Genomic DNA, 115,343 nt, shown 5'->3' with positions numbered 1-115,343 from the left:
GAGTGCTCGTCCTAGGGATCTATAGGAAGCTCGATGACAAAGAAGTATTCATAGGAGCACCACGTGGAGACACCGTGATACTCGAGAACGATGTACTAATATGCTATGGCCACGAGGAAACCCTGAGAAACCTTACAAAGAGACTACGAGGACCACAAGGAGATAAAGAACACATAGAGGCTGTCAAGAAGGAAGAAACAAGAAAGAAAGAAGTAGAAGAAGAAATTAAGAAGATTACTGAAACAAATAAGTAAAACGCATTTATTGAACTAACTTATAAACTATTTATTTTGCAGTATTTTGGGTAGACATGATATGAAACTTTGTGGCGTGATCGTTTTTCTAGGCTTATATGCTATTATGTATCCTGATGGCTTGGCAGGTTTCTGTATAAAGTCTATGTCATTGAAGAATATCCATAAGAGTGTAGCTGAGCTAGCTATGTCCCAGAAATACACATTCATAGGCGATGCTTGTTTTGTTACCAAGTCTACTGCTACACGTGTTGTATAGCCGGTAAGTATATCATGGCTTTTATGAAGAGTCAAGACTATACGATCTTCCGATACATGTTCTGCGAGAATGTCCTTGTAGCCTACGCGTCTGAATATTGTTTGGAAACGATCGCTTTCCTCTACAATAAAAACCCCGTCATCACTTATGGCGAGTGATGCACTAGCGTAGACACGTAGTAGATCCCATGGGCAGAAATGTGGTGTGGCAAGACCATACATGAGCATGAGGTCTACTTTCAATCCAAGCTCGTGTACCTTACGTGCATCCCAAACCACAGTCCTCGGCTCAAACCCGAGTTCTCTTCTACAAAACTCTTTTGCTTTCTCTAAAGCAGAGCCACGTAGATCAACAATTGTTAGTTCAACGTTTTTCCCAGCCTCAATTATCTTTTTTGCTAAAGCTACTCCGCCAATACCCGTCCCGCCGCATAGATCTAGTACATGTACTTTATCGCGAGTATCCATGATATTCTTAACCCATGTGTGCTCAATGATTTTATTGAATTCCTCAAGAGCACGCTCATACCTAGCTCTACCTTCCTCGCTAAAAGGGTCCTCAGGGAATATGAACACACGATATATCCGTTCAAGTTCTTCACTAGACACGAAACTACACCACAAGTATTGCCTTTATTGAATAAGAAATCCTAGAGATTAGATAAATAATTTTATATAACATAGGAGAACAGGTTATCCAAGGAATCCTCTGTATTCAGCTAATTTTACAACTATTTTCCTTGATTCCTCAGGATTGCCTCTCTTTTCAACAAGTTCTCCCAATAGCTTATGATAACTGGGATCAGCTTCTGGTATATCAAGTGCCAGCTTGTCTGCAACTACTTTAAGTTTACCAGAGATCTCCTCGATTAATTGCTTTTGAATATAATTGGCTGCTATTAGTGGGCTATAGTACTTCAGGTCATGTTCTAAATCAAGCTTTATAGACGGATATACTTCAAGCAACAGCTCTACTTCCTTATCATCTAGACTAGCTAGACCAGGTATATCCAGTAATGTTGGGGGCAAGCCTATTGTATAGTATCCTGCAACGAATTTTATTGCCCTAGGAATCTTTACGCCATCTATGATCCTATGATACTTGGTGTACTGCATTCTCTCCCTAGTCGATGGGATCACGTCAAATACACTATAGAGGTTCTCAACTGTTTCAACAACGTATCTACGATAACTGAAAGACAGCTTGGGCACTATCCTTAGTATCTTTGCCTCAACATCTTCATCTATTATAGCGGGCTTCTTGATATTGGACGCCTGCTTAAGTTTTTCGACTACGTGCAAGTACTTATCGTAGCTCGTGTTATAGCGTAGCGCTGACTGAATTGTTACTGTAGAATATCCCTTCCACACGTTAGTCCATGTATCAATGTTCTCTGGGGTAAGATGTCCTCTAAATGGTGGTTTACCCATTCCAAGAATAGGCTTAACGCTTATAAGCCTCTCTTCACCCCACCTATGGAGTCTACTCAACCCTATTTTTAATGCTACAGAGCTGGCGACATGCCCGTAGAGTAATGCACTGTCGCTTTTACCGAGGAATACTCTTATCTCGTTCACGAACAACGATACTTCTTTTAGTAAGGCTCTGTGGAAAGCCTCTGCTATCATGTCAGAGTGTACTTGTTTATCCGCTGTCTCGATCAGTGGGACTACGAGGAGAAACCATGTTGGATCAAGTCCACATTCTTCAGACATAACTTTCTCGATCTTATAGAGTCTACGCTGTATACGTATGGAATCCCTCACGTTCTCTGTCATAGGTATTATAACGTATTTTACGGGCTGCTTGAAACCCAGACGTTGGGCCTTGACATTGGCTAGAACAGCCTCCATAACAGCCATTGTGTGTCTACTAAAGTCTTCAAGACTATCGTTTGGGACACGTGGGGTTAAGAGGAGTTTCTCACCAACCTTTACATCGCGCTCGAAAGCTTTCTCGATAATCCACTCTACTTGATGATATGGCGTGAGCTTTCCTTCATAATCAATCATTACTTCATCGCACATATACTTCGTATACGCTTCAATAGCCTCGCCAATCTCGTCGTAAACACCAACATGTCTCGTGGAGTCCGGGTGTTGTGTAGCCATTAGTCGCGGTATCATTATCGAAGCCCTAAGACGAGTATAATTGCTGGCATCCGTAAATATATTTAATCCCATGTCGGTGGGAGCCTTTGGGGAGAGAAAAATTTGTTAGCAAGACAACAAGTTTTTGTTACATAGAGAAGCCTTCGCTGAAGACGGGGCGGTGCACATGGGCCTCGTTAAGTGTCCCAAGTGTGGCGGGGAATTCGATATAATGTATGCTAGAGCCTATTCATGCAAAGGATGTTCCGTACTAGCACTAAGGAGCTCATGTGCATATGTTAAGTGTCCCTATTGCGGACACGAATTTGTTCTCAAATAGAGTCTTTGTTACATGGAATAGGTATTGTCTTTAGTTAGCAGTTCATCTTATTGATTCATTAGTTTACTGGTTAGCTAGTTATTTTCATATAGTCTTTATATATACTAGCTTAATCTTGGTGCAAACTTTATATATGATTCTTTGATGTTTTTACACAGGTTAGGTGATATCAATGAGTGTAAATAGAATCCCAATATTGTTTCTAATATTGGCCCTTGTATTGGGTACTGTCTGCGTAGTAATTGTAACTAATGCTACAGGTACAGAGAATGTCCGAGTTATTGTGACTATTGACAAGAAAACGTTTAATCCAGGCGTTGTCGAGGCTTTGGGAGGAAAAGTTGTAACAAAACTCGATCTCATACCAGTTGTCATAGTCGATCTTCCTGCACCAGCTATTAAGGCTCTTGAGAAGACACCGGGCGTCCTTAGAGTTGAACGAGACGGCGAAGTAAGAGCATATGCTCCACCCATAGACCCGCCCGGGAGATCACGGAACACACAGCCCCCTGAAACTATTCCATGGGGTATCGATAGGATCAAAGCACCTCTCGTCTGGAACATAACCACAGGCTTCGTGGACATTAATGGTGATGGCGACTCTGAAATAGAGGTAGCTATAATCGATACAGGTGTCGACTACGACCATCCTGATCTATACAAGAACATCAAATGGGGTGTTAGTGTAGTAAACGGCGTCATTAGGACCAAGGAGGTATTCTGGAGTGATAAGAATGGTCATGGAACACATGTCACCGGTACTGTTGCAGCAATAGATAATGATATTGGTGTTGTTGGTGTAGCACCAGATGTAGAGATCTACATGATCAAGGCCCTAGGCAACGGTGGTACAGGAAGCTGGAGCGACCTAATACTAGCTATAGAAGTAGCTCTCAAGGGACCCGATGGCGTTCTTGACAGTGATGGCGATGGAGTCATAGTCGGCGACCCGGAGGATGATGCACCAGAAGTAATCTCTATGAGCTTAGGAGGATCATCTCCGCCCGACGCGCTCCATGACATAATCTGTGTCGCCTACAGCTACAACGTCACCATAGTTGCCGCAGCTGGAAACGAAGGCGCTGACACACCATCGTATCCTGCAGCATACCCTGAGGTAATAGCTGTTGGCGCCACTGATAGCAATGATCTCGTACCAGATTGGAGTAATAGGAACCCAGAGGTAGCTGCACCGGGTGTTGACATACTGAGCACGTATCCAGACGATACCTATGCCACTTTAAGTGGTACATCAATGGCGACACCTCATGTATCCGGTACAGTAGCATTAATACAGGCCGCTAGACTAGCACAAGGACTCCCACTGTTGCCACCCGGCACTGAAAACGATATATCAACAACCACTATCAGAGGGATACTGCATACAACAGCTGATGACGTAAACAACGATGGATACGATAGTCTATATGGCTACGGCATCATTAGAGCGGATAAAGCTGTTGAACAAGCTCTTTCAACAGGTTAAACAGAAGTAAATAAACAAAAACACAATCTTTTTTCCCAGACTCTTTTTCAGAAAATAAAGAGGAAAAAAGCATTGAGTATACATTAACCCATATGGGGTTTCACGTATTCAGAGCCACCGATTATTATTGACTGGGCGCCTATTCCGTTGTTGTGCTCGCATGCGTAGCCAGTTACCACTATTTGGCTACCGGTTTCTATTGACTTTATGATCTCTGTGTACCATACTGTTGTGTTGGTTGATTCATCGAGCCACATACCCTTTATTCTTACAGTGTATGTTGTATTCGCTGCATTGACTACTATGTAGCCTTCTTCAGGATTAGTTTCAACTACTATGCCCTCTACTTGTATTACCTCGTGCTCTGCCTCATCGTGGACCCACTGGTGTTCATGTTCTCGCTCATGTATTTGTAGGCACTCGCCACAGTGATCCTTCGTTTTTGCATGTTCTTCAGCGTGTTCGCCATGGCAGTTTCTATGCATAGTGGCCCCAGATGTGTGATCCTCTGCCTGCATTAGACCTGGTATGTTGATGTTTGTTGATTGGATATAGCCGCTTGATACAGCATATGCTAGTCCACCTATTAGCGATGATGCGATGAGGGATAGTATTATTAGTGCTCCTGTGTTTAGGGCTGCCATCTTGGTCTCACCTGGGCTCAGTATTGTCTTTTAGTATTTATAGGGCTGGCTCACAAATTGTGAGTAGTATTAAACAATAAGCTGGCTACATGCTAGAGTATGGTGTTGATGTTTTGGATTCTATAGTATTGTTTATAGTATCATCAATCATGAACATTATAGCGATTGCAATAGTGGTGTTGATCCTTACTAGATTGTATAGACTCCAGAGAATGATAGGTATAACAAGTCTTGTATTATTGACAGCAGGGTATACTGTATTCCTTGTAGGGCTCATGTTATCGTGTATAGCAGGGTTTGCCACGTTTTTCCATAAGATAACTATAACTACAGAGCCTGTATACCACCAGCACTTCCACACGGTAGAGTATAAAGAACATAAATGGAGTGGTCCTGGAGAGGCTTTAGCTGGACACATAGGCTTCTGGTCGTGGCTTGTCTACGGGTTATCGGGTATGATGTATTCTCTAGCGTATACTTTGATGCTAGTAAGTTTACTGATATCACGAGAGGAAATAACCGATAGTGATGCCGGGGAGAATAAATTTTACCAAGTTGCAGTACATAGCCCGCTCATAGGAGTGTTTGGATACATACTATTCTTTGGAGACGCTGTTTCAGCGATCTTGACTGCTTTGATCGTGATAATTCATAAGGGATCTATTGAGGGAAGACTCGGCTATGGAGTATTACTGGTATCGCATGTTGTTAGACTAGCTGCTATACTAATGCAGAATCCTATACTGTTCGCTATGGCAGAGACTCTTCGTCCAATAGGATTATACTTTATTGCATTGTGCCTGAAAAGGTGATGACGAGTCATGCCGAAGAAGAAAACATACCGGAGCCAAGCAGGGATCGTCTATGATATACTCAAAGCACTTCGTGACGAGGGAGAACTTACTGCAACAAGAATATCATGCTACGCACGCCTACCCTATGACCGTTTGAAACCAATCCTCATAAAGCTTCTCGAGAAAAATCTCATTGAGGAGGTAAACGTAGATGATAAGACTTACTACAGGATAACAAGTCGTGGCCTCGAAACACTTGAGGAGCTCGAGAAGACAAAGAAGCTCCTTGAAGCTCTTGGGCTAAGGTTTTAGTTTCCCGGATCACCATTATATAGCTAGGTTATTTTGTATTTTAGTTTGTGGTGTAGAATAATGGATATAGTAGATCTCTTAAGGGAACTTGTTGAAATAAAAACCGTTAACGACCCTATTAAAGGAGTGAAGCCCGGTAAAGAAGCTGCAAAGTATATTCATGACACTCTTGTTGACTGGGGTCTTGAACCCGAGATCATTGAGTCCAGTGGCTACTACAGTGTATTCGGGAGCATAGGGGATGGCAGACCTCTTGTGCTCTTGATGGCTCATTTTGATACTGTTCCTGTTGATCCGAGTAGATGGGATTACGATCCCTTTAAATTAACTATAGTTGGCGACAAGGGTTATGGCAGGGGAGCTCTTGATGACAAATCTAATGTCGCGGCACTAATGCTCACAGTTAGGGAGTTGTCTAGGAAGAAACTGGGGTACAAAATATACTATGCTTTCACAGGCGATGAGGAAATAGGCGGAGTCAACGGTGCTGCCGTTATAGCCGAGAAACTCAGAAGCAATGGGTCCATTCCGAAGTATATGATCAATGCTGATGGAGTTGGGATGAAAGTAATTATTCGTAGAAGAAAAGCTTTTGGAGCAGTAATTAAAGTACCTGTTTTGAAGAAGAAAACACGCGGCAAAGTATGTAGAAAAACGTTTAAGGCAGAATACCCTGTGGCGCAGCACTCCCATGCAGCCTACTTTATTCCTGGTGTTGACACTCACCCACTAGTGTCTGCATCAATTTTTGTTAGGGAAACAAATGTACTGGTAAAGAGTATCGATGGAGTATTTTTGAAGTCAAATGTTATACCGCCAGAAATAGTTCTTGAATACATTGCACCCGATGACAAGGGAGATGAAGTAGAGTATGATGAAGGTTTAACTCTACTGCTAAAAATGATAGTACCATTAACACGAATGCCTATACCAACAGAAAAACCTAGTGAATATGGAGTAAGCATTACGCCAAACGTGTATACTATTGCAGATGGCAAGCACAGTCTCTATCTCGATATCAGAGCCATGCTTACCGACAAAAATGCTATTGAAAAAGAGCTTGAGAGACTCAAGGAAGAGCTTTTCCCGGAGATAGAGTATAGTGTACGAAGCGGTTCCGGAGGATACCTTTATACATCAAGGAATTCACTACTAGTCAAATCATTCCTAAACGCCTTAAGAACCGCCAAGGAGCCTTCTGAAGTAATGGAGGGTGCCGGTGCTTCTGACTCAAGATACTTCACAATACTTGGCGTCGAGGCTGTTGATTTTGGCCCACGTGGCGGTAATATTCATGGCGACAATGAATACGTAGTTATTAGCTCCTTAAAGAAGTTACCAAGAATATACACCATGGTTATAGAGGACTTAGTTAAACACGAAACATAATATTAGTCTGATATGATTTGTAGCAACAACTCTTTTATATTATAATACGTGTTTTTATAAAATAGACCCACTACTGCACCACTATTCATAACCATAATTCTGCCCCCATTATAGCTCCCCTCCGGTCTTTGGAGGGAATAACATTGAAGTTCCTTCAATGTAAGTTAGAGGATGTGCCTCCCAAGAAACATGGAAGAGTAGCTATAATAGGTTCTGGGCCCGCTGGCCTTGGAGCAGCTGGATACCTTATATGTAAGGGATATGAAGTTCATGTCTATGATATGCTTCCTGAGCCCGGTGGATTGCTTATTTTTGGTGCACCTGAGCATCATATACCAAAAGAGCCTGTTAGAAAAGGAGTAAAGGAGCTTGTTGACGCTGGTGTCGTATTCCATACTTCTACAAAAGTCATCTGTTGTAGAGAACATGAAGTAAGGAATCATTTTGATAAGATTCTGAAGAAGATAATTAAGTCAAGAAAGTGTCTTGAGGATCTTGTTGAGGAATACGATGCTGTTTTAATAGCTACTGGTGCATGGCGTTCACGTAGACTGGGTATACCCGGTGAGGATCTGAAAGGAGTATACTATGCTCTAGAGTGGCTTGTTGATTTCAATCTAGCTAGACTAGGGTATAAGAAGATGAAGAAAGTACCACGTGTGAAAGGAAGAGTACTTGTTATAGGTGGAGGGCTCACGGCTGTAGACGCCGTGGAAACGCCTTTGAGGTACCTTAGGGATGAAGTAAAGGAGGTTTACTTGTCTTACCGTAGAACACGATATGAAGCACCTATGGGGAAGAACAGGTTTGAGAAACTAATCAAGGAATACGGTATAAAATCACTGGAATTAACAGTACCTATAAAGTTCAACGGGTTGCTCCATGTGAAAGAAGCTGTCCTACAGCATGTAATGCTTGTTCCTGTAGGCGATGGGAAAACAAAACCAGTACCAATACCAGGTACAGAGTTCAAGCTAAAAGTTGATACCGTTTTGATAGCAGTGGGAGAAAAACCATCGCCACCCTTTAGGAGAGAGTGTCTTGGAGTAAAACTGAATGATGATGGCACAATAAATGTTGATGAAAAATATCGTACTACAAAATACAAGGTATTTGCTGCAGGCGACGTAAAACACGGTCCATCACTCATAGGGCCTGCTTTGAAAAGCGGTATTGAAGCCGCCAAGTGTATAGAAGAATTCTTGACAACAAAAGAATGGAGAAGAAAAGATTGTTCTAGCTAATAGTTATTTTTGCTATCAAAAAAGCTTGTTATAACCTCAGTCTTTTTCTTGCTTTTTCAAGTATAGTAGCCATTATGCTCTTTGCTTTCTCGTTATTACCTGTTCTCATATACGTAATTAGTTCTTCTTTTAGCTCTATTTCTCCGGGTATGAGACACGATATTATATAGTCTATGAAAAAGTATGCTGCCTCCCTATCGCCGCGGAAATAGTCTAAGACTATATTGTAAAACTCAGCCGGATTCTCCGTTAAGATCTTGTCTACATCAACTTTTTTGATCGCCTCTACGTATGTTACAAATGGCACTACTATAAAATAATGTCTTCTGCGTTGCAAGACCACCTTTATCATTTTCCAAAATGAAATCTTATAGTGGTTCATCACAAAGTTAACCTCTCTCTTAGTTGTTTTGTATACCCACTCCTGCTTTTTATTACTGTTAATATTCTATTACTGGGTTCCTTTGGATCATGTTTTAGGTTTATTATTGTATCAGATATATTGCCTAGTTCTTGAAATACTTGGTACTCCGTGGCACAGCATGATTCTAGGTTTGCTAGTAGGGTTTGCACTAATATCTTGTTGGTATCTTTAATATATGCTGAAAGGTCTCTATTTATAAACCTGTAGATGTGATGTGGTATAAGCCCTGAGTATACCTCTACTCCATCAAAAACTATCAAACCAGGATCAAGGTCCATAATAAGCTCCTGTATTTTCTTCATCGTCTTTGATATTTCTGACGTGAAAGGATCAATGTACTTCATTGTCAATAAATCTAAGTTAGGTTCTCTCCCGGGTTCGCAAACACGTTTTAATAGATAATTTATTTTCTCGTTGAGAGAATCAATGTATTCATTATAACTTATGTAGAGAGCTTTTTCTCCCTGCAAGACAGCATTCAAGGCGTACTCTAAGGCGAGCACACTTTTCCCTGATCCATGGGATCCTGTTATTAGTGTTATTGATCCTGGCGGTATTAGTGAGAATATTTTGCTTAAGTTTCTAGTCAAAGGTTTTAATCCTTTTTTAGTTCTTTCTTGTCTCCTCGGGATTTTGGCAGAGTACACTATTGGTGCAAAACCTTTTTCCCCTATGGTGTATGGTATGACTGTTGAACGAACAGCTGTTCCACGCATTTTCCTTATTTCAATCCATCGGAAATACGTTCCTTTAGTGTACTCTGCTTTCAGTACAAGTACTCCATCAACAACAAACTCCTCAACACCATAACCTATAACCTCTATACCGTATGGTAGATCTGCGATGACAAGAGTTGTAACATCGTCAAGCACCCTAGTTCCATATATCAGCGTGTTTCTCAGGAAAGCCCTGATGGTAGAAGGGCTATCTAGTGTCTGAAGAATCGCTGTAATACTGTCCAAGACAACGCGCTTAATATCATTATCCTTTATGACCTTCATGATCCTCGCTACAACAGACTCCATGTTTGTCTCGATATCAGCATGAGGTATGCTCATAAAGTAGAATAGCCCCTTCTCCTCAAGCTCACTAAAATCAAGACCCAGCTTTTTCATATACATAGTGAAACTCTTTTTATCTTCTACAAAACTTATGTACAGTCCTTTCTCACCATATTTCACAGCGCCATTAAATAGATAAGTGGCAGCAAATATCGTTTTACCAGCGCCAGGATGACCAGCAACGAGCACTAAACTACCCCGAGGAAACCCCCCTTCTATTATTGCGTCAAAAGAATCTATTCCTAGAGGCGATCTCGATATAGAGCTCATTATATGCATACCTCTATAAGTATTATATTGGATGTTTTGCTTTAGTATTTATGCTCCATAGCAATTTCCATTGCAATATTTTCAATTGTTTTGCATAGGTTTTATGGAGAGGGTAGCTGCTTAAACGGTATATTATATGAAGTATTATATAAAGATTCCTTTTCAACAACGCATCATAAATTTTTCTTAAAGACAATAACATGAATACTATAAAGTTAAATATCGGTGCAAGCATACTGTACTCAACCCCCTCGTGGAACAGGGGTGCATGAATAGTAGGTAAAGTAGGCATGTATAATTTTAAAGAAGTCCTGGAAGATCTGTGCAAGAAGAAGGTATGGCTTTTCTGTAGATTTCTTGACTTTGATGCTCCCATGCTTCATAAATACCTCGTAGTGACAGCTGAGTCGTATCAATATCTCGGTGAAACGCTATGTGAGTGTCTTAATGATAAACATTGCTCGGGAACATTAGCAATAATGGTTAGAGAAGTCATGTTATTAGATGAGTATTACCCAAGGATAGACGTAGATAAATTATCTGAAGTATTGAGGAAATCTTTTAAGAAATACATTTAGGCCAAATACTATTTCGGTGTAAGGCAGTGGATATTATCTGTTATGAGCCGTTATCAGCTCCTCAATCACTTAAACAAAAAGGTGTGGAATGGATAATATCCTGCTGTCCAAACAATATTACCTATAGATCGCTCCATGACCTAAATCGTGTTATCGAATACCTGATGAATATTTTGTCCAGAAAAACTGGTATCAACTTCAAGTCCTATGAATTTACAGAGAATGAACCAATAGGGAGTGACTACATCATATACAAGTATCGTTTACACTTACAAGACACTAGAACAGGATATTGTAGTTGCCGTATAGTTACTTATCTACAAAAAGTTATTCTCATAGTTTGTACGTTAAGTGGAATAAAAATACTAAACACAATGTCTCCCCCTCTTTCTCCTAGTCTAGGAAGCTACAGTAAAACATCCATTAATGAGACAGGTATGAAAAACCATATACCTGCTGGTCAGAAGATTATTCCAAACTTCATAATATACCGTATTCTTGGACAGCCACATATACATATTGATGACTGGAGTCTCAAAATAACAGGTCTAGTTAGCAGAGAACTCGACCTAACTTATAACGATATACTAAAAATGCCGATGAAGAAAATAACCACTGACTTCCATTGCGTCACAGGATGGTCTGTAAGAAATATCGAATGGGAGGGTGTTCCATTACATTACTTAGCCGAGAAAGCCGGCGTCTCCGAGAAAGCCAGATGGGTATTTATCAAGTGTCTTGATGGCTACACAACTATTGTACCCATAGAGGATTTCATGGATGAAAACGCTATACTGGCCTTGAAAATGAACAAAAAACCTTTAACGCCTGAACAAGGATTCCCGGCGAGGATACTAATACCTCATCTTTATGGGTGGAAGAGTGCCAAGTGGGTTTCTGTAATAGAGTTCACTAAGGAGTATAGAGATGGTTTCTGGGAAGCTCTAGGTTATCACGAAAGAGGATATGTATGGCTTGATGAAAGATTTAAAAAATGTTGAAGTGTTAAATAGTCTTTAAACACTATACTCTAGAATTTAACGTATTTCTCTCCTGGAGATCCACAAATAGGGCATCTTTCTGGTGGCTCTTTACCTATATAAGTATGTCCACAAATAGGACACACCCATATGTGCCCGTCAAGAGGTATATCCTCTCCCTTATCAACATGCTCTTTAGCTTTCTTGAATAGCTCGGCATGTATTTTCTCTGCTTCAAGAGCCCATTTGAAGCTTATTTCAGCTTGTTTTTCTCCCTGGAACTCAGCTATTTTTATGTATACTGGATACATTTCATTTACCTCAAATTCCTCGCCACGAATAGCCATAGCTAGATTCTTTGAAGTATTCCCTGGCCCAAATGGTGCTCCTGCCACTACTTTAGCATCAGTATCTAGGTTCCTAAGCTTGTCATAATGGTTTCTTGCATGGACTTGTTCTGAGAACGCTATTGCTCTAAATAAACGTGCTACATTAGGGAATCCTTCTTTCTCAGCTATTTCGGCGAAAACAAGATACCTCATATGAGCCATTGATTCTCCTCCAAAAGCAGAGATTAACGCATCCACAGTCATGGGTCTAGAAGCTGCCATGAAATATCACCTTGTTTCAACCATGTTAATCTATTTTATCAAGCTAAATATAAAAATCATCAGCACAATCATGACATAAAGATGGCTTTCTCAACTAATCTCATTTAATTTATAAAATACTAGATCCTGTAAAGCCTTCCTCTTGTAATATCAGCTATCATCTCAACATATGAGACTCCAGGGTCTAGAGTGTTTCCACGTGTATCATAAATATCCATGTCGATGCCCTCCATTCTAATGATACTGGATAGCTCCTTGATTTCTTTCTCTACATTATCTACCAGGGGCTTATTCGCCTTGCCATCAGTGATCAGTATTGCCTTGATATACGCGTTCTTATGTTTTGTCTTGAAAGTCTTTGCTACATGAACTATTTTCTGTAGTGCCGCCGGCAATGGTGTTCTTCCGCCTGTGGGCGTTCTGGCTATCTCGTTGTAAACCATTGTATAGTTCTTCGTTGGCGGTATGAACTTGTCTACTCCATAACTCCTGAACGTTATTAGGGAGAGCCATGTCCTCTTTGTGTACGTGTCTTCAATAATTTTTTGGGCAATAGCTTTAGCCACAGCTATTCTTTTGGACACATTCATGCTGCCGCTTGTGTCGAGAATAATCATAGTCAAAACAGGTAGCCGGTTCCTTCTGACACGAACAGCTATAAGATCATTCAGTATATCGACGGGAACTTCGTTTATATACTTGATACCGTTGGATAGGACGTTAGTTATAGTACCAACAATATCTATGTCTCTAGGATTCGGGTAAGGGTAGAGATACGATATTGGTATGCCAAGAGGCTTGTTTATAATAGTTGTATACTTGTATCTCGACCCAATTACATTGTTTAGATCTCCGCGATCTTTTTTCCATAGACTTGTTTCTCCAAGGGATACTCTATACTCGTTGTTTCTATCAGGTGGTATAACTATTGATGACTCACCGGGAGAACTTGTTTTATCCCCATTACCATCTCTCGGAGCTTGTTCTAGTCTTTGATTGATAGACTTGTTTTTCTCTTTTCCTGCAACATCATCTCTTGTTTTACCGTGTTTTCCCTCCGTATTTGTTTTTATATCGAGGAGCCTTGGCTTTTTATCCATGTAGGTGTTTTGAAGAGGCTTAAGAGATAGCCTATGTGGTAACGCTAGCTCCATTGCTTTCTCAATATCTTCGAGTGAGACCCTTGTCCTGCCATCGAGTGCTGCTATGGCCTTCGCTGTCCTGACAACGACTATCTCCGCTCTACAGGTCCTCACCTTCATCTCGACAAGTGTCTTAGCCAGCATTTTCAAGAGATCATCATCTATTTCTACATGTTGAAGCAGCTCACGTGCTCTAGCAATCTTTGAAGTAAGCTCTCTTTCTTTCCCAGCATACTTCTTGTAGAATGAAACGGGGTCTCTGGAGAACTCTTCAACCCTCCTAACGATCTCAGCACGTGTCTCGGGATCCTGTGGGGCCTCGATATTTACTACGAGCCCGAATCTATCGAGGAGCTGTGGTCTAAGCTCTCCTTCCTCGGGATTCATGCTTCCTACAAGTATGAATCTAGCTGGGTGCTTGAAGGAGATGTGTTCTCTCTCAATAATATTCCAGCCATAGGCAGCGGCATCGAGTATAAGGTCAGCTATGTAGTCGTCCAGGAGATTCACTTCATCTATGTAGAGAATATTCCTATTGGCTTCAGCTAGTATACCAGGTTTAAGAGCCCTTATGCCTTCACGTAATGCTTTCTCAAAATCAATAGTACCAATAAGTCTATCAGGAGTAATACTAAGCGGAAGGTCTATGACAGTCATTTTCTTTTTTACAACAGGGAGCTCTTCACCATTCAACCATTTCTTGTAACAATTATCACACATCTCCATAGGATTCCTGGGATTACAGTTAAATGGGCAGTTAGCTACAACCTCGATCTCCGGCAATACGTTGGCTAGCGCACGAACAAGCGTTGTTTTACCGGTGCCCTTGTCTCCTCTAAGCAGTACTCCTCCAATCAACGGGTTCACAGCCACGGCAAGCAGTGCTAGCTTGGCTTTCTCCATGCCTACAATAGCTGTGAATGGGAACACTAACCTGCGCTCAACCTCGCTTGTATTCATGATCCCACACTGCAATATGCACTATCCTCAATAGGAGAGTGCACCAGGTTAATAAAGAAGAACAAGCTTATTGATAAACTTATTTCCCAGTAATTTCCTTAAACCTCTTTATAATAGTCTCTATTCTCTCGATCGATTTACTCCACGAGCTTACTTGGTCTGGCATGACTACGTCTATATAGCCTCCTTGTACTTCACCGGGAGTGGTTATGTCTTCCTCTAGGAAGCCTTCGATCTCTGTATGTGTTTTCCTAAGCTTGTCTAGTAGTTCCCTACTAGGCTTCCATAACCCTCTCAAAGCTGCCTCGATAAGCCTCCTAGTGATCTCCTCAAGCGCCCAGACGTTGTGCTCCATAAACCACTTCTTCATCTCTTCATCAAGTACATAGGTCTCGGCTATCTCCTGGAAAACCCAGTCGGGAACCATTCTTGTTGTGGAAGCCCATCCGTAGAGGTGTAGTATCTTTCTCTGGAACTCGTTGGCGCCACGGTACCCGTGTTTCTTCATCTCGTTTATCCATTCTCTATTGAGTAGCTTTGCTCTAGTAATCCTCTCGATCTCGAGATCCATGTCTCTTACTTCAACACTGGAGATATCACGTGTGTCAACAGTAACTATCTCGATATCGCTCCTCTTGGTCAAAGCCTTGACTGCATTGTAGAATCCTCCATGGTAAGCGAAGTAGCAGCAACAACCAAATATGTCATGTTCATCGCTCACGTGATTCCTGTTAACAACATCAACACGTTCTAGACTGAGTACAAGCGCTTCATGAGCCGGTTCTCCATAGGAGTCGATACCGTAGGCGTAGCCGCTCCACTGTATCCATATTTTAGCGAGATCCATATCAGTCTTCCAGGCAGATGCCTCAACAGCAAGGTTAACACCAGCACCATAAGCGCCCGGTGGAGCACCATAGACACGGTAACGAGCCATTTTCTCGGCTCTCCTAGGCTCAACACCTAGTTCAACAAGCTTCTTCATGTTCTCAAGATAATGTTTCTTAACATAGTTCTTGTCAAGAGGTTCATCCAGAGCGATAACTTTGGCCACCGCTTTGTCTATAAGCTCTATGTAGTTCGGTAATGTATCACGGACAATACCACTTATCCTGACGACAACATCTATGCGTGGTCTCCCAAGCTCCTCCAATGGTATAACCCTGAGATCCCTGACAACACCATTACCATCCCAGACGGGCTCAACACCTATGAGGTATAGTATCTGCGCTAATTGTTCGCCATCAGCCTTGTAGGCATCAATACTCCATAGTACCTCGCCGACACTCTCAGGATACCTACCATGCTTCTCTAGATAATGTCTCAAGAGCTTCTCGGCAGAGTCCCTGCCAACAATCCATGCAGCTTTTGTAGGGAGTGTACGTGGGTCTATGAGATAGAAGTTTCTCCCTGTGGGAAGAACCTCTATTTTACCGCGTGTAAGCGCGCCAGAGGCACCGGGTTCTATATAAGATCCCGCTAATCCATCGATCAAACTCGTTGTCTCCCGTCTACATTCCCTAATGAGTCTTGCTACCTGGACAGCGTACTTGAGCACTTCAATAACCTTGTCTGCCTTCTCTCTACGGGGAGCCATCACTTTTGAAGCCACCTTCTAGCCTCTTCTTCAACAACCCTAATGATCTCTTCCTCCCCCATGTCTTCCCTCTCAATGAGTTTCTCGAGAACAGACACAGCAATCAAATGGAGCCTGTCTAGAAGCTCGCTATTCCTGATACCATACACCTTGTTTAACTCCATAGGCTTCCTCCGGAGCTCATCATAATCAAGACCAAGATACTCTGCCAGAACCCTCTTTATCGAAGGAGTCCTGTAGGTATCGAAACTCATTATAGTAGCTACATACTCTGCTAGCTCTCTAGCATCAACTGGTGGATGACCCAAGATGTGTAGACCCTTGTTCACCTGGGTGTTCTTCACCATATGGATGTACCTGTGTAGATACTCTACAACCTCTTCTTCACTAGCCCCACTAGGCAGCTTGATATTATGTTCTCTTGCTTTCTCAAGCAACTGCTTATAGGTTATGGATGCTCTAGCATTGTCGCCCATTGTCTTGGCATGACTGTATTGTGCCAACAAGGACTCTAGATCACTTAGTACATCAGCATGCTTCATCGGTGGGTACAAGTGGTCAACTATGACTGCATAACCCCTCCTTTTAGCGACAACACCCTCCATAGGGTTAGATACTACATACACGTATAGGTGTGGTACATCATCTATAGAGATCTCTGGCCAGCACATCCAAGATAACCCTACTCCCTTGCCGGGCAGGAACTCTAGGTAACCATGTGTACCAAAATGTATGACTACATCGGCTTTGAATACTCTCGTAATCCACCTATACACAGCTAGCCATTGGTGTGGTGGAGGAATAGTTGGGTCATGAAGTATCTTACAGACTCTGCCATCACAACGAGGTCCTGCACAACCACGTTTGGGCTGTGGCAAAACAATAATGTTGCCAAACCTTAGCCCGGGGACAACGAATTTACCCTCGTAAACCATCCCAGCCAACACCTTATCCGTACGGCCCATAAGCACGTCATCAGGACTACCCCATGTCTCGATCATTTTCTTTCTAACAGTCTCCGGCAGCTCATTAAACCACTTCAAGTATTCTTCTCTACCAACGAAGCCTAGTGCACCGCCACGTGCCACGATCTCTTCAACAGGAGTCCACCTAAACTCGCTGAAAGCCTTCTTCTCCATAAACATCTTGATGAGCTCTTCACCCGTCTCAGGGATCTTGTCACCGACATTATAGCCTTCTTCCTTCAGCTTCTTGAGAAACCTGACAACACTCTCGGGAACATCGAGTCCCAGGCCGACGCCAATATTTGCTTCAACTCCCTTACATGGCGGGTTAATCAATACTATAGCTATTCTTCTCTCACAAGGCTTTTTCCTCCGCAGTACAATCCATTTCTTGACCCTCCTCGCAATGTAGTCTATATGCTCGTCAATAGATATGATCTTTTTCTCCCCGTAACCACCTACTTTAGTGCCGGCCACGACAATAGGCTCTATAACACCGTCGACTTCCGGCATAGCAACACGGTAGACTATAGTCATATAGCCTACTCCATGCTCGTCTCTAAGCCACTCCTCAGGGGATTTATAGTAGGTTATAATGCATTGGATAATGGGTACGCCAAGCTTTTTAAGAAGCTCTATTCCAGCGACACTGAATCCCTTGGTAGGCCATTCACTGCTTCTACCATGGTCTAGAAGGAAGAATGATGTAAGCTTGATGAGCACGTCAATAACTGGCTTATTGTCCTTGAAGAAGAACTCTCTTATACTATCCTCTGACCCAGGAATACCGAGTTTGTCGTCGCGGAAACTATATGTGAAGACAGGTACAACACCCAGGCCAAGAGACTCAAGCTTCTCTACAAGCTTGTCTACAACAACAGTCCTCCCGTAAAGCCAGTCACTCCTATAAAACAATATGCCTACAAGGGGTCTTGAGGAGAAATGATACGTCTTAAGGTACTCGTTAAGCTCAGTGAAAACACCGTACCTCGGATGATATATTCCATGCCATGGAATATTCTCTGGCTCAGGTACAGAAACAGGTAAACCAGCCTCCTTTAGCATGAGTAGCACTAGCGATTCAATATTCTCTCTACCACCAATCTTCAAGTACGCCGCTGCCTGCGAGACAACTCTCGGGTTCACATTTGAGAGTTCTGCATGGTTCTCGTCAACAGCTATGATCTTTGCTCCCTTATCACGCAAGCCCTTCAAGATATCTTCTATCTCCTGGCTCATGGGAGAGGAGTATACTAGGACAACATTGGCCTTCTTTAGAGCCTCTAGGTCTTCACGTGAGTATCTATACGGTGTGATGACGGTATAGTTGAATCCGTGTCTACTACTAAGTTTCTCGAGAACATTAATGAGGACTGGTGCCATAGCTGCGCCGTAGCCTATGGTGAACCCTAGCGTTAAACTCAATTAAGTGCACCTATCTATAGTCGATGATGCACCAGATTTATTAACCTTAGCCCCTGTCTAAAAACCCTCTAGGTACACCAGCTTGAATTACAGGGTGTACCATATGAGATATAGAAGTGCTCTTACAAAAACATCTATCGCAATAGTAATCATCTTGATCGCTATCGCTATTGCAGCAGGCACCATAACACTATATCCATGGTTTCTAGCTCCTCAACAAGAAACAACTATCACAACAACCATTACCACAACAACTACGACTACCACCACTACAACTACTACAACCACAACAGTCCCGCCTACAGTTATTACAGTCACGGACTTCAGGGGCAAGACTGTAACATTAGAGAAACCTGCTGAAAGAATAGTTGTTTTGTCATCATATTGGGCCGAGATCCTCTTGGCATTAGGTGCTGGAGACAAGATAGTTGGTATAGGTAGTTATGTACCCTATGATCACTATTTACCTGCTAGTATAAGGAACAAGACTGTTGTTGGAAGCGTGTTCAAGGGAGTGAATATAGAGGAGGTTGCTGCACTGGATCCTGATGTAGTTATCATGGATTGTGGGTACAGTAAAGCCGATGAGATTGCTGAGCAAATAGAGAATCTCGGCATACCCGTAGTAGGCTTGTTCATAAGATCAATCAACGACGAAGTAAAGGCACTAGAAATACTGGGCAAGATAGTGGGTGCTGAAGATAAGGCCGAGGAGCTAAAGGAGTTCATAATCACACGTTACCAGACACTACTAGAGAAAGCATCTACCATACCTGATGAACAGAGGCTACGAGTAGTCATGATATCCGGGACAAGTATACTCAAGGAAGGACAGTTGAGTGTCTACGCAAACACTTCTTGGGGTAGAGCAGTAGAGGATGTTGGCGCAATTAATATAGCTCTCAAAGAGTTCCCCAATGAGGAATGGCCTAAGATAGACTTCGAGACGCTCGCGTCATGGGATCCTGATGTAATCGTGATTATATCATCTGTCTCCAAGATACAAACCGTGCTAGATAAAATAGCAAATGACCCTAAATGGGAGACTCTCAAAGCGTACAAGAACAACAAGATCTTTGTTATACCATGCTGGAGCTCTATAGGCGGAGTACTTGACTGGGGGCCTAGGGATATTATTGGCCGCGAGTATCTTGCCAAGATACTCTACCCCGATGTATATAGTGATGTAGACTGGAGGGCTGACATGGAGTACTTGCTCAGGAACTTCTACGGAGTCTTTATACCAAAACAAGCATTTGCAGCATACAATATTGTGTGGAAAGAAGTAATAGACATGACTAACACCACAGTAAAGATACCTAGGAAAGTTGAGAGAGTAGTAGACTTCATAACCTACGAGACACTCATAGCTTTTGGCGTCATGGATAAACTCGTTGGTGTATCGAAATACGCTTACACAAACGTCTTAGTCAAAACAGCTTATCCCAACATAACAGAGATACCTAGCCCTGGCAGTAGTTTCTCAGTAAACATTGAGAACCTTACAGCACTTGACCCCGATTTAGTCATAATATGGCCTTATAAACCCGATGTAATAGAGCAGATAGAGACCATGGGTATTCCTGTAGTAAAGATCCAGCTGTACAGCTACGAGGATATAAAGAGGCTGTTATGGCTTATAGGAACTATATTCGATAAGAGGGATCGTGCTGAAGAGCTAGTCAATGACATGGATCACATAGTTAGCCTGGTACAAGAACGTGTCAAGGACATACCGGACGACGAGAAACTACGTGTTCTATACTTGTGGAGTAAACCAACAAAAGTACAGGGAGGTAAGGGGACAGTAAACGACTTCATAGTGCTTGCAGGAGGAGTCAATGTCGCGGCAAAGGATCTACCGGATAAAACATATGTTCTAGTCGACTTCGAGACCATAGTCTCCTGGAACCCCGACATAATAATTATATGGTATCACGCTAGATACAATGAATCAACAATCCTAAATGACCCCGCGTGGGCGGCGATAAAAGCTGTTGAAGAAGGTAGGGTGTATAAAGAGCCATACTATGAGCACTGGAACATGGATGCATCATTGTTTATACTATGGCTTGCGCAGAAGATGTACCCGGAGAAGTTCAGCGACATAGACTTCATGGAGATAGCGAACGAATACTACATGAAGTGGTATGGTGTATCTTATAGCGATGTAGTTGGTGAGTAATGTTATGGAGAGAAAAACTGTGGCAAAGATATTGATTGTTTTTTCACTACCATTGTCCATAATCTTCTCTTCGTTTCTCGGACGGTATCCTACAAGCCCTATTGATGTCCTGGAGGCAATATTGTCTGCATTGGCTCCAGGGCTTGTCCATAGTCCTCCCGAGACAGTGGAGAGAATAGTATTGCTGTACAGGCTTCCACGCGTACTAGCAGCCGCATTAGTAGGGATAGCTCTTGCTACATCTGGTGCCTCATTACAAGCTATGCTCCGGAACCCTCTTGTAAGCACTCATATACTCGGGATAACAGCTGGTGCAGCATTCGGAGCGGCTCTTGCAATAGCTCTGCTACCATGGTACATACCTATAGAACTGGTAGCTCTTGTTTTCGCCTTACTGGCATTCATAATAGTGTTCGCTATAGCATGGGGCTGGGGGCGGGGGTCTATAGTTTCTCTTGTTTTGTCAGGTGTTATAGTTAATGCATTGTTTTCAGCAGCATTATCGTTGGTGAAGTTCCTTACACCAGATCCACATAGACTTGCATCCATAACTTTCTGGCTCATGGGGGATATTGGGCAGGCTGCCAAGTGGAGTGATGTAGAGAGAATGGCTATCGTGATCATACCATGTACTATAGTGCTTGTGCTAATGAGGTGGCGGCTCAACATATTATCGCTTGGCGACGAGGAAGCACGTGCACTAGGCGTAAACCCTGTCCTCGAGAGAGGGTTCTGTGCGGTACTATGTGCGTTAATGGCTGCTACAGCCGTATCCTACGCTGGGATCATAGGATGGGTTGGCTTACTAGTGCCACACATCATCAGGCTAGCTATTGGCTCCGACAACCGTGACGTCATATTCTACACGGTATTCCTTGGGGGAACATACATGGTTTTGGCAGATGATCTAGCCAGATGCCTTACGACTGAAGTAATCCCTATAGGAATACTCACTACACTGATGGGCGCCCCATTGTTCATATACTTACTTAGGAGGGCTGGAAGAGTATGGAGATAAGCAATATAATACTTCGTGTCGAGAACCTAAACTACTCTTATGACGGTGTCCATAAGGTTCTTGAAGACGTTTCATTCACTATTCTTAGAGGCGAGGTAACAACTATACTAGGCCCTAATGGAGCTGGTAAGACCACTATACTCAAATGTATTCTTAGAGTACTCAAACCCCGTGGAGCAATCTATATTAACGGCAAGGAAGTAAACAAGATTACTAGTAGAGAACTCGCCAAGATAATAGGTTATGTTCCCCAGAGACACCATAGCGTCTTCGCATACAAGGTAATAGACTTCGTGTTGATGGGTAGGGCTCCACATCACTCAATGTTCTCGCTCCCATCAAGGAGAGAGTATGAGAGAGCACTAGAGATCCTAGAGGAACTAGGCATAAGAGACCTGGCTGATAGGACTATTGCCGAAGTTAGTGGAGGACAGCTCCAACTAGTATTGATAGCTAGAGCACTAGTCCAGGAAGCAAAGATCCTATTACTCGATGAGCCTACAGCCCATCTCGATATAGCGAATGAACTTAAAGTATTGAGCATCATTAAGAGTCTTGTAAAGAATAGAAAAGTTGAAGCTGCCATAATGACTCTCCACGACCCATTAATGGCTTCTCTTTTCAGCGACAAAATAGTACTCCTTAATAAGGGCAAGGTAGTAGCCTATGGTTCTCCTTCAACAGTATTAACTCCAAGAAACCTCAACATGGTATATGGTGTAGAGTTCGAGACTATAGCAAAGGATGAACGCACAATAGTTCTACCAAAGATCCCTGCCATTAATTTATGAAGAACAATCTAGTGTAAGTATTGTTTATATAATTTATTACGTGTCTTCTATAAACACGCTATTATCTCTTAATTAAATCTAGTACTTCATGGTGAAGAATATTGCCGAGACACCAATCTTTGCTGGGAATTCTTGTACTGTTAATACTAGTGTACTTTATTACGTCACTACTACTGGATGCTATAACGTATTCTATTACTCCAGACAAGAAGCTTGTCATAGTTAATTTGCCCAAGGAATGTATAGACATTAGGATACTCTATAGAAATGGCGAGGCGAAAAACTACCGTAATATATGTGATGATAGAGTGTTGGAGTTGCCGATAGACTGTGTAGAAAAAATCGTGTATAGTTATGGTTTGTTCTCCAAGAAAATCACGATTACTGTAGACATAAAGCATGACTCCACCGTCTATGTTGTAGTGTTTCCACCGAAGCTCTTCAATGAGTATAATGCTACATATCATCTGGAAGCGTATAGTGTGTTTAGTGGAGAATGGAGTAGTGCCCACAATCACTTGGATATAATGGTTGGAACTGAAGGAGCTTATGTAGAAGAGTCTATGGCTGGAAGAGTATTCAACATATTCTACATGGAGCCATGGATTGTAGAAACTGTAGAGGATATACTCGATAAGCTAAACATAACAGATGAACACACTAGAATAGAGATCGCTGCAACGGCTCTATGGGCAGCACAGCTTGTTAGAGAAGTCAAGGAACAAAGCCCCAATATAATCGTTAATATGCGTGGACTCGACTTGGTTATCGGAAGAGACCATGGTTTCCTAGTTAAGCCTTTAACTCTGGTTGGCTTGTATTTAGTCCACTTTACGGATCGCACTACATTGTATAAGTCGATACTGCATGGGATCAAGAGTGTTGAAGACTATGTTGAAATTTTTCCCGAGTGGAGAAAAGTTGATGATGATAGCTGGGTTGAAATGTGTAAAAGACTAGAGCAATACACGTTGCCTCCAAAGATACCGAGCTATGCACATGTGCTACTACTCGGTGCCACCATACTATACTTTAGGAGCTTCCTGATAGCAATACTTCTAACGATAGCTGTCCTAACTACACTGTTACGTATCATTATACGTAAAACCAAGATAAAAATACGCCCGTTAAGTAATCAAAAAGTAAGAATATTCTAAAACCCTAGAACTATACTGTATACTTGAGAAAAATTGTTTAAATATACAGGTGAAAAATCAAATGAACAAGCTTGACGTAGTTGATGAGTTTAAACTCTACGTTCTAGCTGATGATTATGCTGGTTACAATAGTATCTTCTGGGCTCAACATGGTGTTTCCTACCTTATCGAGGTCAAATATAATGGCAAAAAGAAGTGGTTGCTCTTTGATACAGGTTCTTATGCTGAACCCATACTATACAACATGAAATTACTCGATCTAGATCCGCGGCGTATTGACATAATTATCTTATCACACAGTCATTTCGACCACACAGGAGGACTAATGGGCATAATCAAGGAGGTAAACAAGGAGATACCAATTATTGCTCACCCAGAGATCTTTAAGAAAAGCTTTGCCATGGAACCAGAGTTCATATACGCTGGTATTCCCCCTCTCCGTGGAGGAACAAAGGAAAGCATTGAAAGACAAGGCGGTATACTAATCTTAACAAGAGATCCTGTCAGACTGGCTCCCGGAGTAATTGTGCTAGGAGAGATAAGCCCTGACGAGAGATACGACTTTGAGAAACAATCAACCAACCTCTACAAGATTGATGGCGAGAGAATAGTACCTGATACAGTCAATGATGAAATAAGCCTGGCTATTAATACAAGGAAGGGACTTGTTGTAATAACTGGTTGTTCGCACCCCGGCGTCGCAAGTATTGTAAACAAGGCAGTTACCTTAACCAACATCGAGAATGTATATGCTGTCATCGGGGGCTTTCATTTAATCAATGCTTCAAAACAAAGAATTATGCAAACCATAGGGAAACTCAAAGAACTAGATATCAAAAAGATCTACACAGGACACTGCACAGGCCTTAGAGCTGAAGCATTATTCCTCGAGGAATACGGGAACAACTTTGAGAAACTACATACAGGCAAAATAATAACCATATAGATTTTTCTCAATATATTCAAACAGAGAGGGTCTAAAGATCCTGGAGTAGTGATGGCTTATCAATTATTTCATTCTTTACTCAGCCGCAAGAAGCATCGGTCTTGCCACCAATACGCCCTTCAACGCCATGATCTTATTTATCAACTCCTTGATCCTGCTCGTTGGGCCACGTACTATTATAACTAGCATACATTTCTCTTTATCCAAGTGTACATGTACAGTACTATTAATTATATCCAGGTACTCGTGTTGTACATCAGTTAGCTTCTCATCAACATCCCCTACATCATGATTATATATCACTCCAATAATCCCGGCTACATTACCTTTTAGTCTCCACTTATGCTCAACTATAAAAGACCGCAACGCCTCCTGGATGAGGCGAGATTTACTCTTAAGACCCAAGGCTTTCATACAGAGCTCCACATCTTTCTCGAGGTCCTCAGGGATATACACACCAAATCTCTTAGGCACAAATCAGCACCTCCACCACAAGAATAGTAACATACTAGAAGACAAATATGTTGCACCACTCCTGTTTTACACATTGTGTTCGCCACAAGAATTTATTGGTGTAATAGCTTCAGCGTATACAAGTACATAGCCAAAGCAATAATGAAGAGTATCATGTAAACAACCATCTTAGGTGTTATATAGTTGAAAAGGTAAACAAGGTTTTAATTATTGGTTGAAATGTATTAGAGAACTAGTTTCCTATGATTTTCTTGTATGGTGTTGGGAGTGAAGTTGATTGCTCGTATTGACTGGTTAGCCAGGTCTCTTTTGTCTCGTGGTTATGTTACTGCTCTTTATGTTGTTGTGGTTGGCATGGTTGTTGCCGGGTTTATTCGTCCTCTTATCGTTTTCAGTGTTCTCGAGGAACAAGGGTTGTTTTATGTTGCTTTGCTGACTACTGGTTTTATGGTTAGCCGTGGGTTTGCTAGTTTGTGTACTGGTTTTTTGATCAAGGAGCGTGGGTATAGGCTTTCTGGAGCGCTGGCATTGTTTCTATGGTGTTTATCAATAATGCTCTATACTATTGTTCCCTGGCAGTTCTACCCTATTGTAAGGGTTTTGGAGGGGTTTTCTGCCGGGCTACTCTGGCCTCTCATGCAGAGTCTTGTAATGGCTTCTGTGCCCATGGAGTATAGGTCTCGTGCTATGAGTCTTTACTTCATAGCTGGCTCTATAGCGTATAATGCTGGCATATGGGCTGGCGGTTTTATCGAGGAGTACCTGGGTCAGACGGTATTGTTCGTGTTCTCAATAACACTTTTGCTTGCCGCAGTGATCCCGTACACGTTGATAGCGCCAACCCATGTGTCGAGGAGAGAGAAGTCTATCAAGAAGATAAGAATGTCGTATATGAGGGTTTTCCGCGAACTCTCAAGCGTGATCCCATTGGTAGTCATAGTTGGCGGGATGACGGGTCTTTCACTAGACTACATAATGGCTTATGCAAAGAACGTCAGCGGTTACACAAGTATCCTTGCCAGAATACTGTGGAGCTATACGGGGTATGCAGCACTTGTTGTGAGCTATATCGTGTCCTATATCATGGACAAGCATCCATCCAGGTCAATACCCCTGGCTATAGGCTACATAGTGATAGCATCACTAGCAATACTCTCACTGAAGCTACTGCCAGAAATACTCTATATGCTTACAATACTGCCTCGTGTAAGCAACACTGTCTTCAAGCCAATAATAAGAGGTTACGCCGCAAAAACTACAAGTGACCCAGAGCTCGCGACAACAGCGATAAACTTTCTATCAAACATTAGTGCAGCATTCATACCACTCATTATTACATCGATAGATACAATACTATACATACCAGTACTATTGAGCCCGGGGATACTTGTCTACACAATATTTGCCACACTAATACTCTCGCTCAGCATGTTTAGCGAGAGAAAAACACTAAGCTAGTATGAGGAGAAAATGTTTTATCACATGCTAACCATAGATCTAGACCTGGAGGTTATGGCTAGTTGGACTGGCTATTTATCACGTTAATAGGAACCATATGTTTTATTGCTGGTGTTATTGTAGACCGGGTTCTAACAAAGAATACCAAGGGATTACATGTAGGGATAAGCCTTGGCGGTCTACTATTCTTTCTCCTCGGCATAGTTGTCGGGTACCTGCTGTCACCATACATGGGTGGATTCGTGGGAGCCCTAGGAGGCTTATTGGCGTTCTTTGTAATACTGTTACTCATAATAGTTATTGGTATACTACTGCTTATACTGAGAATGATATTCAAAGCAGGCAAGATACTAAAGAGATTTGGGTTATAGTATTCTTCAACATACAATAGTGGCATGATGTAGCTGAATACACCTAAACCAATACTATTGTCTATGACAAAGTGTGCTGTGTAGTTGTTGTGCTAATTTCCTCATAGTCTTCTCGACTAGTTCCTCTGTTTGCTTCAATTGCTTACCGAGAATTTTCGCTATATCAGAGATCGTTTTTCCCTGTATAAGCCGGGCTGTAATAAGGAGGAGTTCTTGGTCATTAACGTCTTCTATATTAATACCTTTTATATAATTATAGAGGATGTCTACTATTGACTCATGATAGAGATTTCCTTCAAGGTATTTTTCTAGTCTTTTACAAGTTACTTCAATACCTATTTCTCTAGCAAGACCTTTCTCCATAAGGTAGCGCATTATTGTGCTTGTCTTCTCTGCCGAGAGATCCCTGAAGAGGATGTGTCCTGCATAATGTATTGTACTGAACATTATTTTGCCTAATACTTCCTCTATATTCTTCCACTTACCGTCAAGAGGCTTTAGTACAATAATGTTCTTCTCTCCCGTGATCCTATTGTATCTTGGGCTAATGTATATTGGTGTATAGTTGTTTTTCAGCCAAAACCTTATGATGTTGAATCCAGAGAATATTGCTGCAATAGCGCTAATGTTTTTCTCAGATGCTTCATTCTCGATGTAGTTGAGTAGCCTCGAGCCTATGCCCTTGCGTTGTAGTGGTGGAGTAACTGCTATACGTACGATCCTCCAGATCCTCGTGCCGGTAACCCGTTCATATATACCATACCTGTCAAGTTTGTCGACAATCCTGTACCCTAGGTCAGCTAGTTTCGATGGCTCCGTGCCAGGTAGTGCTTCTTCAACTCTCAACTGTGCTACGGCAACAACGTTACCCATAGAGTCAATTACTACCCTTAGATCGAAATAGTCTGTATCGAGTAGAAGAACAAGATCGTCAGGCTCGTTCCTATAGTGTGCTGTCACAAGTAGTCCATAGACTTTTCTCAAGAGATCATAGTTTGACGCTAGTTCTTGTTGCCTTATAGTCTTGTAGTTTAGTGGTTCAGCTACTTCTCTTATTTCAGGAGGTTCTGCATCAAGATGGAATACCTTGTAGAGAAATTCTTCAAGAGGATCCTGTGGAGGATACCTTACTGGATACACTAGTTTCATAACAATTGATCTGCGGAAGTATTCGTTCAGAAGTTTCAACAAAACCCTGCCACTACCCTCGTATCCATGGATGGTAGATGATGCAACAAGCTTCCCTACCCTCCTATACCATCGTCTAACACGTGCAACACCAACCCCAGCTGCTTCATCGACAAACAATGGTTTACCGCTGTCTTCCCGTACAAGCCATGGCTCAACATATTTTATTGATGAAGACCCTGTGGACACTCCCTGTATAAGATCCTTCTTCTTATACACGAGAGGTTTCACCGATAGCTTCTCTAAGCCCTTGACCAGCATCCTGAAGAAACTCTGTACCGAGACAAGGCTATGGCTCGTCACGATGTACCTGCCGGGTTTCCTCACCATAGTATAGGCAGCTAGAAGCCCCATTATACTACTCTTACCCCTACCACGATCGCCGTGGATAAGAAATAGCTTCTCGCTACCATAGAGAAACCTAGGGTAAATCCTTATGACCCTAGCTTGCTCCTCGTTAACAGCGAGTTCCTCGAGTCTCCTGACAAACCTATCCTTGCTAACAGGCCTTGGCTTCGCAGGGTAAACAGGTTTGTCTTCAACTATGCTCCTATAAATCACTCTTCCATTATCTATAACGAGCACGTTTCTAGAAGATCTCGCACAATCAATAAAGTATCTCCCAAACCTTGTTGAAGCCAGTTCTCGTGGTACTTGCACCAAGAAGAAACCATGAGACGAAACAAGCTCTGTGACAGCAGCCAACAAATTACCAGGCCAACCACGAACACCCTCAAGAAACAAAGCAACACTCTCGTATTCCCCGCCAATAAGCCGGTGTGCCTCCCGGAACCCCACAACGTTCCCGCATTGCTCGATACTCTTTTCTTGCCTACTAATACAAAGACCTATGCGTAGATCCTCTTCCTTAAGCATCATAGCGAGATCGTTAATAGAACCAATGGATACAACAAGGGCTCTCCAGCCATGCCGGCATGCCTTAGCAATAAAATCAGTGATAACCAAAGAGACACCTCCAAAAACCATAGAACTACTTCCCGTTATCCATAATAAAAGCTCTTTGATAACAATGCTTTGTAATGATGAGTTAAAAAAGAAGCCTGTTCTTGTCTTAGTACTCTATTTTTATTTCAGTTGGCTCGTAGTCCTCTAGTTTCCCATCGAGCAACTGCCTATACGCCATTAGATCTAATAGACCGTGGCCACTTAAGTTGAATAATATCGTCTTCCTTTCATTCCTGTACTTCCTAGCAATGTCAATAACAGCTTTTATTGCATGAGCTGACTCTGGTGCTGGTATTATTCCCTCTAATTGGGCGAATAACTTTGCTGCCTCCAGTACTTCTGTTTGGTGATAGGCTACCGCCTTAATGTACCCTAGTTTGTATAGTAGACTTATTGTTGGAGCCATACCATGATATCTTAGGCCTCCAGCATGTATTGGTGGTACTCTATATTTGTGTCCTAGCGTGAACATCTTGAGTAACGGCGTTAAACCGGCTGTATCACCATAATCGTACTTGTAGACGCCTCGTGTAAGACTTGGAGCTGCCCTAGGTTCTACTGCTATGAATTCAGTGTCTGTCTTCCCCGACAGTCTGTCATCTAGGAACGGGTAGGCTAGGCCAGCAAAATTACTTCCGCCGCCGACACACCCGATGATAATGTCGGGGTATTCACCGTATAGTAGCTCCATCTGCTTCTTGGCTTCAAGACCTATTATTGTCTGGTGCATTAGAACATGGTTCAAGACGCTGCCTAGGCAGTAACGTGCTTTCTCGTCGTTAAGGACGTCCCATATTGCTTCACTAATGGCTATACCGAGGCTACCGGGGTGATCTGGTTCTTCCTCGAGAATCTTCCTACCGATCTCGGTTACCGTGCTTGGACTCGGATATACTTCGGCTCCATAGATCTCCATAACTGTCCTGCGATACGGTTTCTGCATATAGCTGACACGAACCATGTAGACCCTTACTTTCAAGCCAAAGAACCTGCCCGCAAAAGCCAGTGCACTACCCCATTGTCCTGCACCAGTCTCTGTCACGAGTCTCTCGATGCCATCGATCATATTGTAGTATGCTTGGGCGAGAGCAGTATTCACCTTATGGCTTCCCGTGGGTGTTGCTCCCTCGTACTTGAAGTAGATCCTTGTCTTCGTATCAAGGTATTCTTCTAGTCTCCGTGCCCTGAGTAAAGGCGTGGGCCTACCGATCTCGAGATATGCTTCACGAACATCGCTAGGGATATCAATGTATACTTGATCTGAGAACTCTTGCCTAACAAGCTCTCTAGCGAATACGCGCTGTAGTTCACTAGGCTTGACTGCGCTGCCATCGGGTTTTATGTAGGGTGGTAGCTTCTCTGGTAGTCTAGGAAGGATATTATACCATTTAGAAGGGAGTATTTCCTCACGGAGTCTAGATGGAATTAAAGCCATTGGCGCTGCATAAAACCACCTCACCCACTTTACACCCACCAAATAATATATAAATCTTTCGAACAGGACTATGTCATATCGGGTTTAAACTACCTTATATACCGGCTAGGACACTGTATTCAAAACAATACCAGTGTGTAAACACACTCTGGGTGCTATGAATTGATCAAGCAGTTGATTGTTGAGAAAAAGATTGATTCACCTGGCTATACAGCTATTGATTTAACCCCCATTGTAGTAGAGGTCGTTGGGTCTTATGGTCTAGTGGATGGAATAATATTGGCCCATGCACCCGAGTCAAGAACAATTGTGACTATGATCGAGTATGAACCAGAGCTACTAAAGGATCTCGAGGATTTCATAGAGAAGCTAGAAAGCCCAGCTGTAGCCGAGGCGTTGCTGGGTAAATCAGTAGCTATACCAGTAGAGAATGGAGAGCTTAGTCAGGGCGTCTTCAAACACATCGTGTTCATCGACTTAAGTAGGGTTAAAGGAGAAAAGAGGGTGGTGTTCGTTCTTGAAGGCAGTTTTAGAGAAGATAGAAATTAGGACACATGGTCCAATGAGCTACTTTCCTCTGAGAGACAAAATAGAAGAAGCCATAGAGAAACATGGTCTCAGCAATGGTGTAGTATGGATTCACGCTAAAGGAGCTACGCCAGCGATAATAATAGCGAGAGATAATGATTTAGACTTGATCGATAAATGGCTTAGAGAAAACATACCAGTCTACGGCTGGAGACATGGTAACGCTTATGCACACCTCAGATCAACAGTCCTATCAACAGTAAAACCCATTGTGTTTAAAAACCGCAAGCTAATGATCCCGAAGGAATACAATGTATTCTTCCTAGAAACAAGGCCTGTATACAATCATAAGAGAACAATACACCTATGGATTACAGGAGACTAGGTATTTTGGAGAGAATCCTGTTTAAGTTTGGAGTTACTTATAATAGTGTATAACCAGTAGTTATACAAGGTGATACCTGTGGTTAAACTAAGGGTTAAAGTTGGTCCCAAGGGCCAAATAGTTATCCCAAAAGTTTTCAGGGAAGCCTATAGAATAAAAGAAGGAGGTTATGCAATAATTGAGCCCACGGAAAATGGCTTAATAATACGTGGTGTTGAGGACCCCAGTCAAGTAATCAAGTGGATAAGAGAGAGGAGAAGAAAACTACAGGGTAAAGAAGCGAGACTTGGCGACCTAGCTAAAATAGATCTTGAAGAGGAGTTTGATTCATGAAGATATTTGTTGATGCAAGCCTACTCATATACTTAAACGTCAAATTACCAGAAAACGAAGCAAGACTAGTGGAACAGTTCTGGCTTGACCTTCTATTAAACCATGACATATATACCAATATCCTTGTTCTCGATGAGACAATATATATCTCCAAGAAAAAGTACGATGTACCAGTAACCGAGACAATAGAGTTTATTGACAGAGCCGTAGTGCCCTATATAGAAATACTACCCATAGGTCTCGACGAATACCTGAAAGCTAGAGAATACATGACCAAATACGGGCTAAAACCATCTGATGCAATACACTTAGCTACAATAGAAGTAAATGGATTACAGGCAATAGCCAGCGAAGACAAAGACTTTGATAAAACCCATGTGAAAAGACTATGGATATATTAACCCGTCAACTCAAGGTAATCCTTTTCCATTTATAAAACCTTGAAGATAACATATGGAAAATCTATAGGAAAAACTAATGTTATTGACTTGTTTTACTATTTATCCAATGCTTTGTTCATGAATAAGTTCTCCATTTAAACATTGCTTAAAGAACAAAAACGCATAATTTATTTTTTAACTAAGAATTTACCTGAGGTGGAGAGTCTGTTAAGGGATATTCTCAGTCTTGGTCGTTTTAGATGTAGAGCTTTTATAAATAATGTGCCTGGTGCACCGATAGTATTCCTTCACGGATATATGTTTACTAGTGATGTATGGAATGATATAAACGTGCTGAAGGTTCTTGAGGAAAACAATATCCCGTTCCTGGCTCTAGATATGCCTTATGGCTTGAAGAGTAAGTGTAACCCGAAGTCAAGGGATCCAGATGAGAATGTCATGGTGGTTAGAGAAGCTATTCACGGGATATTTGGCGGTGGTATACATCCTGTTCTTGTTGGCGCTAGTCTTGGAGGATACATAGCTCTAAAGTATAGTGTGGAGAATCCTGTTCTTGGATTAATGCTTATAGCACCAGTCCATGGGCTTGATCCTAATCTGGTGAAGAACTACAAGAACCTCAAGGTGCCTGTCTACATAATCTATGGTACAAAAGATAAGATCGTAGAGTTGGAGGAGATGAAGAAACTGGCATCACATTTTGAGAGATCCAAACTCATAATATATGAGGATGCGGAGCACCCTGCATACCTAACATACCCAGAGAGATTCAAGCAAGACCTTCTCGAACTATACAGGGAAATACATAGCAGAATACCTTAAGCGTAATACGCCGTTACCGGTGTTTCTCTTTCTAGCACTTAGTTTTCTTTTACTCCATATTTTTCTAAAAGTTCATCGCTTATTTTCTTACAGCGAGCTATTTCGCCGTATATGTATGCGCTTCTTCTTGGTTTTCTCTCGAATGTAGTGAAGTCTACTTCTACTATACCGAATTTCTGTGTATAGCCTTCAGCCCACTCAAAGTTGTCTAGAAGACTCCAGTAGAAGTACCCTTTGACATCTACTCCCTCATTTAGTGCTTTATGTAGGTACTGGAGGTGTCTTATTATCGCCCGTATTCTAAACTCATCGTCTTCTGTAGCTACTCCATTCTCGGTCACATAAATTGTCTTATTGTACCGTTCATGAGTCTTCTTGAGTACCTCATACAATCCCTTAGGGTATACGCAATAGCCCATTGTAGTCCATTCTCCAGTGTCAAGAGGTCTTGTATCCATGAACATCTTGAAGGGGTTCCAAGAGTGTTTTACAATGTATCCAGTGTAGTAGTTGACTCCTATGAAATCTATTTTTACTTGGGGTACTTTGGCTACTCCACGTAATAGTCTCAGCACACCAGTCTCCATGGCATCTAGGAAAGCCCAATTGTAGATGTGCTCGGCTCTCTTGTAGGCAGCCATATCGCGTTTCTTCTCAGAATATGGTTTAAATGCAACAAGATTCTTTACAATACCAGCTTTCCTACCATGTTCTCTAATGATCTTCACGGCTTCTGCATGAGCTCTATAGATGTTTACTTCTACTACCCCTGCTTTACCCATAGATTTTATACCCGGGGGCCATTTACCCCACACATAACCCATGAGCACATAGACTATGGGTTCATTGAATGTCACCCATAAATCAACGTCTTTAAGCTCATTGACAACAAGCTCTACGTAGTCAAGAAAATATCTGATGTTATCTTTCTTAAGCCACCCACCTTCTTCAATAAACCACCTAGGGTTTGTAAAATGGTGGAGAGTAACCATTGGCTCGATATTCTTTTCTCTAAGCAGTCTAACAATCTCCTTGTACCTCTCCAGAGCATCCGGGTTCTCTTCGTTTTTACGTGGAAAGATACGGCTCCACTCAATAGAGAACCTATAGGCGTTAAACCCTAGTTTAGCCATAAGCTCTATGTCTTCACGGTATAGCTCCCAGTGATTACATGCCTTACCAGACTTATGCCTTACTTTCCCTTTTTGCTCCCAATCCCACCAGTCATTATAGATGTTATCTCCCTCGATCTGATGAGAAGAGGTTGCTGTACCAAACAGGAAGTACTCGGGAAACATGAGAGGCAAGACTACTCCCTCTGTTCTATTTGAATTATAACGTATTGCTCAACAAGAAATATATTGTACTAAGCTACAATAAAAACTAAGCATATACTCTGGAACAAGATGATTATGAGATGACATGTTTTGTATACTCTCGTATAGTGTGGTGTTTTATTCATGAAGATATTATTTGTACCCATAGCTTCACCTATACACGACAAGAGAGCAGTTGATCTGGTTGTCAGAAGGTATAGAGATAAAATAGAACCCTATGTAGACGAGGTATTCGATCTCGTAACTAGACCACAGGATGTACCAAGAGGTTTTGATGCATACGTCGTTCTTGTTGTTACTGGTGGCAGCGAACACATAGCACTGGAGATAGCCAACGAGGACAAACCCGTGTTACTCATAGCCCATGACAGAATGAATAGTCTACCAGCAACACTTGAAGCCTACTCAAAGCTTCGGGAAGAAAACAAGCTCGTATGGATCGCCTCTCTAGAAGACCCTGTCTACGATGTCAAGTCTTTCGTTAAGGCTGTTAAAGCTTGGATGAAACTACGTGGTGCACGAATAGGTGTTATTGGCGGTGTATCGCATTGGCTTGTCTATAGTAGGGTTGAAAGAGATTCTCTGAAAAAACTTGGCATAGAGCTTGTCGAGATACCTTTGGATAAACTCATTGAATTAATTAACAGTATAAGCGATGAAGAAACATCACAGTATGTAGATAAGATTATTAACAATGCTATCGATGTTCGTGTTCCACGGGAAAGTGTTGTAAAGGCGGTTAAGGTATATATTGCTCTCAAGAAACTCGTTGAAGAATATAATTTAGCTGGATTCACTATAAAATGCTTTGATCTCATACTTAGACATAATGTATCAGCATGCCTAGCACTAGCCATGCTTAATAGTGAAGGAATTATTGCTGGTTGCGAAGGCGATGTCCCAGCCGCTATAACGATGCTTATATCACAGCTACTAACAGGATACACAGGTTTCCTAGCTAACGTAGCCTGGATCCTCGATGACGAAATACAGCTAGCCCACTGTACAATAGCGTTTAACCTCGTGGAAAACTATTCTCTCGATACACACTTTGAGACAAACAAAAGCGTTGGCGTCGAAGGATATGTGAAGACTAAAAGAGTGAGTTTAATCAAGATTTCTCCAAAACTTGACAGACTAAGAGTTATAGTAGGAGACTTGATTACAGGCGAGCCGATTAGTAGAATGCTCTGTAGAACACAAGTTGTCGTGAAAACCAGTAACTCCCGTAAAATACTTGATGATCCAATGGGTAACCACTATATTGTTGTACCCGAAGACATCAAAAATGAAGCCAAGTTCTTTGCACACTTAGCAAGACTTAAACTAGATACCAATTGACTTTAACAACAGATCTTTGAGTTTTTCATTTATATTTATTCAAAACATTTTTACGTATAGTCTTCTACATATAATACATACACGAATATACAATAATGACAGTTACACTATAAGGACACTAATAACGAGTTGGAGATGAACCGTAAACATGGAGATAACATGGCTTATACTGGGATGTATGGCCGCATTCCTTGTAGCATGGATTAACGGGGCTAACAATGCTGCTAACGCCATAGGAACAGCCGTTGGATCCCGAGCACTAGACCTAAGGAAAGCACTCTACTTAGCCGCTACTTTTGACTTCATCGGCGCCATGTTGTTTGGAAAATTCGTGTCAGTAACGCTACTCAAGGGTATTGTTGATACAAGTGTATTTAATGACCCATCAATAGTAGTCTATGGAATGATCTCTGCTCTGCTGGCAACAGGAATATGGGTTATAGTAGCCACATGGTTTAAGATACCAATGAGTATAAGCCAGGCAATAGTAGGAGGCGTAATGGGTTTTGGCCTAGCTACCCTCGGAGTAGGTGGTATTAACTGGAGTAAAATCACCGCAATTATAACTGCATGGCTAATCCTACCATTCATGTCCGCCGGAATAGCCATGGGGCTCCACAAATACTTATCCAAGAAATTCGAGAGTCTTGAGAGAAAACAATTACTTCTAGCATCCGACATACTAATGTTTACACTTGTATTCTCTACAACATTCCTGCTATGCGTTAAGACTCTAAGAGCAAGCGATCTATTATGGGCTATAGGGATAACATTACTTGCATCAATGATCATAACAGTACTCTACCATATTATTGTTTCAAAGATAACTCCTAGAGAACCCGTGCAAGCAAGGAAAACAGTATTCAAGGTACTATTAGTGGTATCAGCAGCAGCAATGGCATTTAGCCATGGTGCCCATGATGTAGCTAACTCTGCAGGTCCCCTTGCAGGAGTCTTATATGCTGTTTACAAGGGAGGTGTTCCATCAGGAACTATAACCATACCAATTGAAGCACTTGCATTATCGGCAGCAGGAATAGCGATAGGGATACTAATGTGGGGACAACGTGTTGTAGAAACTATTGGAGAAAAAATAACGACATTAAGTACGGAAACAGCCTTCACAGCCCAATTCGCTGGATCTATAGCGACACTCATAGTCACTAGACTAGGTTTACCAGTATCGTCAACAATAGCTATAGTAGGTGGTGTTGCTGGGGTAGGATTCGCCCGCGGAATAGAAAGCGTGAATATAAGAACCCTTGCCAAGATAATGTCATGGAGTTTTATAGCATTCCCAGCAGTAGCAGGCATAGCATGGGGTATTTTCTATCTCATAAACATCATGATATAATTCTTTCGCGAAATATGTTTAACCAGGTGTTTAACTAGTTTCTCCTGCAAAAACTAATAGCGTCTACATAACTGTATAAATGACAATTAACCAGTTCAGCAAGGTGTTATGCCATGGTGTTATTGAGTACGCTAAACAGGATCATGAAAACCCTTAATGAAGACAAGATTATTGTCAAAGACTTGTGCTATGGAATCAGATACACTTATGCACTAGTGGAAGGAGTTTACGGGCGCTCCCTAGGGATTGTTTACACTAATATCAGCGAAGTTGCCAATTACAGAGTATTTCCTTCAAAAATACCTGAATATCATGAGATCAAAGAATTTCTCTCATCACTACATATTACCGAGAGAATAGCTGGTATTTCTGTATTGAATGCTTTAAGCCAGTACTACTTATTCAAGAAAAACATGTATAAACAATACAGGATTTTCTTTAACAAGGATATCATAGACATAGTCGATGTCAAACCTGGTTCAATAGCTCTGCTCATCGGCTTCATAAAACCTATCGCACGTAGGCTTGAAGAGAAGCATGTTGAATACCGTGTTGTTGAGAGAAACCCTGTTTTGTATGGTGAAAGAGTATACCATGATAGTATGGTTAAGGAATTGGCTAGAGACAGTGACTATATTTTCATATCGGGAGCCTCATTATCTACAAATACTCTTGAATACATCCTATCGATCATGCCGAGTAGACCAGTAAAAATATTGGTAGGCCCATCGGCACAATTAATCCCCGATATATTATTTGAGAAAGGAATAGACTACGTGGCATCCATAAGAATAGATAATGAAAACGAGGTTATGAAACTAATCAAACTAGGTCATGGAACTCACTCCATAATGAGATGTTCAACTAAATACGTTATAGCAAATCCACGCAACCATAGATAGTTTTTGTCTAAATTATTTAGACAATATTTAAAATAATATACACTTTGTATCGACTGTTATCTCTAAGACTATATAGGTGATCACCGCTGGAAATATAAGCCACACAATAATAGATCCTTATTGATACGAGAAAAAGGGATCCCGATGGGGTGTGAGATATGCCCGCAAGAAAGGCAACAATAAAGATTTCAAGCAGAGGATACGTTGTTGTACCCAAGAGACTTGTTGTAGCAATTGGAGGTAACCCTGGCGAGAAACTAGTTGCTCGTGTAGAAGAAGGCAAAATTGTCATTGAGAAAGTAAGCGAGTAACCATAATAAGATACTGCCCATAGTAATGTATGAAAATCCAATCTTTTTTAAATAACACACAGTTTTTCCGTTAAGCTATTTTTCTCGGCCAATAATGCTCTTCGCCCTTGCCACAATATCGTCAATAATTCTTCTTAATAACTCACTAGTACTTGAATGATAGACTATTTCACGGCACCAAAGGATCTTTGTATAAAAGCGTTCTTGTTCACTCTTTTCAAAATAAGGAATTTTCGTTAAGTAGACAAGCGCCTCTATTATAGCTGGCCCAGCTCTATTATACGTTGAAGGAGGTTTCTCCTCGTAATATACATCAAGAGGCGATATACTAATCTCCGTATACAACCCCTTATCCTTCTTCTCACTAACTCTTCCCTCAACATAAGCATCGCAGCCATCTACACTTGGTACGGCTACTCTTCTAGAAGCTATTACTCTAAGCGAGTTCTTGGCTAAGACGGCCTTGTAGAACATTAGTGGATCACTTGTTACACATATACTGCATTCACAACAATGCGATGTCATTATTTCATGTAATTTGGTGTTCTTGAAAATTCTTGCAACAAGCTTGTCTCCACGGAGTTTCACACCCAAGGGCGATATATAGTATTCTCTTTCATCGCCAAGAACAACAATTGTTTCGCTAAAAGTCTCGCAGTTAAAGCCGAGCCTATACAACAAATCAAATATATTCTTATACGCCATGTTTTCCACCACGATACTGTTTGGGAGAACCAACAGATCGCCAAAGAGTATTACCACTATCAGAGTATATAATTTGTGTTCTACATAATTAACTCGTGATGAGGATACTCTATGGATGATTTGTGATGAAGCCTTTGATTAGCTTATCTGAGTGGATGAAATGGTATAGAACGATTATCGATACCATGGGGTTTGATCCTGAGAAAGACAAGTATGCAACAGTAATACTAGCTTCAATACTTAAAGACAACCCCCCATCTCTAAACTATGTTGAAGCCCTTGTTAAAAACAAGAATGTAGTCATATTCGGTGCAGGACCCTCGTTACCTCAGCATATAGAAGAGCTTCTGGAAAAACGTGTTTTAACGATTAAACACGTTGTACTAGTAGCTGCTGACGGAGCTTCCAGAGCTCTTCTAGAACACGGTATCACACCCCATATTATCGTTAGTGACCTTGATGGTGGTGATGATGTTCTTATTGATGCTGCTTCCAAAGGAGCTTACGTTTTCGCCCACGGACATGGAGACAATATTGATAAAATAGAGTCTATTGTACCTGAGATGAAAAGGATTACAAGAAGAGTCATTGGGACAACACAAGTAGAACCAATATACCCGGTACTGAACTTCGGCGGGTTCACTGATGGCGACCGCGCTGTCTTCATCACAGCATCAATGTCCCCTAGGATGATAGTGCTGGCTGGAATGGATCTCGGCAATATTGTCGGGAAATATTCTAAACCTTGGCTTAGAGACAATGTCCCGGCAAATACTATGAAAAAGAAGAAACTAGAAATAGCATACAACCTATTGTCATATGCTTCATCAAGATATCCTAGGATCTATAGTTTATCCCGAAATACTCCAGTAGGTATAAAGCACGTTGGCTCCAGTGAGTTAGTCAAGCTTATTAGAACAAGTCAATAAACAATCCTGTAGATGGGATACCTCTTAGCTAGATAAACGACCAACAATGGTGGCGTTCTTGCACCATAACAATAATCATAATAAGAAGATTGTAGTGGGGGTGCAAGGCTTTACTTTTGATGCAGGTCATTACACTAAGGGTATTAGCAAAAAATGTATGAACCTTCATGGACACACGTTTAGACTTGATGTCGAGGTTGAAGGAGAAATAGATCCAGAGACAGGAATGGTTATTGATTTCGGGGTCATAAAGAATGTTGTTAAAGAAATAATTAAAGAATACGATCACAAGATCATAGTACCAAAAAGAGATCTTGAAAAGATAGTAATAGAAGGCCCCTTTAACAAGGATATTAAACCAATAGACTACCCGGAGGCTACAACAGAGTACATAGCACTAGATATAGCTAGGAAAATCTATGAGAAACTAGGTATGTCAGTAAGAGTTCGTTTATTTGAGGGAGAAAGAAACTATGTTGTAGTAGAATGGAGTGGTGAACATTGAAGATCGATAAGAAAGAGATCCCGGATATACAGGATAGCGTTAGCCCCATACCATTACCTCTTAGTAGAGTTGGTGTTTCAAATATTGAAAGGAGAATAGTTATTGGAGACAACCATTATGATGTAGTGTTGTCAGTATATATTCATCTCCCTGAAAGTAAACGTGGTGCACATCTATCTAGACTCATAAGGGTTATTGATGAAACAGTTGAAGACTCATATAAAGGTAAGTATGGTTGTTTCAAAGACTTTATCAACGATCTTGGCCAAAAACTACTTGAAACACATTCCTACACGCAATATGTTGACGTTGTTTTAGAGACAAAACATTACACTACCGAGAACCTGAATCCATTAAGGCTAGTACTGGAGGCTAGAATAAACAGAAATAATGGTGTAAAGTATAAGACTACTATTATTGTAAAGGGATTAACTGCATGTCCATGTGCACAAGCGGTGTTTGGTACAATAGAGAATATTCCACTCGAGAACGCTCCTACACATATGCAGAGAACACTACTAAAAGTCTCGATTGAATCAGCCAACATGTATTTAGACATCAATAAACTTGTATCATTACTAAATAATAGCTTTAGTGTAGAGCTAAAGAGTTATCTCGATAGAATAACTGAGTACAAAATGATAAAGAAAGCACTAAGCAATCCCTCGTTTGCCGAAGATGTTGCTAGGAAGGTGTTGAAAAATCTCTATGAATATCTCTCACAAGTAGGCAGAGATGACGATATTATTGGCGTCTATGTTGAAAGTTATGATAGTATTCATCCACATAATGTTGTTGTCGAAACAAAATATACATTAAAAGAGCTGAGACGTTTTCTTGAAAACAAAGAGTAAACGAATTAAATTACAAACTACTTCACGTTTATGAACTCTATCTTTGCACCGTGGTTCCGTGGTTTTACAACTGCCACATCTGCTTTTATGCCGGTGTCTTTAACATATTTCGTTAAACTGTTTGCGATGGTAAGTGCTTTCTCCTGCCCATAAACAAGACCATAGGCTACCGGCCCCCAACTGCTTTGCCCATAACCTAGTACCCCTAATTTCTTCATCTCTTCTATAATCTGTTCTGTTTCACTACAACAGAATATTCCTCCCTGATGTTTAGAGAAATATTTGCCTACAAGCACCTGTATTCTAGATAATGCTTTACCAAAGAGAACAGGGTCATTATTCATTATACCTGGAAGAATTCCCAGAAGAAAGTTCCTATAGATTTCTTCTTGAAGGTCATGTGGGGGTTTCTCTGGAGCCGAAAGAAGAGGTTCTTCTTCCCTATCCTCAAGCCCTCTTTTCTCCCAAGGTATTGCTATAATGAAGTACCAGTTATCTGGAACACTTACTTGTATAACAGGTTTAGGGAGATCATTTACTGTTTTTGGCTTCTCTATTCTGCCGTTTACAACTTTCCTTCCACTATCCATTACGAAACCTCCTTTCTCAAAACAAGCAATACCAATACCTGATACAAAGCCTCTGCCAAGCTTTACAGCAAGCTCTCTAACCGTGTAATCAAGTCCAAAAACTCTCGATAAAGCAACAGCTGTGCCCAAGACTAGCTGTGTAGTAGAACCAAGACCAACATGCCTAGGGATGCTCTCCTTGACAACAACACGAACACCATCGACATTAAGAGTTTTTGCAACATTTTCAACAACACCTCTTACAGCAGAGGGCGCCTCAACTATTACACCTTGACTATCTACTGGATAGGCTTCAACAACAACTCTAGGTTTATCTATAGCTACACCAAACCCTCCGTAAGCAATATCGTCTCCAAGAATATTGTAGAAACCAAGGTGTAAACGAGCAGACGAGGCAACGCGGACACCCAATACCATAGCATCACCCGTATCAGCATGATAGCCAGGTGAATACAGGTAAGCAGTACTATATACTACATCAATTAAATTGGACTGAAAGTTATAAATTGTATCTCATAGCTAAATTAATAGCCAATGAGGAAAATACTTAATCATGATCTAATGAATTTAATAAAGACCCTGCTTTAAAAATGATATAACGGGGTTCCCGGTTTGGTTCACTTGGAGAGAACAGGATTCGGTTTCATTGTTATTGATGGCAAGAAGTATGATGAAGATATTGTCATATGTATGAACAATGTAGAGCTGAGACCCAAGGAATTATCGAGAAAATACAGGGGTCTATTCGGGCATACGCCTCTTTCACGTGAAGAAATAGAGTATCTTGTTGATAGCTGTGGAAAACCTGAAGCAATAATTATTGGTACTGGTCAATATGGTGATCTCCCGATAATGAATGATGCCATGGAATACATTAGTAATCTTGGTGTAGAATTATATGTGGACAGAACACCAAAAATTCTCGATATAGTTAATGAGATGCTAGATGAAAACAAGAAGATTATTGCAATAATACATTTGACGTGCTGACCCCTGTTTTCATATGATTCAGATAATTTGAACAGAGTAATTTAGAAGACACAACAATACTCGTTTCATTTTTATTTTTTCTTGACCACTTGTTGAATAGTAGGTGATTAATCTTGGCTAGAGCACTTGGCATCGATCCTGGTACTAAGAGTTTTGATCTCGTATTAGTCGATGGAGAACTTGTTGTTTGGGAGAAAAGTATCGAGACAAGTGAGATCGCACGTAATCCTATGGTTCTTGTTGAGGCTATTAATGAAGCTGGAGAATATGATTTAGTGGCTGGACCTTCTGGTTATGGTACACCTATTGTTTGTAACGAGGATATTGTTGACCCGAGGGTTTTTGCTCTAGAGATCCTGTTGCTTACACCTAGTAGTGATGTCGAAGAGGGTGTTAGACGTGGAGACCCAGGTATGATGGTCTACAAGGCTCTCGCTGACGTGGTTGAGGCTTTATGGAGGTCAAGAGGGAAAGTATGCTATATACCGTCAGTGATACTTTTACCTACAATACCTAGGCATAGGAAGATCAATAAGCTTGATATGGGTACTGCTGACAAAATGGCGATAGCAGTCCTAGGAGTCTATGATCAAGCCAAGAGACTTGGGATCAGTTATGATGATGTTAGTTTCATACTTGTTGAAATGGGTTTTGGATACAATGCCGTCATAGGTGTTGAGAACGGTAGGATAGTGGATGGTCTAGGGGGTACATTGACTCCAACAGGATTCCTCACCATAGGCCCTATTGATGCTGAGCTTGCTGTAGCCGGGAGAACATGGAGTAGGACAGATGTCTTCCATGGAGGCGTGGCAGATATATGTGGTACTTACAGTATTGAGGAATTCCTTAAGAAAAAGGATAAAGAAAGTATTTGTAGTGATGCATATGAGTCCATGATGGAGTCTCTCGTAAAGAACGTCAAGGCAGTTAATCATGTAGTGAAGAAACCACGTGAAATACTTGTATCAGGCAGGCTTACACGATACAAGGAGATCTACAGGGATCTCACCAATAGGCTTAGCGAAATAGCTCCCGTATCGAAAATCCAGGGCTTGCCCGGGGCAAAAATATCAAAAGAAGCTGCCCAGGGATACGCGATAATAGGTGAGGGTATAGCAGGCGGAGTATTCAATAGCCTTATCAAACACATGAAGATTCTTGAAGCTAAAGGAACAGTCCTCGATTACGTTTATCACCCACAACTAAAAAGTGCTCAGAAAAGAATATACGAAGCTTACAAGAAGTCCATAAAAGAGGATGCTCTGAAGAAGCTTGGTGTAAACTTTAGAGTCTGAGTAAAGCCTATATTTAGAGATGGATCAAATATCTAATGGTTTCTTTTTTGTGAACAATGGTTTTTCCTGGTAGTAGTTCTTGTGTATTGTAAGTGCTTCTTCGGCTTTTCCAAGCTCTATACCAAGGTAGAACGCGTGACTCAATGTTGATACTAGTTCTTGCTCGAGAATATAGTCTCTGATTGCTCTAGCTGTTTTTCCTCTGATTAGTATTTTTCCTTTCCTACCAGTATAGAGTGCTTCTATAGTCTCCGCCTCATGGTTCACTCTTATCTTGAAGAACCCCATTGGATCTAGTTTGTACTCTTTCTTCTCCTCAACTACATCAACAACCTTTGCATTAGCCGTATCTATAGCCATATCTATTCTCCTCTTGTCCTTAAGTATGAGCAGGTCTATACCAAGGTCTTTTGGAGGGGATTTCCTCATATATGCTAGTGAAGCCATTTGCGAAGCTATTTTAGTCTCTAATGTTGATCCTTGTGCCTTAACACTCTTTTCTACAACAAGCATAATGCTAACCCCTGCTTCCAGCCCAAGCATTACAAGGAGAGCATTTACGCCAACAGTATCGGCGTCCATGAGTTCACTGACATTACCAATACCCATCATCAATGGTATACTGGGATGTCTCTTCTTAAACTCCATGTACGCTACAAGCGATCCCAGTGTTTTCCCGACGATAGGTGGGTCTAGAATCAAGTCTCCTATAGTGTTAACAGCACCGTGCTCATGTGCTTTCTTTATGACGTATTCTAAAAGCTTTATTCTCTCCATGGGTTCTCCTGGTATATAGTTTCGAGACGAATCATAGGGTATAGCGACATAAGGTGTCTCGCCAAGGTAATCAGCTACTTTATCTACATTGCCAGCTTCTATGCTGAGCACCATATCTACTCCAGCTTTAAGAGCGCTCTTGATCTCTGATGGTATAATGGAGTCTATTGCGATTGGTGTACTGATTTCTTTCTTCAAGAATCTCACTACTTCATAAACTCTGTCGGACCTCGGATTACCTGCTTCAAAACCGATACTGACAATATCAGCTCCACTACTGACGAGTTTCTGTATCTTCTTGAGAATTTCTTCTTTACTCAATAAATGGCAATCACTAACCTCTGCCATGACTCTTATTGGAGGCGGGCTTCTAGGCACCATAATGGATCCTACTTTAATGCGGCTTCCAGGATTCTTAGCCAGTTTCTCTTCAAGTTCTCTAAGAATATTCTTGTTTCTCTCAACAACTAGATCTTTTATAATGTCATCAGCGGGCTTATCTGGGGAAAGCTTACCGGGATCCTCCATAGAGAGAATTAATGGTAGGTCAGCTGCATACAGTGTACCCTTGACGGCTTTTATTCCAGTAATTTCCTCGATTACTTTTGCCGAACCCCTACAAAGCCCGGGGATTATGATTAAGTCGTAGTCCTCTTTCTTAATACCCTGTTTGGCCAGTTGTTTGGCAATAAAATCTGTTGAGACGAGAGCTATCACTGATACTGGTAAGGCGAGTACGTCAACATCGTGTTTAGTACCAGTACTCGCAACAATCCTGCGGACGATTTCTTCAGCTTGCTTCCCAGTGATAAGCAAGATCCTCAGGATACTCCACCTCCTGTTAAACAAACTTATTTTAGCAACTATAATAATAAAAGCATGTCCAAGAGACATTTTACTGGAGGATTACTGCATGACCAATATAGCATGGGCTGTTACTGGCGGTGGATCATATATTAGAGAGCTTGCTGAGGGTTTTCTTAGACTAAAGAAAAAGTATTCATTAAAAATAACAATTTTCGCAAGCAAATGGGGTTATGAAGTCGCCAGGATCTATGGCGTACTTCATTTACTCAAGGAGATATCGCCTGGAGGATATTATGAAGAACTTCTTGTCGGCGACAAGGGCTTCTATTATATTGGTAGATTTAATATGAAACGTTATAAACTATTAGTGCTTGCACCAGCAACAGCTAATACGGTAGCAAAAATAGTCTATGGGATAGCAGATACATTGCCTACGGCTGTTTTCGCTCAAGCAACAAAGAGCGATGTACCAGTAATAATTTTGCCGACAGATCTTCCGGGCCCTGATGGATATGCTGTAAGTTATACACCATGCTATGTAGACCAAAGTACATGTATGTATCGTATTGAAGAAAACTGTCCTCCAGTAAGTCATTGTCCTGTTAATGCCCTAGAGATAGTTGATGGTGCTGTGAGAATAGATTTGAGTAAGTGTATAGGCTGCATGGAGTGTACGAGATACTGTAAATACAATGCGATAAAGTGTTGGGAGGAGATAAAAGTGAGACCTCGGAAACTTGATGTAGAGAACATAATGAAGCTAAAGAGTATTAGCGGAGTGAAAGTAGTTTCAAGCCCGAATTCGTTGTTTAGTGAAATAGAAAAAATATTAAATGAAATAACTTGATATAGCCTTCAATAGACTACTAGTTATTGCTGAGTCTTCTTTTGTAGTACTATGTTTATACTGCTTAGCCCCGGTCTGTATGGACGTAGCGTCATTATGTCTCGGTATGCTGAATGGAAACTCCATCCAGCTTCTTTCGCCATCTCTATTATCTCATGGAAGGCATATACTCTTAGTTCAAAGCTTATTTCATCTATGTACTTCAGGTCTTTTCCTTCTTTCTTGTAGAATGTCCATGTATTCTTTATGGTCGCTGTGGTCGGGTCGAGTTCTGGTTTTTCAACCATAACTGTTTCTTCATCTAGCTCGCTCATGTAGGATGCTGCTCCACAGAATCCGTTTCTGAAAGATACCAGTTCTAGTCCTGCATGGTTTAGTATGAGGAGGTATCCCTCGGGCTTGGTAACCTTCCATATATTCCTAAGGATCATTACGTCGGTCTTCTTGTCAAGATAATAGCCTAGTATGGTTGTCCAATACATTATTGTTGCATCAAATAACTTGTCTCCAAGTACTTTATCGAGTTCTCTGGCATCTCCTGTAAGGAACTCTACTTTATCTTCGACACCATGTTCCTTAGCTTTCTTTCTAGCGTCCTCTATGAATACAGGCGATATGTCGACACCTACTACTCTATATCCTAATTTTGCTAGGTTGATTGCTATACGCCCATTACCACAGCCTAGATCAAGTATTGTAGACCCCTTGTCTACTCCAATGTTCTCGAGAAGTCTCGCTACTTGCCCGGCTTCTATCTCGGCTGTTTCCCATTTAGAATCCAGTACTTTGAGAAATAGTCTCCCCTTCTTGATGAAGAATTCTTTTACCCACTCAATTCCATTCGAATAACCAATAATGCTCACCGAACATTAAAAGTAACATATTCTTATATATAAGTCTTATCGGATTCAGTCTTTTCGATAATTTTCACTAAAAGTATTGTCATCTAGTCGATTAATTGTTTGAATGTTCTTATGTAGTGTAGTGTTTCAATCCAGTATGGGATAACAAGTGATGAAAACAGTATAACTGGGTCAAAACACGAATTAACTGGCATTATAGCCGTAGTTAAACCAAGTAGTACTACCATAATGATCATGAGTTTCCTAGCCATGACTGTAACGCTCATGTTTCTCACAAGGACAATCTATGCTATAGCAGGCACATAGTACCCGGCTACAATGACGTATTTGTCACAACAACCATGACAGGAAGTGAGAGGAGCCTAATCTAGAACCTAATCTAGAAGAGAAAATTATGTTATCGTGGAAAAAAGACTTGTGATTGAGTAAAAACTTTTTCCTAGTGATTAGCCTCTCCTTGCAGCTGCTATACCTGCTCCAATGATTAGTATGTAGGCTATTGCTGTCATTGCTTCTACTATTGTTGTCAACTGATCTACTTTCTTTCCAACAGTTAATACGTCTTGTGATGTCTCGTTGATCTTTGTCTTTAGTTCTTGTGTAGATGAAGTAATTACGTCTTTTAGTTCTTGTGCTTTCTCATCGATCTCACTTAGTACTTCTTGTTTAGCATTACTGATATCGCTCTTTAGCTCATTCTCTAGTTCGTCTAGTTTCACTAGTATTAGTCCAGCTGTTGTATTGACTGCGAGTACGTTGTCATTGATTTCTACTAGCATGCCCTTGATCTCACCTAGTTTAGTATCAATGATAACTGTCCTGTTGTCTAGCACTGTAATCCTGTTGATTATATCCGTTATACCGCTGCTTAGTGTTGCATTAACTAGTCTTATGAGCTCCATAGTTTGATCAAATGATGCCCCGATTGTGTAGAGCTTGTCTACAGCTGTTATGCTAACACTCTTGTAGCCGTAGGATTCAGTTGTCGGCGTTATGTATGAAGCTACAACTTCTAGTCTGTAGAGACCTGTCTCCGTAACATTTAGTTCTACAGTGTATACTCCTGTGGTGACTGGTACGGCAACAATGCTTTTCTCAACACCCTCAGGATCAGTTACTTTCACGAGGAGTACCGCGTCAACAGGCTGTCCTTTGTAGAGTGTCGCAATTGCTACTGGTACCACTTCGCCTACTTCAGCAACCACAGGTGCTGAGACAATTATATCTAGTGCTTCATCACTATATACTGCAACATAGCCACTTAATAGATCAACTATGCTGGGCGGTAGTCCTGGCGCTACTACTGATACTTTGTAGACACCTGGAGCCATGTATGGTAGTGCTAATGACCAGTTGAAGTAGCCTGTCGTAGTATCCACTGGAGCACTGGCAAGAGTTCTACCAGCAACAACTATATCTACAGTGTCTATAGTACCAAATGCATCAAGGCCATAACCTTCAATGTTTATTAGTCCTCCAATAACTACTCTGTCAGGCTTTACTACAACACCCGCTGCTAATGTCTGATATCTTAGTTCACCCCATCCTGGCACAACGAACTTTATGAGGACCTTACCGCTCTTCATTTCATCAAATACTGTTGTATATACTCCATAGCCATCCTGTATTCCTGTTACATTAAATCCTACAAGCCTGTGGTAGTCTAGGTAGTAGTACCATGAATAGATCCTGTTCTCATATACAATTACTGGTGTTGTGCCTCCGCCCATGAGGGCGATGATTGCTGGTTCTGCTGGCTTGAAGAATGGTATGTATCCGTAGTCTCCTGGGAACACTAGGTCTGCGTCAACATAGTCTACAGCATTGTATCCATAGGCGAGTCCAAGCCAAGGCTTCTCGACAACAGCTGTAGGTACTGGTAGTTCTAGAGCTGGGTCTCCTAGTAGTGATAGCATCATTACCACTGACATGATTATGTCAGCATACTCCGGACCAAAGTCCATAATCCATCCTGTACCAGCTAGATATCCTATGATACCTTCTGCTACGACTTGTCCTAGTGTTACTTCGTCGCCCATAAATCTATGGGTGTTATATGCTGATATGATCTCTCTGTGTATAAGTGTTGTACCGTAGAAGTAGTTGTATTCTACACCATAGTAGTAAATGAATGGTCCAAGGAGCTCCCAGGCGATTCTAGCTGATCCTAGGTATGCTACTCCGCCTGCTGGTGATAATAGTATTGATTCGCCTATGCTTGGCGGCATGAACCATCCGGTAGGTGGTACTAGCTTGGTGTCCCATGCACCATTCATACAGGCAACACTTGAGACTATTGGTACTGACGGGTTAGGCCTCATGGTTAATAGATCGCCTGTACTAGCTAGCATCTCCCAGTACAAGCCATAAGGTGTTGCTAGCTGATCTACAAATGCGTCTCCTGAGCCATGTGCTATGAGGAAGAACCATAAGGCACTCAGGTTTCCTTGTAGTATTGCTTTAACTGACTCTGAGTTGTAGTTGTAGCTTGTTCTCGTCAATAGGTTTGTATTGAATGTTTGTGTATCGTTGAATAATGTCATTGTTGATAATGCTGTCTCACCAAACATTTCAGCGTAACCAAATGGATATCCTCCAGCCATGAATAGCAAGTCGCTACTAGCAGCGGAAGTGTTATACCATGCCATGATCTTGTGTATAGTGTAGTTAACATAGGTTATATTGCTAAATGGTATTCTGCCTACAAACAAGTCTGGTATGAGGTCACGGTCTAGGTCAGCGTAGAATAGGTCTGTTGGTATCCATGCGTTGTACGGGTCTAGGTAGTAGTAGAGGTAACTGCTATACTGGAAGTAGAAGCTTGGCGGTACGTCAACAGCGTTACCGATTAGTAGTACGTGTGTGAAATTACCATAGGTCTCGTTTAGGAATCTTATGATCTTTCTTGCTAGTGTGTGGTTGTAGCTTCTCTTCAATAACTCGTAAATATTATCATGATATGTCACATTGTAGAAACCTGAGTATTCTGTTATATTGCGTACTGGACTATAGTTCTCGTATATATAGTCCGTGTCGACAATTGTTACGTTAAAGCCTTTAGATTTATAGAACTCGGCGAGAGTATTGTTGACAAGGTCTACTAGATCAGGTGTTGTTATGATCACTAGGCTCTTTTGTGGGAATTGCATTGGCTTGGGCTGTGGATAGTATATACTCACTTTAAGGTTGTCTATGACGATTAGTTTGTCTTCAACAGGATTGTACTGTATGGGGTATACGTGTATAACAATAATGCTCTTGCCTAGGAGACCATGGTATACCTTTACTGTAGCTAGTGTTCCTGGGAAGAAACTGTCTTTACCATAGACCTCTTTATCAGGCTCATAAACTATCTTGTTGGGGAAATCAGGTGAGAATGCAAGAGGCTGTGGTGCTGGTAGTATCTTGCTATTCACTCTAACCTCACGTACACTTAATGGTTTAACTGATACAACTGCCTTATCAACATACCCATCGACTACGAAGTAATATGAAATGTAGGGTATCATAGGTTTTCCGGGAGAAGCCACGTATTGTAGATGACTAGGGCTTGATGTCTCGGCAACAACGTTAACGTATCCATCGATAGCTGGCTGGAACTCTATCTTACCTACAGTCAACGTGTATGTTCTTACTTCACCTGCTAGCCTATCCTTTGGTACTTCAATACCCATTTTCTTGAGTACATTGTCGTATCCTTCAGTACTTGCAGTAACTGAGACAGCTGGTAAGATCAATGGTATTATGAGCAGTAATACAAGTGCATATGATGTATATCTATACAACTTCATGACAGGACACCTGTTAGCCCACTCAACCAAGCTTATGTAGTACTTTATAAATGGAGTATATATAAGTCTTAATTTTGTTCTGCCGAACAAAACTAATAATTTTACCTACGTGTTTAAACACTAGGAGATATTTAGCTAATACGTTGAAAAAATATTATAATTACACATTACTAATTCATGCTTTTCCAGCTACGTGTGTATACCATATTGATTTTATGATAGGTGTAAAGAGAATTAGTGTTGATACAATAAGCACCCATACCGATATGGGTAGCCCTAGTATTGATGTCACGAATGCTTTCTTGGGTCCATACACTATAGCGGCTATGAATCCTATAATGAATCCTGATAGGATCGCTGGTAGTGCTACTCTGTCTAGCCCTAGCCTTTTCGGGAGCCATGGATTAATCCATGCTATTAAAGTGACTGGTGCTAGAGGTAATAACATTAGGCTTGAGAGCACTGATAATTCTACTACGAATCCTGGCTTGAGTAATGCTATAGTCATTGTTACTAGTACAAGCAATACTATAATTGTGTAGGTCATAGTTTTCTTGTATTCCTTATATCTGTAAATGTCTCTTGATGCACTACTTGCAAGCGTGAGTATTATTGAATCGAGGGTTGAGACAGCTGCTGCTACAATACTTGTGAATACTATTGCTGCAAGCAATGGGTTCGTATATAGTAATAGCGTTGGTGTAACGAGATCTCTATTATCAATTGCCGGTATCACACCGGCTATGGATAGCGATCTTGCCAGTAATCCTATCATTGTCACCAAAACAGTGTATAGGAGGCCGAATACACTAAAGTATATTATCATTGCTCTAAGAGCTTTCTCGTCACGAGGCATGTAGAGACGCTGTACAACCTGTGGATTCGTTACAGCGAAGAATACCCATGGAAGAGTAAATGCTAGGAATATACTGAAACTCCAGAACCCTCCCTCGAGCCCAAGAAGTCCTTCTCTACCAAGCATTGCAAAGGCATTGTCTAGTGTCAGGTTATTCGAAACCATGAATAATAGTAGCCATCCAAGGAAGCCCATTGATGCAACGATCATCCATAGTCCTTGATATGTATCTGTTGAAGCAACACTCCATATACCTGCTAGATAGGTCCACAAGAAGACTATTAACGCACCGAAGACTACCCCTGTAACATAACCTAGTCCAACGCCATCCATTAGATTCCCTAAACCAACTAGCTGAGCTACAGCATAGGGTATCAAGGCTACGAGGTAGATAATCGATACAGTCATTGCCAAGATCCTAGAGCCATAAAGGTCTCCTAGCATCTCGGCAGGACTGACCCATTTTCTTTCCCTGGCAAGCCTCCATACTCTATGAGAAAATAGTGTCAGCAGGAATACCGTGGCTATGAGGTATAGTATCTCGAACCCGAAGGCACCGACGCCCGTAGCATAAGCAAAGCCAACAAGACCTATCATCATGAACGCACTATAGGTTGTTGCAGCATAAGTCATTGCAGCCAAGAAGCCGCCGAGCCTGTACCCAGCAACATAGTAGTCTATAGCCGTCTTGATCCCTACTTTCCTCGAATACCACGCTATAATAGTTCCAACGAGGAAGTATAGAGACAGTACTATAGCGATAAGTATCTGCATCTCATGGTCACCTCTTTAGGCTGTATAGGTATTTCATGGACAGAACTATCTCTAGCAAGGCAAGTACAAGCCAGAACATGTAGAGACCCATATTGTCGACGCCGTAAAGGACTGTATAGGGTACAATGTATGCCAGCATTATGATTAACAGGCTTAGGAGAATGTATTGCTTCCTCTCCATAGAAGACACCAACGAACATATGTTCGTTAGCTAACTTTTTTACCTATAAGCTATATAGTTATAAGCTAGTTTAAAAACTATTCTATAGAGGAGTGTGAGGAAAACATCTTGACGCCAAGGGAGCAGAAAGTAAAAGACAGGATACTAGAGCTCCTTAGAGGACACCCGGAGGGGTTACGGCAAGCAGACATAGCCAGGGCTCTTGGTGTATCACGCAGTTATGTCTCTGAAGTAGTAAACGAGCTCTTGAGAAAAGGCATAGTGAAGAAGATAAGAGAACATGGTATCACAAAGATAGTATACCCTATTCAGCACACGGGGAAGCATGAAAATATAGTTAAGCTTGGTATAGTGTGGTCAAGCGAATACCCCTTTATAACGTATTTCGCTAAGAAACTGAGGGAACGAGGATACTGGCTCGATGTTATCGTATACTCTAATGCTCTCGATGCAACACTTGACGCCGTGACTGGAAAGATTGATCTTGTTTTAAGCCCTCTTGTCACACAATTCCTCTATGCCTCAATGACAAACAGGCTGAGGATAATAGGGGGTGGGGCTGTTGGCGGCGCGAGTGTCATAGAAAACCCGTGGGCTAGAGATGACAAGGCTGTGTCGTCGAAGGCCTCAACGATGGATCTATTGATCACGCTGGTTTTATCTGAGGAAGGGATCCCGCTGGAAAACAAGATGTATGGTGGCTCAGGCGAGGAAATCATGTACATGATCGCTAGTGGTAGGGCAAAATACGCCGCCATATGGGAGCCTCTCGCGACAAAACTAAAGAAAATGGGCTACAAAGAGATCATAAGCCTCAAAGACCTCGATATACCGCATTGCTGTACACTAGCAATAAGCACACTAACAAAACTAGACATAGACCTAGTCAAGAAAACCTATAGCGAGAGCCTCGAGGAATACATCCGCAGACCAGACCAGGCAATGGAATGGTACTCCATAAAAACGGGTATACCGGTACAAATACTCAAAGAATCAACAAGAAACTATAGATACACTCTAGACATAGAGCACAAGAAGACGGTAAGTGTCTTGAGGAAAGCAGGAATAACAATACCCGAACCAGGCAACTTAAGGAAATACATAGTCACGTAATGAAGAACTCTTCTTACCTCCATAAAAATAAGTACATATACAACAGCCATACTGTCAAATAGTGTCAATCAGCCGCAGGGAAGATTCCGCGCATCCCCTAGCTTCTTTACGCCGATGCAGGCTTCATCATCTGGATAATTGTTTTTGTAAACTTATTTATAAACAGTTCTTGAAGCTGAGCAATTTACAGTGGTGTCCTGAGCGTTTAGTATATGCTGAAAAGTGGTGGTTGTGATTGAAGAACGTTAATAAAGAGATTGATGATAAAGGTTATCTTAACCGTAATGTTCTTGGTATGAGTTTTACTAGTTTGCTGACTGATGTTTCTACCGAGTCTGCTTATGCTGTGCTCCCCTTTTACGTTACTGCCGTTCTTGGTTTTGGTAAGGATGTTCTTGGCCTTATTGAGGGTGTTGGGGAGTTTATGGCTAGTTTGTTTAAGCTTCTTAGCGGCTGGATTGCTGATAGGATAAGAAAGTACAAGGTTCTTGCTCTTATCGGCTACGGTTTATCTACTATCACAAAGCCATTGCTTGCTTTTACGAGCCACTGGCTACACGTACTCGTCGTTAAAGCTGTTGATCGTGTTGGGAAGGGTGTGAGGACTTCTCCTAGAGACGTACTCTTATCCATGAGTGCATCAAGTAAGACCAGGGGTCGTGCCTTTGGGTTCCACCGTAGCATGGATACTGTTGGCGCTGTGCTAGGTCCCTTCCTAGCCTTCCTTCTTCTACCCCTTGTTGGTTTCAAGGGAGTGTTCTTGTTCTGTTTTATACCTGGGTTCCTTGCAGTACTCATACTATGGTTGTTCGTCAGAGAACCCAAGATAACAGGGCCAAAGACATTACCCAAGCAAACACGTGAAGCTACTAGTATACAAGGTATACCGAGATCGTTTTGGATGTTCCTCACAGCACTAGGCTTAACAGGTTTGGCTGGTTATACTCATGCATTCCTCTTGATCAGGGCTACAGAGATCGGGTGGAGCCAGGAGAACGCCATACTACTCCTAACACTAGCAAACATAGTCTATGCCGCTACAGCATATCCCGTTGGACTCCTCGGCGACAAGATAGGTCACCCAAAACTATACCCCATGGCCTTCATAATACAGGCACTAGGAGCACTCATAGTAGTATATACGAACAGCTACTATTGGGGACTCCTATACTTCATACTCTACGGCCTATACCACGGCTTCAACGACACCCTAATGAGAGTACTGACAAGCTACTATGTACCGAGAGAGCTACGGGCAAAAGCCTACGGGTACATGCATGGAACCCATGGTTTCACAGCACTAACAGGATACTATATTGTAGGTCTATTATACGAGAATATAGGTGTACAAACAGCATTCATGTACACAACAATAATAGCGTTAATTGGATTAATTGTTAGCACCTATCTTGCTGTACACCAAAAGTAATATACCTTCCTTTAAAGAAGAGTGGGAGCTGCTTTTTCTTAAACATTCTGACACCATCATCGCCAACAGCTACTTCTCCTCCATGAAATATAAATAAAATCGCTAATAGAAATAGAGAAAACAAGAGCCGATGCAAATCACCGGCACAATAAAATTATTCTGTAGCTACTAATAATAAATAGTTTCTTCATAAACTAAAGCAATGCCAAAATATTAGCCATAACCACGGCTGATGTACCATGAAAACCAACATCATATACACCAGCTACAAAGATTTTATCAGCATGTTTCTCGACGAAGCACTTTTCTTCAGTTTTTATAATAGCCCTTACCCTGCACACAAGTTTTCAACAGCTATAGACATATACCCAAAAGACGAGCCGTTATTCCCCTTCGACGAAGGCAGAGTTATCTTCATTAAGTGGTTTAACGCCCCTAGAAAGAGGAGTGATGCTCTTGACAAGGAGCCTCTCATCCTAGTGCAGTTGACCCCATTTACTGTCGCCAAGATCCTTCATGTAGAGCCTAGGGTTCGTGTTGGCGAGAAGATCTATTATGGTGACCCTCTTGGAAGATTAATTGTATCGGGCTACATGTACGTGTGGTCTGAGAAACACATGCATATCGAGATAAGGCCCCTACATGACCCGTTGAGAGTACGTGGTGCCTACAGACTAAAGATCCTTTCTTTAAGGAAGGAAGTACCAACAACCAATAGTATCGAAGGCATTGTTACCCATAGAAACACGTACTACGTGCTCATAAAGCCAAGCAAGACAATAGGATATGGTCCTACACCATTATCCACAGGAAACGATAAGACACAATACTTCCTAGAAGGAGGATATCCTCACTACGGATACATAGCCATGATAAACCCCGGTAAAAACAAAGGAGAAATTGATCTCGGATTATACAATGCATCTCTCTATGAAGCTCCTACAAGAGATACTGTTTTGGTGGACAAAGAAACCGGCCAAGTATTCCACGGAGTCTCGATACACTTCTCCCGCGAATACATCAAACTAGTATCACGAAAACCAATAAATAACGTACGTGAAGGAGACTATATTACTTTAGGAAAACTCTTTATGGAAGACAGGTAATCAATCACGAGAACTATATTCAAAAAAGTTTTGTAGCATGAGCTTAGTAGGTCCGCAAATAAGATTACAGTATAGCTATACTAGACTACCGTCTTCAGCTTCAGGAATGGGATCTCCTGTCGGCGATATTTCTGAACCAAATATTTTCAGGACCACTAGCATGCTGAGTATAATAAGCTTGACTAATCTCTTATCAGAAAAGTAAAGGAGTACTCTATTAAGGATCTTATGCATTCTACTCGCCGTGTTTCTTTTCCTTTTTTAACACGAGATTATCTATTCTAGTACAAGAAGAACGGTAGCGAAGTCCCACAAAATAAATAAGCGTGGGTAGCACAGGATGCAGAACTTATTTGTCGAATATAGTGTAGCAAGATTCCTTGAAGCATTATACAAGATAGACTATCCATGTGGTTATCGTGCAAGCAGTATTCTCGGGATAGACTATAAGGTTTTCCAAAGGAGACTCATGAAGGTTGAAGAAGCAGGGTTTAGGCTAAGGATGAGTATTGATATAAGCCGTATCTTTCTCAGGAAAGTCTTTGTTTTCTCAGACAGCGAAATAACACACGACTGGATACCTTTCCTAAGGCTTGAGGCAAGAATGCTTCCTAGAGGAACATATATGGTTTTCTTTATGCCCTTTGGGCTGAACCATACTCTGTTTCTCTCTAGGATAAACGTGTCGTTTAGAGACGTTTATGTATCATCTATTGATGTTTATCCTCAGCCTAAATTCACAGTATATAGAGTTGAAGGCGATCTTATGCCCAACGTCTGGGCTAGACTTTTGCTAAAAAGACTTGACTCAGCTACACCTATCCCGGCTAACATGAACTCTCGAGAAAAACAGCTTGTCCTCAAAAGTCTATACTTGAAGATCCTTAAGGAACTTGAGTTGAAACCATTCCATCCACACTATGAGCTAGCAAATAAACTCGGTGTTAGACCTAAAGACGTCAAGAAAGCCATCGATTTCTTTTATTCACATAAAGTATTCAAGGGAGTGTGTGTTAGAAGAATGCCATGGTATAAACTAAACGATCTAGGTCTTATAGCCATTGTATCCGACCTAAAGGAAAATGATGCTAGGCTATTGTTAGGCTTGTTCCTAGAGTATCCAATGTTTGCAGGAGGGAGCCTGCTTGCAGATGGCAGTGTCCTCCTTACATTTGCTATGCCTGGAAAATACCTTACTGATGTAGAGAAGAGTTTATCTGATGTCGTTAAGACCTTGGGAGGCAGCATAATCGCTAGGTACACAGTTCTTTCCTACGACGCAAAACGCTATACCATACCCTTTATTGACGGGAAAGAGTACGACAAGTATAGGAAATACTGGAACATCACCCTAGAAGACTGGAGTTCTCAGTAATCCAGGTAATCTTCGCACTTTTCATCAACAATAGTACTACTAGAATAATCAAAAAGTCACGCCTTGTGTTCTGTTTTAAGAAACCTTCTATATAGTTTAAGGTTTATTCACCTACTGGGGTCGCTTGTGGTGGATACGCATAAATGGATTCTTGGGGTTATGCTGCTGGGTTTCATTGTATTGCATGTTGGTATTGTAAATAGTGATGTATCCAGCGAGCCTGTTGTTGCTGTGTATTACTATGTTTGGTACGGTAGTGATGGCAGGCATTGGAGTGATAGTAATGATACACTCGTACTTTTCGGTGATATGCCTGTCATAGGCTTTTACTCTAGTATGAATACTAGTGTTATCGAGTGGCAGCTGGGATTGATCGAGGATGCTGGTATCGATGTATTGTTTGTATCCTGGTGGGGCCCTAGAAGCTATGAAGACCATGCTGCCCAGAAGCTGTTTAGTATAATCAGTAACGGGAACTATAGTGTTAAAGCTGCTATACTTGTTGAACCCTATCTCCATACTGAGAGATCGGACTGGTATAATGAGAGTTTCTGGAGCATCACACTAGACTACATCATGGAGAATTATGTCGAGAAGTATCCTAACGTGTACTTTAGGCTTAATGGTAAACCACTTGTACTAGCATTCAACCCCATAGGGATGACCTACAAACCCAATGACAATAGATTTGAGATAAGAATCGTGGGGAACGACGTTGATAACGCAGGGTACCAGGACTGGGACTTGTGGCCAGACTACTTGGCTCCATGGGTTACACTTAAAGACGTGGAATTGAGGGTAAGGAGAGACGGCTATGTAGCCTTGACACCTAGGTTCGATGACCGACTATTCTGTATATACAGTAATAGAACAGGCTGTGATGATAGGCTTGTTGACCCAACGTATGTTGCCCAAGCTTACATAAAACAGTGGGAGTGGGTTATAGAGCACAAGAATGAAGTAAAAATCATTGCTATTTATAGTTGGAACGAGTACCATGAAAGAAGCATGATCGAGCCACACTACGATGCAACAGCAGAAATCCCTGGGTACACTCCCTATACGATCTACAATATCACAAAACACTATATACAATTACTGAAGAAAACAGGAGAAACAAGTCCACCAAGCAATACAACAACCTCTTGGCTAGCCGTTGATGTAGGGAAAATATTGTTCTTCATAGCGGCACTCAGCTTCATAACATATTATCTATTCGAGATACGGCATAGGAAAAACTTCAAGACAGTAGTAATCGGCACGATAAGGAGTTTTTACGTTGAGGCTAAACACGTTTTAGAGAAACTGAAAAGTATCACGAAGAAGAAATAGTTTTCGTTGAAAAGCTTTTCCTAGAAGGTGTCCTGTGTATGGTTAAAAAGATCGTGTACACGGATAAAGCACCTAAACCCATTGGCCCCTATAGTCAAGGTGTTCTTGCAGGCAAATGGCTTTTTATCGCAGGACAAATACCTATAGATCCTTCTACAGGCAAGATTGTTGAAGGTAGTTTCCGTGATAAAGTAAAGAGGGTTCTCGAGAACATAAAAGCTATTGTTGAAGCTGCTGGTGGAACACTCGATGATGTCGTAAAGGTAACTGTGTACTTGAGGGACATAAAGTTGTTCAAAGAATTCAATGAAGTATACAAGGAGTATTTCAAAGAGAACCCGCCAGCAAGAGTTGTAGTAGAGGTATCTAGCCTCCCTATGAATGCTGACCTTGAAGTAGAGGCTATCGCGTATATAGATCAGCATTAGATGGTACAAGAAACCCGTATCCCTTGGCGAAGTTTCTAACTAGTATTGTTTTTTACAATAATTTCTTCTGTTGACGCAAGAAACATTGATGACAGTATCAGTGCTGCTCCAACTACTTGTAGTGCAACCATTGTTTCCGCAAGAACTATGTAGGCGAATATTGATGCAAATACTGGTTCAAGCAAGTATATTATTGCCGCGTAGGATGGTACTATGTATTTCTGCCCATATACTTGTAGAGTGAATGCTGCATCACTACATACTAGCCCAAGGTATATTATGAGCAGCAAACTGTTTAGAGGAGGTAGCGTTACTCCTGTGAAATAATCTGGTATAATAAATAATAGTGCGGGAATCATCTCGAAGAAAGTGAATACAAGTGGATCGCTTCCAACAGAATACTTGTCTACAATAATGACTTGCAGAGCCCACATGAAAGCACCAAGGAGTACAAGAAAATCCCCTATATTGAAGCCCGTGCTCGGCTTCGTCAACATGTAGAGACCCGTTATAGCGAGCAGTAATGCAATACCTTGCCGGACACTATACTTCCTCAATATAACCGCCGTGTATACGTGGACAAAGACAACATTCAAGCCAGTTATGAAGGCAGAGTTACTAGCCGTAGTATACCGTGTCCCCCATCCCTGAAGCCATAGCCCGAGAGCATAAGCTATACCGGCAAGCAACCCTCCCTTAACAACGCGAGCACTTATTCTACTTTGGGAAGACAGACGATACAACACATAGGGGAATAATCCAGTTAATGCTACAAGGCTACGTAGCCAAGTGTACGTATATTCATGGACTGAGTACATAATGATCTTTATTGCTGGAAAGGAAGAACCCCATAGTATTGTAGTCACCAGTAGTGCTGCAAGTCCTCTTGTCTTTCGTGATACCACTGGAGATATACGACCTCCGCTGATTCATTGAAAACATTGCATAATTCTAGTTAAGACGATCTGTCAATGGCTGTTAAACTATGTTATCATGCTACATACATAGAGTAAAACCGGTTACCTACTTATACCTTCCACCAATACTATTGCTTGGTGCCAACTATGGATACGAGCAGGGATTACAGGATACTTGTTGCCGAGAAGGCTGTCAGTACTCTTGAGGAGATTGTTAAGCTCCACAAGCTCAGCCTCCCATTGAACTGGGGTGCAGTAAGTAATCTCGTCAAGGAAGCCAAGACGTTGCTGTTGAGGCTGAAATACAGTTTCCTACCGTGGCCCGACATCGTTAAGTCTCCAGAGCTTACTCAGCTTAAAGAGTTGTCTAAGAAGCTTGCTTCGCAACTACTGCAAAAGGATTTGCTCCAGAAATTCAAGCCGGACCCGTTTGTCGTCGCTGAGGTAAGGTATGTGCTGAGGATACTCTATGGGCTCCAGTACCGTCTTTCTCTCGGCGAAGAAAACAAGCCATGGTACGCTGTCGACATAGAAGGTGTAGAGGTAACTAGTGTTCACAAGCACCCTAACGCCGATAAACTCTATATAACAAAGGCTGAGGGACTATTCCTCTACACAATCATAACCAACATACAGGACATCAAGAAGGGAGAAGTACGGGCAGCAGCCATACTACCACCAGCCATTATACGTGGAGAACTAAGCGAAGCAATGTACTGCAGCAACCCACTACCAAGAGAATACAAGGGCAAGAGGCCTCCAGAAAACCTCATTGACACAAAAGAATTAACCTCAATAATCTACAGCATAGTCTCGGGGAAGAAGTAGCAAAGCCATTGGAAACCGGCCGGTTTCTATTGATTCAAAGACAATGGAGAAAACCTATTTTCACTTCTTGACTATTCTAACCAATGTATCGACGAACCTGTTTATGTGTTCTCTGGTTATGTGTCTTCCTATGACTACTCGTATCACGTCTGGTATTGTTGATGGGTATACATAGAGTCTATTTCTCCACAGCCCCTCGACTACACGATCCCTGTCTGGCACTCGTATTGCTACCAGTGGTAGCATTGGTTTCCTGACTACTTTGAAGCCGTGCTCGCCTAGTTTGTCTACAAGATACTCTGCTCGCTCCATGAGGTCTAGGGCTAGTTTCTCCAGTCCCTCGAATCCCTCGACTTCTAGTATAGACCATATTGCTGCTACTACGCCGCCCGTTCTCGTGCCAAGTAGTGTTCTTTGTTTCCTCTCCGGCATGTATGGTGCTTCGAAAGAAGCTAGTTCCTCGAGCTCCTTGTTCTTGACAAGCAGTAGGCTGCCGGGTATCGGGGAGACTATCTTGTGTGTATCAACAGTTATGGTGTAAACATTCTCTAGCCTGAAGTCAAACAATGGTATGCCGGATCGGTGTTTCTGTAGGAAGATAGCTAGTAGTCCACCATATGCTGCATCAACATGTATCGGTACTCCTGTGTCACCACACATCTCCACCAGCTTGTCGACAGGCTCCACGATCCCTAGATCAGTTGTCCCCGCCGTGAAAACAACCGCTACAATACGGTCTTTATACCAGCGTATAACCCTACACATCTCCTCTAGATCAGGGGTATAGTCTTCCTTGAGTCTCGTTGTTATGAGCGTCAATCCTAGTAGCTTGCAAGCCTTCTTGATACTTATGTGAGCAGACTTTGGAGCAACAACAATGTCTCCTTTACGGAGCTCCCTGAGAATATAGAGTGCTGTTATATTGGACTCGGTGCCACCATAGGTAACAACACCATGGCCATTGCCATGGAATAAACTTGATATCCTTGCCACGACATCTCTTTCAAGCCTATAAGTCTCCTTGAACAACGCGGGATCGTTTAAGTTAGTGTTGATAAAGATCTTGAATGCCTCGACACTATACCAAAGTGGCTCAGTAGTCATTGAGCCAAGGACTTCTCCATCAACATAACTGGGATCCCTACGCCTCAGCTCCTCCAGTAAACGGAGAACCTCTCTAGGATCGCGTGTACCCAAGAACACGTCCCGTGAACCAATCTAGCCAGGTTACACACTATTAAACCTCGCCCAAACCAGATGGCTTACAGGAATTTATAAAGCAGCTCTTTTGGTACAGAACAACAAGCCTCTATTTTCTCCAGGTTATACATTTCAATTATTTTTACTGGAGGATTGACTATTCTGTCTACAAGCTCTTGTTCAACCAACATCTTATCAAGCAAGAACTTCATACTCCATGGCCTCATACATCCCATTGATAGAATCGTTTTTTCTCCAAGAACCCTCCTAGAGTACTTGATTATGTCGAGGATATCGTTTACCTCAGGCGGCTTAACGTTCTCCATTGGGGTGCCTTTTGTTGGTATGAATACGAGGAATATTGCAATATATGGCTTGTAGTCTCTCAGAATATCGATTACTTGTTTCTCATAGAGTATTCTACCGTAGTTGAATCCTATGGGTACATGGGGTGCTATGTATGGTGGACCATGTTTAACAAGCGTATCGTACCCTCTGATATAGTCTTCGGGTGATTTATCCAAGTGCTTCACCTTCTTGACGACAATGGGGTCTAGTACGAGCTCGTAGTCTACTATATCGACGCCTGCTTCACGAAGCCTAGACGCAAGTTCTTTATCGATAACACCCGTGTGAACACTTATGACTAGGTCGAAATCCTTCTTAGCTTGCTTCAGTACTGGAATAAATGGCTCTATTGGTAGTCTGCCTTCCCGAGTGAATCCTCCTGATACGAGTACTCCACGTGCACCCTTCTTGACAAGGTATCTTATCGTGTCGTAGAGTTCTTTCGGGCTGGTAGCATACTCCATGCCATGGAGGTAGTGTCCTCTACAATAGTCGCAACCGAGAGCACAAGCTCTCCCGGTTATACTTATGTCGGGGAATTTTCTCCCCGGGATGAAGGCTTGTGGTTTAGCCACTTTGGCTACACTCCATTAGAGCTTTCTCTACCTCCTTGTACAGTAATTCATAGTGTTTACGCATGAATCTATGGGAGGGCATGTTGTAGAATGGCCCTCTAGTCCTCTCATTGTAGAATGGTCTATTGCATCCAGGGCAACCAGATGTAAGGAAGGCTCCAGCGTACTCGTCGAAATTACTGAGTACCTCCTCAACAACATGTTTCTTGAGGCAAGCCTTGTCCCCCGCGAAGAACACTATATCCTCCAGCTTCATCCCACGAGACAATAGGTAGCGTATAAGCTGTATTCTCCTATAGGACTCTATGCTTGGCTGCCTATACTTCTCCACGAGAGTGCCCTTCACGGGGGTTAATGCAAACAATGCTATATCAACACCCATCTCCATGAGCATAGCCATGGTCTCAACGAACTCGCGCTCGGTCTCACCAAGACCCCTGATCAAGTGAACCTCAACTCTATGCTCGCCAAAAACATCTAGTGCACTCTCTATGAACTCCATGTATGTTCTCCAGGTATACGGTTTCCTTACTGCAACGAAAACACTTGGGGTAGCGGCATCAAGACCGATGCCAAGCCTGTCGACACCGGTTTTCTCGAGCTCAACGAGATATTTTCTATGGACAGGAGTCACAGCAATACTTAACGGTACATCAATACCGCTAGACACTATATAATTCGCGATCTCCAGCATCTCGTCAATAAATTTCTTCTTTAAGACACTCTCAACACAAACCCTCGAGAAAACCCTGGACTCCCTAAGTTTTTCAACAATTTCCTCGAGCTCAACAACAGGCCAAGGAATCCTAGACAAGAGCTCCTTGTCTACCTGAAGATTAGATCGGCTTTGAGGACAAAATATACAACCGGCAAGACAACCATCCCTAGAGTACTGGAGCAAGTAGGCTGTAAATGGTCTTTCATCTAATCTAGTACTATAAAAACCAAGTAAAGCCAATGTGCCAATAGATGCTCTAACAAGCATTTAACGCGTCCACCCTACTGTAGTTACAGTGTACAGTATATACTATTCTGCCTGACTATGTTCTTTTGATTTTTGCATAATTTATAGCAATACCATGGATAAATACAATAGATTAAGCTGGTGTTGTAAGGAGAATAGACTTAAATCAATATGCTCAAGGAAAGGCACCAAATTACGGTATTGTAGATAATTTTTCCCTCTATTGTTTCCTCTTTCAACAAAATCTTCTTGCTCTAATGCTATTTAATTGAGTGGTTTATAATTATCTCATTTTATATTCGTATAAATACTACTACAATTAAATATATAGTAAATGGTGGTATATTGCGTTCTATTAAGTTCTTTAACACATTATTAATTCTGGTACTCTTCACTTTCATAACAGTTCCTTTGCCGCTACTAAACAATCCTATAAAAGCTGATGCTGTAAGCGATAATATCTATTATCTCATCCATATAACAGACCTCCATTTAGGTAGTGGTTCTGCTAATGTATCCAAAATGTATGAGTTCGCTGACGATGTAAGAAACGTTTTCCTGGCTAGCGGTTTCAAACCAATCGTGCTGATTGACACTGGCGATATAGTTGATGACCCTGTGTACGCTGATGAATGGTATCCTGTGTACCGTAGTGTCATGGATTTCTGGCCTGACCTACTACGGCTTGATACTGCTGGGAACCATGATGTATACTCGTACAAGGATTCTAGTGCTAGTGGATGGGATAAATGGTATGAGTATTTTGGTAGCCCAACATACAAGTGGGATCTATGGATAAACGACTATGAGTACATTAGGTTCATAGCAATAAACACATCCGACCCGACTACGTCGAGCGGAAATATCGAGGACAAGATACTTGATCTTCTGGAGACATGGCTTGGTGAGGCAGAAAACGATCCTTCCTGCAGAGAAGTATGGGTTTTCATGCATCACCCGCCGGCTCCGAATAGCAACGAAGTTGTTGACCTAGGTGGTTGGGACTACAAGGCTACACCATACAACACGATAACCAAGGGTGATCCATGGAGACTCTTACGTGTGATCAGTAGTTATAGTAAAGTCAGAGGAATATTATATGGACATGTTCACGAGAACTATGTAACTAGACACTACGGCAAGTACTGGATCGGAACAGCACCATTAACACTACCTGGCCCATGGCAAGCCGACTGGAATCCAAGCAGGTATTACACCGGGATAGGATATGCGTATAGACTAGTTGCTGTAGACAACGACATCGTCTCAACACTGGTCGCGACTGTTGGCCAGTGGCCAATAGGCTTCATAACCAATATCGAGCAAGGCAGTGTTCTCAGTGGTGTAGTCGAAGTTCATGCACTAGCATTCAGTGAAGACACTATCACTAAGGTGGAACTATGGATTGACAGCGAGCCAGCAGCGTACATGTCTGCTGTAGAGGCAAATAGTTATGGTGGCTTGTATGTAGGTTATATTGATGTAGAGGCTCTTGGCAATGGACCCCATTATATGGAGATACATGTTGTTGATTCTAGCGGACGTGAATACTGGAGCCCTAGACTCTACTTCTTCGCAAGAGTCGCCGGCGGCATAATGTATGCTAGGAGCATGGCTGGAATGATAAGTTTTGGTGTAAGAGAGAACTATCCTGTGGCATGGCTTAAAGTATATAGTGAGTACGCCGACCAAGAACTACCGTTCGCCGCAATATTCATTCCAGCTACACATAGTGGCGACAATATCAGAATCAAAGCCCTTGTATCAACAGAGCATATACCATGGAATATGAAGATGAGGTTCGCGTTAACAACATCGAAAGAAACTTTTGTACCGGATGACGGCTATGATGTATCGGAAGCATTACTTAAACTCGTTGCTGGAATGAATATCGAGAAAGACTACACGTACCCCTACGATCTATGTTTATGGAGGCAAACAAATAGCAGGACAGGATGGGGTGACTACCTCTACTTCCAGGACTACTGGCCTGCAGTAGGGTATTGGCTCCAGGTAACGTATTACCAGGACTACTTCTTCGGCGAGGTATGGATGGAAAACGAGACCTACTGGGATGGAGCAAATTCTCTCACATGGACCTATAGGACTGCCAGCAACGACTATGATGATATAAACTATGCTGTATTCCTTGTTAGAAGCGATCCCGGCTACTATAGCCAAGCAAGTATAGCCTACTTCGAAGTAAACGATGCCAACGGGAAAACAGGCTATTCCCTTGTACCCAACATACTAGGCATACCAACACTAATCACGATAACAGACTACTATGATCAAGCAGACTACGTATACATCGTAGTAGAGTTAAAGACGATCTATGGAGATCCCGTGGCGGATGGTACAATAATAATACAGGGAAGCAGTGATGGAATCCACTGGTATACATTGACAACACTAACCCTACAAGACAATAGCGACACTGTCTTCACGTTCATAGTACCGCAAGAAGTATACTATAGAGCAGTCTACAAGCCAAACTATGATCCATGGCACATGTATAGTGTACACGAAACAAGCCCTGTAGAAGCAGTTTCATCACCAGTATACCACGGGTGACATTCCGAAGAAATTTCATGAAGAATCACTTAAACAAAAACAAAGACTTCTTTTTTACCCTTAATCCTTCTTACCTATTGCTTTTCTAAACCTTAACATGAAGAGTTTATTTGAAGAAATATTGATGAAGCAAAGGTATAGGACATTCTTTTTATATCACAATAGTATATTGGTAACCACTTTGTTCTGCTTCTATTTCTTATACTTTATTAGGATCAACACCACTATTATCACTAGCATGACAATTAGTATGAGTACATGGGAATACTGTACAAGACTTGTTGGCTGTTGAGATGTTTCTGTTGGGCTTGATTGTGTTGTCTCTACGGTTTCTGTGGTGGTAGTCGTTGTGGTTGTTGTATGTGTTATAGTAGTTATAGTGGTTGTAGTTGAAGTGGTTGTAGATATAGTTGTAGTTGTCGTAGTTGTGGTTTCCCTAGATACCAGCTTTATCGATAGTATTTTGACTGTATTATTCGAGCCATAGTCCGGTGTGATAACTTGTAGTTCTTGATCTAAATGTATTAGACTCATGCCTGTTACCGGCAGTTTTTCTAGTTCTTTTTCCTCCACTACACTACCATCATCTATGTTTACTACAACTACTTTGTTGACACTTGTATAAGCGATCTTATTATCCTCTACAACTGTTATTACTGGAAACCAAGCAAGAGGCTCGTCTATGCTAATTCTAGATAGTATTGAGCCATGTGTATCAACAATTATTATCTTTGTCTCATTACTTATACTATAAGCTACTACATACACATCTTTTTGTGGCACATATGCTACACAATGCCTTCGCGGATCAACATTAGCACTAACTACTTTATCTACAATAACACCACTGTCATCTATTAATGTAGCATGAAGAGAGTAATCCTCATCAACCCATGTAACCATTATGCTTGATGAGCTTTCTGCTACGTGTATACATGTAGCCTCTAGTACATTACTAGACAGTATTTGTGTCTCTTCTTGCTCTAGAGTATTCAGGTCTATTACTGTGTAGTAAAGCTTTGTACTTGATGATATATTCAAGTATATGATGTATATTTTATTGTTAAAGAATGCTATAGCTGGTTTACGTAGACTGTACCCGGGATACACTATACTCGTGTTTCCATAGACTTCACGTGGGTTATCTGGATTAACGAGAGCTAGTTCTATTGTGCAATTGCTGCTACCACATTTCTCCCAGGTGACGGCAATTACGTCTAGGTCTCTTAGATAAATTGCTGAAGGCCATTTATCATCACCGATACCACTGATCCTAACTGGTTCAATGTCTTTATTGTCGTCCAATAGTGTCATGTATATATCAAAGCTTCTCAACTCGCTATCTACAACTCCATGGTAAGACCATACCGCATATAATCCTCTAGTGGTATTGACGACACTTAAACCTAGGTACGATGGTACATAGTCTGCCAAGGTGTCTAGATCACGAGTTGAAGCAACATAGATATAGAATCCTTCCCCTCTCGCCTTACCAAGTGCATCCATTATTTTCCACGGGGTCCAAGCATAATCTGTCACCATAACCTCCTTCCCATGATCCCTAGCATACTCAAGCCAGTACAGTGCTTCACTATTCTCCATGGGATCAACGGGTTCGTCATCAGAATACCACACATCCTCTCTCTCAACAACATCTATGGCTTCAAGAAAGGACTCGTTGCCGAGTAAGCTTAGTGCTCCACCCATATTAGCGACTATCACGAAATCTGGGTCTAGGGATTTAGCGTAGCTACTAAGGTTTCCTACTAGATAGATCATCCATTCACATGCGTTTTCGACTCTGGGCAGCGATAAATTGTAGTCGCTCGGGTTCTCCCACATCACACAAGCATCGATATTATCGAGTCTTACACCAGAGAACCCAATGTCAATGATCTTCTTGAGCTCCTTCTTGAGTATATCAACCCATCCACCGGGCTCCCATGCAGAATAATCCCAGAACTTGACAAAGTACTCGCCAGGCCAACCAGGGTATTCTACCCATGTAAGCCACTCCGGGTGGCTTTCCTTGCTCCAAGACTCATTCCAATAACTCCTCCATTCCTCGGCAAAACCAATATTCAAGTAAGCTATAACCCTTGTTCCACCAGCCTTCATCCACTCTATATCACTTCTACTCCACGGTTCATCGCCAGGACCATAGTCTGGATCGACTACCACGTAAATAGGTCTGGCACCCGCAATAGCCTCGGGATCAGGGTTCTGATACCAACTGATCGCGCCGCCCCACCAGTATTCTCTCGTCTCCACTAATTCCATTGCAGTCATGGAGCTACTCAAGACGATCATGATTAATACCAGTAGGCAAACAATGGCATTACGCCTCATAACACTGCACCTGGGAAGAAGATGTAAACCGGGATCGGAGTATTAAAGAGAACGTTAGAACAACACTAAGTGGTATAATACAAGGACTAGTAACTATGTACTTAACATCTTCCCAGTAATACACTATAGTAATCGACTAACTGACTCCAGAGTAGCAACATTACTCTCAAGAGATATAGTTCACTAAGAATCACGTGATATATGTCTATAAGTTTATTTTTTGACAAGATGTATAATGACTACTTAGGGTGTTTATTGTCTTGAGCGTGTGGAGGCTTATTATTGATAGTGGTGATGTATACTGGAATATGGCTATAGACGAGACTATGCTTATCCTACGTGACGAGAACAAGATACCCAATACTCTTCGCCTCTACGTTTTCAACCCTAGTGCCGTGACTTTCGGGTACTTCCAGAGAATAAATGATGCCGTGAATGTAGAGTATCTATTGGAGAACAATATAGGTTTTACACGCCGTATCACAGGTGGTGGATCAGTATATCATGATAGGTTCGGCGAGATAACCTATAGCATTGTAGCCCCTATAGACGAGATCGCCCGTGACATACAGGAGAGCTATAGGATCATATGCCAAGGCATAGTATACGCGATAAAGGAGTTCGGTTTAGACGCTGTATTCAAGCCTGTAAACGACGTTATTGTAAACAACAAGAAGATCTCTGGCAGTGCTCAAGCCAGGAAAAAGAATGCCTTGCTACAACACGGGACACTCATGTACAATACAGACCTAGACATATTAGCCAAATGCCTTAAAGCACCAAAGAAGAAACTCGAGTCCCACGGCGTTAAATCGATCAGGGAAAGAGTGACAACACTATCAATAGAACTAGGGAGGAGAGTAACCAAAAACGAAGTAATAAACGCCATGATCAAGGGATTCAAGAAAGCCCTAGGAATAAACGAGCTAAAACTATCCACATACACACCACAAGAAATCGAGCTAGCAACAAGACTCAAGGAAAAATACATGTCCAAAGAATGGATCTACAAGAGGTGACTATTCTTGGCAACAAAAACAATATCACTTATAAAGAAAACACCAGGAGGCAAAACACTGAAAATAGACATCACGATAAACCCTGACGAGGACAAGATCATAGACATAGTGATCAGTGGAGACTTCTTCGCATACCCTCCAGAGAAATTAGAGGAACTAGAAAAACAGCTACAAGGAAAAACACTTGAAGACGCAATGAAAACTATAGATGATTACAAGAAAGAAATAGAACTGGTAGGAACAAGCCTGCAAGACATAAAACAACTAATAGAACAAGCAATAAGTAAAAAGCACATTAAGGAAAATAGACCTTAACGAAGACTGCTCATAGAATTACTTAAACCACGCAAGGCTTGTAGCAACACCACTACTAGCCAACACATACAACATAGCTACATACCTAGCCACATTAATTTGCAAAAATAGTATCTACTGGGACTGAGTAAGAGAACAGGCGGCCGCAAGGCTCCCCAGGTCATCCCAGAAACGCGGTTGACTCCGCGGTGTCCCTGGGGCCCTATCCAAGTATATTTTCTGCTCTAGCAACCTTAATATATAATGTAGGCCAGACTGACTGATCTAAAAGATAGTTATGTCTAGTAGGAGAATACCGGGTTTGGTGTTATCTATTGGTGGACGATATATTAGTAGTTGTTAATTGCAAAATGAACAGCAGTTTCTGTGGTAAGTGTTGTTATGATACAGAAATGATCTTGACGATAGATGATATAATGGAGATCATGGGTTTAGGTTATAGTATTGATTATTTTGCAGAACTACGAGACGGGTATGTGAGATTACGTAACATAAATGGCCACTGTGTGTTTCTTGACCCAGAGACAAACAAGTGCATGATATACAAGTGGAGACCTGTTGGTTGTAGACTTTATCCATTGATATATGATCCATGGAGAGACGAGATACTAGTAGACAAGCTATGCCCTAGGGCGGATGTACTTCGAGACAAAATAGATACATCTCGATACAAGCAATTATTTAGGAGGATACTAGAGAAAGCACAAGAAGCTATAGATTTCTACAAACAATACAAACTACATTGCTAGCCATACAGAATTAGCATTAACTAGGTGTTTAGAAAAATACAAATTGGGATAGGACAAAAATAAATAGCTATAGCAACGACTCTGATTTCCTGCTTCAATGCTTATATTGTCTATTTCAATACTGTATTATTGAGTAAGGTGATAGTTATTTGAAGAGATGCCTAGTTTCTTTTGCTCTCATAGTCACGGCACTGCTTTGCGGTTCCTTGGTACTAGCTGGTATTTACCTTGTTAGTAGTAATGAGCATAATAGTGGTATTGTCTCTGTTGATAAAGAGTTTTCTCTTAATAATTTATGGAGTGTTATAGTGGAATCTACAGGTATTGTTAATGATTCTGCTAGGCTTGCCAGACTTGAGATAGATATTAATAGTAGTAGTGGTCTTATTGAAGGATTCTTCATAGAATTCTATGGAGTCAAAAATGGTATCTGGCACTATTATCAAGTAGGCATTAATAACGGCAAGCTTTGGTGGTCAAGTAGCAGAGTTAATGACGATGTATATTCGAGTTATACCATGCATCCACTTCATGTGTTAAGAATAATCGATAGCATGGGCATTGATAATATTAGATGTCTTATCTTTGATGCTTCAAGAAAAGGTTTTGTAATTGTTGTCGAACCTATTTTTGTTAATGAAGCTTCGTATCAAAGTAGTCTAGTATATAAAATCGTTTTATGGAATAATAATACATTTACTCCTGTTGAAAAGATCACGATAAGAAACAATAACACGATATACTTGATAGAAGTATATGTTGTTTATGGAGCTACATGTATTCACAGCGAGACTGGGTCAAAATGCCCAGTAAAGCCCACTTGTGTATCCTGCCCAACCATACTTATTGTTCCAAAAGGATTGTACGATAATGTAGAAGCTGAGTACTAAATTGAAAATATTTCGTTGAGATAAAGAATTTTTGGATACTACTTAGAAAGCCTGCCCACAGCATTATACAGTTCTTCAACTAGGTCTTCAGGTATTTTCATGAGATCCCTGTATGTCGCCATTTCTCTTAATACATGACTTATTTCACTAAACGTCTCGTTATTCTTTATTAGCTCAGACTTTATTTTACTTGGCTCATCGGTTATTACATCAAACATGAAGTTAAACAATCCGCTGAAAGCACTCTGTAGCTTAAAGTATTTTTGTTCACCAGTATGGTCGTATAAAATATGTGCAAACAAAGATAGCGTGTATGCATTATAGCCTATTGCTTCAGCTTTATATCTTATGACATCTACTGTAGCGTTTTGTTCAAGAAGATGTAGCAGGATATTGATATCGCTGCTTACACGGAATAAATAGAATGTAGAATCTTTGCTTATTGTGCTTAGTATTTCCTTCTTCTCGTTCTCTAGTGACATAGTGTTCTGGTAAACATATAATGCGAGAATAGTCGCGGGAATAAGGACTATTATTGCTGTTATAGCAGCTATTTTTTCCTTTTCCACAGTAAACACCACCATAATACTAATGACCTGTAGTAATAAAAAATATTGTATTACCTAAACTCTTTGCTGTATACTATGTGTAGAGTGTAAAATCAAATTATGGTTTAATCTAGTAGAGACAACTACCGTTTCAACTGGTATTATTGCTTAAGATAAGAGGAGTGTTTATCCATTACTTGTAAAGGGAAGAGATCTAGCTATCTTCGTCCACCTATATACTTAGCTATTAATTGAGCGAACGCTGGTAGTGAGCGTGTTTGTATTAATAGTTTTCCTGGCCCCTCTACTTCTATTACTAGTCCTTCTCCTCCGAAGAGGAATGATTTTAGTCCACCGAATTTCCTTACATTCCATTTCATTCCAGCACTCATTGCTACGAAGTGGAAGTTATCTACAACCGCTTTTTCACCTGGTCTAAGTTCTATCTTTTCTATACCGCCATAACTTGTAATCCATGCACCACCGTTGCCCGAGAGTTTTAACCAGAACAATTCTCCTTCAGCGAGTAATCCACGGAATCCTCTCCATGCTACACCAACATCTACATCACCATGGTGCGCCAGATAGCTAGTATCCTGGACTATAATATCCTCACCTGGCTTGACTTCAATGTACTCTATGTCTCCGGGTAGGCTGGGAGCAAACCATATTTCTCCTCGTTCTCTAGCCACGAATGTATTTAGGAAGAAGCTTTCGCCGCCAAGCATTTTCCTCATGAGTCCTTTGAGTAGGCCGCCGCTCTGCGTCTTGACTTCGATACCGCTGCTCATATAAACCATTGCACCGGGTTCTGCTGTAACTTGTTCGCCTGGCTCAAGTTCTATGCGTAGTATAGAGTATGATGGGCGGTTCTTGATCTCCCACTTCATTTCCCAGGCAACCCCAGTAGAATATTTATCGAGTCTATATACACAGTGCAAAAATATTATTAAGTTTTCTGTGAACAATCTATTACTGTATACTTACTTAGCACCCTATGCTAAATTTATTAAGGGATTTACAATCATATTTTCTTTTTGCATCAAGTAGCCTAGGCCACCACCAAGGGTGGCGGCTATGCGGTGGAGCGAAATCCCATTGCCTGCCCGTAGATACATACTGTACCATACGATAATTACACCACTCCTCATCACATGGTATATGGTTCCACTATACATGATGATGACTGGGTACAATGTATTTGAAGTCGGGTTATTCTTCACCATAGTGAACATAGCGTCTATACCGGTAACATATATGATTGGTAAGCTGTTCGATAAAGTCCCTATAAGACATGGGCTCATCACGATTGATGCGCTCGATGGCATAGCACTAATATGTTACGGCTTTGCCTATGGGCCTATAGCACCATTAATGTTGTTTCTAGGTCTCCTCATAAACAAGATATCTGGCTTATTCTATCCATTATACCAGGCTGCTGAGAAGATACTCTATCCAAAAGACAGACTGGAAGAAGTATTTGCATGGCACATGAGGCTTCCCGAACTAAGCCAGCTCATTGGGTTCCTCGTGCTAGGCTACTTGTTTGGCTATGTATTCAATAAGCCTGTACACTATAGGGTAGCGTTTATTTTATTTGGTCTCTCCTCAGTCTTCACAATAATGTATTTAATCAAAGCATTACCGCGCATGGATACTACTGAGAGAATTAGTACAGAGAAGTTAGTCTTCAAGATAGACAGGGAGTTCAAGATCATATTGGTTATCGAGGCATTAATGATAATTGCATGGGCTCTTGCTCCAGAAATAGTGCTCCTCAACTATATTGTGAACAAACTAGGGTTAACGCTATTTGAAGTAATGGTCGTAGAGGCAGCTATTAGTATTGGTGCTATAGCCGCTACTTTCGTCTCCGAGAGGATAAGTAGTACAAACAGGTTCAAAGCCATGGCTTTTGGCTACCTCTTGGTAACACTATGGGCTCTAATAATGTATTTAGCACCACTACTCCCCATGGTCGTCATAGCCTATTTAATAGGTAGGTTCGGTGAAACACTAGCATTCCCATTCTATAGGTCATGGCTATTCAGCAAGATACCTAGCGAGAAAGCAGCAAGCATATTATCAGCAATATCAAGCTATAGAAGAATAATAATATTGTTCACACCAGCTATAGCAGGCTATCTAGCATACATCTCGCCAACACTACCATATCTCGCAAGCCTTGTCTTCTTCATGTCGATAATATTCATACTATTATACATGGAGTATATAGTTAAGAGAAAAAGGGAATCTAAATAAGAAAAACACTCCCCATTACATTGAACTATTGTAGTTCATTGTATCAAGCTTACTCTCTAGTTCAATAATTTTCTCATTAAGTATATCACGTATCTTCTTAAGAGTCTCTATATGGCGCTTGATATCCTCTGGTGTAATAAGTTTCTTACCTGGTTTAGCTGTCTTCAGTTTTTTATTCAGATCCTCGAGTTTTTCAATAATCTGGTACAGTATCTCAAGCGTTGTCCCAATACTCATCCTAAGTATCTCTAATCCTTTCTCTGTAATCCTATACTTTACCCTCTTGATCTTGCCACGATATTCTTCACGAGACTCTAAGAGACCCTCCTTAACTAGGTTGTCGAGAACCATGTATAGTGTTGATGTGCTCGGCTTCCAGAAGCCCATTGTTATTTCTTCTATTTTCTTCATAATCTCGTATCCATGCATTTCCCCATAAAGTGCGATTAGCTGGAGAACGAGATTACGTAGTGGAACACTGAAAAGACTCTTGATCAAGTTCTTGGCTCTATTCTCTATCTTATTGATCTGCATTAGTTATTCACCTCCTTGTCTTCATGTTTTCTCCCTCTCCCGCCTACCTTGAAAGGCCACCATGTTCTTCTGCCGAAGACTGCTATTATCGCTGGGGCCATGATGTATACTGCCGATACTGCTATGAATAGTATTCCTGATGATAGGACGAAGCCCATTTCCTTCATAGCCCACATGCTCGTTAGCATTAGTGATGAATATGATGATACTAGTATTAAGGCTAGTCCTATAATGAGTTTACCCGAGGTACGAGCTGCTACACTGAGTGCTTTACGTGGGTCAAGTCTCTCCATCTCGTCACGTGCCTTGACTAGATAGAAGCTATTGTAGTCTACACCTACACCAAGCAGTACTACTAGTATTACCAGTGGCAGGAACCATAGTAGTGGTTTTCCGAAGAATTTCTGGAACAATATGCTGGAGAACCATATACTCCATGTTATTCCAACGTAGATAGTACCCATAGTCACTAATGCGGCTATTACTCCACGCAATGAGAATACTAGTGCCAGGAACATAAGAGCCACTGATACTGGTATGATTTTGCGCCAGAAATTGTACTGAAGAAGCTCGTCAAGATCGACAAGAGATGCTGCTATACCGCCAGTATATGCCTCCACAAGTGGCCCACTTGGATTCACGTACTTCTTGACTATACTCCTTATTGCTTTCACCGTATCTCTCGCTTCATCGCTTTCGCCTGGTACACTAAAGATTACTCTCAGCATCACTACTTTCTTGTCATCAGAAATGAATGCTGTACCATTGTATGCTTTCACATAGTCTAGAGTAATGTTCTCTAATGGTTCTCCAAATGGTCTTGTTGGGCCATATACTATCCTTACATACTTCAACCCAGCTATTTCACTCGAGATCTTCTCTATCAATGCTAACTCATTATCTCCAACAGGCTTATTGAATATTAGTACCACATAGGTTGGCGATGTAGCTGCTGCTCCTATTTTTTCTCCAAGTAATAAATAGGCTTCACGTGTTTGTGTTCCTTCAGGCAGATATAGTTCTAGGTCATGACTCCCCTTGAATGTCAAGAATGTTTGTGTAGCTGGTATCGAGAACAATATTACCAACACTATAATTAGGTACCTTGCCTTTATTACCCCATTCACTACCTTACTCTCTCTCAACATGCTGGAAGCCTTCCTGCCAATGCGACGTGGCCACCAGAATGCTCTCGATCCACCTACGATCACTGTTATGGCTGGTATTAGTGTTAGGCTTGCCAGGAACACCGAGAATATGGCTATTGGTACTGTTATGCCTATTACTCTGAGGAACGGGAAGTCCCATGCTATCGTGAGTGCTGCGAAACCAATTATGTCTGTTGAAGCACTTGCTACAATGGCATCTCTTGCTCTACGCAGAGCCTCTGCTGCAGCATCAGTTAGTGGCATGCCTCTGTCCAGATATTCTTTGAGTCTGTGTAGATAGTATGTTGTATAGTCTATTCCTAGTCCGAGTGCCGTGGTTGTCATTAGTATTCTTGCCCAGCTACTAATGTCCATCACGTAGGCTGCTATGAAGTATACTATAGCTGATGCAACCATTATGGCCGCTCCTATTGATATGAATGGTATTATTGTTGCGAATATTGCTTCTACGACAATGAATAGAATTATCAGAGTCAAGAGGTAACTGTATCTTCGTACCTTGCCTATATCCTGGCGTCCAACTTTCTCCATCTCCTTAGTCGTCACTACACCCCCGGCAACATATGTTTTAGCGTTACTAAAGTGCTTACCAAACACCTCCTCTGCGATCTGCCTTAGTTTGAAGGCGTTATCATACTTTTCATCGTCGTTGCTACCTAGGGGAGCAAATAATATGAGCAATGTTGTGTCATCACTACTTTTCAACGTCTCCATGTAGGCTTTCATGTAGTCTAGGAAAATGCTTTCGAGAACAGGTTTTATCTCATCAGCTATACTCTCTACAATCGTGGCATTAACTTCCTCGTAACCATAAAGTTCTTCTATAATCTTCTTCAAGTCAATTCTCGACAGAACATCCTTCATGACAGCGTTTTCTTCAGCATAATCACTAGTTATATTGTAAACCAATGATACAACATATTGTTTAACCTTGCTCTCGTTCAAAGGATAGTTCTCTATAACCCATTCAATAGTATTGTTCAGCTTCTCAATAATATCCTCCGGAACGTCAGCAGGTATATTCTCCAACATCTTGGCTGCTTCTTCTCTAAATATCGGTGTAACAACAGTCCTTACGTCATTAAATGTTGCATTGAATCCAAGACTATACAATGCATCGAATAATTGTGTTAGATCAACTGGTGCTGTGATATTCGTTTCTTTCATCATTTCACTGGTTAGGTTGAATACTATTTCTTTTGTAGCAAGATAAACAGCTGTCTCGTTGTCGGGACTTATCTCTATTGCTTTCTCAACGATTACCGCAATGAATTCTCTTAGATCTTCTTTGCTCATGTTCATTAACTGAATGTTCTCTGGTAGAAATGTAATGTTCTCCTCGATCATTTTGTTTGTCATGTTGACCAGTATATCCTTAGCTAGTTTCTCGAATATCTCGGGGTTGGGTGATTCTCCCAAATCGTATAGCTTCTCTACTAAGCCCATGAACTCCTTGGGGGCACCCATGTTTGCTAGCATGGTGTTAACAACATCTATAGTCAGATCTCTAAGCAACTCCTCGTCCTCGGCTAGAGAACCAGTAGCATCTGGATCGAGCATTAATACCTTGTCTAGACACAAGAGAATAGTGGTATTCATTGGAGGCGGGTAGTTCCTGGCTTCGCTCTCGACTATGGTCCTATAGATCTCTTGGAGTACAGGAGTTGTCAAACCTTGGCTATATATTGTTTCTAATATGCTTCTAAGCTCTGTCTCCGGCATAGGAATGCTCTTGTTCATCAAGCTAGTAGATGCTATGGTCGTGTTGATCACTGCATTCTTTAAATCATTACTCGTAGGCATTGGCCCTAACTCTATGGACTCATTGGCTATGAGTAACGCCATTTCGTAGGGGATACTATATCCTGCTGAAGATGCTTGCTGGTATATGAGGTCAGCTAAAGGTTTAGTCAATAATTTAACTGCTTTATCTCCCACATCTTCTATTACCAGTAAGGCATTATCTTGTGATGCTCCGGCCAGGCTTGTATTCAGCGTGTAAGTACCAAGTATTAGCTTATTGTCTTGTGTCTCGTTAACAGACAGTGTATTGATGAAAGCATTATGGTACATGTTTGTTATTTCTTCAAGTAAATATAGTTCATCGCCTGATACCTGGCTAGACAATTGGTTTAACAAGATCTCTTTTGTTATATTAGCGAGCATATAGTCGTCTACTATATCCGTGTTGTTACCTACAATACCATACGTTACATTAAATACAACAACGACAAGCTCTGGCTCAACTGGTCCGAGACTGCTCATGTTTGTGTAATATATGACTGTAGCTATGTCGTTTTGGTCAAGTGTACCATTAACATAAGCGTCTGTAGCATATGCTAAGTAGTAGAATGTTCTCGTGACATTGTAGTATAGTAGAGAATATGTGTAGTCAATGTTATATACTGCATTATTGTATTCTCTTATACTGTTCTTGAGCATCATCATTAGTTTGTAGAGCATTGTAAGATTCTCTTTGAGAACAGCATATCCTTCATCAAGCTCCTTGATTGTATCGTGTACACCATAGATCAGCTGATGCAGCTGTGTGATATTATCGACAAGCACATGGTATTCACTACTCATATTAATTAGCATCACTTTAGTCATAGACACCATATTATACATAATGTAAGACTGGTTGAGGAATAGCCCATATCCTTCTACTAGTTGTTTAGTGAAATTCTTCATCATAGTGGTAGTGTTGGCAAGCTGTTCTACAATAAAGATCGATATATTCTCTGATTGTTCTTCAATATTCTCATGGATATCGTAATAGCTTGTCAGATTCTCTGCATAAACTCCTTCTACTTTCTCTTTAAATTCCTTGTATGAATCCCATGCATTGGGATCGCTTGCATTGATTCCTGTTATCAAAAGCATTGAGATGCCCATTGCTTCGGCTGATATATTGAATTTCTCTTGAAGAATATTGTCTGCTTTAACACTCTCGGTATTCTCTGGAAGAAAACCTGTTTCCTCGTAGCTGAGAACTTCGTCGAGTTTTATTGATAATGGTGCTGCGAGTATGATAATTATTATCCATATAGCTATCACTGCACGTGGGTGGCGAACGATTTTATCTGCCAAACCCATTTCCTTCACCCCGTTCTGGGATACTGTACACACTAGATATGTCTAGTCTGAATATAACTAAACCAGATATAAGAGTTTTCTCAAGAAATCACCTAAGCGCAATAGAAGAAACTTCGTGGACTAATTGCTCTACAAGATTTTATTGAGCAGATTTCCTAAACACATGCTCTTTAAACAGGAATACAAGGAGTATGATGTCTATACTGTATACCATAGATGTTATTCTTAAAGGAAGCTCTAGGTCGACGTCAAGAAGATATCCTCCGAGACTTCTAGCAAATATGCTTGTGAAATTACGTGATATGTTTATTATTGATAATGACCTACCTCTATAGCTACTGGGTATGATACTCATCATGAAGGCAGAGTATATCGGGTGGGTTATGTTCATCAAGATCGTTCTGACGAGATAAAGTGCCATAGCAATATAATAGTTGACCACAAGAGTGATCGCTATTAGTAATGGTATACTCGTGCTAGACAATAGTATGTAGAGACGTAATGCACCACCCACTCTTCTTGACGCTTCTGGGAGGAGAATCATCAACAAGCCCATTATTAGATCATTTAGACCATACATTGTCCCAAGTTCTCCGCTGCCAACACCGTATTTTAGTATGAAATAATAGCTTATGTTGTGTATTGATAGAGCTGCACCAAAACCTATCAGAGCTTCAACTACAATGAATCTCCCTACTATATTCCACGGTAGTTCTCTCCATCCACAACATTTTTCTTGTTCACCCTCTTCCTTTGCTATAGGGTACCCTTTTGGTTCACTAATTTTCCTCAGCAACAGTAGCGTCGAGAAGACTAGTAGGGAGACTATGGCTAGTGTTGACCTGTATACTTCTCTTTCAGGGTAATGAAAGTAACTTATGAGGATCCCAGGAACCCAACCCATGAATGCTCCAACAGAGTTCCCTATGAAGCTTAGTGACCAAACATAAGAATATGCTTGCTCATACTTTTTCTCACTGGATATCCTGCTAATGAGTATTGTAAACGTGTTCCAATTAAGATTAAATCCAAGCCCCGATACTACTGCCGATAACACGATTAGTATCTTGTCACCACTTGATAGCAACAGTATTGAAAGAGACTCAAGTGCTATAGAGATGTACATGAGATTTAAAGCACTATACCTATCAACATACCATCCGCCAACAAGACTCGCCACCATAGATGACGCTAAGACTATGCTTCCAAGCAAACCAAATTCGAAGCCAGAATAACCGAGAGTATATAGGAAGAGAGGTCTTATAACCCATGACAAGCTCAGTAGTGCAGAGTGTACAAATGTGTAAAGTAGAATGCTCTGTGGTAAAAGCATCAATAATTCTTTTCCAAATGCCCTCAATCTATTTTGTAAATCCAATATACTGTCTACGAGAAAATTCTTCATTTCCGGAGACCTGGTAAACGTGTTTGTACTAGGAAAGTGTTTATAGTCTCGAATATAGTTATTTATAACTGGAGGTTTTTGAATAGAGTTGTCACGGCAAATACTGGATTTCCTCGGGAGGAAACCTTTTGCCGTAGTAGGTCATCGTGGCGCAGCTGGTGTTAAACCCGAGAACACCATCTCCTCGATTAAGTACGCTATAGAACAAGGCGTTGATATTATTGAAGTAGATGTCCGCATGACTAGAGATGGAAAACTAATACTACTCCACGACGACACCTTCGAGAGACTTGCAGGCATACCACAGAATGTACGGAGCCTCGATTATGACTGGATACGAGAACACATAAAGATCAAGGGAGAACCTGTTGCTACACTAGAGGAGGCACTCAGGATTATTGATGGTATATGCGGGCTTTTCATAGAGATCAAGGAGCCTGACACCATAGACAAAGTCCTCGACATTGTGAAGACTTATGGAGCAGAGAAATGGTCTGCAATAATAAGCTTCTATGAAGAACCTCTTGCATACGTTAAGAATAATTCACCTGAAATAGTCACCGGGATAATATACTTCAAGCCGCCAGGGAAAATAGTTGATGCCAGACGTCTTGGAGCAAAAATAGTACTACCGTACTATAGGCTTGCCACAGAGAAAGCCGTTCGTTTCGCACATAAGCTTGGCTTGAAAGTAGTGGCTTGGACTGTGAATAACTCTGATGACGCATTAGAGCTTGTACGCCGTGGCATAGATGGTATCGCCACTGATTACCCTGAGAGACTAGTGGAGCTCCGTGAGAAACTATGATAAATAAAATAAGCCCATACCCTGGATTAAATCCTACAAGAATTTATTTGGGTAAACAGTAAAGCTAGACTAGAACAAATGAGAAATAGATGATTAGTGATGAGGCTTATAGACAAGTACGGTAGACCACTAACCCACATGAGGATCAGTGTTACCCTTAAATGCAATCACAATTGTATTTTCTGCCACCATGAAGGAATACCTGGTATTAGCGGGGAAGAGCTGTCTGCTAGTGAATGGGTTTTCGTTGCTGAAGCAGCAGTAGAGCTTGGGATCAAGTACTATAAGATTACTGGCGGAGAGCCTCTAGTCAGAAGCGATATACCAGACATTGTTGCAGGGATAACTGGTGTCGGCGGGGAAGTGTCGCTTGTAACAAATGGCTCACTATTATCACAGTATGCAGTAAAACTAGCTGAAGCAGGGCTTGCCAGGATTAATATTAGTCTTCATTCACTCAACCCAAGCGTGTTCAAGAATATTACTCGTGGAGACCTCAATAGAGTCCTTGAGGGCATAAAGAGTGCTGTTGACGCGGGTATACCTGTGAAAATAGACTATCTAGTGCTGAGCCTTAATGAAGACGAGTACAAGGAGATAATAAGTTATGCTGAAAGGATCGGGGCGGATCTCAATATAATAGAGCTTATACCATTAGGAATGAGTCTTGGAGACTATAATAAACTCCATAGGAAACTCGACAAGATCCAGGAATACCTGGAGCAAATAAGTACTAGGAAGTACGTGAAAGAATTCCAGTCAAGACCTACATACGTGCTTCCCACAGGAATACAGGTAACGCTAGTCAAGGGATATGACAACCCAGAACTATGCATGAGATGCACAAGAATCAGAGCGACACCCGACGGTAAACTCAAGACATGCATCTATAGGAACGACATACTAATAGATATGAAGCCTGCAATAAAGGAACGAGACAAAGAAGCACTAAAGAAACTAATAGAAAAAGCAAATAGTCTAAGAGAACCATTCTTTAAATCATTAAAAAAGAATACTGCAAAATAACTGAATATCTAAACTCAAGAATGACCATTGTTTCTAGAGTAAACGTCCCTTATCTTCATTGTTTCATACTCTCAATTTATAAGGATACTAGCATAAGCCCATTAATGATTGCTTATAGATTATGGTGTTGGGATATTAGTGTTAAGTAGTGTATGTACTACAGAATAGATACTTAGGTGATGTATTGGCTAGACCTAGGCCTGTTGTCTGTGTTCATTTCAAGTATAATGGCGTACCTAGGGTTTCTAGAGAAGACAAGCTAGTCGTCAGGTTCTTGAAGAGTCTTGGCGTCGAGTATGCTAGGTTTGATTTGTGGTGGAGTGATCTCGAGCCCGACCCTGGGTTTCTTGATACCGGCGCTGTCGAGTATTATTTGTCTCTACTAAAATTCATGACTGAGAATGGTATTGAACCACTTGTTATTCTTGGTACAGGGTTTCCCTGCTGGCTAAGGAAAGGACTTCTAGAGCCTATTGACGAAAAGTATTGTTCTTGGCTAAAGGATAGACTAGGTATTGATCCATGCCGTGTCTATGTTGGAAGAACCAGTTTCTACGGCAAGGTCTTTGAGTATAGTATGGTTGCCAGCAGCATAGCCTTGAGGTACGCAAGATGGTTTCAGCTAGGAAACGAACTCAACAACCCTCTCATGAAGAACAAGCTAGACCCCATAGCCTTCATTTATACTCTACACAAGGGCCTCAAAGAGTCGCATAGAGAAACCAGGTCAAGACACCAGTTCAAGACTATTGTCAATGTATTTACATGTATTCCAGGGTGGAAGAATTACGTGGAGAAAACATGTAGTAGACTACGTGGAGTAATTGATGTCATTGGGATAGACCACTATCCAGGAACATGGTGTTCATGCTATAACCCATACAACTGGAGTGTACTAGACGACATACTAGCTATAGCCAATAGATACAATACCAAAGTAGCAGTCATGGAGACAGGCTACCCCACCAACGGAATAGGGTTGTGCGGACCGAGACATGGTGAAGAAAAACAGGTAAAGTACATGAACTATTTCTTTAAAACAATAACCTCAAGGTACCTAGACAAACTAGAGTTCGTTTCATGGTACGAGCTACTAGATGAACAACACACACTATTGAACAAAACTAGTTACGAAGGATACTTCGGAGTACTAAAAAATGACTATAGACCAAAGAGAAGCTACTATACCCTTAGGAAATGGTTTTTGTACTTAAAGAAGTCTAGGATTGAAAATACAAACCCTTAAACTTCATCTAATCATTGTTACTCAATTATTCCAGAGTACCTTCATTAAGTATGCTCCTTTTGCTGACGCCTTGTATATCAAGATCAAAGAAGGACGCGTTGTTGATAGCAAAGAAATTGATGAAGGGGTTAGTGGTTTACTGTGTAGAAGCTGATTACATAATTGTAATTGCAGTATACAAAACCTCGAATACAAGGAAATACTTTGGAGGACAATAGAGTTATTTGCTTAGACACTTACTTGATAGACAATGGGGATTGGTTTTGTCTATGGTTGATATAACGGGTAAACCTGTGTCGTACAGGGAAGCCGTTGCCGAGGGTATAATCAAGCTTAGGAGAGAGACTGTAGAGCGTATTAAGAAGGGTCTTGTGGAGAAAGGTGATGTATTTACTGTGTCGAGTATAGCTGCTATAAACGCTGTTAAGAAGACACCAGATCTTATACCATTGTGCCATAATATACCGATAACAAATGTTAAGACAGAATTTGAGATCATAAGTGATGAGGAGATCAAGGTCAAGGTAACAGTCAAGACGACGGCAAAGACAGGGGTCGAAATGGAAGCATTAACAGGAGTAGCAATAGCACTATTGAACATATGGGACATGGTCAAGAAATATGAGAAAGACCAACAAGGACAATACCCCTACACATTAATCAAAAACATAAGAGTAGTGGTAAAAACTAAGAAAGAACTTGAATGATTACGATAGTATTTTTCCTTTGTTTCACATGGAAACCGACCGGTTTCCGATGGTGTTCTCTAGATTTCTTCTATCTCTTTAACTAAGTCTTCTATATCACTGTAGTTGTATGCGTTTATTGTCCCGTCTTGTTCTACTAGTACTAGTATTGGTTTTACTGTTTTTTGTCCTTGTATGCAGTCTGGTGTTTTGTATCGTAGTATCTTGTATATTAGTGTGAAGTCTCCTTTTACACGTATGTTTTTCTTGTCTGCTTCATCAATTATGATCCTTGGTATGTCTATGAGTCGTGTATTCTCTTCTATGACTATTTTTATTGGTGAGGTTATGAGTTTGTATACTAGTATTGTTTTCTCTGCTTGCCGTATTTTCTCGAGTGCTCTCTTCTCTGCCACAGCTATGTTTTGATGACTGGTACCCATGATCTCTGCTATTTGCCTTAATGATAGTCCTTTGCTTCTTAGTTTTAGTACTTTCACTTGTTGCTCAGTAAGGAACCCGTATTTCCCGCTCATCACGGATCCTCTCACGTGATACTATTATGCTTCTTTCTAATAAATTTGTTTTACAGTATGAGGAATATTTATAGGCTCTACCCCTTCTTGTCCAATAACTGGTGTTGAAAATGGATGCAAAGTACATAGTGTTCCTTTTGATAGGGGCTATTATTGGTGCTGGGCTAAGCTATGTTGTGTCAAGTCATTTACTACTAACACCTAGTGGCTCCAGTAATCTTACAGGTAATGCTACAAACGTGACTGTTGTTTTCGCTGTCGAGCTTAATGATCACTCTGCAGCGTTTTGGATTGCATATGACAAGGGATGGTTTAGTGACGCTGGGATCAATGTTGAGGTAAGGACTTTCTCGACAGGACTAGACCTGGCTATAGAGATGAGCCGCGGAGACATTGATGTGGCATTGGTTTGTGTTGGGCCGGCAATAGTTATTAAGTCCAAGGGTGTTGACCTACGGCTCGTCGCTATGACTCACCTACATGGATACGCCTTGGTTGCCAGGCCCGAGTACAATAGTATCGAGGAGCTCAACGGGAAGCTTGTCAGCGTCTCTGGTCCAGGATCCCCGGTATGGCTTCTTGCTCACTTGGTTGAAGAAAAGTATAATGTCACCTTCGAGTACCGTAAAATGCCTCCATTCATGGCAGTCAACGCATTGATGAGCGGCAAGATCGATGCCGCCTTTATACCGGAGCACTACGCCACACTAGTAGAAGCCATGGGCGCCCACGTGCTATTGAGGAGCCAGGATGTATGGCCTAGTATGCCTGGTAGCGGCGTCGTAGTTATGAAGAAGTTCCTCGACAAGCACCCTGATATCGTAGCAAAAATTGTTGAGATAATCGGGAAGGCCACCGACTACATTAGAGAACACCCTGATGAAGCAGCTAAAATAGTTGCCAAGCACTTGGCTACAGACTACGGTATTATGAAGAAGTCTATGGAGCACCTAGACTATACCATAGAGATCAACACAACCGCAATAAAGGAGTACATAGACTTACTTGTAAGATTTGGTGCTATAGACAAGCCTATTAGTGTAGAAGAGTTTATCGATACAAAGTTCATCGGTGAAACATAGATTTGCAGCTCAGAGACGTTATCGCACCACTACTATCGCTCGCCGTAATAATATTTTTGTGGCACATAGCCAGCACTATAGTGAACCAGCCATACCTATTTCCTCCCCCAGAGAATGTAGCTGTTGCTTTTGCTAGGTTGTTTTTCGAGAGAAACCTTTGTTTCCACATGTTTCTTACTCTATGCCGGGTTCTAGCTGGTTTTATCCTTGGGGTAGCACTTGGTTTCCTCATAGGCTTCCTTGTTTCACTCAACTACTTCCTGAGAAGCTCACTGTATCCCTATATTGTCTTTGTAGCTGTTACTCCATCTATAGCGTTTATACCACTACTCATGCTATGGATTGGCCTCAATGACTTGCTACCCATAGTAGCTATCATGATTTGTGTTGCCTTCCCACTGACATACTCTATAATAAGCTCGATGAAGAATCTTGACCCGGAGATAATAGGTGTCGCGAGAACACTTGGTGCCCGTAGAAGAGACCTTGTGCTACGCATAATACTACCGCTATCACTAACACATGTTGCCTCCGCATTAAAGATAGAAGCGGGTCATGGATGGAGAATAGGGTTCATAACAGAATACCTAGCATTATCAACAGGACTAGGAGCACTAATGTACTTCTCCTACGCAACACTCCGTGTAGACGAGATCATAGCATTGATCATAATAATTGGTGTTCTTGCTCTCGGGTTCCAGCTTGTTATAGAGAAAATAGAGTCCATGATAACGCGTAAGTGGGGTTTAGGGAAACAATGACTACGGTAGAGCTAAGGAATGTCTCCAACAAGATACTACATAATGTAAATATCTATGTACCCAGCGGTTGTTTCTACGTCCTCATAGGACCTAATGGTGCAGGCAAGACAACTCTTCTTAAAACCATTGCAGGACTGATAGAGTACACTGGCACAATACTATTCGATGGAGAGCCCATAGACGATCTCCCGCCAGAGAAACGTTGTGTAGGATACATGCCTCAGTCAATAGCTCTATTCCCCCACATGACTGTTGAAGAAAACATAATGTTTGGGCCAAGAGTTAAAGGCTATAGTGTTAGTGAAGCAAGAGCTATCGCCAGAGAGCTAATGGATTTTCTTGGTATAAGCCATTTAGCGAGAAAGTATCCCTTGAAACTTAGTGGTGGCGAGAAGAAGAAAGTAGCATTGGCTAGAGCATTAGCAGTAAATCCAAAGGTTCTCCTCCTGGACGAGCCATTTACTGGAATACAGTACGATCAGAAAGTAGAGATAGCACTTATGCTTAAGAAGCTGTCAGTAAAATACAAGAAGACGATAATACTTGTCACTCATGATATTGATGAGGCTCTCGGGCTCGGGGAGAGCTTTGGCGTAATAAAGAACGGTAGGATACTATACACGGGTTCTCGCGGTGAATTCATAGAGAGTATAGACAATCTACTAGAGTACATAAACGCTTTCGAGTGCATAATCAGTAAGAGGCTTACTGAAGACTTGGTCTACATGGACTGCAATGGACTACAACTACTTGCCCCTCTAGAAAACAAGGCCATTACTAAGAAGGCAAGAATACTCATACCCGCAGACAAGATATACGTGGCAGCAACTCCTGCATGGCATGGCATGAACACATTCAAAGCCAAGATAATAGCAGTCAAGAAGATATTCGGCAATATAGTAGAAGTAAAAGTTATCATAAATAACAACACATATACGCTCAAGCTAACACGAAGCATCCTGCTGAAGCCGGGTAACGAAGTCTACATAAAGATACCAATAAGATACCTCCACGTAGAGACAACATAATAGTTTTATGAAGTGAAGTAAACTCGTTATCTTGAATAAGGACAAAATACTTCTATATCTAATGGAATTCTCCTTGAGATAATTTTTAAAGCGCCAAGAGCTGATACACCATAGACTACTACCTTCTTACCAAGTATTGATGCGTGTTTTAGTATATCCCATATTGTGTTATTCACTATAGCACTGCCTGTAACAAGCACTATATCGACTAATCCTATGTAGTTTTTATTGAGTTCACCATCGTATATTAGTACTCCGTGTTTCCTCCTCCATATAGTATCGTCACGTAGATCTGTTACCAGGAGATTTGATCTAAAGTACTTATAGAGTTCTTCTACATGCGATGGATGGTAACCTATATGTAGTATCCTGGTTGATGATCCGTGTTTACGCATAATGTATTTAGCTAACTCGGTAGCACAGTATTCTGGCTTGTCTCTACTGCAATGAATACTTTTATCAATAATACCAGCAAGTCTTGCAACCGCGTTCACTGTGGCATAGAATATCCCTCTATTCCATAGACTAGTTAGGTCTAGAGACAGTACGTCCTCTAGAGAACCGTGATACCCCTTTGGCGCAACAGTAAAAGCTTGTCCTTCGGCTCCTTTAACTCTACATGACAGGAGTACTTCAGGTCCCCTGACAAGAGCATATTCTTCGCGCTTAAGTTCTAGATCCTTTCCTGTTAGAGATTGACACTCAACAAGCTCGCCAAGGTCAATACCATACTCCTTAATTATACTGAAGACTTCATTCCTAACAAGCTCATCCAGCACACACAATATATTTGCACCTACAAGACTATTCTTAAGAATTAATGATTAGCGGTATCAGAGGTTTTAACTATACCTTGTCTTAACAGAGCACTGAATGCAAAAATATTTGGCTATGAAGTTATTGTAAGAACATTGTCTAAATATAGTAATCGTAATCATGTACTTCCTGTGTTTGACCTTGTTTAATGAATGTGTTTCTAATACTGATTGCCTGTTTTTCTATTGCTTTTGCACCGCACCAGAGGAAGAGTAGGAAAGCTATTCCAAGTATTATTGAGAAGACAGTAAAGATTAATTGTAATCCAACAAGTTCACCTATTTTGTCAAAGACATTAAATGCAATATATGCTAATATAGCCTAGCTTTCAATACAAGATCAATTACTTCTTGAGGAGGATCAAAACTTGATGCCGCTAAATCAATACCCTCATTAAATAATTATGGTCAAATAAAATATAATTTTTGTCTAGAAAAAATGTCTTGTTTTAATGGTTAACAATATGTAATTATTGGTTCCTTATGAAACATCTTTCTGTATAGAATCCTATTTCAAGTATTCTTCAGTAATCTTATTCCTTAGGCTTACTGTACATTCTTTAATTATTTACTCTGCACCGCAGATACTACAGAAAACTTAGGAATAATTAGGAAAATTATCATATTGATTATTATGTTGTCTCTTACCGAAGAGTTAGCTTTTACTTAGTTATGGGTAATGCAATGCAAGACTCTACTATTAGCATGTAAGGTGGATGAAGAGTAGAACTTTCTTGCCTTTGCTGACGAGTTTATTGTATAGTTCTACAGCACTCTTGGAGTCACAGACATGTACTTCTCTACCTCTTTTCTTGAACTCTTCAACAACATTATTATCAACTTTCATGTACCCGTAATAACCAGTACCAATAACGACAGCGTCAACATCTTCGTCAAAGTATTCCTCTACATCAGGATACTGTAGACGATGCCCTTCAATTCTCCACCAGTCACTAACTATTTTCCTTGGAGTGACTATGACGTCTCTTGAATACTTCTTACCATCAATAATTATGACCCCAAAGTCATAGTGTTCGATAAGCGGTTGCTCCATAATACTCACCTAACTTAGTTATTTAGGTAGAAACTTGTTCTACCCAATATTTAATATCTGATTTCTGGTTTTTATTAATGGGTAACAGCGTCTTGGAGTATGTTTATAAGGATGAGAATATTGCTATCATTAGACTCGTTGTAGGTCCTTTGAGTACAAATTCTTACATAATATATGATCGTAGCTCTCTGGAAGCATTGCTAGTAGATCCTGGAGGAGACTATGATAAGATAATCAATGTAATAAGAAGACTCGGCATAAAGATCAGATATGTTATTGCTACTCATGGCCATTTCGACCATGTATTAGCTGCACCCCGAATACTCGATTATACAAAAGCATTATTTGCCATACATAAAGATGATGAACAAATCCTTGAGCATGCCGGAATTTACTGCAGACTATACGATAACTCATGGAGACTCCCCAGAATAGACGAGTACCTTACCGAGGACTCTGTACTAGAAATCAACGACTACAAGCTAAGGATCCTTCATACACCAGGTCATACCCCAGGAAGTATATCCATTTTGGGAAAAGAGTTCGTGTTAACGGGGGATACATTATTCAAAGGAACAACCGGGACAACACGATTTCCAGGAGGTGATCCTAGAGCTCTTGCCCAAAGCATCACCAAACTTATGAAGCTCCCAGATAACCTATTGGTACTACCCGGCCACGGAGAATATACTACCATAGGGTTTGAACGTACATATAATCCTATGGTAAAGAGGTTACTTAATGGGATCACAAGATTCTAACCCATGACCTTGTATCTTTTGTTCCCATATTTTTTCAATAACACATTAAATTCTCTTTTACCTAGAACAGTAACTATCTCTAGATATCCGCCCCGAAAAGCATACACTATAGCACTCCCCTTACCAGCAACTGCTATATATAGATCATTCCATGCATCATAGAGTAATTGCACGGGACTACTTAATGATTCAATAATATCTTCCAAGTCTATATTCCGTTCTTTCATTCGATCTAGGGCATGATTAGAAAATATAATACTAAAACATATACTATCAAGACATATCTTCATGTTCTTCTTTAAACTATAGTGTTTATTCATAGCACAATTATCTCCTTCTATGCCATAGAGTCTGTAGACGACTACTTGTGATTGAGTAATCTCTATTGGATACTTATTCCTAGAAAAGACTACACGGCTTTATAAATAAATCTACTTGATAACCATTACTATACTTGAAGGCAATGACCAAAGCATCCGAAGAATTCCTGGCTCTGTTAATAAGGAATGCTATAATACCGCAAAGTGGGTGATATAAATGATGCTTATTAAGAATTCTTTGGCCATAGTTTCTATAATAGTTATCATACTGTTTTCATGTATTCCAATAACTACTAGCGAGACAGAATTCGAACCAGGCTTTGTTCCATTGGAAAGTTTTAAGCGCGTCATATTCTACTATGGATGGGTAAATACTTCCAATTTACTTGATATAGATTTTGACATACTAGTGTTTAGTGGTGCAGATATCATCTTAACAAACCAGTATGATGTAATAGATGCGCTGAGAACCCGTAGCGTTGAAGTATATGCTTACCTGCACGAAGGAAATACTCCGGTAGGTTTAGGAAGCTCTTTCAAGTCTATGGTTGTAGACGGAGGGCAAAGTCTTTCTGATTGGGTTGCATACATAGAAGGAATCATTGACAGATACATCGGTCTTGTTGATGGCGTTTTTCTTGATGAATGCGATCCCCGTTACTTTGGTACAACCAATCCCGATGATCCTCTTCTCCAAGAGTTTAACCAAGGTCTCCAACAAATAGTGGATTACGCGAAGAATAAAGGACTCAAGGTATTTGTAAACGGTGTTAGGGCCTATGCTAGTCTCGGAGACTACTATCTGTGGGAGAACTTCGTCGCAATATATGATCGAGACACAGGAACCTACACTATTGACCAAAACTTCTTTACAACCACAAGCAACAACCCCTACGAGTGGGTTAATGGTATAGCGAAATACAATTACCTAAAGGAAAATAATCTATTGAGCAAGACAATAGCATTAAGCTACGCCGACATTACATGTCTTGACAACGCCAAGTACGGGTACTACATGGCGAGAATACTTGGCCTTGGCGGATGGGCTTTCGCGCCAGGAGACGTGTATGCAAACGGCGGTAATGTACTTGAGCTTGACATATACGAAACAGGGCCAGCAATCACTGACCCCGTCATAGATACACAAAACAATTTTGTATCAAGAGTGTTTACTTCCGGAGAAATAATGATCGATTACTCAACTACTCCACCAACCCTAATACTGCCATCAACATTTAAGCCTGTAAGACTTGACGCACAAGCACTTGAATACGATAACCTAGATACAACAACATTAACAGGCACGGCAACAAGTATAGAAGCCCTAGCATACCTAATTACACCCAAGGGGCTCTACCTCTACGTAAAAGCATCATATAGTGGATTAACAGATGTAATACTACACATATACATAGATTATGACGGGGATTCAACCACTGGTTACGGCGGTAAAGGAAATTATGGCGCTGATTACATGGTTGAAGTACATAATGAAAGTAACGAAGCACTCCTATGGGAGTATACTGGTACAGGGGGATGGGATTGGTCTTGGAATCTTATTGATTCCGTGAAAATGGTGAATATAACTAATGGAAATACTCTCTCTTTTGAGTTCATTATTCCTCTACAATACATTACAAGTAATGTGTCGTATTTAAGTGTCGCAACAGTGTATAATTACGAGGACGATGCTTTAAAGACAGGTATTCTCTTAAGCTCAGTATTCTCATACAACATTCCAACGCTTTTCGATGACAGGACATTATTCCAGAATCAATACGCTGAGATACAAAGTATAGAGGTAACAAAGCAGTACACAAGAATAGTAGCCTATGCCCCCTCAGGCGTCCTAGCCAAGTACACTATATGTGTTCCTTATGACAGGATAGAAAAAGTAATGAAGAATGGGAGCGAGCTAACAAAATATGATACACCATCATTTACGGGCGAAGGATACTATGTGGAGTACTATACCAATTACGCCAATATAACTATTAGAGTTATTCATAGCAGCCCTGTCACAATAACTATTTACCCGCCATCAGCTGGCAAGGGTACCAGTGGACTAGGCGGTATTGCATATGATTTCAGTTCGCATACATTGATAACAGCGATAATAGTGTCTATGGCATCATTATCCATACTGCTCATAATGTACGTCATTACTACATTGAAAAGATGTGTAGCCAATAGGTAGAATTCCATCTTAATGCCACTAATACTTTTTCTTTATTAATGCATAAAAGAACCCTGTTACTCCATGTATATGTGGATATGATCTCATTGTTTCTTCTAGTAGTGGTGATTTCTTGAAAGGTCTGTTCAAGCTTACTAGCTCTAAGTTATCATGTTTTTCAAGCACATGCTTGACCACATACTCTCCCTCACTTGGCAAGACACTACATGTTGTGTAGAGTATGTAGCCTCCTTTCTTAACGATCTTTGCCGCTGTTTCGAGTAGTTGTTTCTGGAGCTCATTTATTTCTTTTAGTTCGTCTATCTCGTATCTCCAGCGTACATCAGGGTTTCTCGCGAGAGCACCTGTAGAGCTACATGGTGGGTCTACGAGAACTATGTCCATGGACTCCCTGCCAAGAATGTCAACTGCTTTCCTAGCATCCATGTGGTATATCTTGACAACTTTGTCTGTTCCTGTTCTCTCTAGTAGTCTCCTCATTCTCTTGATCCTATCCCTGTTCACATCAAAGGCATGGATTTCTGCTTTGAGTCTCGTTCGCTCGGCCACGTAGCTTGTCTTGTTGCCCGGTGCTGCACAGAGATCTGCAACAACAATTCCCTCCCTGAGCGGTAGAAGTTCTACAGCAACCATACTCGCCTCGTCTTGCGGTGTCACAACACCTGTTTCAATAAGCTTTATGATGTCATCGCCTAGACTCCCATAGACACGTATTGCCTGAGGACTATACTTTCCGGGCTCAACCCTGTATCCCCTATCACTAAGATACTTGAGTATCGCATCCCTAGAAGCCTTGAGCATGTTTACACGGAGAACATGATATGGTGGGGGCTTCAATGTCTCTTTGAGAAACTTATCGAGATCCTCGTTAAGCTCCCTGAAAGCCTCCTCGAGTAATCTATAGAGGCCTGGATGGATCCTGTACTCCAACATGAATTCCTCGTACTTACTTGAAGGACTCCATTTCACCCTAGTGATCTTTTCTATTGCCTCTACAATAGTCTTTGACTTAGATCCTAGTTTTCTTTGGGAGTACTCTATAAGGTGTTTATGGAACTTGTGTCTCCATTTATCGCTCATAATGGTATCGATCTGGAACACATATCCTGCCACACGGAGAACTCCACGAGCAACACTATTAAGATCCCTAGGGCTGAGCCCCGTCAAGTTCTCAACAATATAGTCCACGAGACCATGGTTCCTAAATATATTGTAGACAAGACCACTTATCTTCTTAAACAATACTTCATCACTAATCCTGTACCTATAGAGGACACGGCGAACCGCCTCCTGAATAGGCTTGATCTTCTCACCAAGAATAACCGACTCCACTACAGCATAAACCACTGTCCTCATGCTCGCCAATATTTTACCCCTTGTCATGTATTTGAGCAACTGTTTTATCTTTACTTTGTTTCTTCACCATACTTCTTACTGAGATAAGATATTACTTGACGCATAATAATATAGTCATGTAATCAACGGTAATGCCATGAGACCCGTAAAAAATCATCATTCTACATACTCTATCTCTACATTAATGCTTTTACGGATCTTTTTTGCCTTGTTTAGTGGCAAGGCGACTCTGATTAAAGAATTGTTGCACTCGATTAATGCTACTCCATAGTTTCTCCTGTAGAGTACTTCTTTGACTACACATGGTGTTTCTTTATCGGCTGGTTTTACGTCTAGTTTGTGTTGTGGTATAATTTCTTTAACTCCTGTTGCTCGTGCTCTAGTCCACTCATGATCCCATGGATAGACCTTCTTTTTATCAATAATCCTTGTCTCGACTATATTGTGGTTGAATAGTTTTGCTGCTTCAATACTCCTGGTATTCTCGTATACTCTCATGGGTTCCCCGTGTTCAACTATCTTTCCCTTAACAAGTACAACAAGATAGTCAGCTAGTTCAAGTGCTTCATCCTGATCGTGGGTCACGTGTATGAACGTGATCCCTGTTTCTTTCTGTATGCGCCTCAATTCTAATCTGAGTTCTTCTCTTAACGCTAGATCTAGGTTGCTCAGTGGCTCATCAAGTAAGAGTATGCGTGGCCGTGTGACTAGTGCTCGGGCAAGAGCGACTCTTTGTTGCTCACCACCACTCAGTTGATCAGGATACTTGTCTAGTAAGCTCTCGATACGGGTTAGACGTGCAGCCCACAATACCCTCTTCTCGATCTCCTCCCGTGGGATCTCTAGTGCTTCTAGACCAAAAGCTATGTTTTCATAAGCCGTCAAGTGTGGTAGTAGTGCTGGTTGCTGGAAAACCATTGAGACTCCTCTTCTCCAAGGAGGCTCTAGTGTTACATCTTTTCCATCGATAATTATCCTTCCCTGATCAGGTTCCTCGAGCCCAGCTATTATCCTTAAGAGTGTTGTTTTTCCTGCACCACTAGGGCCTAGTATAACCGTTATCTTTCCTTGTGGTATCTCTAAGTTGATGTTGTCTAATGCTTTAATGACGCCATATTTCTTGATTATATTCTTAAGTATGATCATTTAGAGCCACCTTTCCATTTTTCTTGATAGCAAGACAAGAATAACCGATGTAGCTGCGAGAAGAAGCGATGCAGCTGCAGCTGAGGCTTGCCAGTCTCGTACACCACGATACCTATAGATCGCTATGCCTAGTGTTGTAGTAGATGTTGTTGATATGAATAGTGTTGCACTGAACTCGCCAAGGCTAACCACTAGCGCAAGAGACAATGCTACCAAGTAAGATGGTTTCATGAGTGGTACTATAACTCTCATGTATAGTGGTAGCCCGTGTTCACCGACAACTTTTGCAGCATCAACAAGAAGTTTTGCGACCCTACTATATCCTATTCTTAGCACACGTGTAACCAGAGGCAACGCTGCTATAGTATGCGCGAATACTATGAGTAGAGGATTCGGAAGGTAGTAGCTGTAGGTCCTGACGAGACCTAGAGATAATGTTATAGGGCTTATCGCCAACAACGAGATATAGACTACATCATAAAACTCTTCTCCCAGGAAAACTATTATCGATGCTATAGCTAGTGCGAAAACACCTGTCATCAAGGCAAAGTAGCCTGTGTTCAAGAAGACAATACTTGTTTCAACACCAAGCCCTGGATCGTAGCCTAGGCTTAACACACGCTTGAATCCGGCAAGACTATATTCTTTGGTATAAGGATTAAGCAGTGCATAATAGGGTATGGCAAACAATGGCATATAAAGGTAGACAAAGACTATCACCATGTACACAAGCAATGTTCTCCTAAGCCATACGGGTAACTTTATTCTGTAATGCCTGTATCCTGTTGGGGGAGCTAATGTCCTTCCATGCATACTCACAAACAATAACACTATTGTGAACAAGATCAAGTATTGTATGAGTGCTATAGCAGCTGCTCTATGGTTGTCGAACAAGAGTTTATAGTAATAGTATATGTATACTTCTAGTGTTGAGTACCCGACACCACCTAGGCTCAATGGTATAGCGAAGCTTGTGAAGCAATATATGAATGTTAGTGTGAAGGCCGATGCAGATGCTGGGAGCACATAGGGTAGTATTATTCTCTGGAATAAGATCTTTATGTTTCCTCTCGAGAAAACTGTTGATACATCGATTATTTCTCTTGGTATGGATACCAGTGATGCATACACGAAATTAAGGGATAGAGGAATATTGTAGAATACATGAGCAGCTATTATGGCCCAAAATCCTTCTCCAAAAACGCGAAGCCATGGAATGATACTTGAGAGCAAGCCATTGGCTCCATATAGTGCCGTAAACCCAGTGACCACAACCATTGGAGGAGCCATGAACGGCACTATACTTAATGCTCTCAACAATCTTGCCCCACGAAAACCAACCAAAAGAAGAGATAATGCTAGAGTAGAGCCCAGTATTGTGGCTATTACTGAGCTAAGTAGTGCCTGGATAAACGTGAAACGTAGTGAATTCTGTATACTGGGGCGAGAAAAGGTATCAATAATATATTGTAGTGTAAAAAACCCATTGTCGTCTAAAAAAGCATCTTTTAAACCATAGAGTACGGGTAGATAAATAAGTAATGTTATCGTCAGTAATACTACTGTTTTCCCTGCACGCAACTTTAGTATCCTATGCAATTATTCTACACCATTAATATCCGTTAGCGCTAACTACTCATTATATCTACCCACTCGTTTATCCAGGTATCGAGGTTTTCCGCGATCTCGCTACTAGGCATCTTAATGTTTACTACCTCTACTTGATTCATGTCTATAGCATACTTGTAGACATCTGGTAGTTTGGCATACTTGTTTGCTGGATACATCCAGTTGTTCAATGGTATTTCTTCTTGTACTTCCTTGCTGAGGAACCATTCAACGAATTTCTTGGCTGCTTCTTTGTGTGGTGCTCCCTTTACTATTCCTATGCCCTCTATTTGTAGCCATCCTAGAAGCTTACCGTTGTACTTCACTAGCGCTGCACTATATCTTGTCGAGTTATAGAAGAACATTGAGTATGCTGGATCAGTAGCATAGCTCACAACGATATGGTATTCTTCATTGAGGAACCTGTCGTAGGCGTCTCCCCAGCTTTTCTCTACACGTGGTTTTACTTTCTCCCACCACTCCCTCCAGTCTTTACCAAGATACTTCTCATATACTGTTATCTGGTATAACAGGAAGCTTAGCCCAGTACTGCTCGTCCTTGGATCCTCTACTATGAGTGTACCTCCTAGCTCTGGGTCATAGAAGCTCTCGAAGGTAATGTTCTCCATAGTAGTCTCGTTAATGTACTTGGTGTCATAGACGAATGCTATTAAGCCATAGTCGTATGGTATGGCATAGTGGTCTGGGTCATAGGCTTCTATAAGCCAATCATATATTTCATCAATGTTAGATGGTGTGTAGGGTTCTAGTACTCCTTCCTTCTTGGCCTTAATGATCTGTATGTTATCGAGACCAATTACAACATCAGCCTCGACTTTGCCGGACTTAACTTCCTCAATAACCTTGGCAAGCATTTCACCAGCATCACTGAACTTAACAACCTTCACCTTAATACCATAGGTTCTCTCGAAGCCACCAAATACTTTATCCCATGTCTTATTCGGGTCAGGACCCCACGCCAGCAGGCTCTCATATGTATAGACTACTACAATGTCTTCTTTCTTTGGCGTAAACCATCCTGTTATATAGAGGTATCCTAGTGTAGATACAATAATCACTATAGCGAGGATTATTACTGCCAGATACTCGCGTCTCACCTTTTCCACCCCGTAATCTTGTTTAATACCTAGTTATAGGTAATCTTCTTTTCTATTTATTAATTATAAAATAACTTGGTTATAGATAGAAAAGTCAACAACTATAATTACATTACACGTAATAGATAGCTATAGAAACCAAACAAACGGATATTTGGGGTGTAGTTTTTGGGAAAACTCAAAGCACCTTCATGGGTTGTATTGAGCCCCTATGAGAGAGTTATCTGGATCGGTAGGAGAAGCCTAAGGTCTATGATGAAGCTCTCTGCCACAATGGTGTTATTCTTTATACTATCCATAGCAAGCTTCGTTTTATTCCCATTAATTGAGCCATTAATCAACGAGTATATTCTATCGAGAATAAGTATCCCAGCAATGTTCATAAGAATAGGGTTGTCAGGAATACTATTCCTCATAGGTTTAATTCTATTGATCAAAATAATGCTGATCAGGATTAGCAACGAATATGTGTTAACAACAAAGGAAATCTATGTAAAGAAAGGTATTTTCTCTAGGAAAATAGATACAATAGACCTCAATTGGATCAAGGGTGTAGAGATCATACAAACACCACTTGGTAGACTACTAAATTATGGCACATTAGAGATACTTGCACCAGGAGCCGATAAGAAAGGCATCACACTCATAAGGATCGATGGAGTGGCTGACCCTATAGGTGTCAAGAGGCTCATAGAGAAAGCCATGATGAAACTTACGGAAATAAAAGAGATTGAAGAAGAACTCATTAAGTTAAAGGAAAAATTTGACATAGGAGAAATAGACGAAAAAACCTATAAGGAATTAAAAGCAAAGCTTGAAAAAGAACTAGAAAAGATATTGCTAGAATAAATAATCTTTCTCAATTTTTACAAAATAATGAATTATTATATCAAAGATAAAATATTCTATATGTTGATTAAACTACATTATCTTTTGTTAATATAGATGTTTTTGAGAAAGAGAACAAGGGCTCTAAATAGAATACTTTTATATTGCTTCCTTTCTCGACAATAGTTTTTCTTGGCGGGATCACTGTGAACCCATCTGCTTTGACGAGCGGGTATACATTGTAGGATTCAGTTTTAGCATGCACTATAGCTTCCATAGTCTCGTAGTCTATTTCAGCTAGCCGGACTCTATAAAAGGCCGGATATGCCTTGACTTCTATTGTTTCTTTCAGCAAAACATCAATATATGGCAGTTTGAACTCGTTCCCGCCTTGTAGCCTCGTTATTATTGGGAGGAGAAGGAAAATCAGCCCGCTTATAGTTGATTGCGGTAATCCGGGTAGGTTTACAACGATTTTATCATTGACTCTTAAGCCGCTTGTTGATCTACCAGGGTGTACTTTGATCCCACGTACATACTTTTCGGGCTTATAGTGCTTGTATAGTGTTATCCAAGAGTAGTCTTTAGGTCCCATTGACACCCCGCCAATACTCACAATGATATCATTTCCTTCGAGAAGACTATCGATCACATTAATAATCTCTCTTGGTTCATCCCTAGCCTTGACTACACTGGATATACTGCAACCCCAGTACTCAAGAACATTCCTGAGGAGATACGCGGAAGACATTGGTATTTTTCCGGTGGAAACAGCCACTACTTCATCAACAATCTCGTCGCCAGTTGGCACGATAGCTACTCTAGGCTTCTTATATACTTTGACACAAGGTATACCCAGGTCTATGAGTAGCTTCTGGAGCAAAGGAGTGATTCTTGTACCTCGTTGTGCAATAAGCGTACCTGTTTTAACATCGCTTCCCTTGTGAATAATGTTCTCGCCGCTTCTCGCAGGCCTAAAGACTAGTATGAAGTCTTCTCCCACCCTAACGGATTCAATAGGATAAACAGCATCAGCACCTTCTGGAACAGGGTATCCTGTTTCAACAAAAACAGCCTCACCCTCCTTGATCTTATAGTTATGGGCATTTCTTGAATCAACGTTTCTCACAATCTTTAGTTTAACAGGGCTTCTCGATGAAGCTGTTGATGTATCAACGCTACGTACAGCAAATCCATCGACATGACTTAAGTCAGTCCATGGCCTTGAAGTAGACGCAACGATATCTTCCGCAAGTATGCGTCCAACAGCGTTCCTGATATCAACTTCCTCGACACCAATAGGGCCAAGTCCTGAAGCAAGCACATTAACAGCTTCACGAGGATCCATGTATTTGTATAGCCTCTCTAAAACATCACCCATTTCAACCAGCCTACTATGACGCTGATACCTGCACCATAGAAAAACCTTGTTCTACATGTCAACAACATCTATTTGACTAAGAAGACGAGACAATTGACATCGATATATTTAAGAGTAGTGGAAGACAAAAACCATCTACAGTATATCTGGAGTGTGAATATACTACCATGAGTAATAGGGAACCCGACGATCCGTTCTGGGAGTTTATCAAGAAAGTAATGAAAGACCTGGGTTTATGGGATTTCCTTGTGGCCTCAGGATTTACACCCGAAGACGAGAAGATGCTTAAGAAAATGCTCAACAACATGAAGTTCTATGGATTCACAATAACCATGGGCCCTGACGGGAAACCATTAATTAAGGAGTTCAATCCATTTCTCCCAGGAACAAACAATGCCTTCAGGCCAGCACCTTTCCTACCTCGGAGAAATGCTCCTCTCCGCCATAATGATTACCTTCTAGACATATACGATGAGGGAGATAAGATCACTATTGTGACAGAGGTGCCTGGAGAAGAGAATATTGATGTAGTCGTCGACTCGAGTGGACGTAAAGTACTGATAAAAACAAGTACAGAATCCAGAGTAGCCGAATTACCAGCCAAAGTAGATAAGAAGCCTTTGAGTATAAGATGTAGAAACGGTATATGCGAGATCGTGTTGAAGAAAAAGAAGCTCTTATCCTTCAGATAGTAGCTACCTAAGTTATTATTGTATAACTAGATTTGATCACTATCCTCTTTTTATACGTAGCATAAATGTATACTGGGTGGACTGTGTTTGAAACTCATAGGTCTTATAGCTAGTGGTTCGACAACAGCTTATGCTCCAGTAATTATCTGGGATCAAGTAGAACACTATGCTAAAGAAGAGCAGCTGGTATTAGTCGATGATACACGTAGGAACATAAAGTATCTTGGTGTTCTTCGTTTAATAAAACGTTTTGAGCCTTTTCTCGACACCAAGAAGAGAACTAGTTATGTAGACAACCCCGATCTCGTAGAGACAGGTACTTTACCCCATAGCTCTGGCTATGTCTCGATTATAGGTGTTGTATCCGGGAACGGTTTATCGGAAGCACAGCTCCCACCCAACCCGGGGTCTAGAGTATACGTGATAGAATCTCCTTCCGATCTAGAGTTAGGGCTCGGCGAAGGTCTTGTTGTTGGCGTACATAAGTATAGTGGCATAGAAATACCATTGGATGCTCGAGGCATCCCTTACCATGTTGGCGTTGTTGGTGCCACGGGTACTGGTAAGTCAAGACTAGTAAAAGCATTTATAGACGAAGTATTAGCTAAGACAAACTATAATGTCATAGTCTTCGATCACACTGGCATGGACTACACTAGATTCTATAAAGAACACGTGGTAGAGGGCTCACGTATAGTCCTAGATATAAGCCTCATAACAGACATGATCTTGTACAGAACAGGACTTAACAGGAATACTTATGAGCCCTACGTGATGGTTTCACTGCTTGCATATCTCTACGATTACCTCCGTAGAAATAAACCTGAACTACTAGCAGAAATCTCGGGTACTGGTTCTGGTCAACAGAAGCTCGTGCCGCAAATTCCTTCTTTTGATGACTTCCTCAACAATATTGATTACTCTAGACTCCAGGAGATACTGGCCAGAGAAAATATTGTGTGGGATATAAACTGGTTCAAGAAACAATCAGTTCTCATGCTCCAGAGAATGAGGGCAAAAGATAGCTCTAAAATAAGGCTGGGCATAGCTATAGACTTATACCTGGGTAAACAATTCTTTGAATCACTCAGTAAACGTGATCTATTGCCACAGGATATAGTTGACAAAGCTACCAGTGATAGACTAGTAGTCATTGACTTGAGTACAGAGGATCTAGAGGCACGTAGATACATAGTCTCTTCTGTTATAAACGAGCTATGGAGACGTATAGAAGAGAAACGGGAACCAATCAATACTCTCGTGGTCATAGATGAGGCTCACAACTATGCTTGCAGGAATTGCGGAGCATCACATAGAGCCATAACCAGGATCGCTAGGGAAGGACGTAAGTGGGGTCTAGGAGTCCTCTTGGCTACACAGAGAATCATAGATATAGACCCAGAGATCAGGGGCAACATCAACACATGGTTCTTCAGTAAACTCCAGACACCAGGAGACTTCAATGAGCTCAAAGGCTACATGGACATGTCGGGTATAAGCGAGAACACATTAGCTATTCTAGGTAAGCGGGAATTCTTTGTGGCAGGGCTCATGAACCCGTTTAAGATGCCGATACTCGTTAAGGTGAAAGAGGTTGAGTGAAGAACCTTTCGAGGAAGAATTCATACCACTAACTAGTGAAGGCGAGCCCCTGACATCCATAGTATTCAAGGGCGTTAAAGAAGAAGCACGCAAGATAATAGAGTTCCTCAAAACAGATCTACTGCTAGAGAAAAGAGACTATTATAGGAATATTCTATCAAATAATGGCATGTTAAGAAAAATTATACAACGTAATTATACAAAATACTGTTGCCTAGCACTTGATACAAGCTTTACTTCACCACCACTAGAACTCACTGGCGGCAAACTCCTTGTGATCACAAGATCCCATGTGTTCTATGGATGTAGGGAAACAGGGTCTATAGAGAGAACCAGTACCGTGGGTTATGTTAAGTTTATACAAGAGAACGAGACCATAGGAACACCGTACTCCAAGATCATTGAAAGAGAGTTTGTAGTAAATGTCCTGAAAGAAAAGAAGAATGGGCGACAAGAAGTAGATCTAGTAATGCTTGACGGCGAATTGTTTCCAAGAATCCCGCCTGGTTATGTTGGTAGGAAAAGTAGTGAAAGCCTCATTATAAAAGCGTATAATCGTGTACTAGATCTAACGCAGGAAATGCTTGAACTAGCTGAGGAAACAAGTACTATTATTGTCGGTATAGTCAAGAGAGTTTATGGCAGGGATCTCCAGGTAGTGCTAGGTGATCCAAACATTAAGATTAATGACAAAGCGTTTTCTACATTCATACTTGATAATGGTGAATGGATTAACATAGGTTCTTACTCGGAAATAGCTGTTAGCTTGAGCGAGTACATAAGAAACTATGCAAGAAATCTTGAGCCCCGGTCACTAAGATCTCTTAATGAACGACTTGCCTGGATAACTCGTGTGATTGATTGTGCGCCGAAAACAGGTGATATCAGAGTAGCTGTCTATAAGGCGGAGAACCCAACATACTTCATGATAGCCACAAAGATCGAGGCATTAGTACCTAGTGGGAAACAGTTGGATGAAATCATATCGTATTTATCTAGGATAACTGGTGTCAACGGTGTCCCTCATCCTATAGATATAGTGGACTCCATGGGTATAATAAAGAGGGAACTATTGTATCTCGTACAGCAACAACTATACTCAGAATTAACAAGCACAATGAAGAACAACAAGCTGGCCTTGAGTATTGCTGGGTTAACTAACCCAGAGAAAATGACTAGAGTTGGTTTCAGATGAATTAGTCATAGAATTTTTCGCTATGTAACCATTAAGTTATTATTTAAAGACTGTATTATTAAATAGTAGCAGAAGAGATTGTAGCGGGATGATATATTGTTCGAACTTAAAGAAAGAGAGTTCAAGCCATCACCTAAGATGAAGACAATATACTGGCTTTACTCGTTATGGTACTTTATACCAGTACTACTGTTAATACTAGCCTTCGGTGCTGCAAGCGTTGAACCTGTTGTATCACGTCATGGTCTCGATTTAACATCTAGACAAGTAGTCGAAACAATAATGATGAATATACTCATCCCCATTATAGTCTTCGTACTAATACCAGCACTAATATTTGGGATATGGGTGAGTCTATACTACAAGAGTATACTATTCAGAGTAGAAGAAGATCATGTGTATTCGCGTAAGGGGATATGGTGGGTTAAAGAAAAACGTGTACCATACAACTTGATTTCAGAAGTAAGATTACGACAGGGTCCTCTACAGAGAAGACTAGGTCTAGCAAACATAGATATTTTCACACCAGCAACAGGTGTACAACGTCCAGAATTATCACTATTCCAGATAGACGCTCTTCGTGCCCAAGAGGTACTATCTTATTTACGGTACAAGACAGGGATCTTGTCCAGCAAGGAACGCAAAGTTATTGAAGAGGATATGCTTAAAGAGCTAAGGGAGATCAGGAGGTTACTTGAAGAAATACTTGATAGACTATAACGTTGCCACGTTTTTATCCCATGTAAAACAACTATCCTAAGTTTACTGCTGGGACAACAGATAACCCTGCTGCGAGCTCTTTTTTGTTTCTAATGAGTTCTATGAACTTCTCTACGCCAATGGTCTTGGCAACGACATCTATCATGTCAATGTAGAGGATAAAGGGTTTGCCATGATCACATGTTATTCTCCAATATCTTTTCTTATCCTTTGCCACGTCATCACGTCTTTTTTCAGAAATATTTCTTAGGAGCTCTTGGTTGAGCATGTTATTTTCTATTGCATTTAGGATCTCGAAGACTCTCTCCTTATACATATCCAATATGCTGTAGTCAGCTATTCTCAAATGAAGCTTCCACTCATTATCATTAAGCTCTCTGCAGACAAGCACCTTATCAATTGAGTACTGCTCTAGTAACTTAACGTACTTTTCCCCGATTACGAGGAGAGGCGATATGTACACTGATGCCAAAACAAGTGCTTCAGCAAGCTCATCGGGAACACCATGCTCCTTCATTACAGCTGGTAGGATCTTAACTTCCGCAATAGGGTAAGCCAGTTCTATGAAAGGACTCCCGCCAAGATACTTGCTCAGCTTCTCCCTATACTTCTCGACAATAACAGGAGGCAACCCCAAGTTACGATACCTAAACTTCTTCACAAGCCACTTAACCTTATCCCAAGAACCACTAGCCTCTGGATCAAATATCACTACTCCACGAAGGTTCTTAACTATTGCCGCATAATACGAGAACATAGATAACTCCCTATAATCAATGCAGCACTCTAGTATAAAGTAGTTGTTAACATACCTATTGCATTAAAATAATTTCTACTTATTACCAAGCTAAGAATAATTAATAACTTTGGCGATTATGTTTGTACTAGATTGCATAGAGTGTTTTACTCAATCTAAACGCTGTTTATTGGACAAAACAAAGCAATAGGGATCACGTATATGCAAGACTATGGATTTTGATAATATTTTATATAAACAAAAAGACACCATATGATACCATTCTTTACAATCATTATCTTAATTATAATTCTAATTCTGTGAGAATTATGTTAATAATCGTATCAATATCAATATTTATGTTTATTTGTATATTAAATAAAAATAATAATGAAGAATCTGCCAGATTTATTACCAATTATTTTTGGACTGCTTTCTTATATTCCTAGGGTTATGTTATCTAGTTTGTAGGTATAGGGGATGATATCGTGGTAAACAAGCTTAGTGTTGACGGTGAGTACCAGGAGGAGATCAGGGATATTGAGGATATTATTGAGAGAATAGAGGAGTTTCTTGAAGAGCATAGAGTGGATGATGTAAGACGTATTATAGATGAGATAGAGCCCCAAGACCTTCTTGATATTCTCGCGAGGCTTGATACGGAGAAGAGGAGAAAATTATTGTCGTTGATACCGTCTAGTTATTTTGTCCAGATTCTCTCTAGGTTACCTGACGACGTGCTGTATGAGTTAATATTATTGAAGGGTGCTTCTAAGCTAGCAAGAATATTATCTGATATGCATCCCGATGAGATAGCTGACGTGCTTATGAGACTTCCCTCAAAGATCAGGAACCAGATCCTGTCACTTCTACCACCATGGAAAATTACCGAGGTCTCCGAGCTGATGAAGTATCCTCAGGAGAGCGCCGGCGGTGTAATGACTACACGCGTACCTATTTTCCATAAAGACGAGACTGTTGGCACTGTTCTCGAGAAATACTCTATAAAATACCAGCTTGGCCTCTATGATAAACTCAATTATGTCTACGTGGTGGATGATGAGGGCAAGCTTGTAGGCTGGGTTGATATCAGGACCCTTATGACTAAGCCTAGAGACAAGAAAATAGGAGAGATCGCACAGGAACCTCCTGCAACAGTCAACGTACTAACCGATCGTGAGGAGGCTGCTCGTCTCGTAGTAAAGTATGATCTAACAGAGATACCTGTAGTTGATGACGAGGGTAGGCTTGTCGGTGTTATAACTGTTGATGACATCATAGACGTTATTGTGGCGGAGTCTACGGAGGACCTACTGAAGTTCGGTGGTTTACTAGAAGCCGTTAAGGGGAGCTACCTGACTGCAAGAGCAATAGAGCTTGCACGTAGGCGGGCCACATGGCTCATAGTGCTCTATATGCTTGAGTCGATAACAGTGAGCGTGATAAGCCGTTTTGAAAGCGTGTTGGCAAGTGTTATAGCGTTGAGTTTCTTTATACCACTATTAACCGATACCGGGGGCAACACGGGGTCGCAGTCTGCAACACTGGTGATAAGGAGTTTGGCTACAGGCGAGGCTAGGATAAGCGATTTCTTCAGGATAATAGTCAAGGAGCTCTCGGCTTCATCGATACTTGCGATGATTATGGCGCCTATAGGCTTCGGCATAGCCTACGCGATCTCATTGAACCTAATGGTTGCATTGACTGTTGCACTAGCGTTATCCGTGATAATAGTTGTCGCTAGTATGCTTGGCGTATTGCTGCCGTTTATAGCGGTAATGTTTAAACTAGATCCAGCACTTATATCGGCGCCTTTAATAACCACGGTGGCTGATATAACTGGTATAACACTATACTTCACGATCGCTATATATTTAATGGGGCTGTAAATAGCCTAGATTAAAAATCAAGATTACTTGGCTAAGACTACATGTATAAAAGTCTTTAATGCTGTTATAATCCACATTCCTAGGAGCATGAAGTATAGAGCTAAACCAAAGTAGTCAATGACTTCTATCCCAAAGACTATTGCAACGTTATGTGTTGCACTCACATATGCTCCAAATGGGAATATGAAAGCCCACCAAGCCAGGCTGTAGGGTAGACTTATCTTCTTAACATAGTGGAAAGTGATAATTATTGCCATTACTAGCCACCAGACCCCAAAACCCCAAAAGATCAACCCGAAGACGTAGAGTGGCTCCTTATACGTTATAAAGAATGTGTTCTTGACCAACATGTATAATGACGAGACACCAGCACCTATTGGACCAAGGTTTATCCATACAGTAGGCGCTATCTTACATGAAGGCAGCTGGTGTGTTATATAGCGGTACATACAGATCGCATAAAGGGCTACATAGAGGAAGAATCCTGAACCCCAAGCAGAATAGTTTACAAACAACATTAGATCAGAGAGTAGACCTGTTGTATTCTTTAGAAGCAAAGCTCCAGCCATCGGCACAACTATAAGGCCTACGGGAGGTATATACCACGCTGGAGTAATGTTTTCAATACCTATCTTCTCTTGGACAAACATTAAGTAGGGTATTATTATAGAGAATAGTATTGTTGCAATGGTACCACATATCCAGAAAATCCATGCAGCCACTGTATTACCTATTATCACTATGAAGTCCACTGCTAAAACAAGCATCGCTATAGCTATTGTTCCATAAAAATGGCTAACCACGGGGTGATACAAGTCATGAAGAGCATCTTCTCTATATTTGATCCAGCGGATACACCATGGTATAAGCAACGTGAAGAACAAGAGTATATTCAAATAAGCTAATACTATCCCCAAAACAGAAAGCACTGGAATGTACCGTGAGTAAGCGTAACTCACCACCGCAACAACACCTGTACCCATGACACTAGCAAACCATGACGGAGGAAACTCTCTAATACTCATCTTCATAGTTATCACCTGCATTATTAGTCATATGAATATTCATTCATATGAGTAACATTTTCAGCAATAATATGTTTTGCTCTCAACAACTATGGCAAACATTTCATCTAAGTAATCAATACTAGTTTAGATAAACCCGAGTAATGCCATTATGTAGTAGAATATAACAAGAACAGCAAAGTACGGTAGTGTTATCTTATGGAAATCTTTTATGTTAATCCCGGTTAATCTCAATGCTATGAAGTTTGCTAGAGAACCCGCTATGAAACCTACTCCTCCTACATTAACTCCAAGTAGTAGTATATGCCAGTCGCAGCCAAGAAGAATTATTGTTGCAGGAACATTACTGACTATTTGGCTCAGCAAGACTGATTCAATAAATAATAATGACGGAATATTACTGGGAACAATATTAAGGATAAATACTATGCTACGGAAATCAATGAACATCATTACAAAAATCATAACAAGCACGTAGTCAAGTCCCTTAATGATTTCTCTTCTATAGATACCATAGGATATGATGGCAATAAGTAATGCTATTAATGTATAGTTTTCCTCAGCAGCAATAACTGTTAATATGAGTAGTGTAAGCGATAACAATGCTAAGACGGGATCCCTTTTTATCAAGGGAGGTGTCTGCGGTTTCTTAAACTCTTTCTTCGGCATAATAGCTAGCGTGTAGATTATCAAGAAAACTATTGCGGGTAGAAATACGGTAAACGTGTACTTCATGAAATCTACTACATTGATATCATAATACTGCCATATGATTATGTTCTGTGGATTACCAATTGGCGTTAACGCTGATCCTATATTGACTGCTATTACCGTGAGCACTATTATTTTAGTGGGATCTATCCTAATGATCTTAGCTATCGCCAGTACTAGAGGCATAAGTATAAATAAAGCTGTATCATTCATTAATACTGCAGCAATAAACATGGAGAAAATTATTATGAGTATATTCAGTTTCTCCAACCCACCACAACACGTAGTGATCCTATGGGCTAGTATAGTAATGTATCCTGAAAACTCTAAGCCTCTTGATATAAGCATTAGAGTCATTATCATAGTTATTGACCTATAGTCTATGAGCCAAGGAGTTTTAACCAAGATCAATGGCTTGTATAGTATAATACCCAAATAAAGAAGAAGTAATATCATAAACAGTTTTTCCTTACAGAAAAAATTTCTCATCAACAAAACATAGTATCTAAGTTTATGCAACGTATCTTCTAACCTCTTCAGTTAATCCATAGTCGGGTATGATTTCACTACCATCATATGAAACCTTGATATGTGCTATAATCAAGTACTTCCATGCAATCGGGACAACCCATGCATTCTCTGGCTCACGAAACTCAACAGCTTCAACTACCCGAAGCTCACTAATTATCTTGTCCATATTCTTCTTCACTTGCTCAGGCGATACAGAGACCCCCAATGCCCTCACAGGTCTTCCTTTAGGCGAAGGTGTTCCCGATAAGGGGTCGTAATGTATTCTATCCAAAGCAAACCCCTGATACATTAAAGGCACGTCAACGTGGATTTCCCCTTTAGGCCCTCTTTTAATTAACGGTGGACCTATGACAAGGTAAGTAAGCAAATTCTTCACTGTCTCAATGGCTCTCACGGCAAGACCATAATCGAAACCCATGCTTGATTGATAAGAACACCCTCGAATAGGAGGCGGGTTTCCATCAGGCAATGTATTAGCACCAGAACCCACGATTCGCTGTCGCTATCAGTAACAAAAGTGGTTTAGAATAAATATTTCCGGATCTTTAGTCAATAAATTCGCAGAAGAGCATTCTTCATCGGCTATTTTATCTTTTAGGTAACTTAGTATCTACCTATCGTCTTTACTCCTTCTTTAAGTATTTTCTTGAGCTGCCTGTTCATTACTTTCAATGCTATCACGAGGTATACTATGGAATATACTGCTCCTATTGATAGTGTCAAGTATAGGTTGAGGAGTGTCGGTGTATTTAGTAGTGAGTACCGGATAAGCTCTGCTGGATAACTATAGGGGGTCATGAGCGCAAATACTTGGAGTGGTCTGGGCATGTTTACAAGTGGTGAAAGACCCCCGGTTGCTATTGGTATTATCCATCCCAGTATCTCGAGTACAGGACCAGCTGTTCCAGCCGATAGTGTTGCACCTCCTAGGATGAGGGCATGGGCAAACAATACAATCATTAGTATCAGCAACCCGGCTACAAGATACAATGGATTAACTATAGTTAGCGCTGGTGGTGCTGATGTCAATGACAATACTAGGTATGCTCCACCTAGAGCAATTGATACCCATATCAGGGACACCGGTATAATGCCGATGAAGAGTACGTATATGCTTCTACCACTAGTGATAACATAATCCAGTAATCCTTGTGCCATATGGTATCTTAGGCTCCAAGCCCAATCCCATGTAGCCATACTATAGATCATGAATATCAGTATAGCAGTAAAACCATAAGCAGACGCTATTTCTGGAGAAACATTCGGTGGCCTAAACAGTGATACTGGTATTATGAATAGCGCGAGCCACATCATTAAACCAAGTATACCATAGACTATACCTTTGTTTCTCAGAAGCTCTGTAACAAAATATGCTTTAAACACGGTCTTGTAAACACTCATGTCTTAACACCTTCTTTGACTACCTTCTTCTCCCAGAACACCATGCTCTTCATCCCGAATGGTGCATAGAATATGGCTAGTGCTGTAGCGAAACCTATCAGCATCAATATAGTCGTTATCGTCGCGTCATAGCCTGTTATAATCCTCTGAATAGCTTCAACAACATGGGACGAGGGGATAAGTGAACTAGCTATCCTGCCCAGCAAGGGCATCATGTATCTTGGGTAATAAACCCCCATCAGTACCAACAGGAGCGGTCTTATCACGTTTATTGCTCTCCAGTTTTCTCCTCCAACACCATAGACTACACCAATGATTATGAGAACGAATGTCACGAACAAGAGAGCAGAAAGCCCTGTGAGACCTATGATTACCAATGCTTCATATATGCCTTCGAAACCATAGTAGTAATACATTATCGGCACAATACTGGTTAACCCCAGTACCAACACTATGATGAGGCGCGGAATAGGGATAGCGAAGTAATACTTTATTCTCGGTACTGGTGAAGCAATTATGTATGGTTGTGTACCAAGTTGCCGGTCTGCTATAGGCTTCCACAACAAATCGTCGCTTACACCAAGGATGACCATCATCATGAACCCGCTTGTTATAAAGAATACTACAGGGTCAACCCCTATTCTCTCAATGAATACTTTTGTTGAGCCAAGAGACGTGCCTATCAATAGTATGAACAATGTTAGCATGTACGGATACAAGATGATAATTGCAAGCATTGATTTTCTCCTAAATATGTCAGCATACACAAACTTCATTTCAGCCCATAGAATCCTTAGAAAACCCATTGACAGACTCACCTTGTGAAATATATGAATACATCCTCGAGAGTGGGCTCCTCGATCTTCATAGTAACTATGTCATAGCCTTTCTCGACGAGAAGCCTAATGATCTCTCCCACGTATTCTTCGGGTTTCTCTATCGATACTCTTAGCTGGTATAGTTTCTCTCCAACAACTTCTATTTTTGGCTCAATAGAGTCTCCCAGGACCTTATAGACAACCTCTTTGAGCACGTCCTGACTAGTATTTTTCACAACAACAGTTATCGTTCTAAGCTTAGGTATTCTCGCCTTAAGCTCCTCTGGAGACCCCTCAGCAACTATGACTCCCTTGTTGATCAATAGTATTCGATCACAAACAATCTCTGCTTCAAACATGTTATGAGTAGTATACAAGATAGCCTTGCCTTCTCTCGCCATTTTCTTAACTAGCTCCCTGATCTTACGTGCACTTGGTGGGTCAAGACCTAGTGTTGGCTCATCGAGCAACAGCACTGGTGGATCCTTGAGAAGAGCACGGGCAAGCCCTAGACGAGCTTTCATGCCAAGACTATATTCCTCATAGAGTCTATCCTCAGCACCAAGTTTATCGAGTTCAAGAAGCTTCATGAGATAGTTTATTCTCTCCTTGAGCTCCCTCCCACCTAGCCCATATAATGCGCCAAAGTACTCCAGATTCTCTCTGCCAGTGAGTTTCCCGTAGAATCCTTTTTCTACACTAAGTAGCAGTCCTATTCGTTTCCTGACTTCATTAGGCTCTTTGACAACACTAAATCCCTCAACATAAGCTTCTCCCTCATCAGGAAGAAGTAGCGTCGCGATGATCTTAACAGTAGTTGTTTTCCCAGCACCATTAGGCCCTAGGAGACCGACAACCTCGCCATGCTTGATCTTGAAGCTAATTCCTCGAAGAGCCTCGATTCTCTCTACAGTGCCACGGAGCAATCCCTTTCTCTTCTTCGTCTTATACGTTTTCTTAAGATCCTCTGCTACAACAGCATAACTCATTGCAATCCCCTTTACCTGTTTAAAAAGAAAATTTGTTTATTTGATATAAAGATTCGCTGGAGCATGTCTACACAAAAGAACTGGAGACAACTCCACATATCACCACATAGAGAAAAATATTTATGGACACTCATTAGAGTATTCACGGGGCTGTACTTATGCCTCCAAGATACTTAAAGAAGGTAGTGTTCTTTCTACTTCTAGTTCTAGCATATCTCCCAGCAGTATTCGTGCCAGCAGTGAATAGCAGTAACATATACATAGGCAGTATACCTCTTCTATGGATCTACATGATGCTATGGACTCTTTATGCCTTCGGGCTTCTTGTAACAGCCTATGTTGTTGATAAGAAGCTCGAGTGGTGAAGAACATGGAGTACCTTGCTTTGATAATTATAGCTGGATGGCTTGGTTTAACAAGTATTGTAGGCTATGTCTCCACGAAGAAGGGATTCGAGAAGCTAACCAGCGTTGATGCATGGTTTGTCGCGGGACGTACACTAGGACTATTGATCCTATGGCTTAGCCTTGGAGCAAACATCTATAGTGCATACACGTTCCTCGGACTGCCTGGTACAGCTGCACGTGAAGGCGCTAGAGTATGGGGTATAACACTATACGGCATGATCTCTTATCTTATAGGATTCCTGTTGATCCCTAGTCTCTGGAAACACGCTAAGAACAGGAACTGGTTAACTCTAGCTGATGCTTTCGAGGATCTCTATGGTAGCAAGGGTGTTGGAGCTTTCGTCGCGATCACTGGCGCTCTATGGAGTATACCATACATACAGCTCCAGATACAAGGCATAGGCTATATCATAGAGGTAGCTGGCTACGGAATGTTCGATCCTGTTACAGCTAAACTCATAGCATTCCTGCTGATAGCCGTATTCACAATCGTCGGTGGGTTAATGAGTGTGGCCTTCATTAATGCGCTACAAGGCGCGATAATGTTGTTTGCAATATGGCTTGTAGGACTACTAGCACCAATAATAGCTTTCGGAGGCTACGATAGATTATTCGCTGTACTCCAAGACTATGCGGCAACACAACCCGAAGGCGGTGTTTTCAGTCTATACTTAAGACCACAGGATCTCACCTGGATGGTAACATTAATGCTTACAGCACCACTAGCTTTCTGGCTATGGCCAAACCGTGTCCAGAACATCTTTGGCGGCAAGGACATTAAGACAATTAAGAAGAACATGGTGCTCGTCGGTGTATACCAGGTAAGCCAGATCCCTGCCATAATGGTGGGACTAACTGCTATAGCATTATTCGCGACAGGTATGCTGGCCCTACCAGTATACAAGAAACCATACAGCGATATGGCGTTCATGCTTGTTGCCCGCCAATTATTCCCACCATGGTTCGTCGGGATCGTTGGCGCAGGAGCACTAGCAGCATCAATATCAACAGCTGCCGCAATACTCCATGTATGTGGAGCATTGTTCTCAA

The 115,343-nt window shown here is 41.2% G+C and carries 108 protein-coding genes and 1 pseudogene (2 of these 109 only partly in view); 61 read left to right on the top strand and 48 right to left on the bottom strand.

What is annotated here, in order from left to right:
• Positions 1–254, top strand: partial view of a TrkA C-terminal domain-containing protein gene (locus J4526_06740; GenBank protein WFO76367.1) — the end only. Its footprint begins 532 nt before the window's first position; the window shows 254 of its 786 coding nt (coding positions 533–786); its start codon lies off the left edge, out of view; the stop codon is at positions 252–254.
• A 27-nt stretch (positions 255–281) separates the two neighbouring features.
• On the opposite strand, the gene J4526_06735 is transcribed toward J4526_06740, so the two are convergent.
• Complete coding sequence (locus J4526_06735; GenBank protein WFO74767.1) at positions 282–1,121, bottom strand: class I SAM-dependent methyltransferase; 840 nt, start codon at positions 1,119–1,121, stop codon at positions 282–284.
• A gap of 84 nt (positions 1,122–1,205) precedes the next feature.
• A complete protein-coding gene (gene ppcA, locus J4526_06730) occupies positions 1,206–2,696 on the bottom strand; it encodes a phosphoenolpyruvate carboxylase (protein WFO74766.1) in 1,491 nt (496 codons plus the stop codon).
• A gap of 419 nt (positions 2,697–3,115) precedes the next feature.
• On the opposite strand from ppcA, the gene J4526_06725 reads away from it, so the two are divergent.
• The gene (locus tag J4526_06725; protein WFO74765.1) at positions 3,116–4,429 is read left to right on the top strand and encodes a S8 family peptidase; all 1,314 of its coding nucleotides are present in this window, start codon (positions 3,116–3,118) and stop codon (positions 4,427–4,429) included.
• An 83-nt stretch (positions 4,430–4,512) separates the two neighbouring features.
• Here J4526_06725 and J4526_06720 read toward each other — a convergent pair whose 3' ends face one another.
• The gene (locus J4526_06720) at positions 4,513–5,073 is read right to left on the bottom strand and encodes a hypothetical protein (GenBank protein WFO74764.1); all 561 of its coding nucleotides are present in this window, start codon (positions 5,071–5,073) and stop codon (positions 4,513–4,515) included.
• 113 nt (positions 5,074–5,186) lie between these two features.
• Here J4526_06720 and J4526_06715 point away from each other — a divergent pair, with 113 nt between their 5' ends.
• From J4526_06715 to J4526_06700, 4 genes are all read left to right on the top strand, one after another.
• Positions 5,187–5,885 (top strand): hypothetical protein, encoded by a 699-nt coding sequence (locus J4526_06715; protein WFO74763.1) that lies wholly within the window; start codon positions 5,187–5,189, stop codon positions 5,883–5,885.
• A gap of 9 nt (positions 5,886–5,894) precedes the next feature.
• Positions 5,895–6,179, top strand: a complete 285-nt coding sequence (locus J4526_06710) for a DUF4364 family protein (GenBank protein ID WFO74762.1) — start codon at positions 5,895–5,897, stop codon at positions 6,177–6,179.
• A 60-nt stretch (positions 6,180–6,239) separates the two neighbouring features.
• Entirely contained in the window at positions 6,240–7,568 is a 1,329-nt protein-coding gene (locus J4526_06705) for a M20/M25/M40 family metallo-hydrolase (GenBank protein ID WFO74761.1), read from the top strand.
• Between the two features lie 143 nt (positions 7,569–7,711).
• Positions 7,712–8,812, top strand: coding sequence for an FAD-dependent oxidoreductase (locus J4526_06700; protein WFO74760.1), 1,101 nt, complete (start codon positions 7,712–7,714; stop codon positions 8,810–8,812).
• Positions 8,813–8,840: 28 nt separating this feature from the next.
• On the opposite strand, the gene J4526_06695 is transcribed toward J4526_06700, so the two are convergent.
• Both J4526_06695 and J4526_06690 read right to left on the bottom strand, forming a co-directional pair.
• On the bottom strand, positions 8,841–9,149 hold the full coding sequence (locus J4526_06695; protein ID WFO74759.1) for a hypothetical protein: 309 nt from the start codon (positions 9,147–9,149) through the stop codon (positions 8,841–8,843).
• Positions 9,150–9,193: 44 nt separating this feature from the next.
• Positions 9,194–10,567 (bottom strand): AAA family ATPase, encoded by a 1,374-nt coding sequence (locus J4526_06690; protein WFO74758.1) that lies wholly within the window; start codon positions 10,565–10,567, stop codon positions 9,194–9,196.
• 290 nt (positions 10,568–10,857) lie between these two features.
• Between J4526_06690 and J4526_06685 the strand changes: the two genes are divergently transcribed.
• Both J4526_06685 and J4526_06680 read left to right on the top strand, forming a co-directional pair.
• Positions 10,858–11,145 (top strand): hypothetical protein, encoded by a 288-nt coding sequence (locus J4526_06685; protein WFO74757.1) that lies wholly within the window; start codon positions 10,858–10,860, stop codon positions 11,143–11,145.
• A gap of 35 nt (positions 11,146–11,180) precedes the next feature.
• Positions 11,181–12,146: a sulfite oxidase-like oxidoreductase gene (locus J4526_06680; protein ID WFO76366.1), complete on the top strand. Its 966-nt coding sequence runs from the start codon at positions 11,181–11,183 to the stop codon at positions 12,144–12,146.
• A gap of 29 nt (positions 12,147–12,175) precedes the next feature.
• On the opposite strand, the gene J4526_06675 is transcribed toward J4526_06680, so the two are convergent.
• From J4526_06675 to J4526_06660, 4 genes are all read right to left on the bottom strand, one after another.
• Positions 12,176–12,736, bottom strand: coding sequence for a rubrerythrin family protein (locus J4526_06675; protein ID WFO74756.1), 561 nt, complete (start codon positions 12,734–12,736; stop codon positions 12,176–12,178).
• 119 nt (positions 12,737–12,855) lie between these two features.
• Complete coding sequence (locus J4526_06670; GenBank protein WFO74755.1) at positions 12,856–14,838, bottom strand: VWA domain-containing protein; 1,983 nt, start codon at positions 14,836–14,838, stop codon at positions 12,856–12,858.
• A gap of 79 nt (positions 14,839–14,917) precedes the next feature.
• Complete coding sequence (locus tag J4526_06665; GenBank protein WFO74754.1) at positions 14,918–16,438, bottom strand: cobaltochelatase subunit CobN; 1,521 nt, start codon at positions 16,436–16,438, stop codon at positions 14,918–14,920.
• Positions 16,435–18,825 carry a cobaltochelatase subunit CobN gene (locus J4526_06660; GenBank protein ID WFO74753.1) on the bottom strand — a complete coding sequence of 797 codons (2,391 nt, stop codon included), beginning with the start codon at positions 18,823–18,825 and terminating at the stop codon, positions 16,435–16,437. Before J4526_06660 ends, J4526_06665 begins: the two co-directional genes overlap by 4 nt.
• Positions 18,826–18,928: 103 nt before the next feature.
• Here J4526_06660 and J4526_06655 point away from each other — a divergent pair, with 103 nt between their 5' ends.
• From J4526_06655 to J4526_06635, 5 genes are all read left to right on the top strand, one after another.
• Entirely contained in the window at positions 18,929–21,010 is a 2,082-nt protein-coding gene (locus tag J4526_06655) for an ABC transporter substrate-binding protein (GenBank protein WFO74752.1), read from the top strand.
• Positions 21,011–21,014: 4 nt separating this feature from the next.
• Positions 21,015–22,028 (top strand): iron ABC transporter permease, encoded by a 1,014-nt coding sequence (locus tag J4526_06650; GenBank protein ID WFO74751.1) that lies wholly within the window; start codon positions 21,015–21,017, stop codon positions 22,026–22,028.
• Positions 22,019–22,819, top strand: coding sequence for an ABC transporter ATP-binding protein (locus J4526_06645; GenBank protein ID WFO74750.1), 801 nt, complete (start codon positions 22,019–22,021; stop codon positions 22,817–22,819). The genes J4526_06650 and J4526_06645 overlap by 10 nt, the downstream gene beginning before the upstream one ends.
• Positions 22,820–22,920: 101 nt before the next feature.
• Positions 22,921–23,976: a hypothetical protein gene (locus J4526_06640; protein WFO74749.1), complete on the top strand. Its 1,056-nt coding sequence runs from the start codon at positions 22,921–22,923 to the stop codon at positions 23,974–23,976.
• 61 nt (positions 23,977–24,037) lie between these two features.
• Positions 24,038–24,922, top strand: coding sequence for an MBL fold metallo-hydrolase (locus J4526_06635; GenBank protein WFO74748.1), 885 nt, complete (start codon positions 24,038–24,040; stop codon positions 24,920–24,922).
• A 75-nt stretch (positions 24,923–24,997) separates the two neighbouring features.
• Here J4526_06635 and J4526_06630 read toward each other — a convergent pair whose 3' ends face one another.
• Positions 24,998–25,396, bottom strand: coding sequence for a CopG family transcriptional regulator (locus J4526_06630; GenBank protein WFO74747.1), 399 nt, complete (start codon positions 25,394–25,396; stop codon positions 24,998–25,000).
• A 267-nt stretch (positions 25,397–25,663) separates the two neighbouring features.
• Between J4526_06630 and J4526_06625 the strand changes: the two genes are divergently transcribed.
• Positions 25,664–26,854 carry an MFS transporter gene (locus J4526_06625; GenBank protein WFO74746.1) on the top strand — a complete coding sequence of 397 codons (1,191 nt, stop codon included), beginning with the start codon at positions 25,664–25,666 and terminating at the stop codon, positions 26,852–26,854.
• Between the two features lie 62 nt (positions 26,855–26,916).
• A complete protein-coding gene (locus J4526_06620; protein WFO74745.1) occupies positions 26,917–27,225 on the top strand; it encodes a hypothetical protein in 309 nt (102 codons plus the stop codon).
• A gap of 54 nt (positions 27,226–27,279) precedes the next feature.
• On the opposite strand, the gene J4526_06615 is transcribed toward J4526_06620, so the two are convergent.
• Both J4526_06615 and J4526_06610 read right to left on the bottom strand, forming a co-directional pair.
• Positions 27,280–29,379, bottom strand: a complete 2,100-nt coding sequence (locus J4526_06615) for a tRNA(Met) cytidine acetyltransferase (GenBank protein ID WFO74744.1) — start codon at positions 29,377–29,379, stop codon at positions 27,280–27,282.
• A 106-nt stretch (positions 29,380–29,485) separates the two neighbouring features.
• A complete protein-coding gene (locus tag J4526_06610; GenBank protein ID WFO76365.1) occupies positions 29,486–30,814 on the bottom strand; it encodes a TrpB-like pyridoxal phosphate-dependent enzyme in 1,329 nt (442 codons plus the stop codon).
• A 162-nt stretch (positions 30,815–30,976) separates the two neighbouring features.
• Here J4526_06610 and J4526_06605 point away from each other — a divergent pair, with 162 nt between their 5' ends.
• The 5 genes from J4526_06605 to J4526_06585 all read left to right on the top strand — a co-directional run bounded on the left by J4526_06605 (position 30,977) and on the right by J4526_06585 (position 33,283).
• Positions 30,977–31,363, top strand: coding sequence for a YjbQ family protein (locus J4526_06605; GenBank protein WFO74743.1), 387 nt, complete (start codon positions 30,977–30,979; stop codon positions 31,361–31,363).
• 13 nt (positions 31,364–31,376) lie between these two features.
• Positions 31,377–31,727 carry a YjbQ family protein gene (locus J4526_06600; GenBank protein ID WFO76364.1) on the top strand — a complete coding sequence of 117 codons (351 nt, stop codon included), beginning with the start codon at positions 31,377–31,379 and terminating at the stop codon, positions 31,725–31,727.
• Between the two features lie 78 nt (positions 31,728–31,805).
• Positions 31,806–32,060, top strand: coding sequence for an AbrB/MazE/SpoVT family DNA-binding domain-containing protein (locus J4526_06595; GenBank protein ID WFO74742.1), 255 nt, complete (start codon positions 31,806–31,808; stop codon positions 32,058–32,060).
• Positions 32,057–32,461, top strand: a complete 405-nt coding sequence (locus J4526_06590) for a type II toxin-antitoxin system VapC family toxin (protein WFO74741.1) — start codon at positions 32,057–32,059, stop codon at positions 32,459–32,461. Before J4526_06595 ends, J4526_06590 begins: the two co-directional genes overlap by 4 nt.
• Positions 32,462–32,665: 204 nt before the next feature.
• Positions 32,666–33,283 carry an alpha/beta hydrolase gene (locus tag J4526_06585; protein ID WFO76363.1) on the top strand — a complete coding sequence of 206 codons (618 nt, stop codon included), beginning with the start codon at positions 32,666–32,668 and terminating at the stop codon, positions 33,281–33,283.
• 38 nt (positions 33,284–33,321) lie between these two features.
• On the opposite strand, the gene J4526_06580 is transcribed toward J4526_06585, so the two are convergent.
• On the bottom strand, positions 33,322–34,581 hold the full coding sequence (locus tag J4526_06580) for a family 1 glycosylhydrolase (protein WFO76362.1): 1,260 nt from the start codon (positions 34,579–34,581) through the stop codon (positions 33,322–33,324).
• A 162-nt stretch (positions 34,582–34,743) separates the two neighbouring features.
• On the opposite strand from J4526_06580, the gene J4526_06575 reads away from it, so the two are divergent.
• The 4 genes from J4526_06575 (at position 34,744) to J4526_06560 (ending at position 38,528) form a co-directional block, all read left to right on the top strand.
• Positions 34,744–35,961, top strand: a complete 1,218-nt coding sequence (locus tag J4526_06575; GenBank protein ID WFO74740.1) for a hypothetical protein — start codon at positions 34,744–34,746, stop codon at positions 35,959–35,961.
• 148 nt (positions 35,962–36,109) lie between these two features.
• Positions 36,110–37,315 carry an inorganic phosphate transporter gene (locus tag J4526_06570; GenBank protein WFO74739.1) on the top strand — a complete coding sequence of 402 codons (1,206 nt, stop codon included), beginning with the start codon at positions 36,110–36,112 and terminating at the stop codon, positions 37,313–37,315.
• A gap of 113 nt (positions 37,316–37,428) precedes the next feature.
• Complete coding sequence (locus J4526_06565; GenBank protein WFO74738.1) at positions 37,429–38,217, top strand: hypothetical protein; 789 nt, start codon at positions 37,429–37,431, stop codon at positions 38,215–38,217.
• Between the two features lie 158 nt (positions 38,218–38,375).
• The gene (locus J4526_06560) at positions 38,376–38,528 is read left to right on the top strand and encodes an AbrB/MazE/SpoVT family DNA-binding domain-containing protein (protein WFO74737.1); all 153 of its coding nucleotides are present in this window, start codon (positions 38,376–38,378) and stop codon (positions 38,526–38,528) included.
• A gap of 75 nt (positions 38,529–38,603) precedes the next feature.
• Here the strand turns inward: J4526_06560 and J4526_06555 are convergent, their stop codons facing one another.
• Positions 38,604–39,233 (bottom strand): DUF447 family protein, encoded by a 630-nt coding sequence (locus J4526_06555; GenBank protein ID WFO74736.1) that lies wholly within the window; start codon positions 39,231–39,233, stop codon positions 38,604–38,606.
• 125 nt (positions 39,234–39,358) lie between these two features.
• Here J4526_06555 and J4526_06550 point away from each other — a divergent pair, with 125 nt between their 5' ends.
• From J4526_06550 to J4526_06540, 3 genes are read left to right on the top strand one after another with little or no spacing between them, the layout of a single operon-like run.
• Positions 39,359–40,162, top strand: a complete 804-nt coding sequence (locus J4526_06550; GenBank protein WFO74735.1) for a DUF115 domain-containing protein — start codon at positions 39,359–39,361, stop codon at positions 40,160–40,162.
• 46 nt (positions 40,163–40,208) lie between these two features.
• Complete coding sequence (locus tag J4526_06545) at positions 40,209–40,667, top strand: 6-carboxytetrahydropterin synthase (GenBank protein ID WFO74734.1); 459 nt, start codon at positions 40,209–40,211, stop codon at positions 40,665–40,667.
• Entirely contained in the window at positions 40,664–41,521 is an 858-nt protein-coding gene (locus J4526_06540; protein ID WFO74733.1) for a GTP cyclohydrolase I FolE2, read from the top strand. The genes J4526_06545 and J4526_06540 overlap by 4 nt, the downstream gene beginning before the upstream one ends.
• Before the next feature lie 17 nt (positions 41,522–41,538).
• On the opposite strand, the gene J4526_06535 is transcribed toward J4526_06540, so the two are convergent.
• A complete protein-coding gene (locus tag J4526_06535; protein ID WFO74732.1) occupies positions 41,539–42,528 on the bottom strand; it encodes a hypothetical protein in 990 nt (329 codons plus the stop codon).
• 195 nt (positions 42,529–42,723) lie between these two features.
• Here J4526_06535 and J4526_06530 point away from each other — a divergent pair, with 195 nt between their 5' ends.
• Both J4526_06530 and J4526_06525 read left to right on the top strand, forming a co-directional pair.
• A complete protein-coding gene (locus J4526_06530) occupies positions 42,724–43,101 on the top strand; it encodes a hypothetical protein (protein WFO74731.1) in 378 nt (125 codons plus the stop codon).
• Between the two features lie 113 nt (positions 43,102–43,214).
• Positions 43,215–44,399, top strand: coding sequence for a DUF1464 family protein (locus tag J4526_06525; GenBank protein ID WFO74730.1), 1,185 nt, complete (start codon positions 43,215–43,217; stop codon positions 44,397–44,399).
• A 24-nt stretch (positions 44,400–44,423) separates the two neighbouring features.
• Here the strand turns inward: J4526_06525 and J4526_06520 are convergent, their stop codons facing one another.
• A complete protein-coding gene (locus J4526_06520; protein ID WFO74729.1) occupies positions 44,424–46,025 on the bottom strand; it encodes a dihydropteroate synthase-like protein in 1,602 nt (533 codons plus the stop codon).
• 64 nt (positions 46,026–46,089) lie between these two features.
• Between J4526_06520 and J4526_06515 the strand changes: the two genes are divergently transcribed.
• Positions 46,090–46,830, top strand: coding sequence for a 4Fe-4S binding protein (locus tag J4526_06515; protein WFO74728.1), 741 nt, complete (start codon positions 46,090–46,092; stop codon positions 46,828–46,830).
• A 23-nt stretch (positions 46,831–46,853) separates the two neighbouring features.
• Here J4526_06515 and J4526_06510 read toward each other — a convergent pair whose 3' ends face one another.
• The 5 genes from J4526_06510 to J4526_06490 form a co-directional block, all read right to left on the bottom strand.
• Positions 46,854–47,693, bottom strand: a complete 840-nt coding sequence (locus tag J4526_06510; protein WFO74727.1) for a methyltransferase domain-containing protein — start codon at positions 47,691–47,693, stop codon at positions 46,854–46,856.
• A gap of 83 nt (positions 47,694–47,776) precedes the next feature.
• On the bottom strand, positions 47,777–47,959 hold the full coding sequence (locus J4526_06505) for a hypothetical protein (protein WFO74726.1): 183 nt from the start codon (positions 47,957–47,959) through the stop codon (positions 47,777–47,779).
• Between the two features lie 180 nt (positions 47,960–48,139).
• The gene (locus tag J4526_06500) at positions 48,140–51,484 is read right to left on the bottom strand and encodes a hypothetical protein (GenBank protein ID WFO74725.1); all 3,345 of its coding nucleotides are present in this window, start codon (positions 51,482–51,484) and stop codon (positions 48,140–48,142) included.
• A gap of 175 nt (positions 51,485–51,659) precedes the next feature.
• A complete protein-coding gene (locus J4526_06495) occupies positions 51,660–53,114 on the bottom strand; it encodes a sodium:solute symporter family protein (protein ID WFO74724.1) in 1,455 nt (484 codons plus the stop codon).
• A 7-nt stretch (positions 53,115–53,121) separates the two neighbouring features.
• Complete coding sequence (locus J4526_06490) at positions 53,122–53,295, bottom strand: hypothetical protein (GenBank protein ID WFO74723.1); 174 nt, start codon at positions 53,293–53,295, stop codon at positions 53,122–53,124.
• A gap of 108 nt (positions 53,296–53,403) precedes the next feature.
• Here J4526_06490 and J4526_06485 point away from each other — a divergent pair, with 108 nt between their 5' ends.
• The 3 genes from J4526_06485 to J4526_06475 all read left to right on the top strand — a co-directional run bounded on the left by J4526_06485 (position 53,404) and on the right by J4526_06475 (position 56,943).
• Complete coding sequence (locus J4526_06485; GenBank protein WFO74722.1) at positions 53,404–54,408, top strand: MarR family transcriptional regulator; 1,005 nt, start codon at positions 53,404–53,406, stop codon at positions 54,406–54,408.
• 295 nt (positions 54,409–54,703) lie between these two features.
• A complete protein-coding gene (locus J4526_06480) occupies positions 54,704–55,837 on the top strand; it encodes an MFS transporter (protein ID WFO76361.1) in 1,134 nt (377 codons plus the stop codon).
• A gap of 239 nt (positions 55,838–56,076) precedes the next feature.
• Positions 56,077–56,943, top strand: coding sequence for a hypothetical protein (locus tag J4526_06475; protein ID WFO74721.1), 867 nt, complete (start codon positions 56,077–56,079; stop codon positions 56,941–56,943).
• 75 nt (positions 56,944–57,018) lie between these two features.
• Here J4526_06475 and J4526_06470 read toward each other — a convergent pair whose 3' ends face one another.
• Positions 57,019–57,177: a hypothetical protein gene (locus J4526_06470; protein WFO74720.1), complete on the bottom strand. Its 159-nt coding sequence runs from the start codon at positions 57,175–57,177 to the stop codon at positions 57,019–57,021.
• Positions 57,178–57,283: 106 nt separating this feature from the next.
• On the opposite strand from J4526_06470, the gene J4526_06465 reads away from it, so the two are divergent.
• The 3 genes from J4526_06465 (at position 57,284) to J4526_06455 (ending at position 60,078) form a co-directional block, all read left to right on the top strand.
• Positions 57,284–58,318, top strand: a complete 1,035-nt coding sequence (locus J4526_06465; GenBank protein WFO74719.1) for a hypothetical protein — start codon at positions 57,284–57,286, stop codon at positions 58,316–58,318.
• Positions 58,319–58,444: 126 nt separating this feature from the next.
• Complete coding sequence (locus J4526_06460; GenBank protein WFO74718.1) at positions 58,445–59,650, top strand: hypothetical protein; 1,206 nt, start codon at positions 58,445–58,447, stop codon at positions 59,648–59,650.
• A gap of 38 nt (positions 59,651–59,688) precedes the next feature.
• The gene (locus tag J4526_06455; GenBank protein ID WFO74717.1) at positions 59,689–60,078 is read left to right on the top strand and encodes a RidA family protein; all 390 of its coding nucleotides are present in this window, start codon (positions 59,689–59,691) and stop codon (positions 60,076–60,078) included.
• A 35-nt stretch (positions 60,079–60,113) separates the two neighbouring features.
• Here the strand turns inward: J4526_06455 and J4526_06450 are convergent.
• A pseudogene (locus tag J4526_06450) lies at positions 60,114–60,953 on the bottom strand (DMT family transporter).
• A gap of 189 nt (positions 60,954–61,142) precedes the next feature.
• Between J4526_06450 and J4526_06445 the strand changes: the two are divergent.
• Positions 61,143–61,823: an RNA-binding protein gene (locus J4526_06445; GenBank protein ID WFO74716.1), complete on the top strand. Its 681-nt coding sequence runs from the start codon at positions 61,143–61,145 to the stop codon at positions 61,821–61,823.
• A 60-nt stretch (positions 61,824–61,883) separates the two neighbouring features.
• Here J4526_06445 and mfnA read toward each other — a convergent pair whose 3' ends face one another.
• The 3 genes from mfnA to J4526_06430 all read right to left on the bottom strand — a co-directional run bounded on the left by mfnA (position 61,884) and on the right by J4526_06430 (position 64,931).
• Positions 61,884–63,020: a tyrosine decarboxylase MfnA gene (mfnA, locus tag J4526_06440; protein ID WFO74715.1), complete on the bottom strand. Its 1,137-nt coding sequence runs from the start codon at positions 63,018–63,020 to the stop codon at positions 61,884–61,886.
• Positions 63,021–63,085: 65 nt separating this feature from the next.
• The gene (locus J4526_06435; protein WFO74714.1) at positions 63,086–63,946 is read right to left on the bottom strand and encodes a radical SAM protein; all 861 of its coding nucleotides are present in this window, start codon (positions 63,944–63,946) and stop codon (positions 63,086–63,088) included.
• Positions 63,939–64,931 (bottom strand): radical SAM protein, encoded by a 993-nt coding sequence (locus tag J4526_06430; GenBank protein ID WFO74713.1) that lies wholly within the window; start codon positions 64,929–64,931, stop codon positions 63,939–63,941. The genes J4526_06435 and J4526_06430 overlap by 8 nt, the downstream gene beginning before the upstream one ends.
• Positions 64,932–65,255: 324 nt before the next feature.
• Here J4526_06430 and J4526_06425 point away from each other — a divergent pair, with 324 nt between their 5' ends.
• Entirely contained in the window at positions 65,256–67,484 is a 2,229-nt protein-coding gene (locus J4526_06425; GenBank protein ID WFO74712.1) for a metallophosphoesterase, read from the top strand.
• Between the two features lie 192 nt (positions 67,485–67,676).
• Here the strand turns inward: J4526_06425 and J4526_06420 are convergent, their stop codons facing one another.
• Positions 67,677–69,833: an endo alpha-1,4 polygalactosaminidase gene (locus tag J4526_06420; protein ID WFO74711.1), complete on the bottom strand. Its 2,157-nt coding sequence runs from the start codon at positions 69,831–69,833 to the stop codon at positions 67,677–67,679.
• Between the two features lie 308 nt (positions 69,834–70,141).
• Here J4526_06420 and J4526_06415 point away from each other — a divergent pair, with 308 nt between their 5' ends.
• The 4 genes from J4526_06415 (at position 70,142) to J4526_06400 (ending at position 72,806) form a co-directional block, all read left to right on the top strand.
• Positions 70,142–70,852, top strand: coding sequence for a lipoate--protein ligase family protein (locus J4526_06415; protein ID WFO76360.1), 711 nt, complete (start codon positions 70,142–70,144; stop codon positions 70,850–70,852).
• A 6-nt stretch (positions 70,853–70,858) separates the two neighbouring features.
• Positions 70,859–71,167: a hypothetical protein gene (locus tag J4526_06410; GenBank protein WFO74710.1), complete on the top strand. Its 309-nt coding sequence runs from the start codon at positions 70,859–70,861 to the stop codon at positions 71,165–71,167.
• Between the two features lie 314 nt (positions 71,168–71,481).
• Positions 71,482–71,916, top strand: coding sequence for a YkgJ family cysteine cluster protein (locus tag J4526_06405; protein WFO74709.1), 435 nt, complete (start codon positions 71,482–71,484; stop codon positions 71,914–71,916).
• A 149-nt stretch (positions 71,917–72,065) separates the two neighbouring features.
• Positions 72,066–72,806, top strand: coding sequence for a hypothetical protein (locus J4526_06400; GenBank protein WFO74708.1), 741 nt, complete (start codon positions 72,066–72,068; stop codon positions 72,804–72,806).
• A gap of 38 nt (positions 72,807–72,844) precedes the next feature.
• On the opposite strand, the gene J4526_06395 is transcribed toward J4526_06400, so the two are convergent.
• Positions 72,845–73,375, bottom strand: a complete 531-nt coding sequence (locus tag J4526_06395; protein WFO74707.1) for a hypothetical protein — start codon at positions 73,373–73,375, stop codon at positions 72,845–72,847.
• 197 nt (positions 73,376–73,572) lie between these two features.
• Positions 73,573–74,244, bottom strand: coding sequence for a TIGR00266 family protein (locus tag J4526_06390; GenBank protein WFO74706.1), 672 nt, complete (start codon positions 74,242–74,244; stop codon positions 73,573–73,575).
• A 187-nt stretch (positions 74,245–74,431) separates the two neighbouring features.
• On the opposite strand from J4526_06390, the gene J4526_06385 reads away from it, so the two are divergent.
• Positions 74,432–75,616, top strand: a complete 1,185-nt coding sequence (locus J4526_06385; protein ID WFO74705.1) for an MFS transporter — start codon at positions 74,432–74,434, stop codon at positions 75,614–75,616.
• 15 nt (positions 75,617–75,631) lie between these two features.
• Here J4526_06385 and J4526_06380 read toward each other — a convergent pair whose 3' ends face one another.
• From J4526_06380 to J4526_06370, 3 genes are all read right to left on the bottom strand, one after another.
• Positions 75,632–76,150 carry a PadR family transcriptional regulator gene (locus J4526_06380; GenBank protein ID WFO74704.1) on the bottom strand — a complete coding sequence of 173 codons (519 nt, stop codon included), beginning with the start codon at positions 76,148–76,150 and terminating at the stop codon, positions 75,632–75,634.
• A complete protein-coding gene (locus tag J4526_06375) occupies positions 76,150–80,415 on the bottom strand; it encodes an MMPL family transporter (protein WFO74703.1) in 4,266 nt (1,421 codons plus the stop codon). Before J4526_06375 ends, J4526_06380 begins: the two co-directional genes overlap by 1 nt.
• Positions 80,416–80,554: 139 nt before the next feature.
• Positions 80,555–81,820 carry an MFS transporter gene (locus J4526_06370; protein ID WFO74702.1) on the bottom strand — a complete coding sequence of 422 codons (1,266 nt, stop codon included), beginning with the start codon at positions 81,818–81,820 and terminating at the stop codon, positions 80,555–80,557.
• 88 nt (positions 81,821–81,908) lie between these two features.
• On the opposite strand from J4526_06370, the gene J4526_06365 reads away from it, so the two are divergent.
• The 5 genes from J4526_06365 to moaC all read left to right on the top strand — a co-directional run bounded on the left by J4526_06365 (position 81,909) and on the right by moaC (position 85,607).
• Complete coding sequence (locus tag J4526_06365) at positions 81,909–82,628, top strand: glycerophosphodiester phosphodiesterase (protein WFO74701.1); 720 nt, start codon at positions 81,909–81,911, stop codon at positions 82,626–82,628.
• Between the two features lie 99 nt (positions 82,629–82,727).
• Positions 82,728–83,654 (top strand): GTP 3',8-cyclase MoaA, encoded by a 927-nt coding sequence (moaA, locus tag J4526_06360; protein ID WFO74700.1) that lies wholly within the window; start codon positions 82,728–82,730, stop codon positions 83,652–83,654.
• Positions 83,655–83,838: 184 nt separating this feature from the next.
• Positions 83,839–84,900, top strand: a complete 1,062-nt coding sequence (locus J4526_06355) for a glycosyl hydrolase 53 family protein (GenBank protein ID WFO74699.1) — start codon at positions 83,839–83,841, stop codon at positions 84,898–84,900.
• Positions 84,881–85,054, top strand: coding sequence for a DUF2283 domain-containing protein (locus J4526_06350; GenBank protein ID WFO74698.1), 174 nt, complete (start codon positions 84,881–84,883; stop codon positions 85,052–85,054). The genes J4526_06355 and J4526_06350 overlap by 20 nt, the downstream gene beginning before the upstream one ends.
• A 115-nt stretch (positions 85,055–85,169) precedes the next feature.
• Positions 85,170–85,607 (top strand): cyclic pyranopterin monophosphate synthase MoaC, encoded by a 438-nt coding sequence (moaC, locus tag J4526_06345; GenBank protein ID WFO76359.1) that lies wholly within the window; start codon positions 85,170–85,172, stop codon positions 85,605–85,607.
• Between the two features lie 59 nt (positions 85,608–85,666).
• Here the strand turns inward: moaC and J4526_06340 are convergent, their stop codons facing one another.
• Positions 85,667–86,122, bottom strand: a complete 456-nt coding sequence (locus tag J4526_06340; protein WFO74697.1) for a Tfx family DNA-binding protein — start codon at positions 86,120–86,122, stop codon at positions 85,667–85,669.
• Between the two features lie 110 nt (positions 86,123–86,232).
• Here J4526_06340 and J4526_06335 point away from each other — a divergent pair, with 110 nt between their 5' ends.
• From J4526_06335 to J4526_06325, 3 genes are read left to right on the top strand one after another with little or no spacing between them, the layout of a single operon-like run.
• Entirely contained in the window at positions 86,233–87,204 is a 972-nt protein-coding gene (locus J4526_06335) for an ABC transporter substrate-binding protein (GenBank protein ID WFO74696.1), read from the top strand.
• A gap of 2 nt (positions 87,205–87,206) precedes the next feature.
• Entirely contained in the window at positions 87,207–87,965 is a 759-nt protein-coding gene (locus J4526_06330) for an ABC transporter permease (protein WFO74695.1), read from the top strand.
• Positions 87,962–88,993 carry an ABC transporter ATP-binding protein gene (locus J4526_06325; protein WFO74694.1) on the top strand — a complete coding sequence of 344 codons (1,032 nt, stop codon included), beginning with the start codon at positions 87,962–87,964 and terminating at the stop codon, positions 88,991–88,993. The genes J4526_06330 and J4526_06325 overlap by 4 nt, the downstream gene beginning before the upstream one ends.
• A 26-nt stretch (positions 88,994–89,019) precedes the next feature.
• Here J4526_06325 and J4526_06320 read toward each other — a convergent pair whose 3' ends face one another.
• Both J4526_06320 and J4526_06315 read right to left on the bottom strand, forming a co-directional pair.
• Positions 89,020–89,778 carry a hypothetical protein gene (locus tag J4526_06320; GenBank protein ID WFO74693.1) on the bottom strand — a complete coding sequence of 253 codons (759 nt, stop codon included), beginning with the start codon at positions 89,776–89,778 and terminating at the stop codon, positions 89,020–89,022.
• 730 nt (positions 89,779–90,508) lie between these two features.
• Entirely contained in the window at positions 90,509–90,862 is a 354-nt protein-coding gene (locus J4526_06315; GenBank protein WFO74692.1) for an Mth938-like domain-containing protein, read from the bottom strand.
• 92 nt (positions 90,863–90,954) lie between these two features.
• On the opposite strand from J4526_06315, the gene J4526_06310 reads away from it, so the two are divergent.
• The gene (locus J4526_06310; protein WFO74691.1) at positions 90,955–91,623 is read left to right on the top strand and encodes an MBL fold metallo-hydrolase; all 669 of its coding nucleotides are present in this window, start codon (positions 90,955–90,957) and stop codon (positions 91,621–91,623) included.
• Here J4526_06310 and J4526_06305 read toward each other — a convergent pair.
• Positions 91,620–91,913, bottom strand: coding sequence for a DUF4258 domain-containing protein (locus J4526_06305; protein WFO76358.1), 294 nt, complete (start codon positions 91,911–91,913; stop codon positions 91,620–91,622). The two genes, J4526_06310 and J4526_06305, sit on opposite strands and share 4 nt — an antisense overlap.
• A gap of 247 nt (positions 91,914–92,160) precedes the next feature.
• Between J4526_06305 and J4526_06300 the strand changes: the two genes are divergently transcribed.
• The gene (locus tag J4526_06300) at positions 92,161–94,140 is read left to right on the top strand and encodes a hypothetical protein (protein WFO74690.1); all 1,980 of its coding nucleotides are present in this window, start codon (positions 92,161–92,163) and stop codon (positions 94,138–94,140) included.
• 18 nt (positions 94,141–94,158) lie between these two features.
• Here J4526_06300 and J4526_06295 read toward each other — a convergent pair whose 3' ends face one another.
• The 4 genes from J4526_06295 to J4526_06280 form a co-directional block, all read right to left on the bottom strand.
• A complete protein-coding gene (locus J4526_06295) occupies positions 94,159–95,505 on the bottom strand; it encodes an RsmB/NOP family class I SAM-dependent RNA methyltransferase (protein WFO74689.1) in 1,347 nt (448 codons plus the stop codon).
• A 147-nt stretch (positions 95,506–95,652) separates the two neighbouring features.
• Positions 95,653–96,642 (bottom strand): ABC transporter ATP-binding protein, encoded by a 990-nt coding sequence (locus J4526_06290; protein ID WFO74688.1) that lies wholly within the window; start codon positions 96,640–96,642, stop codon positions 95,653–95,655.
• The gene (locus tag J4526_06285; GenBank protein WFO74687.1) at positions 96,643–98,241 is read right to left on the bottom strand and encodes an iron ABC transporter permease; all 1,599 of its coding nucleotides are present in this window, start codon (positions 98,239–98,241) and stop codon (positions 96,643–96,645) included.
• Positions 98,242–98,270: 29 nt separating this feature from the next.
• A complete protein-coding gene (locus tag J4526_06280; GenBank protein WFO74686.1) occupies positions 98,271–99,368 on the bottom strand; it encodes a thiamine ABC transporter substrate-binding protein in 1,098 nt (365 codons plus the stop codon).
• Positions 99,369–99,536: 168 nt separating this feature from the next.
• On the opposite strand from J4526_06280, the gene J4526_06275 reads away from it, so the two are divergent.
• On the top strand, positions 99,537–100,217 hold the full coding sequence (locus tag J4526_06275) for a PH domain-containing protein (protein WFO74685.1): 681 nt from the start codon (positions 99,537–99,539) through the stop codon (positions 100,215–100,217).
• A 67-nt stretch (positions 100,218–100,284) separates the two neighbouring features.
• Here J4526_06275 and J4526_06270 read toward each other — a convergent pair whose 3' ends face one another.
• Positions 100,285–101,577: a molybdopterin molybdotransferase MoeA gene (locus tag J4526_06270; GenBank protein WFO74684.1), complete on the bottom strand. Its 1,293-nt coding sequence runs from the start codon at positions 101,575–101,577 to the stop codon at positions 100,285–100,287.
• 167 nt (positions 101,578–101,744) lie between these two features.
• Between J4526_06270 and J4526_06265 the strand changes: the two genes are divergently transcribed.
• From J4526_06265 to J4526_06250, 4 genes are all read left to right on the top strand, one after another.
• Positions 101,745–102,269, top strand: coding sequence for a hypothetical protein (locus J4526_06265; protein WFO74683.1), 525 nt, complete (start codon positions 101,745–101,747; stop codon positions 102,267–102,269).
• A gap of 87 nt (positions 102,270–102,356) precedes the next feature.
• Positions 102,357–103,871 (top strand): ATP-binding protein, encoded by a 1,515-nt coding sequence (locus J4526_06260; protein ID WFO74682.1) that lies wholly within the window; start codon positions 102,357–102,359, stop codon positions 103,869–103,871.
• Entirely contained in the window at positions 103,864–105,066 is a 1,203-nt protein-coding gene (locus tag J4526_06255) for a DNA double-strand break repair nuclease NurA (GenBank protein ID WFO74681.1), read from the top strand. Before J4526_06260 ends, J4526_06255 begins: the two co-directional genes overlap by 8 nt.
• Before the next feature lie 96 nt (positions 105,067–105,162).
• On the top strand, positions 105,163–105,786 hold the full coding sequence (locus J4526_06250) for a PH domain-containing protein (protein ID WFO74680.1): 624 nt from the start codon (positions 105,163–105,165) through the stop codon (positions 105,784–105,786).
• A gap of 31 nt (positions 105,787–105,817) precedes the next feature.
• On the opposite strand, the gene J4526_06245 is transcribed toward J4526_06250, so the two are convergent.
• The gene (locus J4526_06245) at positions 105,818–106,543 is read right to left on the bottom strand and encodes a hypothetical protein (GenBank protein ID WFO74679.1); all 726 of its coding nucleotides are present in this window, start codon (positions 106,541–106,543) and stop codon (positions 105,818–105,820) included.
• A gap of 467 nt (positions 106,544–107,010) precedes the next feature.
• On the opposite strand from J4526_06245, the gene mgtE reads away from it, so the two are divergent.
• Positions 107,011–108,411, top strand: a complete 1,401-nt coding sequence (mgtE, locus tag J4526_06240) for a magnesium transporter (protein ID WFO74678.1) — start codon at positions 107,011–107,013, stop codon at positions 108,409–108,411.
• 23 nt (positions 108,412–108,434) lie between these two features.
• Here the strand turns inward: mgtE and J4526_06235 are convergent, their stop codons facing one another.
• The 6 genes from J4526_06235 to J4526_06210 all read right to left on the bottom strand — a co-directional run bounded on the left by J4526_06235 (position 108,435) and on the right by J4526_06210 (position 113,886).
• Positions 108,435–109,442, bottom strand: a complete 1,008-nt coding sequence (locus tag J4526_06235; GenBank protein WFO74677.1) for a hypothetical protein — start codon at positions 109,440–109,442, stop codon at positions 108,435–108,437.
• Positions 109,443–109,562: 120 nt separating this feature from the next.
• Positions 109,563–110,603, bottom strand: a complete 1,041-nt coding sequence (locus J4526_06230) for an anion permease (GenBank protein WFO74676.1) — start codon at positions 110,601–110,603, stop codon at positions 109,563–109,565.
• Positions 110,604–110,658: 55 nt separating this feature from the next.
• On the bottom strand, positions 110,659–111,147 hold the full coding sequence (locus tag J4526_06225) for a hypothetical protein (protein WFO74675.1): 489 nt from the start codon (positions 111,145–111,147) through the stop codon (positions 110,659–110,661).
• A 134-nt stretch (positions 111,148–111,281) separates the two neighbouring features.
• Complete coding sequence (locus J4526_06220; GenBank protein WFO74674.1) at positions 111,282–112,079, bottom strand: ABC transporter permease; 798 nt, start codon at positions 112,077–112,079, stop codon at positions 111,282–111,284.
• A complete protein-coding gene (locus J4526_06215; protein ID WFO74673.1) occupies positions 112,076–112,885 on the bottom strand; it encodes an ABC transporter permease in 810 nt (269 codons plus the stop codon). Before J4526_06215 ends, J4526_06220 begins: the two co-directional genes overlap by 4 nt.
• A gap of 8 nt (positions 112,886–112,893) precedes the next feature.
• Entirely contained in the window at positions 112,894–113,886 is a 993-nt protein-coding gene (locus J4526_06210; protein WFO74672.1) for an ABC transporter ATP-binding protein, read from the bottom strand.
• A 158-nt stretch (positions 113,887–114,044) separates the two neighbouring features.
• Between J4526_06210 and J4526_06205 the strand changes: the two genes are divergently transcribed.
• Complete coding sequence (locus J4526_06205; GenBank protein WFO74671.1) at positions 114,045–114,251, top strand: hypothetical protein; 207 nt, start codon at positions 114,045–114,047, stop codon at positions 114,249–114,251.
• 5 nt (positions 114,252–114,256) lie between these two features.
• On the top strand, positions 114,257–115,343 hold the 5' portion of the coding sequence (locus tag J4526_06200; GenBank protein ID WFO74670.1) for a sodium:solute symporter family protein. 440 nt of this gene lie beyond the right edge of the window; 1,087 of the gene's 1,527 nt are visible here — the first part of the coding sequence; the start codon lies at positions 114,257–114,259; its stop codon lies off the right edge, out of view.

Source organism: Desulfurococcaceae archaeon MEX13E-LK6-19 (assembly GCA_029637525.1).
Classification (GTDB): domain Archaea; phylum Thermoproteota; class Thermoprotei_A; order Sulfolobales; family Desulfurococcaceae; genus MEX13ELK6-19.
This window is presented reverse-complemented; position numbering and strand designations above follow the sequence as displayed.

Excerpts from the sequence above, each read along its gene's own strand:
- ppcA (WFO74766.1), bottom strand. The coding sequence starts at position 2,696 with ATGGGATTAAATATATTTACGGATGCCAGCAATTATACTCGTCTTAGG.
- J4526_06725 (WFO74765.1), top strand. The coding sequence starts at position 3,116 with ATGAGTGTAAATAGAATCCCAATATTGTTTCTAATATTGGCCCTTGTA.
- J4526_06720 (WFO74764.1), bottom strand. The coding sequence starts at position 5,073 with ATGGCAGCCCTAAACACAGGAGCACTAATAATACTATCCCTCATCGCA.
- J4526_06710 (WFO74762.1), top strand. The coding sequence starts at position 5,895 with ATGCCGAAGAAGAAAACATACCGGAGCCAAGCAGGGATCGTCTATGAT.
- J4526_06705 (WFO74761.1), top strand. The coding sequence starts at position 6,240 with ATGGATATAGTAGATCTCTTAAGGGAACTTGTTGAAATAAAAACCGTT.
- J4526_06690 (WFO74758.1), bottom strand. The coding sequence starts at position 10,567 with ATGAGCTCTATATCGAGATCGCCTCTAGGAATAGATTCTTTTGACGCA.
- J4526_06685 (WFO74757.1), top strand. The coding sequence starts at position 10,858 with ATGTATAATTTTAAAGAAGTCCTGGAAGATCTGTGCAAGAAGAAGGTA.
- J4526_06675 (WFO74756.1), bottom strand. The coding sequence starts at position 12,736 with ATGGCAGCTTCTAGACCCATGACTGTGGATGCGTTAATCTCTGCTTTT.
- J4526_06670 (WFO74755.1), bottom strand. The coding sequence starts at position 14,838 with ATGAATACAAGCGAGGTTGAGCGCAGGTTAGTGTTCCCATTCACAGCT.
- J4526_06655 (WFO74752.1), top strand. The coding sequence starts at position 18,929 with ATGAGATATAGAAGTGCTCTTACAAAAACATCTATCGCAATAGTAATC.
- J4526_06650 (WFO74751.1), top strand. The coding sequence starts at position 21,015 with ATGGAGAGAAAAACTGTGGCAAAGATATTGATTGTTTTTTCACTACCA.
- J4526_06645 (WFO74750.1), top strand. The coding sequence starts at position 22,019 with ATGGAGATAAGCAATATAATACTTCGTGTCGAGAACCTAAACTACTCT.
- J4526_06635 (WFO74748.1), top strand. The coding sequence starts at position 24,038 with ATGAACAAGCTTGACGTAGTTGATGAGTTTAAACTCTACGTTCTAGCT.
- J4526_06610 (WFO76365.1), bottom strand. The coding sequence starts at position 30,814 with ATGGCTTTAATTCCATCTAGACTCCGTGAGGAAATACTCCCTTCTAAA.
- J4526_06600 (WFO76364.1), top strand. The coding sequence starts at position 31,377 with ATGAGCTACTTTCCTCTGAGAGACAAAATAGAAGAAGCCATAGAGAAA.
- J4526_06590 (WFO74741.1), top strand. The coding sequence starts at position 32,057 with ATGAAGATATTTGTTGATGCAAGCCTACTCATATACTTAAACGTCAAA.
- J4526_06580 (WFO76362.1), bottom strand. The coding sequence starts at position 34,581 with ATGTTTCCCGAGTACTTCCTGTTTGGTACAGCAACCTCTTCTCATCAG.
- J4526_06575 (WFO74740.1), top strand. The coding sequence starts at position 34,744 with ATGAAGATATTATTTGTACCCATAGCTTCACCTATACACGACAAGAGA.
- J4526_06570 (WFO74739.1), top strand. The coding sequence starts at position 36,110 with ATGGAGATAACATGGCTTATACTGGGATGTATGGCCGCATTCCTTGTA.
- J4526_06565 (WFO74738.1), top strand. The coding sequence starts at position 37,429 with ATGGTGTTATTGAGTACGCTAAACAGGATCATGAAAACCCTTAATGAA.
- J4526_06560 (WFO74737.1), top strand. The coding sequence starts at position 38,376 with ATGCCCGCAAGAAAGGCAACAATAAAGATTTCAAGCAGAGGATACGTT.
- J4526_06555 (WFO74736.1), bottom strand. The coding sequence starts at position 39,233 with ATGGCGTATAAGAATATATTTGATTTGTTGTATAGGCTCGGCTTTAAC.
- J4526_06550 (WFO74735.1), top strand. The coding sequence starts at position 39,359 with ATGAAGCCTTTGATTAGCTTATCTGAGTGGATGAAATGGTATAGAACG.
- J4526_06545 (WFO74734.1), top strand. The coding sequence starts at position 40,209 with ATGGTGGCGTTCTTGCACCATAACAATAATCATAATAAGAAGATTGTA.
- J4526_06535 (WFO74732.1), bottom strand. The coding sequence starts at position 42,528 with ATGGTATTGGGTGTCCGCGTTGCCTCGTCTGCTCGTTTACACCTTGGT.
- J4526_06515 (WFO74728.1), top strand. The coding sequence starts at position 46,090 with ATGACCAATATAGCATGGGCTGTTACTGGCGGTGGATCATATATTAGA.
- J4526_06505 (WFO74726.1), bottom strand. The coding sequence starts at position 47,959 with ATGAGCGTTACAGTCATGGCTAGGAAACTCATGATCATTATGGTAGTA.
- J4526_06500 (WFO74725.1), bottom strand. The coding sequence starts at position 51,484 with ATGAAGTTGTATAGATATACATCATATGCACTTGTATTACTGCTCATA.
- J4526_06495 (WFO74724.1), bottom strand. The coding sequence starts at position 53,114 with ATGCAGATACTTATCGCTATAGTACTGTCTCTATACTTCCTCGTTGGA.
- J4526_06490 (WFO74723.1), bottom strand. The coding sequence starts at position 53,295 with ATGGAGAGGAAGCAATACATTCTCCTAAGCCTGTTAATCATAATGCTG.
- J4526_06480 (WFO76361.1), top strand. The coding sequence starts at position 54,704 with ATGAGTTTTACTAGTTTGCTGACTGATGTTTCTACCGAGTCTGCTTAT.
- J4526_06475 (WFO74721.1), top strand. The coding sequence starts at position 56,077 with ATGAAAACCAACATCATATACACCAGCTACAAAGATTTTATCAGCATG.
- J4526_06470 (WFO74720.1), bottom strand. The coding sequence starts at position 57,177 with ATGCATAAGATCCTTAATAGAGTACTCCTTTACTTTTCTGATAAGAGA.
- J4526_06465 (WFO74719.1), top strand. The coding sequence starts at position 57,284 with ATGCAGAACTTATTTGTCGAATATAGTGTAGCAAGATTCCTTGAAGCA.
- J4526_06455 (WFO74717.1), top strand. The coding sequence starts at position 59,689 with ATGGTTAAAAAGATCGTGTACACGGATAAAGCACCTAAACCCATTGGC.
- J4526_06445 (WFO74716.1), top strand. The coding sequence starts at position 61,143 with ATGGATACGAGCAGGGATTACAGGATACTTGTTGCCGAGAAGGCTGTC.
- J4526_06430 (WFO74713.1), bottom strand. The coding sequence starts at position 64,931 with ATGCTTGTTAGAGCATCTATTGGCACATTGGCTTTACTTGGTTTTTAT.
- J4526_06420 (WFO74711.1), bottom strand. The coding sequence starts at position 69,833 with ATGAGGCGTAATGCCATTGTTTGCCTACTGGTATTAATCATGATCGTC.
- J4526_06415 (WFO76360.1), top strand. The coding sequence starts at position 70,142 with ATGGCTATAGACGAGACTATGCTTATCCTACGTGACGAGAACAAGATA.
- J4526_06390 (WFO74706.1), bottom strand. The coding sequence starts at position 74,244 with ATGAAGTGGGAGATCAAGAACCGCCCATCATACTCTATACTACGCATA.
- J4526_06385 (WFO74705.1), top strand. The coding sequence starts at position 74,432 with ATGCGGTGGAGCGAAATCCCATTGCCTGCCCGTAGATACATACTGTAC.
- J4526_06380 (WFO74704.1), bottom strand. The coding sequence starts at position 76,150 with ATGCAGATCAATAAGATAGAGAATAGAGCCAAGAACTTGATCAAGAGT.
- J4526_06375 (WFO74703.1), bottom strand. The coding sequence starts at position 80,415 with ATGGGTTTGGCAGATAAAATCGTTCGCCACCCACGTGCAGTGATAGCT.
- J4526_06370 (WFO74702.1), bottom strand. The coding sequence starts at position 81,820 with ATGAAGAATTTTCTCGTAGACAGTATATTGGATTTACAAAATAGATTG.
- moaA (WFO74700.1), top strand. The coding sequence starts at position 82,728 with ATGAGGCTTATAGACAAGTACGGTAGACCACTAACCCACATGAGGATC.
- moaC (WFO76359.1), top strand. The coding sequence starts at position 85,170 with ATGGTTGATATAACGGGTAAACCTGTGTCGTACAGGGAAGCCGTTGCC.
- J4526_06340 (WFO74697.1), bottom strand. The coding sequence starts at position 86,122 with ATGAGCGGGAAATACGGGTTCCTTACTGAGCAACAAGTGAAAGTACTA.
- J4526_06335 (WFO74696.1), top strand. The coding sequence starts at position 86,233 with ATGGATGCAAAGTACATAGTGTTCCTTTTGATAGGGGCTATTATTGGT.
- J4526_06325 (WFO74694.1), top strand. The coding sequence starts at position 87,962 with ATGACTACGGTAGAGCTAAGGAATGTCTCCAACAAGATACTACATAAT.
- J4526_06315 (WFO74692.1), bottom strand. The coding sequence starts at position 90,862 with ATGGAGCAACCGCTTATCGAACACTATGACTTTGGGGTCATAATTATT.
- J4526_06305 (WFO76358.1), bottom strand. The coding sequence starts at position 91,913 with ATGAAGATATGTCTTGATAGTATATGTTTTAGTATTATATTTTCTAAT.
- J4526_06300 (WFO74690.1), top strand. The coding sequence starts at position 92,161 with ATGATGCTTATTAAGAATTCTTTGGCCATAGTTTCTATAATAGTTATC.
- J4526_06290 (WFO74688.1), bottom strand. The coding sequence starts at position 96,642 with ATGATCATACTTAAGAATATAATCAAGAAATATGGCGTCATTAAAGCA.
- J4526_06270 (WFO74684.1), bottom strand. The coding sequence starts at position 101,577 with ATGGGTGATGTTTTAGAGAGGCTATACAAATACATGGATCCTCGTGAA.
- J4526_06265 (WFO74683.1), top strand. The coding sequence starts at position 101,745 with ATGAGTAATAGGGAACCCGACGATCCGTTCTGGGAGTTTATCAAGAAA.
- J4526_06245 (WFO74679.1), bottom strand. The coding sequence starts at position 106,543 with ATGTTCTCGTATTATGCGGCAATAGTTAAGAACCTTCGTGGAGTAGTG.
- J4526_06235 (WFO74677.1), bottom strand. The coding sequence starts at position 109,442 with ATGAAGATGAGTATTAGAGAGTTTCCTCCGTCATGGTTTGCTAGTGTC.
- J4526_06230 (WFO74676.1), bottom strand. The coding sequence starts at position 110,603 with ATGATATTACTTCTTCTTTATTTGGGTATTATACTATACAAGCCATTG.
- J4526_06220 (WFO74674.1), bottom strand. The coding sequence starts at position 112,079 with ATGAGTGTTTACAAGACCGTGTTTAAAGCATATTTTGTTACAGAGCTT.
- J4526_06215 (WFO74673.1), bottom strand. The coding sequence starts at position 112,885 with ATGGGTTTTCTAAGGATTCTATGGGCTGAAATGAAGTTTGTGTATGCT.
- J4526_06210 (WFO74672.1), bottom strand. The coding sequence starts at position 113,886 with ATGAGTTATGCTGTTGTAGCAGAGGATCTTAAGAAAACGTATAAGACG.
- J4526_06205 (WFO74671.1), top strand. The coding sequence starts at position 114,045 with ATGCCTCCAAGATACTTAAAGAAGGTAGTGTTCTTTCTACTTCTAGTT.